Origin of the sequence: Nocardia neocaledoniensis, assembly GCF_003182135.1 — a bacterium.
Taxonomy (GTDB): Bacteria; Actinomycetota; Actinomycetes; order Mycobacteriales; family Mycobacteriaceae; genus Nocardia; species Nocardia neocaledoniensis.
The window spans coordinates 1-114,343 of the sequence record NZ_QGTL01000008.1; the positions used below are offsets into that span (position 1 = coordinate 1).

General features: G+C 67.9%; 107 protein-coding genes and 4 tRNA genes (1 of these 111 cut by a window edge). 56 read left to right on the forward strand and 55 right to left on the reverse strand.

The window, feature by feature from the left end; all coding sequences use genetic code 11:
- Positions 1-214: 214 nt before the first annotated feature.
- Positions 215-811: a TetR/AcrR family transcriptional regulator gene (locus DFR69_RS21165; RefSeq protein WP_110039364.1), complete on the forward strand. Its 597-nt coding sequence runs from the start codon at positions 215-217 to the stop codon at positions 809-811.
- Between the two features lie 46 nt (positions 812-857).
- Positions 858-1,232: a hypothetical protein gene (locus DFR69_RS21170; RefSeq protein ID WP_146229386.1), complete on the forward strand. Its 375-nt coding sequence runs from the start codon at positions 858-860 to the stop codon at positions 1,230-1,232.
- 100 nt (positions 1,233-1,332) lie between these two features.
- On the opposite strand, the gene DFR69_RS21175 is transcribed toward DFR69_RS21170, so the two are convergent.
- Positions 1,333-2,406: a tyrosine-type recombinase/integrase gene (locus DFR69_RS21175; protein ID WP_110039366.1), complete on the reverse strand. Its 1,074-nt coding sequence runs from the start codon at positions 2,404-2,406 to the stop codon at positions 1,333-1,335.
- 621 nt (positions 2,407-3,027) lie between these two features.
- On the opposite strand from DFR69_RS21175, the gene mobF reads away from it, so the two are divergent.
- Positions 3,028-7,131, forward strand: coding sequence for a MobF family relaxase (gene mobF, locus DFR69_RS21180; RefSeq protein WP_167456352.1), 4,104 nt, complete (start codon positions 3,028-3,030; stop codon positions 7,129-7,131).
- A gap of 119 nt (positions 7,132-7,250) precedes the next feature.
- On the forward strand, positions 7,251-7,898 hold the full coding sequence (locus DFR69_RS21185) for an HAD family hydrolase (RefSeq protein WP_110039599.1): 648 nt from the start codon (positions 7,251-7,253) through the stop codon (positions 7,896-7,898).
- Here the strand turns inward: DFR69_RS21185 and DFR69_RS21190 are convergent.
- A complete protein-coding gene (locus tag DFR69_RS21190; RefSeq protein ID WP_146229387.1) occupies positions 7,895-9,169 on the reverse strand; it encodes an NsdA family TPR-like regulatory protein in 1,275 nt (424 codons plus the stop codon). The genes DFR69_RS21185 and DFR69_RS21190 overlap by 4 nt on opposite strands.
- 687 nt (positions 9,170-9,856) lie before the next feature.
- On the opposite strand from DFR69_RS21190, the gene DFR69_RS21195 reads away from it, so the two are divergent.
- The 4 genes from DFR69_RS21195 to DFR69_RS21210 all read left to right on the forward strand — a co-directional run bounded on the left by DFR69_RS21195 (position 9,857) and on the right by DFR69_RS21210 (position 13,246).
- On the forward strand, positions 9,857-10,348 hold the full coding sequence (locus DFR69_RS21195; protein ID WP_110039369.1) for a DNA-directed RNA polymerase subunit beta: 492 nt from the start codon (positions 9,857-9,859) through the stop codon (positions 10,346-10,348).
- Between the two features lie 132 nt (positions 10,349-10,480).
- Positions 10,481-10,795 (forward strand): Scr1 family TA system antitoxin-like transcriptional regulator, encoded by a 315-nt coding sequence (locus DFR69_RS21200; RefSeq protein WP_110039370.1) that lies wholly within the window; start codon positions 10,481-10,483, stop codon positions 10,793-10,795.
- Between the two features lie 188 nt (positions 10,796-10,983).
- Positions 10,984-12,363 carry a UDP-N-acetylmuramoyl-tripeptide--D-alanyl-D-alanine ligase gene (locus DFR69_RS21205; RefSeq protein WP_110039371.1) on the forward strand — a complete coding sequence of 460 codons (1,380 nt, stop codon included), beginning with the start codon at positions 10,984-10,986 and terminating at the stop codon, positions 12,361-12,363.
- Between the two features lie 19 nt (positions 12,364-12,382).
- A complete protein-coding gene (locus DFR69_RS21210; protein ID WP_110039372.1) occupies positions 12,383-13,246 on the forward strand; it encodes a phosphotransferase enzyme family protein in 864 nt (287 codons plus the stop codon).
- A 172-nt stretch (positions 13,247-13,418) separates the two neighbouring features.
- Here the strand turns inward: DFR69_RS21210 and DFR69_RS21215 are convergent, their stop codons facing one another.
- Positions 13,419-13,955: a hypothetical protein gene (locus DFR69_RS21215; RefSeq protein WP_110039373.1), complete on the reverse strand. Its 537-nt coding sequence runs from the start codon at positions 13,953-13,955 to the stop codon at positions 13,419-13,421.
- A gap of 200 nt (positions 13,956-14,155) precedes the next feature.
- Between DFR69_RS21215 and DFR69_RS21220 the strand changes: the two genes are divergently transcribed.
- Positions 14,156-14,686 carry a class IV adenylate cyclase gene (locus DFR69_RS21220; protein WP_110039374.1) on the forward strand — a complete coding sequence of 177 codons (531 nt, stop codon included), beginning with the start codon at positions 14,156-14,158 and terminating at the stop codon, positions 14,684-14,686.
- Between the two features lie 236 nt (positions 14,687-14,922).
- Here the strand turns inward: DFR69_RS21220 and DFR69_RS21225 are convergent, their stop codons facing one another.
- The 3 genes from DFR69_RS21225 to DFR69_RS21235 all read right to left on the reverse strand — a co-directional run bounded on the left by DFR69_RS21225 (position 14,923) and on the right by DFR69_RS21235 (position 16,685).
- Positions 14,923-15,741 carry a tyrosine-type recombinase/integrase gene (locus DFR69_RS21225; RefSeq protein WP_244198382.1) on the reverse strand — a complete coding sequence of 273 codons (819 nt, stop codon included), beginning with the start codon at positions 15,739-15,741 and terminating at the stop codon, positions 14,923-14,925.
- Positions 15,742-16,048: 307 nt separating this feature from the next.
- Positions 16,049-16,432: a hypothetical protein gene (locus DFR69_RS21230; protein ID WP_110039376.1), complete on the reverse strand. Its 384-nt coding sequence runs from the start codon at positions 16,430-16,432 to the stop codon at positions 16,049-16,051.
- A gap of 171 nt (positions 16,433-16,603) precedes the next feature.
- Positions 16,604-16,685, reverse strand: a tRNA-Leu gene (locus DFR69_RS21235).
- A gap of 373 nt (positions 16,686-17,058) precedes the next feature.
- On the opposite strand from DFR69_RS21235, the gene DFR69_RS21240 reads away from it, so the two are divergent.
- Positions 17,059-26,397, forward strand: a complete 9,339-nt coding sequence (locus DFR69_RS21240) for a type I polyketide synthase (RefSeq protein WP_110039377.1) — start codon at positions 17,059-17,061, stop codon at positions 26,395-26,397.
- Between the two features lie 11 nt (positions 26,398-26,408).
- Positions 26,409-26,846 (forward strand): holo-ACP synthase AcpS, encoded by a 438-nt coding sequence (acpS, locus tag DFR69_RS21245; RefSeq protein ID WP_110039378.1) that lies wholly within the window; start codon positions 26,409-26,411, stop codon positions 26,844-26,846.
- Positions 26,847-26,861: 15 nt separating this feature from the next.
- Here the strand turns inward: acpS and DFR69_RS21250 are convergent, their stop codons facing one another.
- Positions 26,862-27,482: a TetR/AcrR family transcriptional regulator gene (locus DFR69_RS21250; protein ID WP_233001701.1), complete on the reverse strand. Its 621-nt coding sequence runs from the start codon at positions 27,480-27,482 to the stop codon at positions 26,862-26,864.
- Between the two features lie 312 nt (positions 27,483-27,794).
- On the opposite strand from DFR69_RS21250, the gene DFR69_RS21255 reads away from it, so the two are divergent.
- A complete protein-coding gene (locus tag DFR69_RS21255) occupies positions 27,795-28,985 on the forward strand; it encodes a hypothetical protein (protein ID WP_146229388.1) in 1,191 nt (396 codons plus the stop codon).
- Positions 28,986-29,045: 60 nt separating this feature from the next.
- Here the strand turns inward: DFR69_RS21255 and DFR69_RS21260 are convergent, their stop codons facing one another.
- Together DFR69_RS21260 and DFR69_RS21265 are read right to left on the reverse strand one after the other, a co-directional pair.
- A complete protein-coding gene (locus tag DFR69_RS21260; RefSeq protein WP_110039380.1) occupies positions 29,046-29,831 on the reverse strand; it encodes an ABC transporter permease in 786 nt (261 codons plus the stop codon).
- Between the two features lie 26 nt (positions 29,832-29,857).
- The gene (locus tag DFR69_RS21265; RefSeq protein WP_110039381.1) at positions 29,858-30,796 is read right to left on the reverse strand and encodes an ATP-binding cassette domain-containing protein; all 939 of its coding nucleotides are present in this window, start codon (positions 30,794-30,796) and stop codon (positions 29,858-29,860) included.
- A gap of 119 nt (positions 30,797-30,915) precedes the next feature.
- Here DFR69_RS21265 and DFR69_RS21270 point away from each other — a divergent pair, with 119 nt between their 5' ends.
- Complete coding sequence (locus DFR69_RS21270) at positions 30,916-31,638, forward strand: TetR/AcrR family transcriptional regulator (RefSeq protein ID WP_110039382.1); 723 nt, start codon at positions 30,916-30,918, stop codon at positions 31,636-31,638.
- Positions 31,639-31,642: 4 nt separating this feature from the next.
- On the opposite strand, the gene bcp is transcribed toward DFR69_RS21270, so the two are convergent.
- Positions 31,643-32,116, reverse strand: a complete 474-nt coding sequence (gene bcp, locus DFR69_RS21275) for a thioredoxin-dependent thiol peroxidase (RefSeq protein ID WP_110039601.1) — start codon at positions 32,114-32,116, stop codon at positions 31,643-31,645.
- 74 nt (positions 32,117-32,190) lie between these two features.
- Between bcp and DFR69_RS21280 the strand changes: the two genes are divergently transcribed.
- Positions 32,191-32,424 (forward strand): DUF3618 domain-containing protein, encoded by a 234-nt coding sequence (locus DFR69_RS21280; protein WP_110039383.1) that lies wholly within the window; start codon positions 32,191-32,193, stop codon positions 32,422-32,424.
- A gap of 70 nt (positions 32,425-32,494) precedes the next feature.
- On the opposite strand, the gene DFR69_RS21285 is transcribed toward DFR69_RS21280, so the two are convergent.
- A complete protein-coding gene (locus DFR69_RS21285) occupies positions 32,495-32,791 on the reverse strand; it encodes an excalibur calcium-binding domain-containing protein (protein WP_110039384.1) in 297 nt (98 codons plus the stop codon).
- A gap of 125 nt (positions 32,792-32,916) precedes the next feature.
- Positions 32,917-33,894 (reverse strand): pirin family protein, encoded by a 978-nt coding sequence (locus DFR69_RS21290; protein WP_110039385.1) that lies wholly within the window; start codon positions 33,892-33,894, stop codon positions 32,917-32,919.
- A gap of 66 nt (positions 33,895-33,960) precedes the next feature.
- On the opposite strand from DFR69_RS21290, the gene DFR69_RS21295 reads away from it, so the two are divergent.
- Positions 33,961-34,425 (forward strand): MarR family winged helix-turn-helix transcriptional regulator, encoded by a 465-nt coding sequence (locus DFR69_RS21295; RefSeq protein ID WP_244198383.1) that lies wholly within the window; start codon positions 33,961-33,963, stop codon positions 34,423-34,425.
- 17 nt (positions 34,426-34,442) lie between these two features.
- On the opposite strand, the gene DFR69_RS21300 is transcribed toward DFR69_RS21295, so the two are convergent.
- Complete coding sequence (locus DFR69_RS21300) at positions 34,443-34,838, reverse strand: cupin domain-containing protein (RefSeq protein WP_110039387.1); 396 nt, start codon at positions 34,836-34,838, stop codon at positions 34,443-34,445.
- A 52-nt stretch (positions 34,839-34,890) separates the two neighbouring features.
- Here DFR69_RS21300 and DFR69_RS21305 point away from each other — a divergent pair, with 52 nt between their 5' ends.
- On the forward strand, positions 34,891-35,871 hold the full coding sequence (locus tag DFR69_RS21305) for a GlxA family transcriptional regulator (RefSeq protein WP_110039388.1): 981 nt from the start codon (positions 34,891-34,893) through the stop codon (positions 35,869-35,871).
- A gap of 15 nt (positions 35,872-35,886) precedes the next feature.
- Here the strand turns inward: DFR69_RS21305 and DFR69_RS21310 are convergent, their stop codons facing one another.
- The 3 genes from DFR69_RS21310 to DFR69_RS21320 all read right to left on the reverse strand — a co-directional run bounded on the left by DFR69_RS21310 (position 35,887) and on the right by DFR69_RS21320 (position 39,736).
- Positions 35,887-37,518 (reverse strand): SulP family inorganic anion transporter, encoded by a 1,632-nt coding sequence (locus DFR69_RS21310; protein ID WP_110039389.1) that lies wholly within the window; start codon positions 37,516-37,518, stop codon positions 35,887-35,889.
- Positions 37,519-37,520: 2 nt separating this feature from the next.
- On the reverse strand, positions 37,521-39,344 hold the full coding sequence (locus DFR69_RS21315) for a phosphoenolpyruvate carboxykinase (GTP) (RefSeq protein ID WP_167456355.1): 1,824 nt from the start codon (positions 39,342-39,344) through the stop codon (positions 37,521-37,523).
- 77 nt (positions 39,345-39,421) lie between these two features.
- The gene (locus DFR69_RS21320; protein WP_110039602.1) at positions 39,422-39,736 is read right to left on the reverse strand and encodes an ArsR/SmtB family transcription factor; all 315 of its coding nucleotides are present in this window, start codon (positions 39,734-39,736) and stop codon (positions 39,422-39,424) included.
- Between the two features lie 101 nt (positions 39,737-39,837).
- Between DFR69_RS21320 and DFR69_RS21325 the strand changes: the two genes are divergently transcribed.
- The gene (locus DFR69_RS21325; protein ID WP_110039391.1) at positions 39,838-40,641 is read left to right on the forward strand and encodes an alpha/beta fold hydrolase; all 804 of its coding nucleotides are present in this window, start codon (positions 39,838-39,840) and stop codon (positions 40,639-40,641) included.
- A gap of 21 nt (positions 40,642-40,662) precedes the next feature.
- Positions 40,663-41,007 (forward strand): zinc ribbon domain-containing protein YjdM, encoded by a 345-nt coding sequence (locus tag DFR69_RS21330; protein ID WP_110039392.1) that lies wholly within the window; start codon positions 40,663-40,665, stop codon positions 41,005-41,007.
- A gap of 7 nt (positions 41,008-41,014) precedes the next feature.
- On the opposite strand, the gene DFR69_RS21335 is transcribed toward DFR69_RS21330, so the two are convergent.
- Positions 41,015-41,911, reverse strand: a complete 897-nt coding sequence (locus DFR69_RS21335; RefSeq protein WP_110039393.1) for a LysR family transcriptional regulator ArgP — start codon at positions 41,909-41,911, stop codon at positions 41,015-41,017.
- A 71-nt stretch (positions 41,912-41,982) separates the two neighbouring features.
- Between DFR69_RS21335 and DFR69_RS21340 the strand changes: the two genes are divergently transcribed.
- Positions 41,983-42,603, forward strand: coding sequence for a LysE/ArgO family amino acid transporter (locus DFR69_RS21340; protein WP_208644028.1), 621 nt, complete (start codon positions 41,983-41,985; stop codon positions 42,601-42,603).
- Here DFR69_RS21340 and DFR69_RS21345 read toward each other — a convergent pair whose 3' ends face one another.
- The 3 genes from DFR69_RS21345 to DFR69_RS21355 all read right to left on the reverse strand — a co-directional run bounded on the left by DFR69_RS21345 (position 42,604) and on the right by DFR69_RS21355 (position 46,336).
- Positions 42,604-42,945, reverse strand: a complete 342-nt coding sequence (locus DFR69_RS21345) for a hypothetical protein (RefSeq protein ID WP_110039394.1) — start codon at positions 42,943-42,945, stop codon at positions 42,604-42,606. It lies immediately after the preceding gene.
- A 75-nt stretch (positions 42,946-43,020) separates the two neighbouring features.
- The gene (locus DFR69_RS21350) at positions 43,021-43,650 is read right to left on the reverse strand and encodes a transglycosylase SLT domain-containing protein (RefSeq protein ID WP_110039395.1); all 630 of its coding nucleotides are present in this window, start codon (positions 43,648-43,650) and stop codon (positions 43,021-43,023) included.
- Between the two features lie 1,150 nt (positions 43,651-44,800).
- A complete protein-coding gene (locus tag DFR69_RS21355) occupies positions 44,801-46,336 on the reverse strand; it encodes an AraC family transcriptional regulator (RefSeq protein ID WP_167456356.1) in 1,536 nt (511 codons plus the stop codon).
- Between the two features lie 331 nt (positions 46,337-46,667).
- On the opposite strand from DFR69_RS21355, the gene DFR69_RS21360 reads away from it, so the two are divergent.
- The 5 genes from DFR69_RS21360 to DFR69_RS21380 all read left to right on the forward strand — a co-directional run bounded on the left by DFR69_RS21360 (position 46,668) and on the right by DFR69_RS21380 (position 52,676).
- Entirely contained in the window at positions 46,668-47,330 is a 663-nt protein-coding gene (locus tag DFR69_RS21360; RefSeq protein ID WP_110039397.1) for a GAP family protein, read from the forward strand.
- Entirely contained in the window at positions 47,327-48,529 is a 1,203-nt protein-coding gene (locus DFR69_RS21365; protein WP_110039398.1) for a SulP family inorganic anion transporter, read from the forward strand. The genes DFR69_RS21360 and DFR69_RS21365 overlap by 4 nt, the downstream gene beginning before the upstream one ends.
- A gap of 125 nt (positions 48,530-48,654) precedes the next feature.
- The gene (locus DFR69_RS21370; protein WP_110039399.1) at positions 48,655-49,926 is read left to right on the forward strand and encodes a DUF1214 domain-containing protein; all 1,272 of its coding nucleotides are present in this window, start codon (positions 48,655-48,657) and stop codon (positions 49,924-49,926) included.
- A 131-nt stretch (positions 49,927-50,057) separates the two neighbouring features.
- Positions 50,058-51,863: an alkyl/aryl-sulfatase gene (locus DFR69_RS21375; RefSeq protein WP_110039400.1), complete on the forward strand. Its 1,806-nt coding sequence runs from the start codon at positions 50,058-50,060 to the stop codon at positions 51,861-51,863.
- 156 nt (positions 51,864-52,019) lie between these two features.
- The gene (locus DFR69_RS21380; protein ID WP_110039401.1) at positions 52,020-52,676 is read left to right on the forward strand and encodes a GAP family protein; all 657 of its coding nucleotides are present in this window, start codon (positions 52,020-52,022) and stop codon (positions 52,674-52,676) included.
- Positions 52,677-53,059: 383 nt separating this feature from the next.
- On the opposite strand, the gene DFR69_RS21385 is transcribed toward DFR69_RS21380, so the two are convergent.
- Together DFR69_RS21385 and DFR69_RS34560 are read right to left on the reverse strand one after the other, a co-directional pair.
- Positions 53,060-53,317, reverse strand: coding sequence for a hypothetical protein (locus DFR69_RS21385; RefSeq protein WP_244198384.1), 258 nt, complete (start codon positions 53,315-53,317; stop codon positions 53,060-53,062).
- Between the two features lie 131 nt (positions 53,318-53,448).
- Entirely contained in the window at positions 53,449-53,610 is a 162-nt protein-coding gene (locus tag DFR69_RS34560) for a hypothetical protein (protein ID WP_167456357.1), read from the reverse strand.
- 430 nt (positions 53,611-54,040) lie between these two features.
- Between DFR69_RS34560 and DFR69_RS21395 the strand changes: the two genes are divergently transcribed.
- The 4 genes from DFR69_RS21395 to DFR69_RS21415 all read left to right on the forward strand — a co-directional run bounded on the left by DFR69_RS21395 (position 54,041) and on the right by DFR69_RS21415 (position 58,317).
- Positions 54,041-54,970 (forward strand): DNA replication terminus site-binding protein, encoded by a 930-nt coding sequence (locus tag DFR69_RS21395; RefSeq protein ID WP_167456358.1) that lies wholly within the window; start codon positions 54,041-54,043, stop codon positions 54,968-54,970.
- Positions 54,971-55,037: 67 nt separating this feature from the next.
- Positions 55,038-56,384: a hypothetical protein gene (locus DFR69_RS34145; protein ID WP_146229389.1), complete on the forward strand. Its 1,347-nt coding sequence runs from the start codon at positions 55,038-55,040 to the stop codon at positions 56,382-56,384.
- 567 nt (positions 56,385-56,951) lie between these two features.
- The gene (locus DFR69_RS21410; RefSeq protein WP_110039406.1) at positions 56,952-57,854 is read left to right on the forward strand and encodes a DUF6192 family protein; all 903 of its coding nucleotides are present in this window, start codon (positions 56,952-56,954) and stop codon (positions 57,852-57,854) included.
- 40 nt (positions 57,855-57,894) lie between these two features.
- On the forward strand, positions 57,895-58,317 hold the full coding sequence (locus DFR69_RS21415; RefSeq protein WP_110039407.1) for a RacP protein: 423 nt from the start codon (positions 57,895-57,897) through the stop codon (positions 58,315-58,317).
- 341 nt (positions 58,318-58,658) lie between these two features.
- On the opposite strand, the gene DFR69_RS21420 is transcribed toward DFR69_RS21415, so the two are convergent.
- A tRNA-Lys gene (locus tag DFR69_RS21420) sits at positions 58,659-58,731 on the reverse strand.
- Positions 58,732-59,082: 351 nt separating this feature from the next.
- Between DFR69_RS21420 and DFR69_RS21425 the strand changes: the two genes are divergently transcribed.
- The gene (locus tag DFR69_RS21425; RefSeq protein WP_167456359.1) at positions 59,083-60,291 is read left to right on the forward strand and encodes a L,D-transpeptidase; all 1,209 of its coding nucleotides are present in this window, start codon (positions 59,083-59,085) and stop codon (positions 60,289-60,291) included.
- A 60-nt stretch (positions 60,292-60,351) separates the two neighbouring features.
- Here DFR69_RS21425 and DFR69_RS21430 read toward each other — a convergent pair whose 3' ends face one another.
- Both DFR69_RS21430 and DFR69_RS34565 read right to left on the reverse strand, forming a co-directional pair.
- Positions 60,352-60,696 (reverse strand): hypothetical protein, encoded by a 345-nt coding sequence (locus DFR69_RS21430; RefSeq protein WP_110039408.1) that lies wholly within the window; start codon positions 60,694-60,696, stop codon positions 60,352-60,354.
- Between the two features lie 106 nt (positions 60,697-60,802).
- Positions 60,803-60,979 carry a hypothetical protein gene (locus tag DFR69_RS34565; protein ID WP_167456351.1) on the reverse strand — a complete coding sequence of 59 codons (177 nt, stop codon included), beginning with the start codon at positions 60,977-60,979 and terminating at the stop codon, positions 60,803-60,805.
- Between the two features lie 25 nt (positions 60,980-61,004).
- Here DFR69_RS34565 and DFR69_RS21435 point away from each other — a divergent pair, with 25 nt between their 5' ends.
- Entirely contained in the window at positions 61,005-61,529 is a 525-nt protein-coding gene (locus DFR69_RS21435; RefSeq protein WP_167456360.1) for a CGNR zinc finger domain-containing protein, read from the forward strand.
- Positions 61,530-61,758: 229 nt separating this feature from the next.
- On the opposite strand, the gene DFR69_RS21440 is transcribed toward DFR69_RS21435, so the two are convergent.
- Entirely contained in the window at positions 61,759-63,072 is a 1,314-nt protein-coding gene (locus DFR69_RS21440) for an FAD-binding oxidoreductase (RefSeq protein ID WP_110039410.1), read from the reverse strand.
- 7 nt (positions 63,073-63,079) lie between these two features.
- On the reverse strand, positions 63,080-63,715 hold the full coding sequence (locus tag DFR69_RS21445; protein ID WP_110039411.1) for a TetR/AcrR family transcriptional regulator: 636 nt from the start codon (positions 63,713-63,715) through the stop codon (positions 63,080-63,082).
- A 71-nt stretch (positions 63,716-63,786) separates the two neighbouring features.
- Between DFR69_RS21445 and DFR69_RS21450 the strand changes: the two genes are divergently transcribed.
- Positions 63,787-64,164, forward strand: a complete 378-nt coding sequence (locus DFR69_RS21450; RefSeq protein WP_110039412.1) for a VOC family protein — start codon at positions 63,787-63,789, stop codon at positions 64,162-64,164.
- A gap of 36 nt (positions 64,165-64,200) precedes the next feature.
- Here the strand turns inward: DFR69_RS21450 and DFR69_RS21455 are convergent.
- A tRNA-His gene (locus tag DFR69_RS21455) sits at positions 64,201-64,278 on the reverse strand.
- A gap of 54 nt (positions 64,279-64,332) precedes the next feature.
- On the reverse strand, positions 64,333-64,971 hold the full coding sequence (gene orn, locus DFR69_RS21460; protein ID WP_167456361.1) for an oligoribonuclease: 639 nt from the start codon (positions 64,969-64,971) through the stop codon (positions 64,333-64,335).
- A 166-nt stretch (positions 64,972-65,137) separates the two neighbouring features.
- On the opposite strand from orn, the gene DFR69_RS21465 reads away from it, so the two are divergent.
- Complete coding sequence (locus DFR69_RS21465) at positions 65,138-66,805, forward strand: helicase HerA-like domain-containing protein (RefSeq protein WP_110039414.1); 1,668 nt, start codon at positions 65,138-65,140, stop codon at positions 66,803-66,805.
- A gap of 25 nt (positions 66,806-66,830) precedes the next feature.
- Here DFR69_RS21465 and DFR69_RS21470 read toward each other — a convergent pair whose 3' ends face one another.
- From DFR69_RS21470 to cmrA, 3 genes are all read right to left on the reverse strand, one after another.
- Entirely contained in the window at positions 66,831-67,187 is a 357-nt protein-coding gene (locus DFR69_RS21470) for a hypothetical protein (RefSeq protein WP_110039415.1), read from the reverse strand.
- Positions 67,188-67,305: 118 nt separating this feature from the next.
- Complete coding sequence (locus tag DFR69_RS21475; protein WP_110039416.1) at positions 67,306-68,637, reverse strand: diaminopimelate decarboxylase family protein; 1,332 nt, start codon at positions 68,635-68,637, stop codon at positions 67,306-67,308.
- Positions 68,638-68,790: 153 nt separating this feature from the next.
- Complete coding sequence (gene cmrA, locus DFR69_RS21480; RefSeq protein ID WP_110039417.1) at positions 68,791-69,594, reverse strand: mycolate reductase; 804 nt, start codon at positions 69,592-69,594, stop codon at positions 68,791-68,793.
- A gap of 171 nt (positions 69,595-69,765) precedes the next feature.
- On the opposite strand from cmrA, the gene DFR69_RS21485 reads away from it, so the two are divergent.
- Positions 69,766-70,848, forward strand: a complete 1,083-nt coding sequence (locus tag DFR69_RS21485; protein ID WP_208644029.1) for a phosphotransferase enzyme family protein — start codon at positions 69,766-69,768, stop codon at positions 70,846-70,848.
- Positions 70,849-71,077: 229 nt separating this feature from the next.
- On the opposite strand, the gene DFR69_RS21490 is transcribed toward DFR69_RS21485, so the two are convergent.
- Together DFR69_RS21490 and DFR69_RS21495 are read right to left on the reverse strand one after the other, a co-directional pair.
- Positions 71,078-73,108 carry an NADPH-dependent 2,4-dienoyl-CoA reductase gene (locus DFR69_RS21490; RefSeq protein ID WP_110039418.1) on the reverse strand — a complete coding sequence of 677 codons (2,031 nt, stop codon included), beginning with the start codon at positions 73,106-73,108 and terminating at the stop codon, positions 71,078-71,080.
- The gene (locus DFR69_RS21495) at positions 73,105-73,659 is read right to left on the reverse strand and encodes a PadR family transcriptional regulator (RefSeq protein WP_110039419.1); all 555 of its coding nucleotides are present in this window, start codon (positions 73,657-73,659) and stop codon (positions 73,105-73,107) included. Before DFR69_RS21495 ends, DFR69_RS21490 begins: the two co-directional genes overlap by 4 nt.
- 114 nt (positions 73,660-73,773) lie before the next feature.
- Between DFR69_RS21495 and DFR69_RS21500 the strand changes: the two genes are divergently transcribed.
- On the forward strand, positions 73,774-75,108 hold the full coding sequence (locus DFR69_RS21500) for an MFS transporter (RefSeq protein ID WP_110039420.1): 1,335 nt from the start codon (positions 73,774-73,776) through the stop codon (positions 75,106-75,108).
- 125 nt (positions 75,109-75,233) lie between these two features.
- Here DFR69_RS21500 and DFR69_RS21505 read toward each other — a convergent pair whose 3' ends face one another.
- Positions 75,234-75,881 carry a TetR family transcriptional regulator gene (locus tag DFR69_RS21505; RefSeq protein ID WP_167456362.1) on the reverse strand — a complete coding sequence of 216 codons (648 nt, stop codon included), beginning with the start codon at positions 75,879-75,881 and terminating at the stop codon, positions 75,234-75,236.
- Positions 75,882-76,024: 143 nt separating this feature from the next.
- Here DFR69_RS21505 and DFR69_RS21510 point away from each other — a divergent pair, with 143 nt between their 5' ends.
- The 3 genes from DFR69_RS21510 to DFR69_RS35335 are packed head-to-tail and all read left to right on the forward strand — an operon-like array spanning position 76,025 to position 78,615.
- Positions 76,025-77,116, forward strand: coding sequence for a ferredoxin reductase (locus tag DFR69_RS21510; RefSeq protein WP_110039422.1), 1,092 nt, complete (start codon positions 76,025-76,027; stop codon positions 77,114-77,116).
- Positions 77,117-77,148: 32 nt separating this feature from the next.
- A complete protein-coding gene (locus DFR69_RS21515) occupies positions 77,149-78,297 on the forward strand; it encodes a fatty acid desaturase family protein (RefSeq protein WP_110039423.1) in 1,149 nt (382 codons plus the stop codon).
- Complete coding sequence (locus tag DFR69_RS35335) at positions 78,298-78,615, forward strand: hypothetical protein (protein ID WP_110039424.1); 318 nt, start codon at positions 78,298-78,300, stop codon at positions 78,613-78,615. It abuts the gene before it with no gap.
- A 3-nt stretch (positions 78,616-78,618) separates the two neighbouring features.
- On the opposite strand, the gene DFR69_RS21525 is transcribed toward DFR69_RS35335, so the two are convergent.
- Positions 78,619-79,149, reverse strand: coding sequence for a DUF4254 domain-containing protein (locus DFR69_RS21525; RefSeq protein ID WP_167456363.1), 531 nt, complete (start codon positions 79,147-79,149; stop codon positions 78,619-78,621).
- 347 nt (positions 79,150-79,496) lie between these two features.
- Here DFR69_RS21525 and DFR69_RS21530 point away from each other — a divergent pair, with 347 nt between their 5' ends.
- Entirely contained in the window at positions 79,497-79,817 is a 321-nt protein-coding gene (locus DFR69_RS21530) for a hypothetical protein (RefSeq protein WP_110039425.1), read from the forward strand.
- 6 nt (positions 79,818-79,823) lie between these two features.
- On the opposite strand, the gene DFR69_RS21535 is transcribed toward DFR69_RS21530, so the two are convergent.
- From DFR69_RS21535 to DFR69_RS21570, 8 genes are all read right to left on the reverse strand, one after another.
- On the reverse strand, positions 79,824-80,813 hold the full coding sequence (locus tag DFR69_RS21535) for an ABC transporter ATP-binding protein (RefSeq protein ID WP_110039426.1): 990 nt from the start codon (positions 80,811-80,813) through the stop codon (positions 79,824-79,826).
- Positions 80,814-80,815: 2 nt separating this feature from the next.
- The gene (locus DFR69_RS21540) at positions 80,816-81,649 is read right to left on the reverse strand and encodes an ABC transporter permease (protein WP_110039427.1); all 834 of its coding nucleotides are present in this window, start codon (positions 81,647-81,649) and stop codon (positions 80,816-80,818) included.
- Complete coding sequence (locus tag DFR69_RS21545) at positions 81,642-82,505, reverse strand: ABC transporter permease (RefSeq protein WP_244198385.1); 864 nt, start codon at positions 82,503-82,505, stop codon at positions 81,642-81,644. The genes DFR69_RS21540 and DFR69_RS21545 overlap by 8 nt, the downstream gene beginning before the upstream one ends.
- A 61-nt stretch (positions 82,506-82,566) precedes the next feature.
- Positions 82,567-83,937: an ATP-binding protein gene (locus tag DFR69_RS21550; protein ID WP_308633257.1), complete on the reverse strand. Its 1,371-nt coding sequence runs from the start codon at positions 83,935-83,937 to the stop codon at positions 82,567-82,569.
- A gap of 302 nt (positions 83,938-84,239) precedes the next feature.
- On the reverse strand, positions 84,240-84,935 hold the full coding sequence (locus DFR69_RS21555) for a phosphodiesterase (protein ID WP_244198386.1): 696 nt from the start codon (positions 84,933-84,935) through the stop codon (positions 84,240-84,242).
- Positions 84,932-85,393, reverse strand: coding sequence for a DUF4383 domain-containing protein (locus tag DFR69_RS21560; protein WP_110039428.1), 462 nt, complete (start codon positions 85,391-85,393; stop codon positions 84,932-84,934). The genes DFR69_RS21555 and DFR69_RS21560 overlap by 4 nt, the downstream gene beginning before the upstream one ends.
- 115 nt (positions 85,394-85,508) lie before the next feature.
- Positions 85,509-86,489: a PfkB family carbohydrate kinase gene (locus DFR69_RS21565; protein ID WP_167456364.1), complete on the reverse strand. Its 981-nt coding sequence runs from the start codon at positions 86,487-86,489 to the stop codon at positions 85,509-85,511.
- A gap of 26 nt (positions 86,490-86,515) precedes the next feature.
- The gene (locus DFR69_RS21570) at positions 86,516-87,496 is read right to left on the reverse strand and encodes a glycosyltransferase (RefSeq protein ID WP_110039430.1); all 981 of its coding nucleotides are present in this window, start codon (positions 87,494-87,496) and stop codon (positions 86,516-86,518) included.
- 325 nt (positions 87,497-87,821) lie between these two features.
- Between DFR69_RS21570 and DFR69_RS21575 the strand changes: the two genes are divergently transcribed.
- The 4 genes from DFR69_RS21575 (at position 87,822) to DFR69_RS21590 (ending at position 91,564) form a co-directional block, all read left to right on the forward strand.
- Positions 87,822-88,325, forward strand: a complete 504-nt coding sequence (locus tag DFR69_RS21575) for a GtrA family protein (RefSeq protein WP_110039431.1) — start codon at positions 87,822-87,824, stop codon at positions 88,323-88,325.
- A 152-nt stretch (positions 88,326-88,477) separates the two neighbouring features.
- Complete coding sequence (locus DFR69_RS21580; protein ID WP_110039432.1) at positions 88,478-90,529, forward strand: acyltransferase family protein; 2,052 nt, start codon at positions 88,478-88,480, stop codon at positions 90,527-90,529.
- 32 nt (positions 90,530-90,561) lie between these two features.
- Entirely contained in the window at positions 90,562-91,035 is a 474-nt protein-coding gene (locus DFR69_RS21585) for a SitI3 family protein (RefSeq protein WP_110039433.1), read from the forward strand.
- 49 nt (positions 91,036-91,084) lie between these two features.
- The gene (locus DFR69_RS21590) at positions 91,085-91,564 is read left to right on the forward strand and encodes a hypothetical protein (RefSeq protein ID WP_244198387.1); all 480 of its coding nucleotides are present in this window, start codon (positions 91,085-91,087) and stop codon (positions 91,562-91,564) included.
- A 99-nt stretch (positions 91,565-91,663) separates the two neighbouring features.
- Here DFR69_RS21590 and DFR69_RS21595 read toward each other — a convergent pair whose 3' ends face one another.
- Positions 91,664-92,734, reverse strand: a complete 1,071-nt coding sequence (locus DFR69_RS21595) for an AraC family transcriptional regulator (RefSeq protein ID WP_110039435.1) — start codon at positions 92,732-92,734, stop codon at positions 91,664-91,666.
- Between the two features lie 124 nt (positions 92,735-92,858).
- Between DFR69_RS21595 and DFR69_RS21600 the strand changes: the two genes are divergently transcribed.
- Complete coding sequence (locus DFR69_RS21600) at positions 92,859-94,352, forward strand: flavin-containing monooxygenase (RefSeq protein WP_279629851.1); 1,494 nt, start codon at positions 92,859-92,861, stop codon at positions 94,350-94,352.
- A gap of 89 nt (positions 94,353-94,441) precedes the next feature.
- On the forward strand, positions 94,442-95,548 hold the full coding sequence (locus DFR69_RS21605; RefSeq protein ID WP_110039437.1) for an alpha/beta hydrolase: 1,107 nt from the start codon (positions 94,442-94,444) through the stop codon (positions 95,546-95,548).
- A gap of 40 nt (positions 95,549-95,588) precedes the next feature.
- Here the strand turns inward: DFR69_RS21605 and DFR69_RS21610 are convergent, their stop codons facing one another.
- Together DFR69_RS21610 and DFR69_RS21615 are read right to left on the reverse strand one after the other, a co-directional pair.
- On the reverse strand, positions 95,589-96,149 hold the full coding sequence (locus DFR69_RS21610) for a TetR/AcrR family transcriptional regulator (RefSeq protein ID WP_110039438.1): 561 nt from the start codon (positions 96,147-96,149) through the stop codon (positions 95,589-95,591).
- Between the two features lie 110 nt (positions 96,150-96,259).
- Positions 96,260-96,333: transfer RNA gene (locus tag DFR69_RS21615), tRNA-Arg, on the reverse strand.
- A gap of 135 nt (positions 96,334-96,468) precedes the next feature.
- Between DFR69_RS21615 and DFR69_RS21620 the strand changes: the two genes are divergently transcribed.
- From DFR69_RS21620 to DFR69_RS21645, 8 genes are all read left to right on the forward strand, one after another.
- Positions 96,469-98,535, forward strand: coding sequence for a bifunctional copper resistance protein CopD/cytochrome c oxidase assembly protein (locus DFR69_RS21620; RefSeq protein ID WP_110039439.1), 2,067 nt, complete (start codon positions 96,469-96,471; stop codon positions 98,533-98,535).
- Positions 98,532-99,509, forward strand: coding sequence for a serine/threonine dehydratase (locus DFR69_RS21625; RefSeq protein WP_244198388.1), 978 nt, complete (start codon positions 98,532-98,534; stop codon positions 99,507-99,509). Before DFR69_RS21620 ends, DFR69_RS21625 begins: the two co-directional genes overlap by 4 nt.
- Before the next feature lie 121 nt (positions 99,510-99,630).
- Positions 99,631-99,831: a single stranded DNA-binding domain-containing protein gene (locus DFR69_RS21630; protein ID WP_186817363.1), complete on the forward strand. Its 201-nt coding sequence runs from the start codon at positions 99,631-99,633 to the stop codon at positions 99,829-99,831.
- 656 nt (positions 99,832-100,487) lie between these two features.
- Positions 100,488-100,760, forward strand: coding sequence for a hypothetical protein (locus tag DFR69_RS21635; RefSeq protein WP_146229390.1), 273 nt, complete (start codon positions 100,488-100,490; stop codon positions 100,758-100,760).
- A gap of 83 nt (positions 100,761-100,843) precedes the next feature.
- Positions 100,844-101,794 carry an LPO_1073/Vpar_1526 family protein gene (locus DFR69_RS34150; RefSeq protein ID WP_341867803.1) on the forward strand — a complete coding sequence of 317 codons (951 nt, stop codon included), beginning with the start codon at positions 100,844-100,846 and terminating at the stop codon, positions 101,792-101,794.
- Between the two features lie 575 nt (positions 101,795-102,369).
- Complete coding sequence (locus tag DFR69_RS21640) at positions 102,370-102,594, forward strand: hypothetical protein (protein WP_110039442.1); 225 nt, start codon at positions 102,370-102,372, stop codon at positions 102,592-102,594.
- Positions 102,595-102,696: 102 nt separating this feature from the next.
- Positions 102,697-102,840, forward strand: a complete 144-nt coding sequence (locus tag DFR69_RS34570) for a hypothetical protein (protein WP_167456365.1) — start codon at positions 102,697-102,699, stop codon at positions 102,838-102,840.
- A gap of 140 nt (positions 102,841-102,980) precedes the next feature.
- On the forward strand, positions 102,981-103,214 hold the full coding sequence (locus tag DFR69_RS21645; protein ID WP_110039443.1) for a hypothetical protein: 234 nt from the start codon (positions 102,981-102,983) through the stop codon (positions 103,212-103,214).
- Between the two features lie 61 nt (positions 103,215-103,275).
- Here DFR69_RS21645 and DFR69_RS21650 read toward each other — a convergent pair whose 3' ends face one another.
- From DFR69_RS21650 to DFR69_RS21670, 5 genes are all read right to left on the reverse strand, one after another.
- Positions 103,276-103,494 (reverse strand): hypothetical protein, encoded by a 219-nt coding sequence (locus tag DFR69_RS21650; protein ID WP_146229392.1) that lies wholly within the window; start codon positions 103,492-103,494, stop codon positions 103,276-103,278.
- 167 nt (positions 103,495-103,661) lie between these two features.
- Entirely contained in the window at positions 103,662-103,964 is a 303-nt protein-coding gene (locus DFR69_RS21655) for a hypothetical protein (RefSeq protein ID WP_146229393.1), read from the reverse strand.
- Positions 103,965-104,330: 366 nt separating this feature from the next.
- The gene (locus tag DFR69_RS21660; RefSeq protein WP_110039446.1) at positions 104,331-105,092 is read right to left on the reverse strand and encodes a hypothetical protein; all 762 of its coding nucleotides are present in this window, start codon (positions 105,090-105,092) and stop codon (positions 104,331-104,333) included.
- Between the two features lie 1,213 nt (positions 105,093-106,305).
- Positions 106,306-107,325, reverse strand: coding sequence for an AAA family ATPase (locus tag DFR69_RS21665; protein ID WP_110039447.1), 1,020 nt, complete (start codon positions 107,323-107,325; stop codon positions 106,306-106,308).
- A gap of 365 nt (positions 107,326-107,690) precedes the next feature.
- On the reverse strand, positions 107,691-107,903 hold the full coding sequence (locus DFR69_RS21670; RefSeq protein WP_110039448.1) for a hypothetical protein: 213 nt from the start codon (positions 107,901-107,903) through the stop codon (positions 107,691-107,693).
- Positions 107,904-108,140: 237 nt separating this feature from the next.
- On the opposite strand from DFR69_RS21670, the gene DFR69_RS21675 reads away from it, so the two are divergent.
- Positions 108,141-108,656, forward strand: coding sequence for a hypothetical protein (locus DFR69_RS21675; RefSeq protein WP_110039449.1), 516 nt, complete (start codon positions 108,141-108,143; stop codon positions 108,654-108,656).
- Positions 108,657-108,843: 187 nt separating this feature from the next.
- Here DFR69_RS21675 and DFR69_RS34575 read toward each other — a convergent pair whose 3' ends face one another.
- Both DFR69_RS34575 and DFR69_RS34580 read right to left on the reverse strand, forming a co-directional pair.
- Positions 108,844-108,999 (reverse strand): hypothetical protein, encoded by a 156-nt coding sequence (locus tag DFR69_RS34575; RefSeq protein ID WP_167456366.1) that lies wholly within the window; start codon positions 108,997-108,999, stop codon positions 108,844-108,846.
- Entirely contained in the window at positions 108,996-109,169 is a 174-nt protein-coding gene (locus tag DFR69_RS34580; protein ID WP_167456367.1) for a hypothetical protein, read from the reverse strand. Before DFR69_RS34580 ends, DFR69_RS34575 begins: the two co-directional genes overlap by 4 nt.
- Positions 109,170-109,341: 172 nt before the next feature.
- Here DFR69_RS34580 and DFR69_RS35340 point away from each other — a divergent pair, with 172 nt between their 5' ends.
- Complete coding sequence (locus tag DFR69_RS35340) at positions 109,342-110,490, forward strand: helix-turn-helix domain-containing protein (protein WP_110039450.1); 1,149 nt, start codon at positions 109,342-109,344, stop codon at positions 110,488-110,490.
- Between the two features lie 182 nt (positions 110,491-110,672).
- On the opposite strand, the gene DFR69_RS21685 is transcribed toward DFR69_RS35340, so the two are convergent.
- On the reverse strand, positions 110,673-112,241 hold the full coding sequence (locus DFR69_RS21685) for a recombinase family protein (protein WP_110039451.1): 1,569 nt from the start codon (positions 112,239-112,241) through the stop codon (positions 110,673-110,675).
- 9 nt (positions 112,242-112,250) lie between these two features.
- Here DFR69_RS21685 and DFR69_RS35345 point away from each other — a divergent pair, with 9 nt between their 5' ends.
- Positions 112,251-112,673: a single stranded DNA-binding domain-containing protein gene (locus tag DFR69_RS35345; protein WP_425271603.1), complete on the forward strand. Its 423-nt coding sequence runs from the start codon at positions 112,251-112,253 to the stop codon at positions 112,671-112,673.
- 69 nt (positions 112,674-112,742) lie between these two features.
- A protein-coding gene (gene ettA / locus DFR69_RS21695) for an energy-dependent translational throttle protein EttA (RefSeq protein WP_110039452.1) crosses the window boundary here: on the forward strand, positions 112,743-114,343 show its 5' portion. The gene runs 76 nt beyond the window's last position; 1,601 of the gene's 1,677 nt are visible here — the first part of the coding sequence; its start codon is at positions 112,743-112,745; the stop codon falls past the right edge of the window.

Consider the following 114,343-nt stretch of genomic DNA (forward strand, 5'->3'; position numbering starts at 1 on the left):
AGCATCATCACCACCATCAAGATGGCGATCACGGCGAGGCCGATGCCGCCGATGATCACCCAGCGCGGGACGCCGCGACGTTTGGGCGGCTCGGATGTCTGGTAGTTCATGGTCGTCTCCTGGTTCGAGGATTCTCGACGCCACCAGTCTTTGCTATACAAACTGTCTCTGTCAATACGTATCGTCCAGACTATGTCGTTGCGTATAATTGAGTATGTCGAAACTCTGGAACGACACCATCGAGGAGCATCGACGTGGTGTCCGCGAAGCGATCCTGGACGCCACCTGGGCGCTGGTGAACGAGCGTGGCCCGACCTCGGTGAAGATGTCGGAGGTCGCCGAGCGAGCCGGAATCGGCCGGGCGACGCTGTACAAGTACTTCCCCGATGTCGAAGCCATCCTCGCTGCCTGGCACTACCGCCAGATCACCCGGCAGGTCGCCTATCTCGGCGAGATTCGCGACGGCGCAACCGGTCCCATGCAACGCCTTCACGCGGTCTTCGGTGCTTACGGTCACCATCAGCGTCGCCGGGCGCAACATCACCGGCATCAGCCCCATGGCAGTGAACTGGCGATTTTGCTCCATCGCTCCGATGGGCAGGTCGAGGCGGCGCAGCGTCAGTTGCATGCGCTGGTCGCCGACCTGCTCGCCGACGCGGGCCGGGCGAGGGAGATCCGTTCCGACGTCACGGCCGACGAGCTGGCGACCTATTGTCTGCACGCGCTGACGGCAGCTGATGCCCTGGCCGATGATCAGGCGGTCGAGCGGTTGGTGGCCGTTGTCATGGACGGACTGCGACGCCAGGCCTGACCGGGATCCGATGTTTCAGTGCCGGGTTCTGGTCAGCTTCGTGGCCGTGACCGCGCTGGTCGTGGTCTACCTCGGCCGATCGACCGGCCGCGTGGTCTTCCCGTACGACAGCTCACCCGCGGCAGCCGCGGGCCTAGACGTTGCGTTCGCCCGAGCTCGCCGCCACGGGATCGGTCTCGGTCTGACTGTCCTGCCCGTCGACCCGGACGGTCTGCAAACGCGCGCTACTGATGCCGACGACCCGCTGTGCCGCTGGCGATACGCGAACCCGGACATTCCGCTGAGGGAGCAACTCGTCTCCGAACCGATGGAACACGCACTCGCGACAGCCTCCGCCGGCGCGGCGCTGGTCGTGATGCCCCAGCGCCGTAGGCGGTTCGGTCTATTGGCGCGCGAACCTTCGTCGCTACCCGCCAGCTGATCAGCACCGCCTCGGTCCCCGTCTTGTCGTCGTCCATATCGGTACCACGCAGCCCTGCTGCCGCGACAGGCGCCCGACAGCGGCACAGAGACTCATATTGTCAGCGCCCGGCAACGCTTCCGGGTGGCCATTCCGGCAGAGGCAACGGGGAAGACACAGGCGGAGGTGTCGACTGGCCCTCCGCCAGCGGATGGACTTCGCCCGTGAGCGCAGAAAGCGCCCCCGCGACCTCGTGAACGCTCGCCCGAACGTAGGTCAGCGTGGCACCGCCCGGAGTGTAGTGGACCGCGTGAGCGGCATACGCACGCGCAACGGCGAAACCGAAGTTCCGCTCCACCCACGTCAGCACCGTGTGCCGAAGCCAATGGGTACTGATCTGCTGTGTGGCAACCCAGGGCAGCTCTCGGCCCGCGCGCATCCACAGGTGGTCATATCTGCGGCGGGTGATCGGACGGCCGTGCCGGTAGCGCAGCAGCTGCTCGCCCGGCGCGGCGCCCCGATCGCCGTGGGTGGTGAGCATCGCCAGCAATGTCGACGAGACCGGTTGCCAATGAACCGTGCCACCCTTACCGCGCAGCTTCACCAACCGCTGACCGACGTCCAGATCGGAGGGCCGCAGCGCCAGAGCGCTGCCCGTGCGGCACGCGGTCTCGAGGTGCAGACGCAGCAACAGCGTGTCGAGTTCCTTGTCGTCGCCCGTCGTGGTCACCGCATCGATGATCGCACCCAGCCGATCGGCTGCGATGGCACCGCGGGGGCTCGGAAGCCGGCGAGGCTTCGCCAACTCCATGGCAGCATTGGCCGCTCTGACATAGCCGTCGCTGGCGGCATAGCGATACAGGTACCGCAACGCACCGACCATGTGCTCGGCAGCCGACCGACCGTCACGAGAATTGCGGCGGTACACCGCCCGCGCGCGGGTCTGCTCGACCAACGCCTGCATCTCCAACGTCGTTGGGTCGTCGATGCGCCGCGAACCCCAGTCCTCGCGCAGTCGTTGCCAGTACGGCCGGTAGGTCCGCAATGTTCCCGCCCGGACCGTCGGGATGATGCGCGCGATGTACTCGTCGAACGTCGGGACCGGTCCGGGATTCGATTTGGACACAAGGTCTTCGGCTTGAACACCGAGCTGCTCGAGAAGCCGTCGCGCGATGTTGTGCGGAGACTCAGTCATCGCAGACTCCGGACCACCGCGACCACCGCGACCACGCGGAATCCGCCGCAGTCACTATTCCACACGGCCGAGCCGAGACCGAGAAGAGCATGAATGAACATCGGACAACCTTTCTGCCCGATCAACGGCTCTTCCGCACTCCAGTAGACCTGAACTCGACCGCTCGCGCCATCAACCGGCCAAGGCCGCCGACCTAAGCGGGACCGGTAATACGTATGCGCATTGCATGATTGCCGTCGCCGGTCGTTGGTTGTCACGCCTGGGTGAGCTCTGGCTTTCAACCCTTATCCGCCGGTATCAAGCGGAACGTGAATCACTCCGCGCCCAACACTTCCGCACAACATTCCGCTGCACCGCTAGCCCACGCTGCCCACACTCCACCGCTACTCTCACGCCACCCCCAACCCCAACCTCCACTCTCCGCCCCCTTAAGCGATCAGACATCTTGCATCTCGGAGTTCTTGGGCCAGCTGGCCGGACACAATTCGATTACGCCCAATGTCGAAAGTTGCCCAACGTTGCCTATAGTTGTCGATCGTTGCTCAGAGTGACTTGGGTCGCATCAATTCGCCCTTGCGGCAGTCGAATTCAGGGGTGCCTCATGGAGACATGGTCGCCACTATGCATAAAGTCGCCGCAGGCAACGGCTACGAGTACTACATGCGAAACACCGCCGCCAACGACACCACCGCGCGCGGGCGCGCCTCCCTGTCGGAGTACTACAACGAACACGGCGAAGCCCCCGGAACCTGGTACGGCACCGGACTCTCCGCACTCGGCATCGCCGAGGGTTCGGAGGTCACCGAAGATCAGATGAAGAACCTGTTCGGGGAGGGGCTACACCCGAACGCTGATGAGGTCCGCGAACGCGTCAAAGCCCAGCACCTCGATGCCGGAATCGAGCCGTCCGATGCAGCCCGCCGCGCCGAAAGGGCTACCCGCCTGGGCAACCGATATGCCGTCTACACAACGGTTTCCGACTACCGAAAGGCCAAGTCACAGGCATACCGCGACCACAACACCAGCGTGGGCGCATGCGTCACCGCCCACATTCCCGACGACACCCGCGCCCGCATGCGCACCGACGTCGCCACCGCCATGTTCACCACCGAATACAAACGCGCACCGCTGGACGCACGCGAACTGTCGGGATGGATCGCCAAGAACTCACGCCCGGACCGCACCGCGGTCGCCGGTTACGACTTCACCTTCAGCACCGTGAAAAGCATCTCGGTGCTGTGGGCGATCGGCACACCGGAAATTCGGACGGTGATCGAGACCGCCATCCGCCGCGCGGCCACCGACGCGTTGACCTGGGCAGAGGACAATGCGTTGTTCACTCGGCTGGGCCGTAACGGTGTCCGACAAGTCGATGTGCAGGGCATGATCGCCGCGACGTTCGAGCATCGCGACTCCCGCGCCGGTGATCCCGACCTGCACATCCATGTCCTTTGGGCCAACCGCGTCCTGACCAGCGACGGCAAGTGGCGCACCGTCGACGGCAAAACTCTGCACGAAAGCGTCGTCACGGTCTCGGAAATCTTCGACACCCGCGTCGAGCACTACCTGGAAATCGCGCTGGGAATCCGGTTCGAAACCCGCCCCGACCGCACCCCCGACCAAGTCCGAGTCCGCGAAATCATCGGCGTCCCTCTGGAATTGATCCACCATTGGTCCCGGCGCGCTGCCGCGATCACCGACCGACTCGACACCCTCACCGCCCAATGGCAGGCCACGTTCGGGCATGAACCCGGACCGGGCCAGGTACACCATCTGGCCCAGCGTGCGACTCTGGAAACCCGTCCCAAGAAGCATGTTCCGGGTTCTCGCACCGAGCAACGCGCCGCCTGGCGGGCCGAAGCGGAAGCGCTGCTAGGCGGCCCCGACGCGGTAGACGCCATCATCCCGGCTGTCCTGGCCGCCCGACACACGCCGCGTCCGGTACCGGATCGTGCGTTTATCACCCACATCGCCGACCAAGCATTGGCGGCGGTTTCCCAGCGGCGCGCGACCTGGCGCGAATTCAACCTCCGTGCCGAAGTCGAACGCCAAATCCGCGGCAACGTCGCCCCCGACGACTGGCCACGCGTCGTCGATGAGGTTGTCGAACAAGCACTCTCGCCGACCTCGGCCATCGCGCGCGGCGATCCCGACGTGACCGAGCAACCCGACCTACGCGCGGTCCCGACCTGGCTTCGCCGCAGCGACGGCACCCCGATGCACACCCGCGCGAATTCGCGGATCTACACCACCGAATCCACATTGGCCGACGAAGCCGAGCTCATCGCGCTCTCGGTCGAACCCGGCGGACGCATCCTCGACCCAGGACACGTCGCTATCGCGGTCGCGGACTACAACACGACACACCCCGACGGACCACTGAAGCCCGGCCAAATCCGCGTCATCGAATCGTTCGCGACCGCCGGAATGCGCGTGCAGACCGCCAACGCTCCCGCCGGAACCGGCAAGACCACCGCCATGGAAGTCCTCACCACCGCATGGGAATCCGCCGGGGGGACCGTGCTGGGCATGGCACCCACGGCGGCCGCCGCGTCAGTGTTGGGTGAGTCGATCGGCACCCGTGCCGAAACCGTGGACAAACTTCTCCACGTCATCGACCGACACCACAGCGACACCGCGACCACCGAACACCCGCCGGTCCTGCCGCAGTGGGTACTCGACATCGACCACACAACGTTGGTCATCGTCGACGAACACGTCACCTTGCCGACCGCCAAACGCCTGCAACTGCTTCGGTATCTGACCGGACGGGGAGCGACCGTTCGATGCATCGGCGACGACCAGCAGCTCCCAGCGATCAACGCCGGTGGCGTCGACGCCGACATGGCCGACGCCTCACCACAACAAACACCCGCCCTGTCCGACGCGGTGCGGTTCGCCCATCGAGGAGAAGCGCTGGCCTCCAAAGGGATACGCGAGGGCGACCCGACCGCCCTGGCGTGGTACCTCGACAACGGCCGAATCCACGCCGGACACCTCGGCAGCGTCTACGAAGACACCTACCAAGCCTGGGCCGCCGACACCGCAAACGGCTCCGATGCGGTCATGCTCGCACCCACCCACGACATCGCGACCGCGCTGAACGTCCGCGCCCGCGCACACCGGATCGCCCACAGCGACCCGCCCACGGGAACCGCCGCCGACTCGCACGTGTTCCTTGGCGACGGGTTGGTGGCATCAGCCGGTGACACCGTGCGCACGCGCCGCAACGATCGTCAGCTCCGGTTGGGTGAGCACGATTGGGTACGCAACGGTTACACCTGGACCATCCGGCAGGTTCACACAGACGAGTCGGTGACCGTCGTGCGGCGCGTACACGGTCGCGATACCGCCGCCGTCGTGCGTCTACCGGGTGAGTACGTGCGTGAACATCTGCACCTCGGCTACGCCACCACCATCGATTCCGCGCAAGGCATCACCGCGGATTCCTGCCACGTCGCCCTATCCGGGCGTGAGTCACGCCAACAGTTCTACGTCGGGATGACCCGCGGGCGCCACACCAACCACGCCTACATCGCCACCGCACTCGATGGCGCCGAAGGCGATATCTACACCGTGACCGCCCACTACCCACGCACCGCCGTCGAACACCTGACCCACATCCTCGACCGTGATGGCACACGAAAATCCGCCCACACCGAACTCCGCGACGCACTCGACCCCACCCGCCGCATTGGCCACGCCGTTGACATCTATCTCGACACACTCGGTATGACCGCCGAACACGCCATCGGCACAAGACGACTCGACACCATCGACCGAATAGCCGACCGCCTCGTTCCGGGGCTGACCGACAGCCCTGCCTACTCGGTTCTTCGGCAGCATTTGGCGATGCTCGCCCTTGCCGGGGCCGACCCGATCACCGAACTACGCACAGCCATCGCCGCGCGGGAACTCGATACCGTGACCGACCCCGCCGCCGTCCTCGACTGGCGACTGGACCCCACCGGCAAGCACTCGACCGGATCTGGCCCGCTGGCCTGGACGCCCGGACTCCCTGCTGGCACGACCTCAGCGGTTGAACCTGACACCCTCGCGCCGGTGCAAGCGCGAGAACGGATCGTGGCAGAACTCGCCCGACAGGTCAGCGACACCGCCCGCAAGTGGACCCCTGGTACCGCCCCTAAGTGGGCACGACCGCTACTCGGCCGAGATCCTGAACTACTCACCGACCTCGCCATCTGGCGCGCAGGGTTACACGTGCCCGAGGCCGACCACCGACCGACCGGACCTACCAGACACAGTGCGATCGAACGCGCTCACCAACAACGGTTGCAACGCCGCATCCTCGAAGTCGACGGCAACACCCAACTACCCCAACGCCGATGGGCAGCCACCGTCGACCGCATCGACCCCCGCATCAGTGCCGACCCGACCTGGCCTGTCATCGCCACCCATATCGACGCAGCGGCCCAGGACGGCATCGATATCGAACACCAGCTCACCGAGGCCAGCCGGACCCGGCCGCTGCCCGATGAGATGCCCGCAGCTGCACTCTGGACCCGCCTGGACATCGATCCCGCCAGCCTTGAGACCAGTGATACCCCCACCGAAGCACCCGGCGCTTCCATCGATGCTGCGGTCAACGCCGCTGCCGCATTCGGCCATGGCGCGAGCGCAGCCGTTTCCGATTTCGAAGCCGATTTCGAGCCCGGAACCGATCAGGACCATCAGCGCGGAGCAGGCTACGACCTGGACTGGTAGCCGTCGTTAGGCCCGGTGACAACGAGCGGAGCTGGGGGCATACCCGTCCTGTCTGTGCGCCCTACACTGGCTCGGGCAAGGTCGGTGCCGCGCGATAGGCGGTCGAAGTAGGAGTTGTGGTGATCCAGGCTGTTGTGTTCGATGTCGGCGAGACCCTTGTAGACGAGACCCGGGAGTACGGCACCTGGGCGGACTGGTTGGGCGTTCCGCGCCACACCTTTGTCTCGGTGTTCGGCGCGGTGATCGCCCAGGGGCTGGACTACCGGGAGACGTTCCAGGTGTTCAAGCCGGGTTTCGATTTGGATCAGCAGCGCCAGGCGCGCGCGGATGCAGGTAAGCCCGAGTGGTTCGGTGAGGACGACCTCTACCCGGATGTGCGCCCTGCCCTGTCGAAGCTGCGTGAGATGGGTGTCTGGGTGGGCATCGTCGGGAACCAGACTGTGCGCGCTGGCGGCCTTCTGCGTGGGCTCGATCTGCCGACCGACTTCATCGCGACCTCCGATGACTGGGGTGTGGCCAAGCCTGATGTCGCGTTTTTCGAGAAGGTTGTCGAGGTCGCCGGATGCCCGGCCGATCAGATCATCTACGTCGGTGACCGCATCGACAACGACATCACGCCTGCTGTGAAGGTGGGGATGCGGACCGCCTACATCCAGCGCGGGCCGTGGGGATGGATTCACCGGGACCGGCAGGATGTCAAGGAGCTTTCGGACTGGCGAATCGACAGCCTGTCCGAGCTCCCCGACATCGTGAAGGTCGAGCGCTAGCCGGAGAGGGAGTTGACGGTTGTATGCCAGTCGTACAACCGCTCATCCAACGCCCTCACCTCAGGCAGGGAGTCCCACTTTCGCAGGTCCTGCCGGACCACCTTGATTCGGTCGAGAGTCGTTGCGTACCAGTACTCACCGATCCCGTCCAACGCATCCTCGAGGAAGCGGCACGCTTGCTCAGGAAGCTTGTCCAACACACACGCAGCGGCGGCATCGGCGAGGTAAACCGACCGCTGTTTCACCGATTCGGCAGGAAGTTCGTCGAGCACTTGCCGCAGCGTCTCCAACGCCAAGCGGCCATCACCCGCCGATATCAGGGTATTGGCTTTGAAGCCCGCGAGCCGCGTCGGGGAGAACCAATCCAGCCACTCCGGCGACGGCCGATCCTGCGGATCATGCTGGACGTAGGACTGTTCGGCGTGTCGGATCAGACTCAGAGCCTGACGAGTGTTGCCGAACCGAGTCTCGACTTCGGCCTCAACCGCATCGAGCCAGGCAGTCAGCTCATGGTTTCCGTCGCCCCGCCGTGCGAATGCTCGGGCCGCACGAACGCGCTCCCTCGCTTCCTCGGCTCGCTTGGCTACACCGGAGAACGCAGGGACAAAAGCCATGTGCGCAAGCACCGCACAGCCCAGCAAGGCATCGGCCGCTTCGTGGGCAGCCTGGAGTGCGAGAACAAAACTGGCCTGCGCCTCCTCGGGCTGTTGGAGGTCGAAGAACTCGAGGCGGCCTGCGAGCAGCGCCGATTCTGACACGGCTCTGGCCAGGGAGGTCGTAGCGCGTACGTCGATCTGTGGGATGAGATCGGCCCCCAGCCGAGCATGATCAGAGACGGATCGTTGCAGCTGCTTTGCTGGCAGTGACCAGTACATCCCGCGATGAGCGACCGTGATCGCCACATAGTTCTTCGCGACGGTCGCCGGCAGCTCTACGCCGCCCATCACACGCCGATTGCGTCCAGATTTCTGATTTCCATTGGTAGTCAACGACTCTCGCGACCTCCGCCCATCCGCGCCATTCGGCCACGGTGGCGTGAATCCAAGCTCTGTTATGGGACGTTTGAACAGAGCTTCCAGGGCGGCGGCGTGTTCTGGATGCGGCCACGGTGGGTCTGTTGACTCCCAGCGTCGTACGGTGCGTACGGCTACCTCGATGCGGAGTCCGATCACGCGCGCAGCGTCGGTCAACGCCTCAGCCAGAGCCGCTTGGGACCGGTACCCCAATGCTTGCCGGGCCGCGCGCAAAGCCGCATTCCCATTGTTTGCCATGCGAGCGAGAATAGTCCGCTCTCAGGACATTTGACGAGGTGCAGGTTTGCTCACGGCCGCGATATGTCCTCTTGTTTGTCCTTCTTTCGGCCGATGCAATCGGTCAATGTTGTTCTCGCGGTTCCGCTGAGCTTCCCTAGCAGCCCGCCTCGTCACAGAAACGGACATCCGAGATGGATGACACGGAGGAACGATGAACGAGCCCGACCCGTCAGCAGGTCAGACCAACACAGTCCAGACTGGGCCGCTGGCTCCCCCGCGTTCTATCGAACCCGCCTCTGCCCATGGCGAAGGCGGTCGCGAGCTTGCCGAGTTGCTGGAGAGCCTCGAGAGCCTCGGGCTGATCCACTCAGACCTGCTGCCCCAGCGCGATCCCGGAGGCCATCTCGCCGGGTTCGGCCCCACTCCAACCAACTACATCGGCGCTCCGGTGACTGAGTTATCCCAGGTCGCCGCTGCTGTCCGCGAGTGGGCCTCACAACCGTCGCGGTGCCGGGATGAATCGTCTCCCGGCACCGCTGACCTCACCGATGACGAGTCCTTTGAGTCCTTGTCCCGTGGTGTGTCCTCAGCATCGCTACCGCCTTGGCTTCCTGTCACATCTATTTCCCTGCAACAGGATTCGATGATGGGCCGCATGTACCGACTGGCGCGACACCTGGCCCCTGTGCGCACGAGGAGTGAGTCGTGACGCACGCGGAACCCGAACCTGCCCTGCTTGATTCGCCGCAGTCGCGCAGCCTGTTCTACCGGAAGCTCTGTGGCCTGCCGACCGTCGTCGACCCGGTTACCGGTGCGATCACGATGCGCGCCGGGGCCGAAGGTGCGGTGATGATGCCGATCCAGTTGGCGACCCGGGTCAAGCTCGAGTTGGACCGTGCAATCAACAGCCCGTACCCGATCATCGGCCACCCGAAAGCGGGCATGTGGAGCTTCCTCGTGCGCACCGACGCCGAACCGGTCGGACCCACCGTGGCCGCACAGTTCCGGCGCGCGCGAGTGATCGTCATCCGTGACGGCGACATCGTCTTGCCCTCACCGGCGCCAGACCAGTGGATCGCCAGAACCTGGGTCGCCCCGACCGCCACCCCGTTCCGGCCCTCGGCGAAAAGCGTTCTACGCAGCGTGCGCAGGTGCTTGGCATCGGCCGAGCCTCGCCCCGACCTACCCCACCCCTGACCCACGCGACCCACGCGCGCGGTCTGACCACCTGAATGGCTTTGACGCCGCAGCGATCCCAGCGCTGAGACCGACCGGCCTCGAGGGCGGGGAGGTCCCCCGGAGGACGCCGCCCCCGCGACCTCCGGGGGCTTGGCAAGCCTGCAACGCAGCCTCATCGACCTCGAAGACGCCACCACGAACCAGCGCGGCTACAGCTACGACCTGATCCCCGGGCTACTGCAAACCTCGGCCTATGCCCGCGCGGTCATCAGCGCGTGCGTCTCCGCGCTCGAGGTTCCCGACGACACCGAAGACACCGTCACCGCCCGCCTGCACCGGCAAGCCGTGCTCGACGCCCCCGAACGACACCTGACCGGACCGCGCCGGACGGGCGGCCCCGGAGTCGTTCCCCGGCAATCTCCGGGGCACACCAATTTCGATCCGCAGAAAGGAGACCCCACGTGAGCGACCCCGACTGCTCCTGACCCGGCCCCGACATCGCCCGCTTGCGCAACGTCGATGTAGTCCGGGCGATCAGGCGGGTCCGGCGGCGAGCATGATCGTGGCGCACAGCCGATCTCGCCGCCGGCGCAGGGGCCAGCACCAGACCCTGACACCACAGTGGTTATCGAAATTCGAAAGGTTGGAAACCCATGATCTCCATGACCCTCGCCGAGGTCGCTCGAGCGGTCGGCGGTCGGCTCGATTCTGTCAACGACGACCAAGTGACCGTCACTGCACCGACTGCGTTCGACTCCCGCCAGGTCGAGGCTGGCGGACTGTTCGCCGCGCTGCCCGGCAAACGCGTCGACGGCCACGACTTCGCCACCGCCGCAATGGACAACGGCGCAGTCGCGGTCTTGGCGACCCGCCCGACCGGTACCCCGGCGGTCATCGTTGACGACGTGGTGACCGCCATGAGCGATCTGGCCCACGACGTGGCCACCCGCTACACCGGCCGGGTGCTGGCCATCACCGGTTCGGCGGGCAAAACCTCCACCAAAGACCTGCTCACCCAGATCCTGTCCCGTCACGGCAGTGTCGTGGCCACCCAGCGTTCGTTCAACAACGAGATCGGGTTCCCACACACCGTGCTGCGGGTCCAAGCCGACACCGACTTCCTCGTGTTGGAAATGGGCGCGCGCGGGCGCGGCCACATCAGCCACCTCGCCGCGATCGCCCGCCCGCAGATCGGCGCAGTCCTGGGCATCGGCTCGGCCCACATCGGCGAATTCGGCAGCCGCGAGGCGATCGCGGTCGCCAAACGCGAACTCGTCGAAGCCCTCGATACCTCCGGTATCGCCGTCCTCAACGCCGATGACCCACTGGTGGCGGAGATGGCCGACCACACTCGCGCCCAGGTCCTGCGCTTCGGCACCGGACCCGACGCCGACGTCCGGGCCGAGGACATCACACTCGACGCCAGCGCCCGCGCGCGGTTCACGTTGCGCCATGGCGACGATGCCGCCCCGATCGCTCTGGGCGTGGTGGGCGTGCATCACCTGACCAATGCCCTCGCCGCAGCCGCACTGGCCTTGAGCGCCGGAGTCGGATTTGCCACCGTCGCCGAAGGACTCAACGACGCTTCGCTGGTATCGGGCAGCCGGATGGAGGTCACCGAACGCCCTGACGGAGTGACGGTGATCAACGACGCGTTCAATGCCTCGCCGGAAAGCGTCGAAGCCGCCCTGTTGTCGCTGGCGACGATCGCGGCCACCCTGCGGCCCACCGTCGCGGTGCTTGGAGAGATGCGCGAACTCGGCGACACCGCACCGGCCCTGCACCAAAAGATCGGTCGTCAGGTCGCAGATCTGGGCATCGGCACACTGATCACCGTCGGCGGCCACCACGCCGAACTCATGGCCGCCGCCGCCCGCGACGCAGGCTCCGCACAAGTCACCCATGTCGAAGCCAAAGACGAAGTGCTGGAACTGCTCACCGAAGGTCTGCGCGGTCGCGACGTCGTCCTGATCAAGGGTGCCAACTCCGCTGGCCTGTTCGAAACCGCCGCAGCCCTCGCCGCCGGTCATTGACCGGCAGGAACGAAACACCATGAGAAGCAAAGACATCGTGGCACTGGCCCGAGCAGCCTGCACCCAGGCTCAGGTCCCCGCCGCCCGGATCGAACCGATCCGATTGCGCGACAACGCCATGCTGCGCACCGACACCGCAACCATCATCCGCATACACCAACGCGGAGAACTGGCGACCGCGGTCCGGGAACTACGCGCCGCGGACTGGCTACGCTCCCACCACGTCCGCGCACCCGAACCACTGGTGCCCGACCCGGTCGTAGTCGCCGAACACCCGGTCACCTTCTGGGAAGACCTCGGATCAGGCGGACCCGCCGAGGCCGCCGAAACCGGGGCGATGCTCGCACACCTGCACTCCCTGCGTGTGCCCAGCCACCTCGGGCTGCCCAACTTCACCCTGCCCGACTTCACCAACCGCATCCACCAATGCCTCACCAGCGATACAGACAAGGCGTGGCTGCGTCGCTACGCCAGCGACCTTGCCGCACGGTGGAACGCGCTGGAGTGGCCGAGTCCGTGGTGTGTCATCCACGGCGACCCGTCCCCAGCCAACACCATGGCAGCAGACGCCGGAGGACACGTCGTGGACCTAGAGCGCTGTTGCATCGGCCCCCCACAGTGGGACCAAGCCACCGTCGCCTTCCAGTCCGACACTCTCTCCGACCCACCGGAGCGATGGAAGCAGTTCGCCGATGCCTACGGCACCGACGTCACCGACTGGGAGGGGTACCCGGTGATCCGCGACGTCCGATCATTCGAGTTGTGCCTGTTCGCGCTACGACACGCTGCGGTCTCCGACCACGCCCGCCGCCAGGCCGACTACCGGCTGGCCTGCCTTCATGGGCACCGGGGCTTGCGGCCGTGGAGGTGGGTTGCGCCCTGACCGAGTGCCGAAATGCGTATCTCATCTGTAGGCGCGATTGCTACCCAGCAACATCCGATAATGCCGAGTTGAGGGTCTTTCGGTGGTTGCAGAGCGTGGCGGGGGAAGACTTCGCCACCTAGCTAGCATCCCACGTCAGAACCAGACATCCCCGCGGATGCCAGCTGAATTCTCACGGGAGACGTGGCCAGATCTCCATCCAACCATGCACTTCGGCTGCCTCAGCTTCACTGCTGTGTTGAAGATCTCGAAGCACGATGAGTTCGTTCTTGATTTGCCGGAGCTCACGGATCCGCTCGATCGACAAACTCTGCCAGCGCGAAGAGTCGGAATTTGCGCGATCGAGTTGACCGGAGTGGCGATCGAGAAACCATCGGTAGATGGAGGCACTGTCGCGCACTGGATCGTCGATGGCGGGACCGAACCTGTTGATCATGGCCACACGCAGGGTCATGGCATTCCGGACCTGATTCTGCCGATAGGACTTGTCGTCGGTCGTCTTGGCGATCAGTTCTCGAACCGCGATCGAGACACGGGCCCAGTCGAGAGCGGTCTTTTCCTCGATGCGCATCGCTTCTTGTCCGGCGACTTCCGCCAGCCCGAGCCAGTTCGATTCAGCCGACGACGGCGCACGCTCCCGCAGCCAGTCCTCGACGTTGGCGGGTGCCAGCAGGACAAGCTGATCCAGCAGTTCCGCAGCGCTACTCATCACTGTCCTCCGCAGACTAGGAAGACGGTCCCGAAGAGCTCGAAACCTTCACGGGAAACTCTACGTTCCCCGGTCCTCCATGCAGCTCATTCGTCCTCGGTTGGTCCAGAAACGAACAGTTGGGAACGTGCTACTTTGCCGCGACCCGCGCGATCCTGAGAACCGCGGCGTCGAGCCTTACCGCCCCCATAGGAGTCCCCGTGCCCATCGAGTACGAAGCGAAGATCCTCGACATCGACCCCGACACCATCGAGCGTCACATCCTGGACAAGGGTGGCCGCAAGCTTGGCAAGCGATTCATGCGCCGCTACGTCTACGACATCGCCCCCGGGGTCGACAGCAAGTGGATCAGGCTGCGCGACAACGGAGATCGCACCACACTCGCGGTGAAAGAGATCACCAGTGACGCCATCGACGGCACACACGAGGTGGAGGTGAGTGTCGATGACTTCACCGCGACCAACGCCCTGCTCGAGATGATGGGATTCTCTGCGAAGTCATACCAGGAAAACAAGCGGGTCAGCTTCACCCTCGACGGTGCACAGCTGGAACTCGATACCTGGCCCAGGATCCCGCCGTATCTCGAGATCGAGGCCGCAACCAAGGCCGACGTGATCCGTGTCGCCGAACTGTTCGGCTTTGCCGAAGCAGATCTCACCGGCGAGAACACGATCAAGATCTACGCACGCCATGGAATCGACCTCAACACGATACGAGAACTGCGCTTCTGACGACGGCACCCGCATCCTGCTGCGGAGCACAAGAACAGCACAACTCCGAACGGCCCCGGTTGCTCACCACAACGTGAGCGTCCGGGGCATTCAGATGCGACATGTACCGCGCCAATCTGCCCGCCGCCACGGACCGCGACGGCGCCTACCGCTACGAGCGAAGAACCCGAACCTCCGCGCGAGTGCAGCCGAGGGCGAGCCGGTTGAGCAATCCATTCGGACCGCCCTCAGGGCTGTCACGCGGTCGGGAGGTCGAGCTCGGTGAACCGGTGATCGCGAGTCGGTGTTCCTGCCGGGTGCCCGGCCCCGCGCGCGAGAGGGTGTGGCTCGCCGGTGAGGACCGCCAGTGCGGCGGCAACTTCGTGCAGATGGGATTTAACGTAGGTGTCGGTCGTGCCGGAACTCTTGCCGTGGTGTCCGGCGAAGGCCCGAGCCACCGCGTAACTGAACGTTCTTTCGACCCACGTCAAAGTGGTGTGGCGTAGCCAGTGTGCCGTGACACCTTGGGCGGTTACCCATGGCAGTGACTCGCCGACCCGGGCCCAGATGTGGTCGTATCGGCGGGCGGTGATCGGGCGCCCGTACCCATAGCGCAGCAACTGGCCGGTGAAGGGCGCCTGGCGTCGGGTCGCGTGGTCGTCGAGGTGTCGCATCAAGGTTGGTGACACCGGCTGCCAGCGATCCGAGCCGCCCTTCTCTCGCAGGTACACCAGGCACTGGTCTCGGTCGAGGTCTTGCGGGCGCAAGGCCAGCGCGCCGCCGCGACGGCATGCGGTCTCGAGGTGGAACCGCAGGATCAGGCTGTCGAGTTCGGGGTCGTCACCGGAGGTGGCCGCGACCTGGCAGATCTCGGCGATCTGGGATGACGGGATCGCGTAGCGCTGTGACGCCCGGCGGGACGGGATCGGCAGCTGCCGTGCTGGATTGTCTTGTGGGCGAACCCATCCGGCTTCCTCGGCGTAGCGGTAGACAGCGCGTACCGCGGACACGAAGTGTTCGACCGCGCTGGTCCCGCCCCGGGATGCCCGGTTGGTGCGGGCGGACGCCTGGACCATGCGTGTGAGTTCTTCGAGTTCGTGACGGGTGGGCTCGGTCAACGACCGGTCCGGCCAACGGGATTCGAGTAGGTCCAAATGGGTCCCGTAGGTGCGGGCAGTGCCCGCCGACAACCGTGCCCGTACACGCGGGATCACTTCGGCGAACGTCGGTGCTGCGGGGGCGCTGCCGATGAGGTCCGCCGCGGTGATGCCCATCTGGGTCAGTAGCAACTGTGCAGCGGCCAAGGTATCTGCGGTGGGGGCAGGGCGGACAGGGCTCTGGATCGTCACAGCGAGTCCTCCAGGATTCGTCGGCTCTCACGAGTCAGGGCGTCGAGCGCGGCATCAACAACCGCTTTCGTTCGCGGTGGGCTACCAGCAGCACCCGGTCGCCTTCAAGTAGCCGTACGCGTCGGCGCTGGCGGAACGGAACTCGGAAGAACCCGGCACCGGTCACCTGGACAGGGCCGTCGCTGACGGTGTGCACAAGGACGAGGCCGCCCTCCGTGCACGACATCGTCAACCGGGTCCCCGGAGACCAGTTCAGCGCCGAAAGCACTGCGCGGTCGGCAACACGGCCGGCATCACCGACCACGGCGACGCCGTAGGCGAGATCCGGGTCGGCGGTTCCCGGGACGACGCACACCGGGAGCGGTCCGTGGATGCGGTCCTGGAGTGCGGTCTGGGGCGGAATGAGTGGCTCGATCACCGGCGATCACCACGCCCGCGGCCGGGTGCCAAGAAGGTGTGAAAAGTGGCATGGATGCCACCCAGTGAATCTTGTTCACGCAGGTCAGGTCCCTGCATATCGTGTCTCCTCCGTGTGCGAGTGCACTCGAACACGCGGAAGCCCTGATCTGGCCCGAAAGCCAGGAATCTGTGCGCGAGGGGGGACTTGAACCCCCACGTCCGTGGACACCAGAACCTAAATCTGGCGCGTCTGCCAATTTCGCCACTCGCGCTGGATGTGTACGACCGTCCAAACTCTACCGGGCAAAACCGGCTACGCGAAGCAGGGGGGCGGCGTGGCGTACTCGTGGGTAACACGACCTGGGGTTATAACGATTCGGTAACTCCCAATGTGAGGGCCACTCATGTTTGCGAAGCGAAGTAACAGGCCTCACCTGCGGGTTCAAACGTGAGGGAGGGTCATGTTTCAGATAATTTTGGTACGGCCGTGCCGAAATACTCGGCGGTAGCTGGCGTGGGGGCGGGAAACGTGAGGCTTTCCTCATGATTTTGTGCGATCGTGGCTCCCATACAGGCCCGAGGGGCTGCCGGATACGTGTGTGGTCCGTCGGTGGGCGGAGCGCCAGGAGAAGGAAGTCGAGCGTCTTGACGATCAACGAGAGCACCGAGATGGGCCGCGGGGCGACCGCGAAAGCCGATGGTCGCGGCCAGGCGGCGGGTGTCCGCGCGCCGCTGCTCGAGCAGCTGCGTGACGGGGTGGGCTATGCGTTGGCGTTCGGTGGGCAGGGTGCGCAGTGGCTGCGTGAGCTCGAGGAGATCGGGCGCGACAGCGCGCTCGAGTCCGAGCTCACCGCGCTCGTGCACGAGGCCGAGGCGCTGATCGAACCGGTTGCGGCGCAGTTGCTGGTGGTTCGCCCCGGTGGCTTCGATCCCATGGGCTGGATGCTGGAGAGCGAGCTGGACGAGCCGGAGGAGCCGTCCTCCGCGCCCGCCGAGTCGGTGCTGCGCTCGGCCCCGGTCTCGATGCCGGGTGTGCTGTTGGCCCAGCTCGCGGCCACCAGGGCGCTGCGCCTGCAGGGCCTCGACACGGCCGAGAATCCGCCGGTCGCCGTCGTCGGACATTCGCAGGGCCTGTTCGCCGCCGCCGCGGTCGAGGCCGCGGGCGCGCGCGACGCGGAGCTGCTGGCCATCGCCCAGCTCGTCGGCGCCGCCGCGGGCCTGATCGCGCGCAGGCGCGGGCTGATGCCGGTCGGCGAGCGCTCGCCGATGGTCGCGGTGTCCAATGTCGATCCCGAGCAGCTGCGGGCGATCGTCGCCGAGGTCGCCGAGGGTGTCGACCCCGCGATCGCCGCGGTGGTCTCGATCCGCAACGGCCGCAGGCGCGTCGTGCTCTCCGGCGCCCCGGCCCAGATCGACCGGGTGCGGGCCAGGTGCGCGCAGCTGCACGACGAGCAGACCAAGGAGCGCGAGAACAAGGTTCGCGGCGGCGCGGTGTTCGCGCCGGTCTTCGAGGACATCTCCGTCGACGTCGCCTTCCACCACCCGGCGCTGGCCGAGACCGTCGACCTGGTCAGCGGCTGGGCCCGCCAGTGCGAGCTCGACGCCGAGTTCGCGGCCGCGCTGACCCAGCAGGTGCTGGTCGACCCGATCGACTGGGTCGCCACCGTCGACTCCGTCGTCGAGGCGGGCGCGGAGTGGATCCTCGACCTGGGCCCCGGCGACCTGCTCTCGCGCGTCACCGGCGGCTCGCTCAAGGGCACCGGCGTCGGCGTGATCGCCGCCGCCACCCGCCCCGGCCAGCGCAGCCTGCTCACCCCGGGCGCGGCGCCCGAGCCGTCGACCCCGTGGTCGGCCTTCGCACCGAAGCCGGTGCGGCTGCCCAACGGGCGCATCGTCGTCGAGACCGCGTTCACCAAGCTCACCGGCCGGTCGCCGATCCTGCTGGCGGGCATGACCCCGACCACCGTCGACGCGAAGATCGTCGCCGCGGCGGCCAACGCGGGCCACTGGGCCGAGCTGGCCGGTGGCGGCCAGGTCACCGAGCAGATCTTCGCCGACCGGATGACCGAGCTGCGCCGGCTGCTGCAGCCGGGCCGCGCGGTGCAGTTCAACTCGCTGTTCCTCGACCCGTACCTGTGGAAGCTGCAGCTGGGCGGCAAGCGCCTGGTGCAGAAGGCGCGCGCGGCGGGCGCCCCGCTCGACGGCGTCATCGTCACCGCGGGCATCCCCGAGCTCGACGAGGCCGTCGCGCTGATCGAGGAGCTGACCGAGGTCGGCATCAGCCACGTCGCGTTCAAGCCGGGCACCGTCGCCCAGATCCGGGCCGTGCTGCGCATCGCCGACGCGGTGCCGGACTACCCGGTGATCATGCACATCGAGGGCGGCAAGGCCGGCGGGCACCACTCCTGGGAAGACCTGGACGACCTGCTGCTGGCCACCTACGCCGAGCTGCGCGGCCGCGCCAACGTGGTGGTCTGCGTGGGCGGCGGCATCGGCACGCCCGAGCGCGCCACCGAGTACCTGACCGGCACCTGGTCCACCACGCACGGCTACCCGGCGATGCCGCTGGACGGCGTGCTCGTCGGCACCGCCGCCATGGCCACCCTGGAGGCGACCACCGCCCCCGAGGTCAAGCAGCTGCTCGTCGACACCCCCGGCACCCCCGACTGGGTCGGCGCCGGCACCGCCAGCGGCGGCATGGCCTCGGGCCGCAGCCAGCTGGGCGCCGACATCCACGAGATCGACAACGCCGCCTCGCGCACCGGCCGTCTGCTCGACGAGGTCGCCGGCGACGCCGAGGCCGTGGCCGCCCGGCGTGAGGAGATCATCGCCGCGCTCGACGCCACCGCCAAGCCCTACTTCGGCGACGTCGCCACCATGACCTACCAGCAGTGGCTGGAACGCTACGTGTCGCTTGCCGTGTCGAGCGAGGTCCCGATCTCCTTCGACTGCGGCTCCGACATCGGTGACGCGATCATCGACGCCACCCGCTCGGAGTGGCTCGACATCAGCTGGCGCGACCGGTTCGCGGAGATGATGCGGCGCACCGAGGCCCGGCTGCACCCGGCCGACAGCGGCGAGATCGAGACGCTGTTCGCCGACGACGAGGCCTTCGAGCACCCCGTGCAGGCGCTGTGCGCGCTGAAGAAGCAGTACCCGGCCGTCGCCGAGACCGTGCTGCACCCGGCCGACGTGCCGTTCTTCGTCTCGCTCTGCAAGACCCCGGGCAAGCCGGTGAACTTCGTGCCCGTCGTCGACGCCGACGTGCGCCGCTGGTGGCGCTCGGATTCGCTGTGGCAGGCCCATGACCCGCGCTACTCGGCCGACCAGGTGTGCGTCATCCCCGGCACCGTCGCGGTCGCGGGCATCACCCGCGTCGACGAGCCGGTCGGCGAACTGCTCGACCGGTTCGAGCAGGACACCGCCTACAGCCTGGTGCGGGCGGGCGTCACCCCCGCTCCGGTCGACGCCCGCCGCGTCGCCGGCGTGGTGGCAGGCCCGATCGACACCGTGCTCGCCGCCCCCGACGTGCAGTGGGCGGGCCGCACCACGGTCAACCCGGTGCACCGGCTCGGCGCCGTCACCGAGTGGATCGTCGAGCAGGGCAGCGCGGTGCACCGCGGCACCGGCGCGACGCTGACCGAGACCACCGGTCCCGAAGCCGATTTCAGCTACGTCGAGCTGGCGGTGCCGCTGCTCGGCCGCGACGCGGTGAAGATCCGCATCACCGTGCCGGTGAGCGTGTACTCCGGCGGCGCGCCCGTGATCACCGAGGCCGACGCCGAGACCGCCATGTCGGCGCTGCTCGGCGTGGCCGCGGGCCAGTCGCTGCCCGAGGTGAAAGCCGGTGTGGCGCACCTCAACCTGGCCTGGATGCCCGACCTGGTCGCCGACCACGCCGGCGTCACCGGCTCCGGCCTGCCCGACTCGCTCAGCACCCTCGGCCGCACCGCGCCCGACGTGCTCGTCGGCGCCTGCTGGCCCGCGGTCTTCGCGGTGCTCGGCGCGGCCCGCACCGGCACCGGCGGCTCGGTCATCGAGGGCATGCTCGACCTGGTCCACCTGGACCACCAGATCGAGCTGCTCGCCGAACTGCCCGCCGAGACCAGCATTCTCGTGGTGCGCGCCGAGAGCGGCGCCGTGGTCGACACGGACATGGGTCGCGTCGTCGAGGTCGGCGTCACCGTCGGCCTGATCCTGGATCAGGGCCTCGAGCCGACCCCGCTGGCCCGGCTGGTCGAGCGCTTCGCCATCCGCGGCCGCAACGGCGCGGGCGAGCTCACCGATCCGCCGCGCGCGGCGGGCGCGGTCTCCGACGCCGCCACCGACACCCCGCGCCGCCGCCGTCGCGACGTGAGCATGGCCGCCCCGCGCGCCATGCACGCCTTCGCCGCCGTCTCCGGCGACCACAACCCGATCCACACCTCCGACGCCGCCGCCAAGCTGGCCGGCCTGGGCAGCCCGATCGTGCACGGCATGTGGCTCTCCGCCGCCGCCCAGCACGCGGTCGTGGCCGTGGATCCCGAAAGCTCCGTTCCCGCACGCACTCTCACCGCCTGGACCACCCGGTTCCTCGGCATGGTCCGCCCCGGCGCGACCGTCGACGTGCGGGTGGAGCGGATCGCGGTGGACGCCGGCAGCGAGATCATCGAGGTCTCCTGCCGCGTCGACGGTGACCTGGTCATGACCGCGACCGGGCGCACCGCCGCCCCGAAGACCGTCTACGCCTTCCCGGGCCAGGGCATCCAGCGCAAGGGGATGGGTCTGGACGCGCTGACCCGCTCGAAGGCGGCCAAGAAGGTCTGGGAGCGCGCCGACGCGCACACCCGCGAGGCCCTCGGGTTCTCGATCCTGGCGGTGGTGCGCGACAACCCGACCTATCTCAAGGCCCGCGGTGTCGAACACCGGCACCCGGACGGCGTGCTGCACCTGACCCAGTTCACCCAGGTCGCCATGGCGACCCTCGGCGTCGCCCAGGTCGCCGAGCTGCGGGAGGCGGGCGCGTTCGTCGAGGGCGCGATGCTGGCCGGGCACTCGGTCGGTGAGTACAACGCGCTCGCCGCCGTCGCCGGCGTGCTGCCGCTGGAGGCCGTGCTCGAGGTCGTGTTCCAGCGCGGTTCGGCCATGCACGAGCTGGTCCCGCGCGACGCGCAGGGCCGCAGCGACTACCGGATGGCCGCCATCCGCCCGTCGCAGATCGGGCTGCCCGACGCCGAGGTCATCGACTTCGTCAACGGCATCGGCGCGGCCACCGGTGAGTTCCTCGAGGTCGTGAACCTGAACCTGCGCGGCTCGCAGTACGCCATCGCGGGCACGGTCGCCGGGCTCGAGGCGCTCGAGACCGAGATCGACCGGCGCCGTGCGGAATTCGGCGGCAAGCGCGCGTTCATCCTGGTGCCCGGCATCGACGTGCCGTTCCACTCCTCGGTGCTGCGCGACGGTGTGCCGGAGTTCCGGCACAAGCTCGAGCAGCTGCTGCCCGCCGAGGTGCACCCGGAGGTGCTCGTCGGTCGCTACATCCCGAACCTGGTGCCGCGCCCGTTCTCGCTGGAGCGCGAATTCCTCACCGAGATCGCCGAACTCGTGCCCTCGGAGCCGCTGGCCGCCGTGCTCGCCGACTTCGACAGCTGGGCCCAGCGCGAGGCCGAACTGTGCCGCGTGGTGCTGATCGAGCTGCTGGCCTGGCAGTTCGCCAGCCCGGTGCGCTGGATCGAGACCCAGGACCTGCTGTTCACCGACACCGCGCACGGCGGTCTCGGCGTGGAGCGCTTCGTCGAGGTGGGCCTCGGCGCCACCCCGACGGTGGCCAACCTGGCCTCGCAGACGCTGAAGCTGCCCGCCTTCGGCGGGGCGACGGTCGAGGTCGTCAACGTCGAGCGCGACGCCGCGGTCGTCTACGCCACCGACACCGATCCCGCGCCCGTCGAGGACGACGTCGAGGAGACCCCGGCCGAGGCGCCCGCCGCCGCTGCCGCCCCCGCCGCCCCGGTCGCCGCGGCCCCGGTCGCCACCGGCGGCCCGCGCCCCGACGACATCGCCTTCACCGCCGCCGACGCCACCCGCGTGCTCATCGCGCTGTGGACCAAGCTGCGGCTGGACCAGATCGGCGCGGTCGACACCATCGAGGGCCTCTGCGACGGCGTGTCCTCGCGCCGCAACCAGCTGCTCGTCGACCTCGGTTCCGAGCTCTCGCTCGGCGCCATCGACGGCGCCGCCGACGCCGACATGGGCGCGCTGTCCGCCACGGTCGAGCGCCTGGCCCGCACCTACAAGCCGTTCGGCACGGTGCTCACCGATGCCATCGGCGACCACCTGCGCAAGGTCTTCGGTCCTTCCGGCAAGCGGCCCGCCGCCATCGCCGACCGGGTCAAGAAGACCTGGGAACTCGGCGACGGCTGGGCCAGCCACGTCACCGCGGAGGTTTCCCTCGGCACCCGCGAGGGCGCCAGCGTGCGCGGCGGTGACCTCGGCGGACTCGTCGGCGGCGCGCTGTCCGACGCCGCCTCGGTCGACGCCGCGATCGACGCGGCCGTGCAGGCGGTCGCCGCGCGGCGCGGCGTCGCGGTCTCGCTGCCCTCGGCCGGCGGCGCGTCCGGCGGCACCGTCGACGCGGCGGCGCTGGGCGAGTTCACCGAGCAGATCACCGGCCGCGACGGCGTGCTCGCCACCGCGGCGCGGGTGATCCTCGACCAGCTCGGCCTCAGCGAGCAGGCCAGCGCCCCGGAGACGACGCCCGACACCCTGGTCGACCTGGTCTCCGCCGAACTCGGCGCGGACTGGCCGCGGCTGGTCGCGCCCGCCTTCGACGCCCGCAAGGCCGTCCTCATCGACGACCGCTGGGCCACCGCCCGCGAAGACCTCGCGACCATGTGGCTCGGCGACGACGCCACCACCGCCGAGCAGTCGATCGCCGGCTACGTCGGCGCGGGCGAAGCCGTTGCCGCGCAGGCCAACTGGTGGCGCCAGCGGGCCATGAGCGAGGCGCGCTCGGTGCTGGCGGGGGTCTACGCGAAGATCGCGGAGGCCGCCGTCGACACCACCGACCCGGGCCTGTGGTCCGACGACGTGGCCGTGATCACCGGCGCGAGCAAGGGTTCCATCGCTGCCGCGGTCACCGGCAGGCTGCTCTCGGGCGGCGCCACGGTGGTGGTCACCACCTCCGGGCTCAACGACGAGCGGCTGAAGTTCTACCGCTCGCTCTACCGCGACAACGCCCGCCACGGCGCGGCGCTGTGGGTGGTCCCCGCCAACATGGCCTCCTACCAGGACCTGGACGCGCTCATCGAGTGGGTCGGGACCGAGCAGGTCGACAACGCGGGCGGCGCCAAGATCAAGACCAAGGACGCGATGACCCCGACGCTGCTGCTGCCGTTCGCGGCTCCGCGCGTCGCCGGTGACCTCGCCGACGCGGGCGCCCGCGCGGAGATGGAGATGCGGGTCCTGCTCTGGTCGGTCGAGCGGCTGATCGGCGGCCTGTCCGCCCTCGGCGCCGACCACGACGTCGACGCGAAACTGCATGTGGTGCTGCCGGGTTCGCCCAACCGCGGCCTCTTCGGCGGCGACGGCGCCTACGGCGAGTCCAAGGCCGCGCTCGATGCGATCGTCGCCAAGTGGAAGGCCGAGAAGTCCTGGGCCACCCGGGTCACCATGGTGCACGCGCTGATCGGCTGGGTGCGCGGCACCGGGCTGATGGGCCACAACGACCCGATGGTCGAGGCCGTCGAGAAGGCGGGCGTGCACACCTGGTCGACCGGCGAGATGGCCGACGAGCTGCTCAAGTGGTGCACTTCGCGGGCCCGTCAGGTGACGGTCACCGGTCCGCAGCAGATCGACCTCACCGGCGGCCTGGCGCGCGCCAAGCTGGACCTGCCCGCGCTGGCCAAGCAGGCGCAGGAGGCCGCGGCCGCCGCCGAGGAGGAAGCGGTCACCGCCGCGACCATCGCCGCGCTGCCCGCCCCGCCCACCCTGAGCTCGGCGCTGCCGGTGCCGGAGTGGGGCGACGTCACCGCCGATCTCAGCGACATGGTCGTGATCGTCGGCGCGGCCGAGCTCGGCCCGTACGGTTCCTCGCGGACCCGCTTCGAGATGGAGGTCGAGGACAAGCTCTCGGCCGCGGGCGTGCTCGAGCTGGCCTGGACCACCGGTCTGATCCGCTGGGAGAACGACCCGAAGCCGGGCTGGTACGACACCGAATCCGGTGACTTCGTGCCGGAGTCGGAGGTCGCCGAGCGCTACCACGACACCGTCGTCGAACGCTGCGGTGTACGCCGCTACGAGGACGACGCGGCCATGGTCGACAATGCCGCGCCGCTGCTGACCTCGGTGTTCCTGGACCAGGACCTGAGCTTCACGGTCGCCAACGAGGCCGAGGCGCGTGCCTTCCACACCGCCGACCCGGAGCACACGGTGATCACCCCCGTCGCCGATTCCGGCGACTGGACCGTCACTCGCAAGGCGGGCACCGAGATCCGGGTGCCGCGCAAGGCGAAGCTCTCGCGGGTGGTCGGTGGCCAGATCCCCACCGGCTGGGACCCCACGATCTGGGGTGTCTCCGCGGACATGGCCGCCTCGATCGACCGGGTCGCGCTGTGGAACATCGTCTGCACCGTCGACGCGTTCGTCGGCGCCGGCTTCAGCCCCGACGAGCTGATGAGCTGGGTGCACCCGAGCCTGGTGGCCAACACTCAGGGCACCGGCATGGGCGGCATGTCCTCGATGCGCTCGCTCTACGTCGACAACCTGCTCGGCGAGCCGCGCCCGAACGACATCCTGCAGGAGGCGCTGCCCAACGTCGCGCTGGCGCACGTGGTGCAGTCCTACGTCGGCAGCTACGGCGCCATGGTGCACCCGGTCGCGGCGTGCGCCACGGCGGCGGTGTCGGTGGAGGAAGCCGTCGACAAGATCCGGCTCGGCAAGGCCGAGGTCGTGGTCGCCGGTGGTTACGACGATCTCGGCATCGAGGGCATCGTCGGCTTCGGTGACATGTCGGCCACCGCCGACTCGGCGGCCATGCGCGCCAAGGGGATCAGCGACCGGTACTTCTCCCGCGCCAACGACCGCCGTCGCGGCGGATTCGTGGAATCGCAGGGTGGCGGCACCGTGCTGCTGGCCCGCGGTGACGTGGCCGTGGAGATGGGCCTGCCGGTGCTCGGCGTGCTCGCCTTCGCGCAGTCCTTCGCCGACGGCGTGCACACCTCCATCCCCGCACCGGGACTGGGCGCGCTGGGCGCCGGCCGCGGCGGCAGCGGCTCGCGACTGGCCGCCGAACTGCGCAAGCTCGGCGTCACCCCGGACGACATCGCGGTGATCTCCAAGCACGACACCTCCACCGCCGCCAACGATCCCAACGAGTCGGAGTTGCACGAGCGGCTCGCCGGCGCGCTGGGCCGCACCGACGGCGCCCCGCTGTTCGTGGTCTCGCAGAAGAGCCTCACCGGCCACGCCAAGGGCGGCGCGGCGGCCTTCCAGCTCATCGGCCTGTGCCAGGTGCTGGAGAACGGTGTGGTGCCGCCGAACCGCAGCCTGGACTGCGTCGACGAGAAGATGCAGGCCTACCCGCACCTGGTGTGGGCCCGCGAACCGCTGCGCTTCGGCGAGAAGTTCGCGCTGAAGGCGGGTCTGGTGACCTCGCTCGGCTTCGGTCACGTGTCCGGTCTGCTCGCGGTGGTCCATCCGCAGGCTTTCCTGGCCGCGATCGAGCCGTCGGCGCGCGCCGACTACCAGGAGCGGGCGCAGGCGCGTCAGCTCGCGGGCAGGCAGCGCTTCGCCGAGGCCATCTGCGGCGGCGCGGCGCTCTACGAGAAGCCGGCGGATCGGCGCCTCGGTGCCGACGGCACCCCGGCCAAGCAGATCCGTCAGCTCGAGGCCGACATGCTGCTCTCGCCGGAGGCCCGGCTCGACAGCGAAGGCCTGTACCGGGCGAACGGATGGGGTTGCGGCGCAGGACAGCCCGGTTCCGCTCCGCAGCCGAGCGAAGCGTCGTAGGCTGCCGCTTCGTGACGATTCTCGGTATCGGTTTGGACTTGGTGACCATCTCCGAGTTCGCCGAGCAGCTGCAACGGTCGGGGACGACGATGCTCAGGGAGAGCTTCACCGCGGGTGAACGCCGCTACTGCCAGAGCAAGCAGACGGACCCGGCCCGCAGCTTCGCCGCACGCTGGGCCGCGAAGGAGGCGGTGCTCAAGGCTTGGGCATCGTCTCGCTTCGCGCGCAGCCCGCAGATCGGGGACAACCCGTATCCGCTGATCGAAGTCGTCAACGACGCCTGGGGCAGGCCGAGCATCAAGCTGCACGGCCTGGCCGCGGAGTTCCTGCCCCGGGTGCGCGTGCACCTGTCGCTGACCCACGACGGCGACACGGCCGCGGCCATGGTCGTCCTGGAGGATCCGGGCGAGCTGGCCGATCTGATCGAGGGCAGGGAAACCACCCGCTAGACCATCGCGGACCGCTCACTTCTCGTGCGCGGTCCGCGATTCTTTTTCCGCGACGAGCAGGTACGCGACCATCAGGCGCTTGAGCTCGGCGACCGCGTCGGCGTTGGTCTGCTCGTCCTGGACCGAGAAGTTCAGCATCGAATACACCACGTGCACCAGCACTTCGGCCATCATCGTGCGCCGGGCGCGCGGGGTGCGCGGGGTCAGCGGTCGCAGCATCTGCGAGACGACCTCGGCGAACTCCTTCTCGTGCAGCGCGCCGGTGGCCCTGGTGGAGGGCGTGGACTGCATGGCCAGCCACACCTCGCGCCGCGAGGGATCGGTGGTCCACAGGTTCGCCAGGTGGTCGACGAACTGATTCATGTGCCGCAGCCAGTCCAGCGAGGGGATCTCACCGTGGAAGTCGGCCAGCTCGCGCGAAACCGCGACCAGGTCTTGCCGATTGAGCTCGCAGACGATCACGTACTTGTTGGCGAAGAACTGGTACAGCGTGCCGATCGGCACCTCGGCCCGTTGGGCCACTTCTTCACAGGTGAACGACTCGAAGCCCACCTCGACGAGCAGTTCCCGCGACGACTGCAGCAGCGCGTCGAACTTGCGCTTGCTGCGTTCCTGGGTGGGCCGCTTGCGCGGCATCAGCTCCTGCGGGTCGTCCTGCAATTCCAGCGCAGGGTCCAGACGGCTCTGCTTCGACCGGGCCTGCGCGTGTACCTCCACCCATCCAGGCTAGCGGTATACACAGTCCGGCGACACGCGTCTACCGACAGCGTGTCAACAACTGGGCGAAAATCCTCCCATCCGGGCGGCGGATGGTGACGAATCATCAGATGAGCGTGCGTGCATCCGCGTGCTCATTCGCGGCGATCTCCTGCCGCAACCGACCTACCGCGAAGTGATGGGCCCCGCGTGGTCCGTCCCGCATCGTTTCGCACAGGGAAGGCTTGACTAGTGGCTGCAGGATCTGTGATCACGCTCGGCGTCAGTACCGAGCGAGGCGCCGTACACGCGGTGGCGTTCGCCGACTCGGGCGCCTCCCTCACCGACCGGATGCTGCTGCGGCGCACGGTCCGTGCCGGTGGAGACGGAAAGGCCGACATCGCCGCCGCGGTGCAGACCGCGCTGGACACGATGGCCGCCGAACTCGAGGACGAGCACGAGATCGCCGGAGTGGCAGTGAGTTACCGCGACGCCGTCGAGCGGCGCGCGATCGTCACCAGGCTCGCGTCGACCCCGTGGCACACGGCCTCGCTGGTCTCGGCGAAGTCCGCGCATCTGTTCCTCGCGGGGGCGATGACCTGGCTCGACGAGTTCGACAATCTGCTCGTCTACGAGGCCGTGCCCGGCCACCAGGCGATGACGCTGCTCGACCCGGGCAGGCACCGGGTGCTGGCCGCCTCGGCGCAGACCGGCGCGCCGACCCCGGGGGCGCTGCAGGCCGGGGTGTCCTCGGCGTGGGACCAGTTCGAGGCCGCGGATGTGCGTCCCAGCGCGGTGGTGCTGGTCGGCACCTCGGCCGACGCGCCCGCGGTGCGCGAGGCCGTCGCCGGATTCGGCGTGCCGGTGCTGCCGTGCCGGCTGGCGCCGTTCGCGCCCGCCGCGGGCGCGGCGCTGGTCGCGCTGAACGACGTCACCGAGGCGCCCGTCCCGATCACGGCGCAGTCCAGGCGCGGCACCGCGCTGGTCGCCGCGGCAGCGAGCCTGCTGGCGGGCGGTCTGGTCGCCGGTGGGGCGTACGCGGTGATGAACGGTGATCCGCAGGGTGTGGACAACACGGCGGTGTCGTCGGAACCCGCCGCCGGTCCGGCGCCGGTGGTTCCACGACCCGCGACGCAGGAGGCCGCCGACACCGGCGGCGGCGCGCAGAGTGGCGTCGAGGGGGGTGTCGCCGACACCTCGACCTACGAGCACCTGTCGCCGAATCCGCAGCTGATCGAACCCGGCCAGTTCCCGCTGGACTATCCCACCCAGCTGTACGGCGATGCGCCGCAGGACGACCCGCTGCCGCTCGAGCCGGCCCCGGTGGTCCCGCAGATCCCCGCCGCGGCGCAGACGGTGCCGGGCACCGGGATTCCCATGGGCATGCAGCCCGCGCAGGCGCCGGTGCTGCCGGAAGGCCCGCGCACCGAATCGGCCGACTGAGCCGAGACCATCGAGAAGGGCCGCGCGATGTGCGCGGCCCTTCTCGTCCTTCCTGGTCGTTCAGACACTGGTGCGACGCCGGAACAGCACACCGGCGGCGAGGAATCCGGCCCCCGCGATGCCCGCGCACCACAGCACCGCCAGCAGCCCGCTGTCCCCGATCGGCGTGCCCATCAGCAGGCCGCGTGTCGTCTCGATCACCGGGGTCACCGGCTGGTTCTCGGCGAAGGCGTGCAGCCACGTCGGCATCGACTCGGTCGGCACGAACGCGCTGCTCACGTACGGCAGGAACATGAACACGAAGGTGAAGCCGTTGGCCGCCTCCGGGTTCCGGGCCAGCAGTCCCAGCGCGGCCGACAGCCACGACAGCGCGAACACGAACATCGCCAGCACGCCGAACACGCCGAGCCAGCGCAGCGGATCGGTGGTCGGCCGGAATCCGAGCGCCACCGCGACACCGATCACGATGGCGGAGGTGAGCAGGTTGCGCAGCACGCTCTCCACCACGTGCCCGGTGAGCACCGCCGAACGCGCGATGGCCATGGCGCGGAACCGGTCGATGATGCCCTCGGCCAGGTCGGTGGACAGCGCGACCGCCGTGGTCGACGCGCCGAAGCCCGCGCACAGCAGGATGATTCCGGGCACCACGTAGTCGATGTAGGCGCCGGGGCCCACATCCATGGCGCCGCCGAAGACGTAGACGAACATCAGCAGGATCATCACCGGCAGCGCGATCGTCATGATCATCGTGTCGGGACTGCGCAGGGTGTGGCGGATGTTGCGGTCGAGCATGGTGGTGGAGTCCTGGGCGGCGCGCACGAGCGTGGCCGCGGGCGAAAGGGACATGGCGGTGGCTCTTTTCGTTCGGTGGATCAGGCCGCGACGTGGTCGCGGTCGGTGAGTGCGAAGAAGACGTCGTCGAGATCGGGGGTGTGCACGGTCAGCTGCTCGACGGTGATGTCGAGGGCGGCGAACCGGTCGAGCAGGTCCTTGATCCGCGCGGTGCCGCCGCTGGTCGGTACCTGCAGCGTCAGCTGGTCGGGGTCGGCGTGCCCGTCCGGGACTGCGTGGCGCGCCGCGGTGAGTCGGTTGTGGTCGGGGAAGCGCAGCAGCAGGTGCCCGCCGGGGACGCGGCGTTTGAGTTCGTCGGGGGTGCCGTCGGCGACGATGACGCCGCCGTCGAGCACGGCGATCCGGTCGGCCAGCTGATCGGCCTCCTCGAGGTACTGGGTGGTGAGAACGATGGTGGTGCCGTCGGCGGCGAGCTCCCTGATCGCGGTCCACAGATCGCGCCTGCTGCGCGGGTCCAGGCCCGTGGTCGGCTCGTCCAGGAAGACCATGCGCGGCCTGCCCATCAGGCTCATGGCCAGGTCGAGCCTGCGGCGCATGCCGCCGGAGTAGGAGTCGACCGGACGGCTCGCGGCCTCGACGAGGTCGAACCGCTCGAGCAGTTCGGCGCCGCGCCGGGCCGTCTCCTTCGTGCCCAGATGCAGCAGCCGGCCGGTCATGCGCAGGTTCTCGGTGCCGGTGAGGACGCCGTCGACCGCCGCGTACTGCCCGGTGACGCCGATCAGCCCGCGGACGGTGTCGGCCTCGGTCACCAGGTCGTGTCCGAAGACCCGCGCCTGCCCGTGGTCGGGGCGGATCAGCGTGGTGAGGGTGCGCACGAGCGTGGTCTTGCCCGCGCCGTTGGGGCCGAGGAGGGCGAAGACCGTGCCCGGCGCGACCTCCAGGTCCAGGTCGGCGAGGACGACGTGCGCGCCGAAGGATTTGCGCAACCCCCGGATCGCGAGGGCGGGTGCGGTGGTCATGAGTTCGCTCCGATCGAGAAACTGTTTATGTGATAAACATTGTTTATAGAGTAAGCAGTTCTCGGGCGCAAGGGCCCGCTGGCGCTAGAGTCGGGTGACGCGGAGGAGGCAGGGACTAGATGACGACATCCGGCGACACGGCGCTACCGAAAGCGGTCGAGCTGATGTGGGGGCTGGAGCAGGCGGGCTCCCGCGGGCCCCGGCGCGGGCTCACCCTCGACCAGATCCTCGACGCCGCGATCGCCGTGGCCGACGCGGAGGGCTACGCGGCACTGTCGATGAACCGGGTCGCCAAGCAACTCGGCTTCACGGCCATGTCGCTGTATCGCTACGTGGACAGCAAGAACACCCTGGTCGATCTGCTCGTGGACCGGGTGGTCGGTCCGCCGCCGGACATCGCCCCGGACATCCCGTGGCGCGCCGGCCTGGAGACGTGGGCGCACGCGGAATTCGAGCGGATCGGGAACCACCCGTGGTGGGTGGATATCCCGCTGAACCGGCCACCGCTGGGGCCGAACAACATGGCCTGGCTGGACGCGGGGCTGCGGACCCTGGGCGCGACCGCGGTGCCCGAATCGATCAAGCTCCAGCTGGTCATGAACCTGTCGATGTTCGTGGTGTCCAAGCAGCGCGCGGTGCGCGATCTGCAGACGGAGGCGGACGGCGACTTCGCCGGGGTGCTGGCCAGGGTGCTCGACCCGCAGCGCTTTCCCTCGGTGACGGCCGCACTATCCGCCTCCGCCTTCTACGACGACGAGATCGACTGGGGCAAAGCCGATTTCGAATTCGGTCTGGCGCGGTTGCTGGACGGCTACGAGGTCTTCGTCCGCACCTTCGCCTGAGCGGCTACACCGACAGGTCGCGGCGCAGCTTGGCCACGTGTCCCGTGGCCCGCACGTTGTACTGGGCCACCTCGATCTTGCCCTCGGCGTCGACGAGGAAGGTCGAACGGATCACGCCGGTGACGGTCTTGCCGTACATCTTCTTCTCGCCGAAGGCGCCCCACTCCTGCAGGACGGTGCGCTCGGGGTCCGACAGCAGCGGGAAGGTCAGTCCCTCGGCGTCGCGGAACTTGGCCAGCTTGGCCGGCTTGTCCGGCGAGATGCCGACCACGTCGATCCCGGCGCCGCCGAGCTCGGCCAGGTTGTCGCGGAAGTCGCAGGCCTGCTTGGTGCAGCCGGGGGTGCTCGCGGCGGGGTAGAAGTAGACGATCACCTTGCGGCCGCGATAGTCCGACAGCGACACGTCCTTGCCGTCGGCGTCGGGCAGCGTGAAATCGGGTGCGGTGTCTCCGGGGGAGAGGCGATGGTTGTCGGTCACCACCGCACGGTAACCGACCGGGTCCGGCGCGGGCATGGATAGACTCGTCGGCGAGCAGCAGACACATACTGGAGGTGACGGTGGCCAAGAACGACACCGACCGGATCGAGCGTGAGATCGAGATCGCGCGCACCCGGTTGGCGACGACGCTCGACGAACTGGCGGTGCGTGCCGATCCGCAGCGGATCGCCGAGGACACCAAGGCGGTCGTGGTCGCCAAGTTGAACGAGCCGAAGGTCAAATACACCCTGATCGGCGCCGGCGCGCTCGTCGCGGGCCTGGTTCTGGTCAAGATCTTCCGCCGCTGACGATCGCGGCCACGAAACGAAACACCCGATGCGGCACGGCCGCATCGGGTGTTGTCGTCTGCACGCGGAATTACTGCGTGGGGCAGGCCAGCCCGTCACCGTCGGGGTCGAGGTGGGGCGAGTAGCCCGCCTCGCCGCGGAACAGGGGAGCGCGACCCTGCGCGTAGGCGTCGTCGCAGCTGCGGAACGCGCCACCCGCCGAGCCCGACTGGACCAGGTTGGCCGAGCCGGTCGCGCCGAGGAGGGAGTCGAAGCTGGAGGAGCCGGTGCCCGCGGAGCCGGTGGGCACGTTGGCGTGGGCGGCGGGGACGGCGAGCAGGGAAATCCCCACTGCGGCGAGGCTGACGGTCAGCCGACGAACGTTCATGGATTCCTCGATGTCTGCGGCGTTTCGGTTGTGGGCCCGGACACTTCACGCGTCGGGCGGCCCCGTCCACCTTTGTGACGGGGCCGCCCGTTGTCAACCGCGCGCGTGTCCCGGCCCGTGGCCGGTCATTCGCCCAGGCGTCGTCCGGTGAGGTGCTCGGCGGGGACGGTCCCCATCCGGCCCGCCTGGAAATCCTCCATGGCCTCGATGATCTCCTCCTTGGTGTTCATCACGAACGGCCCGTACTGGATCACCGGTTCGCGCAACGGCATTCCGCCGAGCAGCAAGACCTCGAGGTCGCCGGTGGTGGTGTGCTGGTCGGTGTCGGCGGCGAGGGCGATGGCGTCGCCCTTGCCGAAGACCGCCAGCTGACCGGCGCGGATCGGCCTGCGATCGGTGCCGACCGTGCCGCTGCCCGCGAGCACGTAGGCCATCGCGGTGTAGTCCGTCGGCCACGGCGTCTCCAGTTGCGCGCCGGGACTGATCGAGGCGTGCGCGTAGGCGATCGGCGTGTAGGTGGAGCCGGGGCCCGCGAAACCGGCGAGGTCGCCGGCGATCACCCGGACCAGGGCGCCGCCGTCGTGCGAACTCACCAGGGTCAGCTCGCCTGCGCGCAGATCCTGGTAGCGCGGGGTGGCGAACTTGTTCGCCCGCGGCAGGTTCACCCACAGCTGGATGCCGTGGAAGGTGCCGCCGGAGATGACGAGCTTCTCCTCGGGCAGCTCGTCGTGCAGCATGCCCGAGCCCGCCGTCATCCACTGCGTGTCGCCCTCGCCGATCACGCCACCGCCGCCCTGGGAGTCGTGGTGGACCATGGTGCCGTCGAGCATGTAGGTGACGGTCTCGAAGCCGCGATGAGGATGCCACGGCGCGCCCTTGGCCTCGTACGGCTCGTAGGCCACCGGGCCCATCTGGTCGAGCAGGATGAACGGATCGGCCGAGCGCAGGTCCAGGCTCGGGAACGGCCGGGTCACCTCGAAGCCCGCGCCTTCCTGCTGACGCGCGGCGGTGACGAGCCGGCGGACCGGTCGCTGGGTCGCGGTGACGTCGGGGCGGGGCAGCCGGGGCAGCACCATGATGTCGTCGACGGTGATTGCGGGCATGGGATGCGCCTCCTGGTCGAGTGGCTTTGTTTCCATGTCAACCAAATGCGTTCTAGGATCATTCCCGTGACCCGATGGTTGACCGACGAAGAACAGCAGACCTGGCAGGCGTACATCCGCATGCGCCAGCGTCTGGACGCGGCGCTGGCCGCGGGCCTGGCCGAACACGGCCTGTCCATGCCGGACTACGAGCTGATGGTGGCGCTGTCGGCCACGCCGAACGGGTGCATGCGGGCCAAGGAACTGGCGGCGGAGGTGTGCTGGGACAAGTCCCGGCTCTCCAAGCAGCTCGCCCGGATGGCCGCGCGCGGCCTGGTCGACCGGCGTCCCGCCGAGGACGACGCGCGCGGCATCGTCGTCTCGCTCACCGACGAGGGTCGCGCCGTCCTCGGCCGTGCCGCGCCCGAGCACGTCGAACTGGTGCGCGCGGTGTTCGTCGACCGGTTGTCCGAGGCGGAGAGCACCGCGATCCGGACGCTGGCGGCGAAGGTGGTCGACGCCTGCGACACGCGCGGTGCCCTGCCCGCCTGACGGCGGGTCGGCGCCGCCTAGGACAGCGCCGTGCCGATGGTCGCGGTGATGTGAGCGGGCACCTCGCCCGCGTAGTCACCGGTGGTGAGGGTGCCCGCGGGTTCGAACAGGAGCAGGGTCGCGCCCTCGGCCGAGGACGGGCGGTGGTCGACGCCGCGCGGAACCACGTAGGTGTCGTTGCGGCGCAACGTGACCCGTCGCGGCGCCGCGCCCGGCTCACGCAGGTCGATGTCGAGCGCGCCGTCGAGGACGAGGAAGAACTCGTCGGTGTCGTGGTGGGCGTGCCACAGGTGCTCGCCGCGCACCTTGGCCAGGCGCACGTCCCAGTCGTTGACGCGGGTCAGGATGCGGGGGCTCCACAGCTCGTCGAAGGCGGCGAGCGCGGTGTCGATGTTCCTCGGTCGATCGGTCATGCGCTCATGGTCGCGCTTGCGCGGACCGCGGCGACAGTGCGATGAATGGCACATGTCGAAAGATTTCTCGCAGCCGGGTCTGCATCGGGTCGCCGCCCTCGTCGACGAGGGCTCCAACCCGTTCGAACTGGCCTGCATGACGGAGGTGTTCGGCATCGAGCGGCCCGAGGTGGGCGGGCTGCTCTACGACTTCCGGTTGTGCGCGCACCAGCGCGAGGTGCCGATGCGGCAGAACTTCTTCACCATGACCGGGCTGGCCGGCCTGGACCTGCTCGACACGGCCGACACGGTGATCGTCCCCAATCGGCCGGACACCGCAGCCCCGCGGCATCCGGCGGTACTCACGGCGATCGCGCGAGCGCACGCGCGCGGCGCCCGGCTGGTCGGCATGTGCAGCGGCGCGTTCACCCTGGCCGACGCCGGCGTACTGCGCGGTCGGCGGGTGACGCTGCACTGGCAGTGGGCCGACGAGTTCCGCCGCCGCTTCCCCGACACCGAGGTCGACGACACGGTCCTGTTCATCGACGACGGCGACATCCTGACCTCGGCGGGCAGCGCGGCGGCCCTCGACCTCGCCCTGTACCTGGTCGGCCGCGACCACGGCACCGGGATCGCCACCGCCGTCGCCCGCCGCCTCGTCTTCGCCGCGCACCGTCGCGGCGGCCAGCGCCAGTTCATCGAGCGCCCCGTGCCGAGCGCCCCCGGCCCGTCCCTGGCGGCGACCCTGGAGTGGGCCGAAGACCACGCGACCGAGCCTCTCACGGTCGCCGACCTCGCCGCCCGCGCCGGCGTGAGTGTGGCCACTCTGCACCGCCACTTCCGCGCCGAACTCGGCTGCACCCCGCTGGCCTGGCTCACCGCCCGCCGCCTCGACCACGCCCGCCGCCTCCTCGAAACCACCGACCTGCCCATCGAGCGCATCGCCGCCGAGTGCGGCCTCGGCACCACCGCCAACCTGCGCACGCGCCTGGCGGCCGCCACCGGCCTCACCCCGACCGCCTACCGCACCCAATTCTGTGCCAGGACAGCGTGATCCGGCGCCTGATTTTCAGTGGGCTCGGTGGGGGAGAAACTGCCGGGCGTAGGTGATGGCCGAGCCGGTGTCGGGGAACACGGCGTCGTCGCCCCCTGTGGGGAGAGCGCCCATCGTGGCCAGGCGGGCGCGGTGGTCGTCGCGCAGACCGGACATCAGGACGGTGATGTGCCGGTGCTCCAGCTTGTCCACGGCGTCCGCGAGTACCAGCGCCCCGGTGGTGTCGAGCGCGGTGACCCGCGACATCCGCAGAATCACCACCCGCACATCGGCCACCTCCGACAGCTCCAGCAGGAACCGGTGGGCCGCGGCGAAGAACAAGGGGCCGTCGATGCGATAGGCGACGATGTGATCACGCAGCAGCGCGTGCTCCTCGCCGAGGTGATCGGACTCGTCGAGCGGGACCTGCCGTAGGTTCGCCTCCCGCGCGATGGCGCGCACCGCGAGCACCAGCGCGAAGCCGACTCCGATCACCACTGCCGTGACCAGGTCGAAAGCGACGGTCACCACGAAGGTGACCACCATGACGATCGCGTCCCCACGCGAGGCCCGCGCGATCGCGGCGAGCGAGGCCGCCTCCACCATCCGCACCGTCGTCGCGAGGAGCACCCCGGCCAGCGCCGCGATCGGGATGTCGGCGACGAGGCCGGCGCCCAGGTAGACGATGCCCGCCAGGATCACCGCGTGGGTGAGCGCGGCGAGCCGGGTCCGCGCTCCCGAACGCACATTCACCGCCGTCCGCGCGATCGCGCCGGTCGCGGGCACACCGCCGAACAGCGGGGCGGCGATATTGGCCAGGCCCTGCCCGAACAGTTCCCGGTCCGGATCGTGGCGGGTGCCGACAGCCATGGCGTCGGCGGCGGTGGCCGACAGCAGCGATTCGAGCGCGGCCAGCGCGGCGACCGCCAGCGCGGGCAGTAGCAGAGCAGTGAGTTCGTCGGGCCGGAGGAAGCCGAGGGAGGGCGCGGGCAGTCCGGCCGGGATCGTTCCGATGGTGGTGAGCGGCAGGTGGAAGACGCGCGCGAGCACGGTCGCCACCGCGACGGCGACCAGCGCGAACGGCAGCCTGGGCAGGTATCGCCCGCCGATCAGGATGACCACCGCCACGACGAGCGCGGTCACCGGCGCGCCCGCGTGCGGGTCCTCGGCGAACCGGCGTGCCGCGTCGAACGCCGACTGCCAGACCTTCTCGCCCTCGGCGCCGGACACCCCGAGAGCACCCGGGACCTGCTGCAGCGCGATCACGACGGCGATGCCCGCGGTGAACCCCTCGATCACCGGAGCCGGCATGAATCGCACCGCCCGGCCGACACCGGCGAACGCCAGCGCGACGAGCAGCACCCCGGCCATGAGCCCGACGGTCAGCACGCCGGACGCGCCGTGTTCGTGCACGATCGGCACCAGCACCACGGTCATCGCGCCGGTAGGGCCCGACACCTGGAAGCGGGAACCGCCGAAGACGGCGGCGAGCGCGCCGGCGACGACCGCGGTCGCCAGCCCGGCGGCGGCACCGAGCCCGGAGCTGATGCCGAATCCCAGCGCCAGCGGCAATGCCACCAGCGCCACGACCAGCCCCGACAACAGGTCCGTGCCCGGTGCCCGGAAGGCGGGCTTCCACTCCGACCAGGTCGGCAGCAGGGCCCGCATGGTCAGCGGTTGCCGAGCAGACGCAGTTTCAGGGCGGCGAGCTGCTCGCGGAGTTCGTCCGGGAGGCGGTTGCCGCCGATCCCGGCGAACCACTCGTCGATGGATCGGGTCTCGGCGACCCATTCGGTGGTGTCCACGGCCAGCGCCTTGTCCACCAGGGCGCGGTCGGCCTCGTCGAGGCCGGACAGGTCGAGAGCATCGGCGGTCGGGACGTAGCCGATGGGGGTCCACTCGGCCGCGGCGCCGCCGTCGAGCCGCTCCAGCGCCCACTTCAGCACGCGCACGTTGTCACCGAAGCCGGGCCAGAGGAAGGTGCCGTCGGCGTCCCGGCGGAACCAGTTGACCTGGAAGATCTTCGGCAGCTTCGCGGGGTCGGCCTGCGCGCCGAGACGCAGCCAGTGCGCGAAGTAGTCGCCCACGTGATAGCCGAGGAACGGCAGCATGGCCATCGGATCGCGGCGCACCACGCCGACCGCGCCGGTCGCCGCGGCGGTGGTCTCCGAGGACAGCACCGAGGCGGTGAACACCCCGTGCACCCAGTCGAAGGTCTCGGCGACCAGCGGCACCGTGCTCGCGCGGCGCCCACCGAAGAAGATCGCCGAGAGCGGCACTCCGGTCGGATCGTTCCACTCCGGTGCCACCGAGGGGCACTGCTCGATCGGCGTGCAGTAGCGCGAATTCGGATGCGCGGCAGGGGTTCCCGATGCGGGCGTCCAGTCGTTGCCGCGCCAGTCGGTGAGGTGGGCGGGTGGCTGATTCGTCAGGCCCTCCCACCACACGTCACCGTCGTCGGTGAGCGCGGTGTTGGTGAAGATCGAGTTGCCCCGGTCGATGGTGGCGATCGCATTGGGATTGGTGCGCGCGCCGGTGCCCGGCGCGACGCCGAAGAACCCGGCCTCCGGGTTCACGGCGTAGAGCCTGCCGTCGGCGCCGAAACGCAGCCACGCGATGTCGTCGCCGATCGTCTCCGCCTGCCAGCCGGGCAGTGCCGGTTCCAGCATGGCCAGGTTGGTCTTGCCGCACGAGGACGGGAACGCGGCGGCCACATAGTGCGTCCGGCCGCGCGGGGAGGTGAGTTTGAGGATGAGCATGTGCTCGGCCAGCCAGCCCTCGTCCCGCCCGAGCACCGAGGCGATCCGCAGCGCGAAGCACTTCTTGCCGAGCAGCGCGTTGCCGCCATAGCCGGAGCCGTAGCTCCAGATGGTGCGCGATTCGGGAAAGTGCGCGATGTACTTGGTCGGCCCGCACGGCCACGGCACGTCGGCCTGTCCCGCGGCGAGCGGGGCGCCCACGGAGTGCAAGCACTGCACGAATTCGGTGTCGCCCGTGAGCTTTTCCCACACCGGGGTGCCCGAGCGGGTCATCACCTGCATCGAGACCGCGACATACGGCGAGTCGGTGATCTGCACGCCGTACTTCGGCTCTGCGGCGTCGAGCGGCCCCATGCAGAAGGCGATGACATACATCGTGCGGCCGGTCATCGCGCCGCGATAGTGCTCGCTCATCTCGGTACGCATGTCGACGGGGTCGACCCAGTTGTTGGTCGGGCCCGCGTCGGCGGGGTCGGCGGAGCAGAGGAAGGTGCGGTCCTCGACCCGGGCGACGTCGTCGGGGTCCGAGGCGCACCAGAAGGAATTGGGCTTGCCGGTGAGCCGGACGAAGGTGCCCTTCTCGACGAGCTCGTCGGTCAGCCGGTCCCATTCGGCCCGCGACCCGTCGCACCACACGACGCGGTCGGGCGTGGTCAGCGCGGCGATCTCCTCGACCCAGCGGGTGATGGCGGGATGCTCGGTCGGAACCGTCGTCTGCTCGGTGCTCGCGGTCACGGATGTCCTCCTGGTCAACTTGCTAGTTTAGAAAATATGCAATCAGTGGGCGTGGTCGGGGACGGATCGGGCGCCGGTCAGGCGACGGTGGGCTCGCTGGGGTTCTCGAGGAGTTCGGCCTGGCCGGCGACGACGCCGGTGAGGATGGCGCGCGCCACCACCAGCAACTCCTTCACGCGCGGAGAGGTGAGCTCATAGGTCACCGACAGGCCTTCGCGGCGCGCGGTGACCAAGCCGGCCCGGCGCAGAATGGCCAGCTGCTGGGAGAGGTTCGCCGCCTCGACGCCGACCTCGGGCAGCATCTCCGAGACCGCGTGTTCGCGCTCGCTGAGCAGCTCGAGCACCCGGATGCGGACCGGATGGCCGAGGGTTTTGAAGAAGTCGGCCTTCATCTGGTACAGCGGCCTGCTCAGTCCCGGCACCGTGGTGAACCCCGTCCTGCTGTGGCGGTAAGGTGTTTTCTAACTTTAGCAAACAGGCTAACAGGAGAGATATGCCCATCGCCTCGCTCAACGGCATCCAGCTCAGCTACGACGTCACCGGCTCGGGGCCGCTGGTCCTGCTCGTGATGGGGAGCGGCAGCCCCGGTCGGGTCTGGCGGACCTATCAGGTGCCCGCTCTGGTCAAGGCGGGATTCCGGGTCGCCACCGTCGACAATCGGGGGATCGCGCCGTCGTCGGAATCGGCGGCGGGCATCACCATGGCCGATCTCGTCGGGGACACCGCGGCGCTGATCGAGCACCTGGGCGCGCCCGCGCACGTGGTCGGCACGTCGATGGGCTCGCGGGTCGTCGCCGAACTCGCCCTGGCGCGTCCCGACCTGCTTGGCAAGGCGGTCATGTTCGCCGCGACCGCGCGCCCACATCCGGTCTCGGGCACGCTCAACCGGGGCGAGCAGGCGCTGTTCGACAAGGGCATCCAGCTGCCGCCGGAGTACGCGGCCGCGGTGAAGGCCATGCTCAACCTCTCCCCGCACACCCTGGCCGACCCGGCCAAGGCGCAGGAATGGCTCGACATCTTCGAATTCACATCCGGCAAGGGCACTCCCGGCACCCGGGCGCAGCTCGGACTCGACCGTTCGCAGGACCGGCGCGCGGCCTACCGCGCGATCACCGTGCCCAGCCTGGTGGTCGGTTTCGCCGACGACCAGATGGTGCCGCCGCGGTTCTGCCGCGAAGTCGCCGAGGCCATCCCGAACGCCCGCTACGCCGAGATCGAACGCTGCGGGCACTACGGCTACCTCGAACAGCCCGACGAGATCAACCGCGTCCTCGTCGAATTCCTCACCGCCGCCTGATCATCCCCTCGAAGGACTCCCATGAGCGACTCGCTCCCGCCCTGTCCCGCGTGCTCGTGTGCGTACACCTACGAACTCGGCGCCCTGCTGGTGTGCCCGGAGTGCGCCAACGAGTGGGCGCCCGCCGCGGCGGACGACACCGGCGACGCCGTGATCCGCGACGCTGTCGGCAATGTGCTCGCCGACGGCGACACCGTCACGGTGATCAAGTCGCTCAAGGTGAAAGGCAGCCCCACCGGCATCAAGGCGGGCACGAAAGTGCGCAACATCCGACTGGTGAACGGCGTCGGCGACCACGACATCGACTGCAAGGTCGACGGCATCGGACCGATGCAGCTCAAGTCCAGCGTCGTGAAGAAGGCCTGAGCCGCCGTCAGGGCGGCGGGATCAGGGCCGCGGCGGCGGCTGCCGCGATGGCTTGCGCGACGGCGCTCAGGGCGGGGGAGTCGAGCTTCCACTGCTGCCAGTACAGCGGGACGTCGATGTGCGCGTAGCCGTCCAGGTTGACGAGAGTTCCCGCTGCCCTGTCCTTTTCGGTTTGCAGGTCCGGGAGCATGCCCCAGCCCATGCCCAGTCGGACCGCGTCGCCGAAGGCGTTCGAGGACGGGACGTAGTGGGTCGGCGGGTCGATCGGGTCGGGGGACCGGCCGCGCACGTGACGGAACTGCAGGTCGTCCTTGCGGTCGAACTGGATCATCGGCGCGTGCGCGTACGCCTCCGGCCGCGCGCCGTCCGGGAACCAGCGCCGCGCGAAGTCCGGCCGGGCGAGCGCCCGGTAGCGCATGGCCCCCAGCGGCTCGACCCGGCAGCCCTGCACGGGCGTGGCCGTGGCGGTGATCGCCGCCATCACGGTCCCGTCCCTGAGCAGGCGGGTGGTGTGTTCCTCGTCCTCGCGGTGCAGTTCGACACACACCAGGTGGCTCACGCGGGCGAGCGCGGGCATCACCCACGTCTCCAGTGAGTCGGCGTTCACCGCGATCGGGATGCGGGCGGCGCGTCCGGCGGGGCGATCGGCGTCGCCGAGTTCGCGGGCGGTGTCGCGGGCGAGCAACTCGACCTGGCGGGCCAGCCGCAGGACGGCGAGCCCGGAGTCGGTGGCGCGCACCGGTTTCGAGCGCTGCAGCAGGATGCGGCCCGCCGCTTCCTCCAGTGCTTTGATCCGCTGGCTGATGGCCGAGGGCGTCACGTTCAACCGCCGGGCGGCCGCGTCGAAGGTGCCCTCGGTGAGCGCCGCGTCGAGCGCGCGCAACTGGTCGAGCGGGAAGTCCACATAAGAGATTCTAATGGTGCTGAAGAATCATTAGCTGGTCTGAAAATGTACGGTCTCTTAACGTCGAACGGGTGACGGCTTCCTCTGCGGCACTGGCCGCCCTCTCCGGATTGGGCTTCGGGCTCTCGCTCATCGTGGCGATCGGCGCCCAGAACGCGTTCGTGCTGCGTCAGGGCATTCGTGGCCAGCACGTGCTGCCGGTGATCGCGGTGTGCGCCGTGTCCGACATTGTCCTCATCACGGCGGGCGTCGCCGGCTTCGGCACGATCGTCGAGGCGATGCCCGCCCTGCTCACCGTGGCCAGGTACGCGGGGGCGGCGTTCCTGCTCGGCTACGCCGTGCTGGCGGTGCGGCGGGCGCTGACCTCGTCGACGCTGATCGCCGAGGCCGCGGGCGCGTCGGTGGCCGTCGGCGCGTCGGTGCTCACCTGTCTGGCGCTGACGTGGCTCAACCCGCACGTCTACGTGGACACCGTGGTGCTGCTCGGCTCCTTCGCCAGCACCTACGCCGATCCCGAACGGTGGTTCCTGGCCGCGGGCGCCATGCTGGCGAGCGTGCTCTGGTTCCTGGCGCTCGGCTACGGCGCGCGCCGCCTCGCCCCGCTGTTCGCGCGACCGATCGCCTGGCGCATCCTCGATTCGGTGATCGCGGCGATCATGCTGACGCTGGCGGCCGGTCTGCTCCTGGCCTGATCAGGACCCCGACCACGGCGTGACGGGCGGCTTCACCCACAGCAGCTTCTCGTCCGCGTGCGCGCGCACGGCGGCGGCGTGCGCGGGATTGCGCGCGGCCCACGCGTCCTTCTGGTCGAGCAGGTCGGCGACCACGCGCCAGGTCTCGCCGGTGCTCGGCGGATTGGTGTCGGCGGCCCTGGCCAGCTTGCGCAGCGTGGCCGGGGGCAGCGCGAGCAGTTCGGCGCTGCGGATGTCGCGGGCCCAGACGTAGGCGGCCAGGCGGCGGGCCTTGGCGACGCGGCTCGCGGTGGCCGCGTCGGAATGCGCGTGATCGGGTGCCTGATCGGCGCTCTCTGGCACGGGGGCGATTCTACGACGAACGCCCGCGCTCCGGTCGGTGGTGACCGGGGCGCGGGCGTTCACCCGTCAGGTGGCTCAGTACGCGCTGTTGACGTTGTCCATCGAGCCGTAGCGGTGCGCGGCGTAGTTGCAGGCCGCGACGATGTTGGAGACCGGGTTCCAGACGTCGAACGGGGTGCCCTCGACGTGGTACGCGGCGAAGGTCGGGTCGATCACCTGCAGCAGGCCCTTGGAGGGGATGCCCATCGCGGCGTTGGAGTCCCACAGGTTGATCGCCTGGGGGTTACCGGTCGACTCGCGCATGATGTTGCGGTAGATGCCGTCGTAGCTGCCGGGGATGCCCTTGGCGGCCATGATGTCGAGGGCCTGACGGATCCAGCCGTCCAGGTTGTCCGGGTAGGTCGGCGGGGCGGGCGCGGGCTCGGGCATCGGGGCCGGTGCGGGCTCCGGAGCGGGCGCGGGGGCGACCTCCGGCGCGGGGGCCGGAGCCGGGATCGCCTCGACGGCGGGGGCGGCGCCGACGGCGGGGATGTTCTCCGCCTGCTCGACGACCATGGCAGCACGCTCGGGCACGCTGTCGTCCGCGAAGGAGACGGCGGAGGACGCGGCTACGGCGACCAGACCGACCGCGGCGACCGCCACGGTGAACGCCTCACGGCGCGAACGACGGCCGACAACGGTGCTGAGCTTGTCTTTGTTGAGCATTGCTTTTCTGTTCCTTCATCTCTGTCTGGCGACCGCCGGCCCCGATGAGGGCGCGGTGGATCGCGCAGCGCGCACGCGGCGGCGCACGCCGGTCAGGCGATGTGTTGTTTCTGTCTGTATGGGAATGTGCGACGCTGTCGGGGTCGGACTCGCTCGAGGGCGGTCCGCGCGTCGCACGGTGCTCCACAGCTGGCTGCGGGGAGACCACGCGCTGTTCGATCCCTGGCTCCGGAGGTTGGATACTCCCGGGCTGACCAAACCGCAGGTCCGTTTTTGACCTGATTGCAGAATGGTCACGACTGGTTAACAGAAGGTGAACGGGACCTGAACGGCAAACGATGCCGATCTTGGTCGCTTCTTCTGGCAGTTGCGGAATCGTTATGTATGCAGGGGGTTTGCGGCCGCGATCAGTGTGGCCCGCCTCACAGAAAAAGTTTGCCCAGATCGGGTTTCACGAGCGTTTGCGCAGCTCCAGCGTGTCTGGATCGGGACTCCAGTGGCTTGCCGGGCCGATGTCCATGGCCGTTCGATCACGGTGCCGTGACCATCGGATGTCCGCTCTCCGGAGACAGAAAAACCGCATCCCGGCAGTTGCGATAACTGCCGGGATGCGGTTGCTGTGCGCCATCAGGGACTCGAACCCCGAACCTGCTGCTAGTGGTTCGGGGTCTGGCGGACATTCACAGCCGATCACGGGAGATCGCAATTGTCCTTCTACCTGGCGCGACGCCGAAACCAGGTACATGGTTGCGCACGGACGGTCACGGGCAATCACCCCGAATTCTTGGTGTAACTTTGGTGCGGGTCGAATCCGATTCCGCCGTCGTGGCCACACGTCTCGCCTATCGGGAACGGTCGGTCGAAGGGTTCCGAAGACGGGCCGAGCGGGCGGAACGTGGCGGATCTCCCATTGCAGTCGTCGACCAGCTGGGACTGCCGTGGAAGTTGCAGGCCCCGCCGAACATTGGCAACCGAAAACACCTGGTCATCGTGAGCGCTCGATCTGACAACTTGGCGCCGATTCGTTTCCAATCGTGATTGCCCAGGCGGGGAACCGCGGGCGTCCGATGTTCGGATCTGTCAGGCAGCGGCGTCGAGCTGTGAGCGCGAGTCGTGAACTTGTGGCGGTCCACGATCTGATCTGCCGAAACTATCTATCGATGGCCGGTGCGAGTATCCAGGCCTGGTCCCGATCACGGCGGCTAGCGCCGTGGAGTCGGTTGTTGTTTCCAGTCCAGTAGGTCTGGGCGGCAGGAAGTTTCGGTTGGTCGGCTGCAGCCCAGATGAAGGTGCCGTCGGTTTGCCAGAGGGCGTCGAGGCCGTTGTCGTTGTGAGTCAAGAGGATCGGCCAGCTATACCTGTCCAGGTCGGGGGCCGACGAATGGTTCGCTGTGTGGGACCCGAACGCGGCCCGGCGCAGGGGACTACGGGGGATGTACCCGGCGCGGATGCTCAAGTACAGCCGGTCGGACCGGTGATGGGTGCAGGCTGTGTGAATACGACCGATCGGTTGACCGTGGCGACCGGTCGAGGTCGGCTGGAATTCCCATGCGCACGGATCGGATCCGCTGTCGCGGAGGACAAGCCGCGTGCACGAGGCGCCGACGCTGACCGCCTCGGGAGCTGTTCGCACAGCATGCAGCCTGCAACCCGTCCGCCTACTCGTGATCGTGAAGGGGCCGGTCGGAAAGCCGCTCGCCTGTAGTCGGTCCTCGCACGGTGTCTCGGAGTCCTGCTCGGCCTTCGCGAGCGCTATGCCGAGTGAGTGTGTGGCCCGGTATTCGCCGGGCGTCACGCCCATGACGGCTGTGAATGCGCGGGCAAGGCGGCGTTCGGAACCGAACCCTGACCTTTGTGCGATCGTGGCGATCGGCACCCCGGGCGAGCTGATCAGCAATGCTCGGGCGCGATCGGTGCGCAGCCGTCGCAGGATCTGTGCCGGGCCGTCCATGTCGGCGACGAAGGACCGGTACAGCGTGCGGCGCGACACATGGAATCTTGCCGCGAGCTCATCGATGGTCAGATCCGCACGGGTGCAGTTCGCTCTCAGATAGTCCATGATCGCGGCGCGCCGCAGACTCTCACTGCCGCCTGGTTCATCAGGAGCGACCGCGCGGCGCACGAGTTCGGCGAGCAGCTCGACTGCTCTGCGCGCGTCGAGTTGCTCGCCCTGGGCCTCACGGAGGAAGTTGGCTGTGGCGGTGACAGCGGCACTTGCGGGCAGCGTGATCGGCGGCAGTGGGCGGTCGTCGAAACCTGCGCCGGCTAGCAGCGCTTCGCGCGGTACCGCGGCGACCAGCGCTTTGGTGCGTTCGAGGGGGAAGAAGCGGTGTGGGTGTGCGTTGTCGACGATCGTGACCCCGCCCGGTCCGACGATGCGGGTGGAGTCGCCATCGATCACGGCTCGGCGCCCCGCCTCGGCGAACATGATCGTGAACGCGTGACGGTCCGTGCGCGCGATCTGGTGGCGCGCGTGGCGGAAACCGTGCCCGGAGATGACGCTGCGCCCGACGAACACATCGGGGCTTGACCACAGTGATCGAAACGACCCGTAGAACGGTTCATCGGGGAGCACATCGATGCAGGTCGGGCCGAAGGCGGCGCTGACCGATGCCTCCCAATAGCCGACGACATCGCTGTCGGGCGCGTCGCTACTGGCGAAACGCACACTGGATCTGCCGCCCATACGCTGACGATAGTCGCCGTCGCGAAATCCGGTCCGTCTGACACGATCGACCCGCGATCCAAACGGGTACTCCATGTTCCGCCGAGCTTCCCGGGTTGCTGTGGCGTCTCTGGGTAGCGCGGTGAAATGTTTCTACCTCCGACTTCTTGCTGGGCGACCGAAGGGGAAACCGTCATTCTGTGACACCACTGCGACGATCCGTCTGACGCGGCCGGTGGGGTACTGGTTCCGTTCCCGCTTCTTTGGCCTGTCCCGGATGATCTGGGACCGCTCGGTAGGTCACCCTTTGTGGGTGAGGCGGGCGAGTTACGGTGCGTTTTAGTGTCACGCCATGGGTCCGGTAATCGGAGAGTTGTTGCCGCTTGCCGTCGGTGTCGCGTTGTCGCCGATACCGATCGTGGCGGCGATCCTCATGATTCTGTCGGCGCGTGGGAGCGGCGCGGCGATCGGGTTCGCAACCGGATGGGTGCTCGGCATCCTCGGGGCGACCGGGGTGGTGACGCTGTTCGCCGGCGCCCTCGGTGGGCCCGGTGACAACGAGCCCGGCGCCGCGGCCGCGTGGATCAAGATCGCCCTCGGGGTGGCGCTCGTGGGATTGGCGGTAAAACAATGGCAGGCGCGCTCGCAGACGGAGGTGCCCGGCTGGATGCGCGCGATCGATACCCTCACCGCGGTCAAGGCAACCGGACTCGGGGCATTGCTGTCTGGAGCGAACCCGAAGAACCTGCTGTTGTGCGTTTCGGCGGGTGTCGCGATCGGGGCGGCTGGTCTCGGCACCGGCGGCACGATCGGCGCGATCGTGGTCTTCACGGTACTGGCCTCGGCGACGGTGCTGACGGTGGTTCTCGGCTATCTGATGGCGGCGCAGCGACTCGGGCCCGTGCTGGACCGGCTGCGGGTCTGGTTGCAGGACAACAATCACGCCGTGATGGCCATTTTGCTGCTGATCATGGGAGCGGTGGTCCTCGGTAAGGGACTCGGCGGGCTGCGGTGAGGAACCCGGTGTCGGTCCCGGTCTTCTCGTCGTTGCGGGGCTATCCCCGCGCGTGGGTGCGTCCGGATGTGATCGCTGGGCTCACAGTATGGGCGGTCTTGGTGCCCGAAGCGCTGGCCTACGCTTCCATCGCGGGAGTTGCGCCGGTGGTCGGATTATACGCGGCGGTGCCCGCCCTGATGCTCTACGCGATGGTGGGTAGTTCCCGTCATCTGGTGGTCGGCCCGATGTCTGCCACGGCCGCGCTGTCGGCGGCGATTGTCGCCCCAGTGGCCGGTGCCGACGGAGGTCGCTATCTGGCGTTGACGGCGGGACTCGCCATCTGCACCGGAATCGTCGGACTGTTGGCCGGGATGATCCGGTTGGGATTCATCGCCAGCTTCATCTCGGAACCCGTCCTGAAAGGCTTCATCGTCGGGCTGGCCCTGGTCATCATCATCGGCCAGGTGCCCAAGCTGCTCGGGCTGCACAAGCACGAGGGCAATTTCTTCGAACAGGCCTGGGGTGTCCTGAGCAATCTCGGTGACATCGATGGGCGCACAGCAACTGTCGGTTTTCTCAGCCTGGTTCTGGTCCTGGCGGTTCGGCGCTGGCTGCCGGTGGTGCCGGGCGCACTGCTGGCCGTGGTACTCGGTGTCGCCGCCGTGCACGTGTTCGCTCTCGACGACAAGGGTGTCGCGATCGTCGGGCACATCGACTCCGGCCTGCCCACGCTCGGTCTGCCCGGATTGCTGATCGGGATCGGCGTCGCGATTCTGCTGCTGGTCTACCGCGCCTCGCGTCCGCACGTCGCCGAACTGGCCAAGGCCGGAACGGTCTGGGTGGACAAGGCCACGCATTCCGACATCCCCACGCAGCCCGACCTGCTGGTGGTGCGCGTCGAATCCGGGCTGTTCTTCGCCAATGCCGACACCGTGCGCGATCGCATCGAGGCACTGTGCACCGAGCACACCCGGCTGGTCGTCCTCGACGCCGAGACATCACCATCGCTGGATGTAACCGCCGCCGACATGCTGCTGGGCTTGCGAAAAGACCTGGCCAGCAGGCATATCGACTTTCGGATCGCCCGCTCGGTGGCACAGTTCGGCGCTGCGCTCGGCTCCGCTGTCGAGGGCGCGACTCCTATTCCCGTGTACCCGACCGTCGCCGAGGCCGCCGCAGACCTCCCCGGCTCGCCATCGGGTCCGGCCGCTAGCTGATCACCGATCGTGCCGTGGCGATGACTTCACCCGTGCCGGGTGAGGTGCGCTGCGCCCTTCCCTGGCAGCGTCGCACCGAGATCCCCTGTACGAAGGGGACTCCCGGGAGCGAAGGAGCAGCCGCGATGGCCGAACGCGCGAGTACATGGGCGCCGACCGAGGACCAGATCCGCCAGTGCTACATCTATCTGCTTTCCCGCTTTCTGGTGATCCGCCAGGAGCTGACCGATCGCGCTGAGGACGGCTTCGCCTACAACCGGATCAAATACAACCCGCTCGGCTCGGCCGATTTCGTCAACCCCAACTTCGACGTCGCCTACCTCGAGGCGTGGTTCGCCGTCGATGACGACACCGCGGTCCTACTCGAGGTCCCCGAGGTGCGCGGCCGCTACTACACCGCCCAGGTCCTCGACGAGTGGGGCGAGGTGATCTTCAATATCAACGAACGCACCACGCCGTCGAAACCCTTCGGGACCTTCGCACTCGTCAAACCCGGTACCGACCCCGCGATCGCGGACGGTGCCACTCGCATCGACCTGCACTCGGCCAAGGCCAAAATGCTCGCCAGAGTCGAGATCGGCGACGATCCCGACGGCGCGCTCGCGCTCCAGCGCAAGTTCGCGGCGACACCGCTGGGCCCGATCGAGGTTGCCGAGCCACCGAAGATCCCCGCCTTCGACAACGCGAACCTGCTCGGTGTCGACATCTTCGACAACCTCGGCGCCGTTCTGGGCAGCGCTCTTGACGTCTCGCCGGCCGCGTTCGCCATGCAGGTGCTGGCGCAGTCGATCGCTGGATACCTGGCCGCGGACCCGGGCGCGCGCGAGCGGGTCGACACTTTCCTGCGCGAGACCGTGGTGCCGGAGTTCAAGGAGTACGCGCTCACCCAGGGCGCACCGTATGTGAACCGCTGGATGGGCGGATCGCCCTCGGGCAATTACGGTGCCGACTACACGGTGCGCACCATCGTCAACCTGCTCGGTATCTGGGCCAACACCTCCGACGAGGTCGTCTATTTCAACACCAGCCGGGCCGCGGACGGCAAACCCCTCGACGGTGCTGACAGCTATGTCATCGATTTCCCCGCCGAGGGCCTGCCGGACTCGGTCGTTGTGGACGGCTACTGGTCGGTCATCCTGGTCTCGGTCCCCGATTTCCGGGTCATTCCGAACGCGCTGCACCGCTACAACTTCAACAACTACTCGCCGCTGACCTACGAGCCCGACGGCTCCCTGCGCATCGGCATCGGTCCGAAACCCGTTGCCGGTGTCCCGGAATCGAACTGGCTGCCCTCGGCCCCCGGCCAGCCCTTCTCTCTGACCTTCCGTTGTTATGTCCCCAAGAGCTTCGTCGGTGGCGGCGGCTGGGCACCCCCACCACTGACCGCCGTGCACTGATCCGCTGGAAGGTACCCGAAGGCGGGATTCGAGTTCACTCGATTCGGGTGAGGTGCTCATCGGCCGCTGGGGTCAGGATCTCGCTATAGACACTTCCGCACGCGCTTGCGGCCTCGAGGAGTGGAGCACTGATGGCACTGGATTACGGCAACCGCACCGATTTCGACAACGCGGATCGGGGGTTTATCGCGACCATCGATCCGATGGTGATCACCAACTCCGCCGGAGAGCCGGTATTCGACACCTCCGGCTACGGCTATCTCGACGGCGAACGCCCGGAAACAGTCCACCCCAGCCTGTTCCGGCAGGCACAGCTCGTACGCAAACACGGACTGTACGAGGTTACGGACGGGATCTATCAGATCCGCGGCTTCGACCTATCCAACATGACGATCGTCGAGGGGGAGACCGGCGTCATCGTCATCGACCCGCTCATCTCCGCGGAGACCGCCGCGGCGGGGTTGAAGCTCTACCGTGAGCACCGTGGCGATCGTCGCGTGGTCGCGGTCATCTATACCCATTCCCATGTCGATCACTTCGGCGGTGTCGGAGGGGTGCTGCCCGACGGGCGGGGCGAGGTCCCGATCCTGGCTCCGGCGGGGTTCATGGCCGAAGCCGTCTCGGAGAACGTCTACGCGGGCAACGCGATGAACCGGCGCGCGATCTACATGTACGGCTACCAGCTGCCGATCAGCCCGCAAGGCCAGGTCTCGACGGGCCTGGGTATTCGTGGTTCAGGGGGCACGATCGGGCTCATTCCTCCGACGGTCGACATCACCCATACCGGGCAGCAGGAAACCCTCGACGGCGTGCGGATCACCTTCCAGCTGACGCCGGGGACCGAAGCGCCGTCGGAGATGAACTTCTATTTCCCCGACCACCGTGCGCTGTGCCTGGCGGAGAACGCCACCCACAATCTGCACAATCTGCTCACCCTGCGCGGTGCCCAGGTACGGGACGCGCGAGCGTGGTCGCAGTACATCGACGAGGCCATCGAACTATACGGTGCCGACGCCGAGGTCGCTTTCGCTTCCCATCACTGGCCCACCTGGGGAACGGTCGAGATCGTCGAGTTCCTCACCGTGCAGCGTGACCTCTACATGTACCTGCACGATCAGACGCTGCGGCTGCTCAACAGTGGTTTGACCGGCCCCGAGATCGCCGAGGAGATCGAGCTCCCGCCGGGTCTGGCCGATGCCTGGTCGGCGCGCGGTTACTACGGTTCGGTCAGCCACAATGTCAAGGCGATCTACCAGCGTTATCTGGGCTGGTTCGACGGTCACCCGGCATCGTTGTGGCAGCATCCACCCCAGGCCGCCGCCGAGCGCTACACCGAGGCTCTCGGTGGCATCGACGCCGTCATGGCGAAGGCCACCGCCTACGCCGACAGCGGCGACCTGCGATTCGCCGCCGAACTTCTCAAACACGCCGTATTCGCCGAACCCGGCAACACCACCGCCACCACCGCGCTGGCAGAGGTCTTCACCAAGCTCGGCTACGGCGCCGAAAACGCCACCTGGCGCAGCTTCTACCTGACCGGAGCCATGGAACTCCGCGACGGGATAGCCCCGAACCCAGTGAACACCAGTGCGGGCATGGCCGCCGCGTTGACCGTCGAACAGCTTTTCGACACCGTCGCGATCCGCGTGAACGGTCCACGCGCCGCGAAAGACGCCTTCCGCATCGACTGGCGTTTCACCGATCTCGACAAGGCCATCCGGCTCAGCCTTTCCAACGGAGTCCTCATTCGGACCGTCGATCCACGCAGCAACCCCGACGTCGACCTCACGTTGACCTTGACCAAGAACCAGTTGTTCGGCGTGCTGGCCGGCAAAGGTCTCGACGGCGTCGAGCACACCGGCGACACCGCGGTCCTGGCCAGGTTGTTCGATCTGCTCGACACCCCGGACACGTCCTTCCCGATCGTGACTCCCTGACCGCGACGACCACGGCCCGCCCGGCAAGGCTCGACCCCGCGCGGGCGGGCCAGGCCGTCGCCACACGACCACTGCGCCCGCCACGGCCTAGGCCTGTGTCTGCCTGATTCGGGCTCACCGACCCACACTGCGGACCCCGGCCGGGAAGGACACCTGATGAGTGAGCTGATACTGGCGTTGCTGCCGGAGATGTTGGGCTTGCTGATCACTCCGGCCGCCATTGCCGGATGCGTGTTGCTGCTCCAGTCGCAACGCCCGCTGGCGAACGCGGCCTCGTTCGGGTCCGCGTTCGTGCTCGTCTACTCCCAGGTCGGAGTCGCCGCGTTGCTCGGCGGCGCCTCCGACCCCGGCGCCACCTCGGCAACAGTGTCGCACTGGGCCGGTCTGATCGTGGGCCTGGTCTTCCTCGCCTGCGGCGCCGGGATCGCGATGCGTCGCCCCGGCCCCGGCGCGTCCCCACCGAGGTTCCTCACCGAGCTCGAGAATGCCGGCCCGCGTCAGGCATTCGCTGCCGGGCTCGTACTTGCGATCGTCAATCCGAACCTGGTCATCATGATGTCGGGCATGAGCCTGATCGCCAGCTCCGACACCACGACAAGCCAAGCGGTCCTGGCCACCGTCGCGCTGCTGGCCGCTGCCGCGCTGGACTTCCTGATTCCGATCGGCATCTATCTCGCGCTGGGGGAGCGCGCCCGCAACGCCCTCGACGCCGCGAAACAATGGATGCTGGCCCACAACCACACCCTGACCGTCGCGGTGCTGTTCGGTTTCGGGATCCTGTTCACCGCCCGAGGCATCACCAATCTCACCTGAGAATCAGCGCGGGCACAGCAGTTCCGGCGAGTGGACCGCGGATCGCGTCGGAGCCGAACGGCTGTGGAACCAACCGAACTGCAGATGTCCGGAAGCGGGATCGTGCCGCTGGGGGAATTGAACCGGCAACTCTGAGAAACCGCGATGAGCTGCGGAACATGGTCGCAGGTTGGTGCCCTCGGCGGGGCACATCGAAGATGGGAACGCGCGCGACCAGGGGTTTTGCTCAGGCCAGTTGGTGATCGAAGCGGAATTCGAGCTGGACTGAGCGAGACGGGTCTGCGCTCCCGGCCGGGTTCATCCTACCTACCTGTTCTGCTCGGCAACAGTAGGGATTGGCGCGGGTGTCACGCTGCACCGAATACGTGGTGACCACTACGCACTCAGCGTGATGTTCGATCACTGCGGCCTGCTGCTCGGGGCCGCAGGGCATAGGCAGGAACGAGCTGGTCGCTCAGTTGTAGCGGCGGGCGTCCGTCGGCAAAGGGGATCGAGTAGGTGACCCGGCCCAGCCACTCACCGGCGTAGGTGGGAACCCAATGTGAGAGCAGACCGGGACGTTCGCCGATCATGTCCAGCCCAGCGCCGTTGAGGTGGCGGGGCGTCCCGGGATCGCGGATGACGATGGCGTCCAGACGCACCCACACAGGCTTCGGCGACTCCACGACGGTGCGCGCGAAGTGTCCCTCCGTTTGTGGGTACAACCGCTGTGGGGAAGTCCCCTCAGTCCGGGTGACCCAGTTCGACTCGTCCCTGTCCGCGCTCATTGCGCTCACTCCGCCCAGGGAGTGAGGTCGATGAGGCGCATCGAAAACGCATAAGCGCCGGGGGCCTGCAAGGTCGGCTCGATCCGGGCGTGAGTGCCGTCGATCTTGAGGATTCCGAACTGCGAGATGCCGTTCGTGCCGATACGGACTAAGTCTCCTACCTGCATGATCGATACTATAGTCGAACGTATGTTCCCATTGGTGTGTGTCTCGCGCGTCAGACTTCTTGGCAGGGTTGCCCGGTTTACGCTCCGAGAACATCGAGCCAGGAAGGAGCCGATTCGTGGCGAGGTCACGGCGATTGAAGATCCCGGTCGAGGACAAGGTGCGAGTGGTGTTGTCGGTGCTGTCCGGGGAGATGAGCGCCGCGGAGGCGGCCCGGCGGCGGGGTGTGAGTACGGCGTCGGTGGGCAAGCAGCAACGACGGATGAGCAGGGGGCTTGATTGGCGCAGCAACCCTTGTTGTGCGTGGCAATCGTCGGGTGCGCGAACCGTCTATCGGGTGCGCTGTCGGCACGACCGCTCCGATCGGTCCTCTGCTCGAGTCCGGAGGGCCGTCTGTGGATTCCGCAGCGTGCGCCGTTGCTCTGCGCGACCATGGTCGTTGTGGAACCGGGACATGAGTATGTCTATCGTGAAAGCACTTTCGCCAAGTCGCAGCATGTCCGCGTGATCGAGGTAGAGCGACGCCCGCGTTCGACGCGGGTCGAGATCGAGTTTCTGGACGGCGCCGATGCCGGCACACGACGGCAAGTCCCAGGTGGCCGGCTTAGAGCTCCCTGGGCGGAGGTCGCGGCGTTCGACGAGCTCTGGGCGAACTGGGCTCGGCTGGCGTCCGACGAGTACGAGCAGACACGGGCGGAAGAGTTCGCTGTCGTGACGGTGTTCGACTCGTTGATTGCGCCGGAGGTCGCCGAGTGCGGACCCGGTCCGGTCCGTGACTCGGTGGCGATCCGCGATCGGGTTGCGCTGGAGAGGATCCTCGACGTCTCGCTCGATGGTCTCCTGTCACGGTTCGAGCACTTCGACACCGACGGATCGCTCTTCGTCTCGCCGAGTTTCGTGCCGCTGATGTGCGAGCTGGCGTGTCGGGCCAATCCGATGCCGATCCTCGATGTCGTCCGGAAGGAAGAAGAGGAGAAGCGCGAGGAATGTAAACGTGTGCGGACAGTTGAGTTGTTCAGAGGTGAGGAACGAACGATATATCCGGAGCAGTCGTACGCTTCCTATCTGGAACTCTGGCGCCCGACCCACGAGTTGCTGAGGCAGTGGTGCGGGCATCGCGCGGTCACGTTCCAAGAGCGGCTGACCGCAGCCGAGGCCGAGGTGAAGCGCCTGGAAGGTCTGCTGATTCGAACCATCGACATCGTCAAGGAATCCGACGAGCGGTGGGCGGAGTGTATCGAGCGGGAAATGGATACTGAGCGGATCCTCCCTGAGAACGTGCGGCCGGTTGTCGATCGGCCTGTTCCGCCGCACCAGCGAGAGGTCATCTATGTCAAGACCCGTGGCCGCCGCTGGTGGTAGGCGACGGGTCGTGCTGGCCGATGTCCGTCTCGAACGACTTGAGTAGTTGTATACACGAGGAGCTCGCATGAGCAAGGCCCCAGTCGAGTTGAACCAGAGGCAGATCGATGTCCTCGGATGGGTGCGTAAAGGTTGCCCTGACGGCGTCTTTACGGACTTTCAGCATCGTGTTGTCGCGCGTGCGCTGGAGCGGCGTGGATTGGTCGTCATCAGCGGTAAGGGTGCATCCTGGACGGTCACGATGACCGAGGCCGGTCAGCAGTGGAATCTCCCCGCATCTGCTGGACGTGGCAGCGCCGACGCCGATGCCGATCAGCTGATCGCACAGGTACTCGCCGCTGACGGTGAACTCACTATGGAACTGGCACACGAAGCGAAAGAAGGTTACCGACGCCTCGTCGACCGGAGCCTGCGCTCTTCTGCCCGACCCAGGGGTAAGAAGCTGGAGCTGAAGCCGATCGGGCGATACGGATCCAACGAGTACGCGATCGTCTTCACCGAGCACTTCGACGACTTGGTAGAGCCCCGCCCGGTCCCCGTCCCGGAGCACGTCGCGAAATACCATCCGGCAGTGCGCGCCTTCCTCGACGACAAGGATTGGAAGCACGTCAGCAGCGAGCATGTTCTCCGCGCGGCGCGGATCCTGCAGGCGATCGCCACCGAAGCGGCTCACCGCGGTATTCGCGTACAGACACCAGCCGAAGTGCACGGCGATGGCGGGGGCCGAACCCAAAGACGGGTCAAAGGCCGACTGGTGCTGGGTACCTCGCACGGAGCGTACGGGGTCGACATCAAGGAGATACCCCTCGCGGGAACGCCAAAAGTGTCGCCCGTGCCGTATTCCAAGCGTGGATCGGTACCGGGCTGGATCGCCACGCGGAGCCGAGAATTCGTCAGCACCGGCAAGCTCGAACTGACAGTCCACGGGCCAGGCAGCACCTACAACGGCGACCACTACCGTGATGCCAAGTCGATCAAGGTCGAAGACAAGCTGCCGCAGCTGTTCCGATCACTGGAGATCTACGCGCTTCGAGCAGACTGGAACCGCCGTGAGCTCGAGCGGGCCGCAGCTGAGCGACGAGTGCGGTGGGAAAGCGCAATGTCGGCCGCGACCGAGCGATACGCGGAGAACGCCCGGTGGGAGCACTTCACGAAGCGGTCGAGCGAATGGCGGCTCGTGAACCAGCACCGCGACTTCCTGGCCGCGGCGAGAAAGCACGCTGAACTGTACGAGGGCGAACTCCGCAGCGACATCATGCGGCAGCTCGATGAGGCGGAAGAACGAATCGATCGCCTGGATCCCGTCCGGAACCTGTCGAGAATCGTCCCCCACGTACCAGACCCGCGACCAGAGGATCTCAAACCATTTCTCTCCGGGTGGAGTCCGCATGGTCCGAGCGGATCGGCCTGGTAGCGACCCACTCGGAGCGTCGTCCGAGTGTCGCGTCCCCGCACCACGGCCACCGTAGGCTGGGTGAATGAGCGGGCGCTCACGCGGTTCTGTTGGCTACTGCCCCGGTTGCGGTGCCCGGCTACGGCCGGAGCAGCGCGCCGACGCGCTGTTCTGCTCTTCCAAGTGCCGGTCGCGGTACTGGCGATGGCGCAAGCAAGGACAAACGAAGGTTCACGCCCTGCACGACCGTGCCTCGGTTCGACGGTGCCCGCAGTGCGGCGGTACGTGGATCGCTGGAGTCGACCACCGAATCGACGCGCAGTACTGCTCCCACCGTTGCCGAACGCGTGCGTGGCGGGGTAGCCGTTCGTAATATCCGACACAGTGACACTTCTTGTCGACGCTTCTAGCTTCTCTGAAAAACAGTCTCTGATCTGCGGATATAGGTCTCAAGATGTCTTGTCAACGGTGACACGGCGGGAGCAGAATCTAGCTATGTGCCCGCGATCCGTTCAATAGCCGACACGGACGACGTTATCGGTGGCAGAACGTCTGGGAGCGGTCAGGTCGGGCGCGGAGGAGATCGACATGACTACCAAGATCGGTGCGGTGACTAAGCGGCGCTACGACCGTCTCGTGAAAGAAGGCCGCGGCCTCGTAGCGCAGCAGACCTACAGTCAGTTCAAACTCGGTGAGAACGCCCTCGAAATCGAGCCGCTACGGTCCAGGCATGGCGGGCCGGTCGCGCCCGGCGACGAGATTCTGACAGTTGAATGGGGACTTCGGATGTACGCCGAGGATGTGGGCATTCCCGAATCCACGTTGGCGGACTACCGCTGGGTGGCATCCCGTTGGCCTGAGGAGTTCCGGGCTCCTGATGTCTCGTACTACATCCACAAGATTTTCGCCGGTGTCGGTGATGCCGATGACCCGACCGAGCGCCACGACCTGATACTCGATCCTCCCGAGGACGAGCGGACCGGTGAGTTGAGGTGGACGGTCGATTCGGCCGCACGCTGGGTCGGGTGGCGACCCTCGCATGCGGAATCCGAGCAGGAACGTGTCGAGCGAATCCATGATCTGGCGAAGGACGACGCCGTCGCTACCAGGGTGATCACCGACTTCCTCCGTCGGCCGACGGTTGCGTACGAGGCGATGGCAGACCACACCGCACGCCACGCGGTGAACGCCGCGCAGATCGATCGAACCCGGGATGCTTTGGATCGAGTACGGCGAAGTACGCCGGCTGTTCGGCGAACAGAACACTCCGCCGAGTATGTGGACCTCGTCGGGACCTGCCAGCAATTCGTCGCCGCGGCCTCTCGGCTCGTCCCCGCGTTGCGCGGCAACGACTTCACCGACGAGGAACGTGAGCGAGTGCACGCCAACACAGTGCGTGTTCGCGCTACCGCCGACTGGATCGAGAGCGCCGTCGATACCGGCAACGTCGGGATGGACGACGAACTGGCTCGCCTTCTCGGAGGTGAGTGAGATGCCACGCGGAATCCCTCGACACGTCAAGGGCGAGAGAGTGCGGATCGCCTTGGTCGACGCACGGCCGAACGGGCTGTCGGCCAAACGCCTGGCCGACGTCACAGGGCTGTCGCCGAGCCAGGTTCGTGACGGACTGGTCGAGATCCGGGAAGAATCCGCGCTGGCCCACGGCGAACCTCTTGTCTGGTCGCGCGCGAACGGCTATCAGTTATCGGAAGACCCAGATGCCGTCAGGACGTACACAGGCGCGATCGCCAACGCGATTCATAAGCGACTGATTCGCCTGCTGAAGGGGACAGTGCTGCCGTTCGCGCGGATGCTGCCCGGTGGCCCGTGGGTAGACAATGCCATTGCACAACTCAACGCGGCGATAGCGTCTCTGCAGATGGCGATCGATATCACCTCGGCGACCTCGGCCGGTGCCGCGCAGCGATCGCCCACGGCGAAGGTAGCTCACTGATCAGAAACTCGAACGCGGGGTGGCCCTGGCTGTCCCCGGCGTGCTGGGCGATCCGCCCACCGGTGATTGCGCGTGACCGTGTCGCTGCGACTGTGACGAAGAACATGTCTTGCTCGAAGCGAAGGTGTATCGCCGGATAGGTGGCAGAACTGCTACCCGGTAGCTGATCTGACTGCTCGGGGGCCGAACTGGTCCGACGTGAGCTGCGGCGAACTCGTCCATGGGCCTACCTGGTCCGGGCCAGAAAGGGGGTCGGCGCGGAAATCTTGGTGTATTTCTGGTCTCGGCCCGCAAAAAGAAGCAGGTCAGGACCGGTGACCGGGCCTGACCTGCTTCTATTGTGCGCCATCAGGGACTCGAACCCCGAACCCGCTGATTAAGAGTCAGCTGCTCTGCCAATTGAGCTAATGGCGCTTGGTTTGCTTGGATCGCGACTCTAGGAGAGAGCCTCTCGGCTTCTCTCTCGGCCCCGCTCTCCGGTGCGGAACAAACATTAACAGGCTTGGGGCCGGAAAGTGAAATCGGGCTCTGACCAGCGACGATGGCGGGCGATCAGCGTTGTTAACGATCGGGGGCCGAGTGCGTATCTAAGGGATGTGACTTGGTCGTGTCGCGGGGGCTTTCCCGTTTGTCCCGGCCAGGCTGACTGGCAGAATGGCTGGGACGACGAACCGGACGCCCCAGCCGGCGTGGATGGCACGGGCGTGGACCGTCGGTGGGATCTGCGGCGCACAGTGACTGCGTCGGTATGGAAACGGGGTTGACATGAGTAAGAAGCGGGGGCGACCTCGGTCGCTGCGGACGATTGTCCCGGTGGTGCTGCTGGCGGTGTTCGCGTTGGGCGCGAGCGCTTGCTCGGCGGCGGAGGGCGCCGGTGTCGAGGTCGCGATCGACCGTAACCCGATCACCGAGTTGATGAAGCCGAAATTGGTGTCGGCGATCAAGGACGGGCAGGTCGGTGTCTCGCCCGGCATGCCGATGGCCTTCCAGGTCGAGGACGGCAAGTTCACCGACGTGAAGCTCACCAACAAGGAGGGCAAGGCGGTCGCGGGGCAGCTCGCCGCGGACGGGCGCTCGTGGGCGACCACCGAGGTGCTCGGGTACGGCAAGACCTACCAGCTGACGGCGTCGGCGATCGGTCTCGGCGGCGCGAACGCCTCGACGCTCAGCTTCACCACCAGCTCGCCGAACAACCAGACCAAGCCCTACCTGATGCCGGGTGAGGGCGAGGTGGTCGGCATCGGTCAGCCGGTGGCCATCCAGTTCGACGAGAACATCCCGGACCGCCGCGCGGTGCAGGACGCCATCAAGATCACCACCGAGCCGCCGGTGGAGGGCGCGTTCTACTGGGTGAACAATCGCGAAGTGCGGTGGCGCCCCGAGCATTTCTGGGCTCCGGGCACCAAGGTGACGGTCGATGTGAACGTCTACGGCAAGGACCTGGGCAAGGGTCTGTTCGGCCAGGACAACATCCACTCGTTCTTCACCATCGGTGACGCGCAGATCTTCACCGCCGACGACAACACCCATCAGGTGACCGTCGAGCGCAACGGCGAGGTGATCATGACCATGCCGACCTCGATGGGCAAGGACTCCACGCCCACCGACAACGGCATCTACATCGTGGCCGACAAGCACGACAAGCTGATCATGGACTCCTCGACCTACGGTGTCGCGATCAACTCGCCCGACGGCTACCGCACCCCGGTGGACTACGCGACGCGAATCTCCTACAGCGGCATCTTCTTCCACTCCGCGCCGTGGTCGGTGGGGCAGCAGGGCTACTCGAACGCCAGCCACGGCTGCCTGAACCTGAGCCCGGCCAACGCCCGCTGGGTGTACGAGAACGCCAAGCGCGGTGACATCACGATCGTGAAGAACACGGTCGGCGGCACGCTGTCCGGCGTCGACGGCCTCGGCGACTGGAACATCCCGTGGCCGGAATGGAAGGCGGGCAACGCCGACGTCTCCTGACGCGCGAAAGACGAAGGGCCACCGGATGTTTCCGGTGGCCCTTCGTCTTTCGCGGGAGGTTCAGGCGGGGGTGGGCAGCTCGCTGCAGTCCATCATCGCCTCGCCGGCGACGGCGAGGGCGCTGCCGAGCGCGCCGCAGAGGATGCGGCCGCCGAACAGCAGGCGGTCCAGGTTGGGCAGGCCCGCCGAGCCGGTGCCGGAGGAGCCGGTGGTCTCCAGGCCGGTGGTCGAACCGCTCTGCGCCGAGCCGGACTCGGGCTGCTCGGTGGGCAGACCGAAATCGCCGGTCGGCGCCGCGGCGACATACGGGGACAGGGGCAGGCCGGGCTCGGCCGCCGCGGTCCCCGCGATCGGGCCGAGCGCGGCAGTGGCCGCGAGGACGGCGACGACGGTGGAACGCTTCATCAAGGGGTCTTTCCGGTCGAACCTGACGAGAGATGCCGCACAACTGGGCGGTGGTCCAGAGTGTAGCGGGCAAACGTGATCTTCGTCATGACACCGGCGGGGCCGGTCAGGCGGTCGCGGCCAGGCCATGTTCGGGGCCGCGGAGCTCGGCCGAGATGCTGACGCCGGGATCGCCGACGACCACGCGCCGGACGCCGCAGCGGCAGCGCTGATAGGCGACCAGACCCTCGCTGGTCCGATGACACGACTCGATCCACCAGGTGTGGGAGGTGTGGCTGCTCATGTCCCGAGTCTGATGTAATGGCATTGTGCATTACAACCATTACGGACGTGAGCCCGTGCAGCTCGGCATCGAGCTGCTCAACGAGCCCTGCGCCTCGGCGGCGGAACTGGCCGAGCGCTGCGCGGCCGCCGGACTGGTGCTGTCCGTCCCGCCCACCGACGCGGACGTGGCCTCGGTGACGGCGTTCCTGGCGCGCTGGCGGCGCGTGGTCGAGTGCGTCGACCGCCCCGCCCGCGCCGAGCTGCTCAACGCGCTGCTGGCCGAATACGCCTCGGCGCCCCGGCTCACCGATCACGTCGGCGACGGCTGGCACCTGCACTTCCGCGACCCCGGCGTCGCGACCGATCGGCAGATCGCCGCGCTGATCACCGTCGGCACCGCGCTGCATCTGACCGGGCTCGGCATGGACCGGCTCGGTGTCTGCGCGGCGGACGGGTGCGCGCGGGCCTACGCCGACATCTCCCGCAACGGCAGGCAGCGGTTCTGCAGCCCGGCCTGCGCGAATCGCTCGGCGGTGCGCAGGCATCGGGCCGCGCGCGCCGCGGGGTGACGGGTCGTGCGGCGCCGGGTGACGGGTCGCGCGGCGCCGAGTGACGGGACGCGCGGCGCCGGGTGACGGGACGCGCGGCGCCGGGTGACGGGACGCGCGGCGCCGGGTGACGCGGCGCGGGTGCCGAGCGCGGAATCCGCGCCTACTCGGGGAGGGCACGCCGAATTCGGTGGCGCGCGGCGGATGGCGATGGCCGCCGGGACCGGCGTCGCGGCCCGGCGGACAGTGATCACTCCAGCACCGGGAAATTGGCGCGCAGGACACCGTGCGGATCGCGGGCCCGCTTGATTTCGCGGAGCCTGGTCAGCGTGGCCGGGTCGAAGGCCGTGCTCGCCGATTCGCCGGGGGCGAGGAACGTGTAGGGCTTGGCGCCGGTGATGTGGGTGCCGAGCCCGTCCACGATGGCCGCGAAGCCGGCCCGCACGTCATCGGCCAGGTGCGGTAGGCCCAGGCCGAGCAGGTAGAGCGCGTACGGCTCGGTGACCGGCCCGCGCGCCCCGTCGCCGCCGGGGCCGGTCGCGGCGAGCGCGCCGCCGAGGCCGCGGATCTGGATGTTGAGCAGGGGTGCGACCGGCGCCTCGATGATCGTCTTCACGACCGCGTCGCCGAGATCGGTGAGCAGCTCGCCGCGGGACAGGGACGGGGTCGGGTCGGTGGGTTCGGCGGTGATGGCGCCGATCCGGTCGGGCGTCATGGCGCCGCGGGTGTCGGTGAGCGCGCCCGCGATGGTGTCGAGCGAGCTGGTCAGCGCGCGGCCCTCGGCGGGGTCACCGAGGAAGGCGAAGTCGATGGCGACGGTCGGCGCGGCGCCGGGGAGCTGATAGCGCTGCAGCCATACCGAGAGCTCGGCGGGCGCCCCGGTGGTGAGCGCGGTGAACGTCTCGAAGGCCTCCGCGGTGCGGTCGGCGGGCCAGCTCACCCGGCCGCCGTAGAGCTGGGGCAGCTCGAACAGGTCGAACTCCAGTGCCGTGACGATCCCGAAGTCGCCACCGCCGCCGCGCAGCGCCCAGAACAGTTCGGGGTCGGTGTCGGCGCTGATCCGCTGCCGCTCGCCCGCCGCGTCGACGATCTCGAGCGCGGTGACCGCGTTCGCCGCCCAGCCGTGCGCGCGGGAGAACCACCCGAACCCGCCGCCCAGGGTGTAGCCCGTCACGCCGACGACGGGATTGCTGCCCGCCAGGCCGGTGAGCCCGTGGGCGGCCGCCGCGGCCTGGACGCGTCCCCACTGCGCGCCGGAACCGACGCGGGCGGTCCGCCGGTCGGGGTCGACGCTGATCTCGTCGAGCAGGCCGGTGCGCAGCAGGATGGCGCCGGCGATGTCGCCGGTGGCGCCGTGGCCGGTCGGCTGGGTCACCACGGTGCGGCCGGTGCGCTGGGCGTGGCGCACGACCCGCGCGATGTCGTCGGCGTCGGCGGCCGTGACGACCGCGGCGACCGGTTGGCGCACGGCGGTGTTCCACGGCCGCGCGGCCTGCTCGAAGTCGTCCTCGCCCGGCAGCAGGACCGTCCCGCGGACAGCGGTGCGCAGCGCGTCGATTCCCATGTTCTCCTCATTCCCTCGTGGCTTCACCGAGTCGACGACGCGGGGAAGGCGACTGTGACACACCGGGTCCGAGGACGGTGTCCACCAGGTCATCGACCTCGGTGGGGTCGAGCGCGTCGGGGGTCATCAACCGCCGGTAGATCACCGCGCCCGCGAGCGCGGTCGCGGCCAGTTCGGGGTCGGCGCCGGACGGGAAGTCCCCGGCGGCGATGCCGTCGCGGACCGCGGCCACGAGCGTCGCGCGGCGCTCGGCGTTGTAGCGGTGGAACAGCTCGCGCAGCTCGTCGTTGCGCTCGGCGGCGTCGATGAGCGCGGGAGTGCAGTCGGCGACGAGCGAGCCGGTGAACGCCGTCGCCAGGTGATCGACGATGGCGACGACGCGTTGGCGCGGGGTCAGGTCGGACAGTGGATCGGCGGCCGAGCCGGGTTGGACGTTGAGCGAGCGCAGTGCGTCGGCGATGAGCGCGAGTTTGCCCGGCCAGTGCCGGTAGACGGTGCTCTTGGCGACGCCGCTGCGGCGGCACACCGACTCGATGGCGAAGCCGCCGTAGCCGGCTTCGGCCAGTTCCGTCAGCGCGGCGGTGAGCACGCGGCGCCGGGAGGCGGTGATCCGCGGGTCGACGCGATTCTCGGCCTGGTCCATCAAGCTATCGTACGGTATCGTTCTATAGCGAGACGCTACCGTTTCGTAGTTGACCGTCGAAGGAGGTCGACATGATCAACGTTCGCTACATCGTCGACGATGTCGACGTGGCCGTGCGCTTCTACACCGAGCGGCTCGGCTTCGCCGTCGTCATGCACGCACCGGCGGATTTCGCGATGCTCGATCGCGAGGGCCTGCGGCTGCTGCTGAATCGCCCCGGCGCCGGCGGTGCCGGTCGCTCCGATGATCGAGGCAGACCCCCTGAACCGGGCGGCTGGAACCGATTCCAGCTCGCCGTGCCGGATGTGGACGAGGCGCTCGCCGAGCTCGACCGCGCCGGTGTGCCGGTGCGGACGGGTGTCGTGGGGGGAGGCGGCGGGCGGCAGGCCGTGATCGAGGACCCGGCGGGCAACCCGATCGAACTCTTCGAGCCGAAGACCAACGAGTGAGGCCCAGGTCGGGATCGCTCCCGGCCTGGGCCTCGGTGGGGGTGAGTGACGGGACTCGAACCCGCGACAGCCAGGATCACAACCTGGTGCTCTACCAACTGAACTACACTCACCATCGCCGGTGAATCACCGGCGCCGTAGATACTAGCGTGTTTCGGGCGTCAGGCCCTAATCCGCTGGTCGGGGGCTTGTTCCGGTGACATCCACGGCCTCGGTGACCGCTTCGGCGACCGCGGCGATCTCGGTGGTCGACGGCCCGGGCAGCGGGACGAACGCCGTGCGGCGGTAGTACTCGAGCTCGCGGATGGATTCCTTGATGTCGGCCAGCGCCCGGTGCGCCAGACCCTTTTCGGGCTGCCCGAAGTAGATGCGCGGGTACCAGCGCCGGCACAGCTCCTTGATCGAGCTCACGTCGACCATGCGGTAGTGCAGGTGCTCGTCGAGCTCGGGCATGTCGCGGGCGATGAAGCCGCGGTCGGTGGCGATCGAGTTGCCGCACAGCGGAACCGTGCGCGCGGTGGGCGCGTACTCGCGGATGTAGGCGAGCACCTCGGCCTGGGCCTGCTCGAGCGTCACCGTGGAACGCCGAACCTCTTCGGTGAGACCGGATTTCGCGTGCATCTCGGCGACGACCGGTGGCATGCAGGCCAGCGCGGCGTCGTCGGCGTGGATGACGATGTCGACACCGTCACCGAGGATGTTCAGGTCGCTGTCGGTCACGAGCGCGGCGATCTCGATCAGCTTGTCGCTGTCGAGACGGAGCCCCGTCATCTCGCAATCCATCCAGACCAGGAGTTTGTCGGACACCTGAGCCACCCTAACGGTGGGCGGGCGCGCCCGGGCGGCAGGTGTGTCGTGCGGGCGAGGCGGGACCAGGAGTTGACCGGCGGCGATACAGTTTGCCTTGATCTCCCCGCACCACGTTTCGAGCATTTCTTGCGTACGGCAGTTGTGACCAGACGGAGGACGCGCGATGACCACCCCCCAGGAGAAGGCGGCAGCGGCCCGCAAGGCGGCCGAGGAGGCGGCCCGGGTCGCCGCGGAGGCCGCGGCCGCCGCCGAGGCCGCCGAGCAGGAGGCCGCGGCCGCGAGCAGCGAATCATCGCCAGCGCCCGCGGCTTCCAGCGAGGCCGCCGAGATCGCCGCGGGCTACGCCTTCGACGGACCCGCGCTCGAACTCGGCACCGTGATGGTCGGTGGCGCCGCGGATCCCGCTGCGCGCGTGCGCATTCCGCTGCGGATGATGAACCGGCACGGCTTGGTCGCCGGGGCCACCGGCACCGGCAAGACCAAGACGCTGCAGGGCATCGCCGAGCACCTGTCGCGGGCCGGGGTGCCCGTGGTGATGGCCGACATCAAGGGCGACCTGTCGGGGCTGAGCGAACCCGGCGCCGACAACGACAAGATCAGGGCGCGCGCCGCCGAGACCGGCGCGACCGACTGGGCGCCGCGCTCGTACCCGACGGAGTTCGTCTCGCTCGGCACCGGCGGCATCGGCGTGCCGATCCGGGCGACCATCACCTCGTTCGGCCCGATCCTGCTCAGCAAGGTCCTCGGCCTCAACGACACCCAGGAATCCACGCTCGGCCTGATCTTCCACTGGGCCGATCAGCGTGGCCTCGCGCTGCTCGACCTGAAGGACCTGCGGGCAGTGATCACCCACCTGACCAGCCCGGAGGGCAAGGAAGACCTCAAGGGCATCGGCGGGGTCTCGGCGCAGACGGCCGGAGTGATCCTGCGCGCGCTGGTGAATCTGGAGGCCGAGGGCGGCGACACCTTCTTCGGCGAACCCGAACTCGACCCCGCCGACCTGCTGCGCACCGCGGGCGGTCAGGGCGTGATCACACTGTTCGAACTCGGTCAGCAGGCCGCGCGGCCGGTGCTGTTCTCCACCTTCCTGATGTGGGTGCTCGCCGATCTGTTCCAGACGCTGCCCGAGGAGGGCGATCTCGACAAACCCAAGCTGGTCTTCATTTTCGACGAGGCGCATCTGCTGTTCGCCGAGGCGTCCAAGGCGTTCCTGCAGCAGGTGGAACAGACGGTGAAGCTGATCCGGTCCAAGGGGGTCGGCGTGTTCTTCTGCACGCAGCTGCCCACCGACATCCCGAATCCGGTGCTGTCCCAGCTCGGCGCCCGCGTGCAGCACGCGCTGCGCGCCTTCACCCCCGACGATCAGAAGGCGCTGTCGAAGACGGTGCGCACCTACCCGAAGTCGGCGGTCTACGACCTCGAGGAGGCGCTCACCTCGCTGGGCACGGGCGAGGCGATCGTCACCGTGCTCTCGGAGAAGGGCGCGCCGACGCCGGTCGCCTGGACCAGGATCGCGCCGCCGAGCTCGCTGATGGACACCATCGGTGACGACGCCATCAAGTCCAAGGCGCTGTCGAGCCCGCTGCAGGGCAAGTACGGCCAGAGCGTCGACCGGGAGTCGGCCTACGAGATGCTGCTGGCGAGCGTCGCCGCCGCCGAACCGGAGCCGGCCGCGCCCCAGTCGCCGGGCCCCGCGCAGGCGCAGCGGGAGGAGGACTCCGCGGCCGAACGGATCATGAAGAACCCGGCGGTGAAGAGCTTCCTGCGCTCGGCGGCGAGCGCGGCGGGCCGGGAGATCAGCCGTAGTCTGTTCGGTACCCGCAGGCGTTAGCGCGCCCGAAAGCCCATGGTCTCGGTCAGCTGCTGCCGAACCAGCCCCAGGGGAACCAGTGGTGGCCGCCGCGGCCGCGGTCACAGCGGTCCCAGTCGCGGTCGTTCCAGTGGTTGCGGCCCCAGTCCTTGTCGCACCGGTGGCCGCGGTCGCGGTCGCAGTACTCCCAGTCGTGATGATTCCAGTTGTCGCAGCGCGGGTGGTGGGGGTTGGCGTGCACCACCGAGGGCGTGGCTGCGGGGAGGGCGACGGCGGGCGCCGCCGTCGTCAGCGGGAAGATGGCCGCCGCACCGGTCACCGCCGCGCACAGGATCAGCCGGCGCAGACCGGCCTCGTGTGTCGTCTCGGTCTTCATGATCGCCTCTTCCGGTGCGCTGGTCACCGGACTTCACGCACCGTGTGTCGAGTGTGGTTGACAATCCCCGACCACCTCGATCGTAGGCGTGTGACCGGGCCGACCACCAGCCCGGCAAGCCGCTGTTCGGCCGCAATGCCCGCCGCTACACCGCCGCGGGCGCGCCCGGCCGAGGCGGATCCGTGACCTCGCGCATCAGCAGGTCCGCGGTCGTCTCGCGGCGCAGCAGCTGCCTGGTCCGGCCGCCGCTGACGGCGACGATCGGCGGTCGGCCGACGGTGCGGTAGGTCGAGGCGAGGCCGTGGTGATAGGCGCCGGTGCAGGGCACGGCGAGCACTTCACCGGGACGCAGATCCGCGGGCAGTCGCACGCCGGTGGCGAGGAGTTCGCCCGACTCGGTGTCCCTGGCCGCGATCGACGTCGTCCGCTGGGCGCCGGTGGGGTGCCGGTTCACGACCACCGCGCCGTCGTGCCCGCGGCCTCGGCCGCAACCGCCGCCGTCGATGAGGACGCGGTGCCCGCCCTCGGCGGTCTCGGTGACGGCGAGCACCCGGTAGAGCGTGACCCCTGCCCTGGCCACGATCGCGCGCCCGGGTTCCATGGTGATCATCGGGCGGGGGAAGCGGTGGCGCGCGCAGCCGGCGTCGAGGGCGTCGTCGAGGATGTCGGCGAGCTCGCGCAGGTTCAGTTCGGCGTCGCCGCCGCGATAGGCCACCGCGTGCCCGCCGCCGATGTCGAGGTGGGTGAGCAGCAGGCCGTATTCGTGGTCGATCCAGGCCATTTCGCGGATCATCCGGCGGATCGCCTCGCCGTAGTGGTCGGGATTGTGGATCTGCGCGCCGAGATGGCAATGCAGGCCGGTGAGCCGGAGAGCGGGCTGGGCGGCGATCCTGGCCACGGCGGTCTCGAACGATCCGCTGCCCACCGGAAAGCCGAAATGCGAGCTGCCCGGGACATCGATGCCGGGGTCGACGCGCAGCAGCAGTTGCACCGGCTCGACCGCCAGCGCGGCCAGCAGGGTGATCTCGGTCAGCGAGCCGACGACGATGCGTCCCACGCCGCACTCGATGGCGGCCCGCAGTTCGTCGGAGGTCTTGCCATTGCCGTTCATGACGATCCGGCGTGGATCGATGCCGGCGGCGAGGGCGATCGACAGTTCGCCTGTCGAGCCGACCTGCACCGACAGCCCCTCCTGGGCGACCCAGCGCGCCACCTCGCCGACCATCAGGGCGGTGCCCGCGTAGACGATCTCGGCGTCGGGGAAGTGCTTGCGATAGGCGCGGCAGCGGTCCCGCACCTCGGCCTCGTCGACCACGTGGACGGGGGTGCCGAACTCGTCGGCGATATCGCTGAGCGCGACCCCGCCGAGCGTGACGCGGCCCTCGTCGTCGTAATGGGTGTCGGCGGGCCAGACGGCGGGATCCAGCCGCGGCACGGTGGTCGCGCGTAACGAAGGGAAGATCTCGAGCAACGTCACGGTGTCTCCTGGGGACGCCCCCGCGCTCCGACGGCGGGGCCGACTCCAGGACTACGCCGTTGGCGGGCCGCCGGACGCGCTGTTGACGAGTCCTTGACCCCCGGCCGGACGTTCCTGACGGGTTGCTGACACCGCCGCCCCGTCAGGGGTCGTTCAGCCGCCGAGCTTCTTGTAGAACGCGCCCGCGATCGGGGCGGTCACCGCGCGCGGGCCGTAGTTGCCCGCCACGCTCATACCCTTGCTGATCAGGCCGGGCACGATGCGCATCTTGTTGCGGGCCAGCGCGTCGATGGAGACCTTGGCGGTGTACTCCGAGGAGACCCAGAGGAAGTCGGGGACCATCTTGTCGACGATCGACTCGTCCTCGGGCGCCGGTGTTTCCGTGCGGACCGGGCCCGGGGCCAGCAACGTGACATGGACGCCGGTGCCCTTGAGCTCGCCGCGCAGCGACTCGGAGAAGGTGTTGGCGAACGCCTTGGACGCGGCGTAGGTGGCGTTGTTCGGGATCGGCATGTTGCCCGCGGCCGAACCGCTGATCAGGATGCCGCCCGCCTTGCGCTCGAGCATGCCCGGCAGCACGGCCAGGGTCAGATCGTGCACGGCGGTCGCGTTGAGTTCCATCTGCGCGCGCTCGTAGGCGAAATCCAGCTCGGCGACCGGGCCGAAGGTGGCGATGCCCGCGTTGTTGCACAGGACCGCGATGTCGCGCACCGCGAGCTCGTCGACCAGGCTGGCCCGCTGGGTCCGATCGGCGAGGTCGACCGCGCGCACCTCGGCGGTGATCCCGTGCGCCAGCGTCAGCCGCTGGGCCAGTTCGGTGAGGATCTCACCGCGCCGCGCGACCAGGATCAACGAGTAGCCGCGCCCCGCCAGCTCGGCGGCCAGCGCGGTACCGATACCGGAGGACGCGCCGGTGACGACGGCACGATTGTCTGCAGTGGGGGAGGGCAAGCTCACCCGGGCGAGCTTAGGGGATCTGCCCCTGACAGCGCCGACCGAGCCGGGATCGGGGGATCCGGTCATAGGCTGACAGTCGACATGACGGCACCGGTATCCAAACCCACCCGAAGGGTCGGTGGCTGCGAGCGCCGGTGGGTCGGCCGCGGGGGCGAGCGGAGGCGAGAGATCATGACCGGATCGCAGGTCTTCGGGATGGGGGACGAGCCGATGGCTGCGCCGACCTGGCCTGCGCTGACCGAGGACGAGATCGTCCGGGCGGTCGCCGCGACCTGGGGCGGACCGGGGCCCGCGGAGGTCGAATGGCGCAGTGCGCGCCCGCTGTCGTCGACGGTGGGTGTGCGGCTGGCCGACGGGGCGCGGCTGGTCGTGAAGCGGCTCCCGCTGCGCCTGCGTGACCAGGCAGCCCTCGCCGAGGAACACCGGTTCATGGCGCACCTGCGCACGCGGGGCATTCCGGTGCCCGAAGTCCGTGCCGCCGTCGGTCCCGCGAGGTTCGTCTACGAAGTCCAGCGGGCGGGGGTGGGGGAGGACCGGTACCGGGCCGACTTCTCGTGGACGCCGTACCGGGACGACACCGACGCGGCGGGAGCTGGGGCCATGCTGGCGCGCCTGCACCTTGCCGCCGAGGGCTATGACGCACCGGCCCGTCCCGCGCGCCCCCTGGTGGCGAGCCTGCACGGAGACGGTGTCGCGAGTGCGTTCGACTGGCACCTCGCCCGGCGCCCGGCGCTGGCGCGATTCCTTGCCGACCGCGACCGGCGTGCCGAGATCCCGGAGACGCGAGTCGATCTCACCGGGGTGGCGCCGCTGTGGACGCACGGTGACTGGCATCCCACGAACCTGCTCTGGGATCGCGACGAGGTGTCCACCGTGTTCGACTTCGGTCTCGCCGACCGCACCGCCGCCGTCTTCGACCTGGCCACCGCCGTCGAACGTACTGCGGTGGACTGGGTTTCGCTGCGCGACAGTGGTCCCGCGCATGTTCGCGACGACCAGGTGCGCGCTCTGCTCGAGGGCTACCGATCGGTGCGCCCGCTCGACCGCGCCGAACAGATCGCGCTCGCCGACCTGCTCCCGCTGGTCCACATCGGCTACGAGCTCTCGGAGATCGACTACTTCCTCACCGTCGCCGGCGAACCCCGAAATGCCGACATCGCTTACCAGGATTGGCTGCTCGGTCACCTCGCCTGGTTCCGCACACCGGCGGGCCGATCGCTGCGCGCCCTCGTCCGCGACTGTGCCGCCGGGTGACCCGAGAAGTCGCTCGCCCGGTTCCCCTCGACATCACCACGCCGGGCGACCGCCGTCGGGCCCTGCCGCGTGGCGGACTCGGGCAGCTCCGGCCGCGCAATGGTGTGGCTCATCGTGGCGCCGCGCGCGCACCCGCCGAGAAGAGCACCGCCCCGCCCACCGGATGCGAGTTCGGCGGACGGGGCGGTGCGACGATCGTCCGTCGCGTCGGACGACCGGGCTCGGGGGACTACAGGCGCGCCGCCAGACGGGTGCCCTGGTCGATGGCGCGCTTGGCGTCGAGTTCGGCGGCCAGGTCGGCGCCGCCGATGAGGTGCAGGTCGACGCCCGCCGCGCGCAGCGGCTCCTCCAGCTCACGCACCGATTCCTGTCCGGCGCAGACGATCACGTTGTCGACCTCGAGGACGCGCGGCTTCTCGTGCTTCTCGCCGAAGCTGATGTGCAGCCCCCGGTCGTCGATGCGCTCGTAGTTCACGCCGCCGACCTGCTCGACGCCCTTGGCCTTGAGCGCGGCACGGTGCACCCAGCCGGAGGTCTTGCCGAGGTCCTTGCCGAAGGGGGTCGACTTGCGCTGCAACAGCACCACGTCGCGGGCGGCGGGGGCGGGCTTGGGCTGCTTGAGCTGGCCGCGGACCTGCTCGTCCTCGGAGTCGACGCCCCACTCTTCCTTCCACTCGTCGAGCTTGAGCGTGGGATGTCCTTCGACGGTGAGGAATTCGCTCACGTCGTAGCCGATGCCGCCCGCGCCGATCACCGCGACCTTCTTGCCGACCGGCTTGGCCTCCTTCACCAGCTCGGCGTAGGACAGCACCATCGGGTGGTCGATGCCGGGGATGTTCGGGATGCGCGGGCGCACGCCGGTCGCCAGCACCACCGAGTCGTAGCCGCCCGCGAGGAGTTCCTCGGCGGTGACGCGCTTGGCGAGATGCAGGGTGACGCCGGTGAGTTCGATCTTGCGGCGGAAGTAGCGGATCGACTCGTCGAACTCCTCCTTGCCGGGGATGCGCCGGGCGATGTCGAACTGGCCGCCGATCTTGTCGTCGGCCTCGAACAGGTCGACGTGATGGCCGCGCTCGGCCAGGCTCACCGCCGCCGACAGCCCGGCCGGGCCCGCGCCGACCACGGCGATGCGCTTGGCCCGTCGCGTCGGCAGCAGCTGCAGCGTCGTTTCGCTGCCCGCGCGTGGGTTGACCAGGCACGACACCTTCTTGTTGCCGAAGGCGTGGTCCAGGCAGGCCTGGTTGCAGGCGATGCAGGTGTTGATCTCGTCGGTGCGGTCACCCTTGGCCTTGTTGGCCCATTCCGGGTCGGCCAGCAGCGGGCGCGCCAGCGAGATCAGCGCCGCGTCGCCGCGGGTGAGGATCTCCTCGGCGATCTCGGGCATGTTGATGCGGTTGGACGCGCACACCGGGATGTTCACCTTGCGGGCGATCTTGGCGGTGAACTCCACGAACGCCGCGCGCGGTACCGAGGTGACGATGGTGGGCACCCGCGCCTCGTGCCAGCCGATGTCGGTGTTGAGGATGTCGACGCCGACGGCCTCCAATTCCTGTGCCAGCGCGACGATCTCGTCGAAGGTCTGGCCCTTCTCCACCAGCTCGGCCATCGACAGCCGGAACACGATGATGAAGTCGGGGCCGACCGCGGCGCGGATGCGCCGGGCGATCTCCACCGGCAGGCGGCGCCGGTTCTCCGGCGTGCCGCCCCACTTGTCGGTGCGCTTGTTCACCCGTGGCGCGAGGAACTGGTTGATGAAATAGCCCTCACCGCCCATGATCTCGCAGCCGTCGTACCCGGCGAACTTGGCCAGCTCGGCACAGCGGGCGTAGTCGTCGATCGTGTTCTCGATGCCCTTGGCCGAGAGCGCACGCGGCTTGAACGGGTTGATCGCGGACTTGATCGCCGAGGCGGAGACGCTGGTGGGCATGTAGGAGTAGCGGCCGGCGTGCAGGATCTGGATGGCGATCTTGCCGCCCTCGGCGTGCACCGCCTTGGTGATCCGGCGGTGCCGGTAGGCCTCGGTCTTGGTGGTGAGCTTGCCGCCGAACGGCAGCAGCCAGCCGGTGCGGTTGGGCGCGTAGCCGCCGGTGATGATCAGGCCGACGCCGCCGCGGGCGCGTTCGGCGAAGTAGGCGGCCAGCTTGTTGGTGTCCCAGGCGCGGTCCTCGAGACCGGTGTGCATGGAACCCATGACCACCCGGTTGCGCAGGGTGGTGTGGCCGAGGTCGAGTGGTTCGAACAGGTGGGGGTATGCGGTCATGGGCGATGGTCACCTTTTCGCGGTCGCAGGGCCTGCAGTACTTCGTCGCACCATTCGACGTAGCCGGACTCCGCGCGGATGCCCGCGCGCAGCACCAGGTACTGGTGCAGAGCGGTGCCGGAGAGCTGATCCGGCGCCGGGAAGAATTTCTTCTCGCTGAGCTGGTACTCGTCGAGGCGCCGCGCGTGCTGCTCGCGGTGGCGGGCGACCTCGGCGCAGACGGCGTCGAGGTCGCCGTACGCGGCGCCGCGCACCTTCACGCCCAGCTCGGAGTTGGCCGGGCTCGACTCGGTGGGTTCGGCGATCCAGCGGGCCAGTTCGGCATGGCCCGCCGGCGCCACCGAATACACCTTCTTGTCGGGTTTCCCCTGCTGTTCGACCGATTCCACGGTCACCCAGCCGGAGTCCTCCATACGCTTGAGCACCCGGTAGATCTGCTGGTGGGTGGCACTCCAGAAGTAGCCGATCGACTTGTCGAATCGGCGCGCGAGCTCGTAGCCCGACCCGGCGCGTTCGCTGAGCGAGACCAGCAGCGCGTGTTCGAGTGCCATGGGGGGAGCGTATCCGGAACGCTCGGTACTATGCAACCAGGTTCATATGTTCGGCGGCGTGCCGAAACGCGCGTGTGTCCTGCCGTGCGGGCCGGCGCGCATTACGCTTCGGCCATGACCGAGGTGAACGCGTCCGCGACCGTCGGCGAGGCGGCCGGACGCGGGCAGGTAGTGGCGTGGGGACTGTGGGACTGGGGATCGTCGGCCTTCCAAGCCGTCACGCTCACCTTCGTGTTCTCGGTGTATCTCACCGACAAGGTCGGCGACGACCTGCCGGGCGACACTCCGGCCAGCGCCTGGCTGGGGTGGGCACTGGCCGCCGCGGGCCTGGTCGTGGCGTTGACGGCGCCGGTCTGCGGGCAGTACTTCGACGCGGTGGGCTCCCGCAAACGCGCGCTGGCGACCCTGACCGCGCTCACCGTGGGCGCGATGTCGCTGATGTTCTTCGTGCACGACGACTACCACGACCTCTGGCTCGGCCTGGCCCTGCTGGCCTTCGCCTCGGCGGTGTTCGAGCTGGCCGGGGTGCCCTACAACGCGATGATGCGCCAGGTGTCGACGCCGGCGACGGTCGGCCGGGTCTCCGGATTCGGCTGGGCGATGGGCTATTTCGGCGGCATCGTGCTGCTGCTCATCTGCTACGTGGGATTCCTGGCCGGTGACGGCGACAGCCGCGGCGTGCTGGGGATGCCCACCGATCAGGGCCTCAATGTCCGGCTGGCGATCGTGCTGGCCGCGGTCTGGTTCACGGTCTTCGCGCTGCCGGTGCTGTTCGCGGTGCCCGAACTGCCGCGCACCACCGCCGATCCCGGCGCGGCGCGGGCGGGTTTCCTCGGCTCCTACCGGGTGCTGTGGCGCGACGTGCGCGAGCTGTGGGACAGCGACCGGCACACCGTGTGGTTCCTGCTCGCCAGCGCGGTCTTCCGCGACGGACTGGCCGGGGTGTTCACCTTCGGCGCGGTGCTGGCGGTGCAGGTGTACGGCTTCGCCGACGCCGACGTGCTGCTGTTCGGGATCGCCGCCAATGTGGTGGCAGGCGCGGCGGCCATCGCGGCGGGACGCTTCGACGACCGGCTCGGGCCCAAGCGGGTGATCGTGGCCTCGCTGATCGGGATGCTGCTGTGCGGGCTGGTGCTGCTCGTGGTCTCGGGATCGCTGATGTTCTGGATCTTCGGGCTCGCCCTCACCGTGTTCGTCGGCCCGGCGCAGGCCTCGGCGCGCTCGTACCTGACGCGGCTGGCGCCGCCGGGGCGCGAAGGTCAGCTGTTCGGCCTGTACACGACCACCGGGCGGGCGGTGTCGTTCCTCGCGCCCGCGCTGTTCGGGGTGTTCGTCTCGGTGTTCCACAGCGATCGCGCCGGGATCGCCGGGCTGCTCGTCGTGCTGGCCGCGGGGTTGCTCGTGCTGCTGCCGGTGCGCGCGCCCGCCACCGCGCACGACGCGAAATAGTGGTACTTCACTACGCGTGCGGGACCGGTGTTGTGTGTACGCCCGTACTCTGAGTTTCAGGCTATGCCCGGTGTGCGGTGTGTTACACCATGGACCGCATGCGGCCACAGCACCGGAAACACCCCTCAGTCAGCGGTTTTGGGCACCCAGCCGCCGATGCCCAGCGCGATCAGGCGCATCTGCATGACGGTGCGTTCGACCACCGCCGCCTCCTCGCGCGGTGTCGCCGCGACATAGGCCGCGATCCCGTCGGTGACCGTGGTGACCAGTAGGTCGGCCGCGATCTCGAGCTCGGTGGTGCTCCAGGTGTCGAGCGCGCGCAGCCGGGACAGGTCGGCCACGATCTCGCGCACGATCAGCTGCATCTCCCGCGCGATCTCCTGGCGCAGTGCGGCCGGGCCGCCGTGGCGCTCCCGGATGAGGAAGCCGAACAGCGCGCGCTTGGCTCCCACCTGCTCGAAGACGAACCGCACCGTATCGGCCAGATGCGCGTCCGGCTTGCGCCTGACCTCGCGCAATGCCAGCCGCAACGCCGTCACGCCCTCGTCGACCAGGGTGGCGCCGAGATCGTCGAGTGAGGCGAAATGGCGATAGAACGCGGTCGGCACGATCCCCGCCGAGCGGGCGATCTCGCGCAGGCTCAGCGCCGCGAACCCGCGGTCGGCGGCCAGCGCCAGGGTGCCGTCGAGGAGGGCCGCCCTGGTGTGCGCTTTGCGCTCGTTGCGGGTTCCTGCCTGCTCAGTCACATCGGTGAGCATACATCCGTGCACCATAGTCGCTTCCCTCGAGATGTTGCCCGGCTCACATCTTTGCCGGTTGACAGTGGGCCGGGGCCATCCGGCACACTAGTGAGTGTACAGGCGTGCACTGAAATGTGAATGGCATGCCGAAGGACTTCCGCAGAGGGGCAAGACGCATGGTTGGCCTGATCGATCTGGTGCAGACGTTGACGACGCCGCACCCGTTGGACCGGTATCTGGAGCTCGTCAGCCCGGCGCGCACCGCCAGGGAGCTGCGCGCCGAGGTCACCCACGTCTCGCACGCCGTGCCGGACTCGGTGACCCTCACCCTGCGGTCGTCTCGGCAGTGGCGCGGCCACGCCGCGGGCCAGTACGTGCAGATCGGCGTCTCGATCAACGGTGTGCGCCACACCCGCTGCTACTCGCCGATCGACCCGGAGAGCCGCGGCGACCGCTTCATCCAGCTGACCGTCCGCCGTCACCCCGGTGGGCTGGTCTCGAACTACCTGCACGAGCACGCCAAGCCCGGCATGGTCGTCGACCTGGCGCCGGCCGCCGGCGTGTTCGCGCTGCCCGAGCGGCGCCCCGACCGGGTGCTGCTGATCAGCGGCGGCAGCGGCATCACCCCGGTGCTGTCGATGTTGCGTACCCTCGATGCCGAGGGCTTCGACGGCGAGGTCACCTTCCTGCACTACGCGCGTTCGCCCGAGTTGGTGCCGCACCGTGCGGAACTGACCGCGATCACCAATCGCCGCCCCAACGTCCGGGTCGAGTACCGGTACCCGGTCGAGCCGGGCACCGTCGTCGACGGCGAAACCTCCACCGGCAGTGGGTTCTTCGACTACGACGAGCTCGAGCGGGTGGCGCCCTGGTTCGCCGACGCGCAGACCTTCGTCTGCGGGCCGCCGCCGCTGATGCGCGCCGTGCGCACCATCTTCGAGGCCGAGGGTCTCGAGGACCGGGTGCACAGCGAGGAGTTCACCCTCACCACGGTGCCCACCGACCCGGCCGAGGCCACCGGCACCGTGACCTTCTCCGACAGCGCCGTCGCCGCCGACAACACCGGAGCATCGCTGCTCGAACAGGCCGAATCGGCGGGCCTGACCCCGGAGTACGGCTGCCGCATGGGGATCTGCTTCTCCTGCACGGCGACCAAGGTCTCCGGCTGCACCCGCAACCTGCGTACCGGCGAACTCGACGCCGATCCCGACAAGCAGATCCAGATCTGCGTGAACACCGCTGTCGGCGACGTCGACATCGCTCTCTAGACGACCGAACACAACCAAGGGGAGACACAGCCATGACGATTCTCACCGAAGGCAAAGACGGCCCGGTCATCCTGACCCCCGACCAGGTCGAGGAACTCGGCCAGGCGCTCGACGACCTGCGCGCCCGCATCGAGGCCGACCTCGGCGAGCGCGACCGCGACTACATCTACAAGATCATCAAGACCCAGCGCGGCTTCGAGATCGCCGGCCGCGGCCTGATGTACCTCGGCTTCCTGCCGCCGTTCTGGCTGGCCGGCGTCGCCGCGCTCGGTGTGTCGAAGATCCTCGACAACATGGAGATCGGCCACAACGTCATGCACGGTCAGTACGACTGGATGCGTGAGCGCGGCATCAACTCCCGCGAATTCGACTGGGACACGGTCTGCCCGGCCGACCAGTGGAAGCACTCGCACAACTACATGCACCACACCTACACCAACGTCCACGACATGGACCGCGACATCGGCTACGGCATCCTGCGCATCGACGAGGGCCAGAAGTGGAACCCCTACTACCTGGGCAACCCGCTCTACGCCTTCCTGCTGATGGTGCTGTTCGAGTGGGGCGTGATGGTGCACGACCTCGAGGCCGACAACATCGTCAAGGGCAAGCGCACCTGGGCCGAGCTCAAGCCGCTGCTCAAGGGGCAGGCCAGGAAGGCCGGCAAGCAGGTCCTCAAGGACTACGTCGTCTTCCCGGCGCTGACCGGCCCGCTGTTCCTGCACACGCTGGCGGGCAACGCCGCGGCCAACCTCGTGCGCAACCTGTGGACCTTCTCGATCATCTTCTGCGGCCACTTCCCGGCCGGTGTACAGACGTTCACCAAGGAGGAGACCGAGGTCGAGACCCGCGGTGAGTGGTACGTCCGGCAGATGCTCGGCTCGGCCAACATCAAGGGGTCCAAGCTGTTCCACATCATGTCGGGCAACCTGTCGCACCAGATCGAGCACCACCTGTTCCCCGACATCCCGGCCAACCGGTACCCGGAGATGGCGCCCGAGGTGAAGGCGCTGGCCGAGAAGTACGGCCTGCCCTACAACACCGGCCGTTTCTCGAAGCAGATCGGCTCGGTCTGGGCCAAGATCTTCCTGCTGTCGGTGCCGGATCGCTTCGTCAAGAGGGCGCCCAAGCCCGGTGTTATCGTGATGCGTAATCGGAAGGCAACCGAAGTGGGCGTGTAAATGATCGGGAAATTCGAAAGCAACAAAGATCTCGTCCAGGAATTGACGTCCTCCGGTGCCAGGCATGTCGGCAACATCGCGGCCCTGATCACCGGGGTCGTCGCCGAGGTCGCCAGGGAGATCGGTGAGTTCGTCACCGACGCGATCGAGATGAACGAGGCCGCCGCGGCCGCGCGCCGCGACGCCGAACAGCATCTCGACGTGGAGCCGGAGTTCGGCCGAGCCGTCGACCTCGACGAGCCGGCCGCGACCGAGCCCGCGCCGACGGTGTTCGCCGACGCCGACGTCGCCCCCGGCGACAAGGCCGACAAGGCCTGAGGCTCACCACACCGGCAGCCGCCTGCGGTGCTCGGTGACATCGGTGATCAGGTCCCGGTAGCCGTCGGTCAACTCGGCCAACCGGCACCAGTGCAGATGGGTGCGTGCCTCCCGTTGCCGCGGTGTCGTCATCTCGACCGGATCGCCGCCCAGCGCCTGCTGGGCGGCGATCCATTTCGCTGCCATCCGATCGATCACCGCGCCGAGCGTCTCGGTGTGCAGCGACGCGCCCGCGCGGTGGGCGACATGGACCGCGACCCATTCATCGATCCGCGCGATCAGGCCGGCGCGCTCGCGGTCGATGTCGTCGATCACCTTGCCGCAGGCCGCCACCCGGCTGCTCGGCATGCCCGGCACCCGGGCCGTCTCGATCGCGGCACGCCTGCGTTCGTGGTGACGGGCGAGTCCGCCCGCCGCGTCGAGCACGGGATGTCGCCCGTCATCGGGCCCGCCGCGTTCCAGGAAGGCCCGTATCAACGCCGACGGCGGCGGAATCTGCGCGGTATCCACACGGAGGCCGGGATCGATCGGCATGGTGCACGCCCCTGGGAAATATCGAGCTGGCGGATACGCGGAGCCGGAGAGGACTCGAGACGTGTACTCCCCGGCGCCGACGCAGCCCCACCCCGGGCGTCGACGAATATCCGCGACGCTGCGGCGAGGAAGACGACCCGGGAAATCGGGACCCTCTCAGGAAAGCGCGATTCGGCGCGCCCGCGCAATAGTGCGGTGTACAAAACGCCGGGGCAGTGGAAATCGTTATCGACCGTTACGGCGGTGTCACCGGCGGACGTCTTCGGTGTGACGCGGCGGCGCACTTCCGGCAATCGGATCCACGGAGGCCGCCGCGAATCCGCGCGTATGGACTAGCCTCGATAAATGTGCCCGCCTATGTGTCCTCACCCGAACTGACCTTCGGGTTCCTGTTCGCGTTGGAAGACCCGCAGCGAATCGCCGATGTCGTCGGCGATCTGATGGAGCGGCGCGCCATCTCGGTGTTCCGGATCGCGCGCCTGTCCGACGACGCGGGCCCGCCCGAACGCTATGTGGTGAACTGGGCCGCCATCCCGCAGATCTCGATCACCACCAGCGCACCCGAGGCCACCGACCTGCGCGAACAGCGGATCATGCTGGTAAACGCCTTCCTCGGGGAGAACGGCGAAGTGAGTCTGTACTCGGGAAACCCGCACGCGCCGAGCTGAACCCGCTCACCGCGCCGACTCGTAGATGCGGCGCACCACGTCCTCGATGCCGGGCTCCTCGATCGACAGATCGCGCACCTTCGCCCGATCCGACACCGCGGCCAGTAACGCCGCCGCGGTGGTGTGCTCGGCGTCGAAGGCCAGCCGCTGGCGCATCCCGCCCGCCTCGCTGGAGAGCAGCTGCGCCCCGCACGGCAGGTCGTCGAGATCCGGTGCGGGCGCGGCCAGGTCGACCACGAGCACCCGGCGCGCGCCGACAGTGGCGCCCAGTCCGGTGAGTGAACCGTCGTACACCAGCCTGCCGTGATCGACGACGAGCACCCGCTCGCAGAGCCGTTCGATGTCGCCCATGTCGTGGGTGGTGAGCAGCAGTGTCGTCCCGCGTTCGATCCGCTCGGCCCGCAGGAATTCGCGCAGCCGCTGCTTGGAGATCACGTCGAGGCCGATCGTCGGCTCGTCCAGGATCACCAGTTCCGGCGAATGCAGCAGTGCGGCGGCCACTTCCGCGCGCATGCGCTGCCCCAACGAGAGCTGGCGCACGGGGGTGTCGAGCGTGTCGGCCATCTCGAGCTGCTCGACCAGCTCGTGGGTGCGTTTGTCGGCGATGTCGGGATCGAGCCGGTGGATCGCCGCGAGGATCGAGAACGACTCGTGCAGCGGCAGATCCCACCACAGCTGGGAGCGCTGCCCGAACACCACGCCGATCCGCGCGGCCAGCTCCCTGCGCTGGCGCACCGGTTCGAGCCCGCAGGTGCGGACGGTGCCGGTGGTGGGCACCAGGATTCCGGTGAGCATCTTGATCGTGGTCGACTTGCCCGCGCCGTTGGCGCCGATGTAGCCGACGGCGGAGCCGCGTTCGATCCGGAAGCTCATCCGGTCGACGGCGGTGATGGTGTCGCGATGTCTGCGCCAGCGGCTGCCGTTCTTGCGATAGACCGTGAACTGGCGGGTGAGGTCGTCGATGTCGATGATCGGTTCGGTGCCGTGCTCGTGCATCGCTATCCCCCTCCTCCCTGATAGTGCCTCGTTCCCATCCGCCACGCCGCGAACGCCAAAAACCACACCCATGCCGCCGCGATCGGGGTCAGCCAGGCCGACCACGCCGGCAACAGCGGCGGCCCTGGGAGACCGAGCAACGCGATCGTCGGCACGTAGGCGGTGAACGCGACCGGAATCGCGAACCCGAACAACAGCTTCAACGGCGCGGGGAACACCGACGCCGGCTGCATCGCGGCGAAGGATCCGCCGTAGGTGAAGCTGTTGGTGAGCTCGGCACCGTCGATAAGAAAGAACTGTAGTCCCGCCGCGCATACGAAAAGGCCACAGAACAGCGCGATTCCACTCAGCAGGGTGATCACGATCAAGGTAACCGGGGCGATGCCCCAGTCGATATCGTTGCGCCACAGCCCGATGGCGAGCACGATCACCGCGACGGCCGCGCGTGCGAGCCTGCGTAACGAGATGTCACTGGTGATCAACTGCAGCAGCAGCGGTTGCGGGCGCAGGTGGTAGGCGTCGAGGGTGCCCATGCGGATCATCGTCGGCAGCGAGTCCAGATGCCCGACCAGCACCTGGGCCAGCGCGAACGAGGTGTTGGACAGGCCGAAGAGCAGCAGAGCCGCGTCGGTGTCGAGACCGCCGAGCACGCCGACGTTGTGGAAGATCACCCACACCTCGGCGAACTCGACCAGGCCGATCAGGAAGGCGGAGAACACCTCGCTGGCGAAGGAGAGCCGGTACACCTGCTGTGCTTTCACACGCGAACGCAATACTGCGAGATAGGGGGTGAACCAGGTCCCGGACACGATGCGCGCGGAATCCGGTTCAGCCACCCTGTACCTCCAACCTGCGTTGTCCCGCCCGCAGCAACACCCTGCCGAGCAGTCCGATCACCAGGACCCAGAAGCACTGCACCGCAACGGTGGTCAACGCCTGTGTCCCGGCGGCCCGCCCCGACAGCGTATCGATCGGCGCCTGCAGAATGGACGGAAACGGCGTCGTCATCGCGACGACGCGCAACCAGTCGGGAAACATGTGGACCGGGACGAAGAGCCCGGCGAGGAAGGTGCCGACGATCTGGTAGAGCACCCGGATCCCGCGGATCTCCACCACCCAGAACCCGATCAGCGCCACCGCGAACAGGCACAGGAACGACAGCGCCACCGCGAGCAACACACTGGCCAGCCCGAGCAGATAGGCGACCGGCGTCGCAGGCATCGACAGCCCGAAGGTGGCTGCGCCGATGATGATGCTCGGGACGCCGCGCGGCAGGAAAGTGCAGGCGGCGCGGCCCATGTCGGTGGCGAGGTAGCTCAGCTGGATGTCGACCGGGCGCAGGAAGTCGATGGCGACGTCGCCGGATTTGATCCGGTCGACCAGGTCCAGCGGTGGCCCCATGAACTGGGTCGCGCCGAGCAGCGCCTGCGACAGCCACACATAGGCGCCGATGGTTCCCTCGGTGTAGCCGCCGAAATCACCGGCCGCGCGGACCGCGGCGACCAGGACGGCGGCACGCACGAAACCGAAGACGCAGTTGGTGAACAGCCCGGCGAACATCGCCAGCTTGTACTGCGCCTGCCGTTTGAATCCTGCGCGCGCGAACGTCCAATAGACGCCGACCGTGCTCGGCCTGCGCCGACGGAACACCGCGAGGGCGACTCGTCCGTTCCCCTCGACATCGCCCCGCACAATCAGTCAACTCTAGGCCGTTTCCGGCGAATACGGACGAAAACGGCACCATCGCGACCGGTCAGCGCATCGGGACGCCCACATCGGCGCCGCCCTCCGGGGTGATGCGCTGGTTCACCTTCACCAGCGCGGGCGCCGGGACGAAACCGCCGGCGAACAGCGCCTCGCCCTGCCGGAACCAGGGGGAGCGGTCGAGCAGCGCCGAGGGCGCGTACCCGAAGTAGGTGCCGAGCTCGGCGAGGTCGACCGGCGAGGTCATCTTCATCAGGGCCAGGTTGTCGCACTGGGAGATGATGCCGGGGTGCACCTTCGACGGCCGCTGAGTCGACAACAGCAGCCACAGCCCGAATTTGCGCCCCTCCGCGGCGATCTGGATCAGCCGTTCGCGCACCGCGACCGCGATCGGCGACTCCAGCCGCGGTGAGGCCAGGTTGTGCGCCTCGTCGATGACCAGCAGGACCGGTCGTCGTTCCTCGCGCCGCGCCCACAGCTCGTCGAGCAGGGCCAGCGCCACGACCAACTGCTGTGCGGCCGTGGAGAATCCGCCGAGGTCGAGCACCGTCGCGTCGGGACGCCGCGCGATCACGTCGGTGACCGCGCGGTCGCCGCGCGCCCAGACCTCCCAGTCGAGCAGGCCGAGGTTCTCGATCCGCAGGGCGAGGCGGCGCTGCGCCGCCGACTCGGCCACGCGCAGGTTCGGCAGCGCCTGGTCGAGTTCGGCGGCGGCGAGCTCGTCGGCCAGGTGGATCAGCTCGTTGAACTCCTCGCGGTCCGCGATCGGATCGACGCGAAGGACGGCGGCTTTCGACGCCAGCGGCAGGTCGGTGAAGCGGGCGCGCAAGGGGTTCTCGCCGTGCGGGCGCAGGACCTGGATGTCGCGCCGGGCCAGCGCCGCGGCCGTCGGTCCGCTCGCGGCGGGATCGAGCTCGCCGAGCCGGACGAAATCGGAGTTCGGGTCGAGGATCACCACCGGCAGCGCGGTGTGCGCGATCAGCTGCTCGAGCACCACGCCGAGCGCGTAGGTCTTGCCCGAACCGCTCTGGCCGCACCAGAAGGTGTGCCGGTTGAAGCGCCGGGGCAGCAGCCGGGCCGGTCCGCCCGGCGGGGTGAGGTTCACGCCGACGTCGAGTACCGCGCCGGTGGTGTCGTGCAGGGTCTGTACGGTGGCCGCGTCGACGAGTTCGACGGCGCCCTCGGCGAAGGGATAGCCGGCGCGGGTATCGATACCGTCCTCGGTCACCTCGCCGATCAGTCTGCCGCGCAACCGGACCGGGGTGGTCTCGGACCGATCCTCGACGAGGACCAACTGCCGTCGGCTGTCGGCGACGATCACCGCCAGCGACCCCGCGACGAGCGCGCTGCCGCTGGCATCGGCGACCACGAACGAGCGGCCGTCATCGGACCGCGCACTGGGCTGGCTACTGGTCGGCACCCAGTGATCTTCTCACCCGACCCGCGTGACGCGGGTCAACAGCAACGAGTCAGCTACGAGATGTCGCTCAGTGCTCCGGGAAGCCGGTCGCGAACAGGATCGCGATGATCACGGAGCTGACCACGGAAATGGCGAGAATTGTCCACATGAGGGGGAAGGTTACCCGGCCCGCACCGACCCTCCGGCGGCGCACTGCCCGAATCGGACACGAGGCCGTCGTGACCTGTCGTCGTCGCAGGTCACGGCGGGCTCCCCGCCGCCGCCGCTGCCCGGACGAGGGTACGAAGAGGTTCGGCCCCGGCTCAGTTCCCGCGACCGCGTCGGCTTCCGGTGTAGGCGGCTTCGCGGAGGCGGTTGACCAGCCGGGGGACCAGGTCCACGCCGGTGGGCCGGTTGAGGATCGGGTCGAAGAAATCGGTGCGGTGCTCGCCCGGCTCGGCTCGGCGCAGGTCCAGTTCGCCGATGGTGGATGCCGGGCGGCCGAGCCCGTCGGCGGTGAGGGTGAATCGCAGCAGGCCGTCGCCGAGATGGTCGTCCAGCGCCCGCAGCGAGGCGACCTCGGGGAGGTCGTGGCGATCGAGGGGGTCGGCGAACACCCAGACCGGCGAGCCGTCGCCGAAGCGGTACGGCATGAGCGAGCCGAAGCGGGCGCCGTCCCAGCCGCGGGCCGGGGTGATGACGAACCGGCCCAGGGCGCCGCGCCCGGTGGTGGCCAGCGCGAAATCCCATGGGTGATCGTCGTGATCGAGCACGCGGAAGGCCAGACCGAGCACGTCGGGGACGCCACCCGGGGCGCCGAATCCCTTCGACAGCCGCGCGATGACGGCGCGCTCGCCCGCGCCGAACCACTGCTCGAACTCGCCCGCGGCGTGGAAGCGCCCGGCCAGCCGGATGCCCGTGGGGTGGAACACCCTGGCCTGCCGGACCCGCGCTCCGGTCTCGAACGCGGTGCGCACCAGAGTGTTCGGGAGGTCGGTGAGGGTCTGCTTGTCGATCACGGGCGCCGCCCCGCCGTGGTCGTGGTCCGGCGGCCGAGGAGCACGCCGAGCGCGATCATGCCGAGGCCGAGCCCGAGGTGCAGCCAGTTGTCGGCGTCGTCGAGGGGCACGAAGTTGGCGTCGCTGTGTGGGTCGACCAGCAGCCCGTACAGCCACAGGACCAGATAGACCACGCCGCCGCCGAGCAGGAAGGCCCTGGCCGCCGCCGCGCTCGCGGCCGCGACCAGTCCGAACACGCCGAACAGCAGGTGCACGATGTTGTGCAGCGCCGACACCGTGAAGACGCCGAACAGTTTCGCGTGCGACTCGTGGCCCGCCCATTCGAGGCTGTCGTACTCGGTGGTGACGCCCGGGATGAAGCCGAGGACTCCCACCAGCAGGAACACCGCGCCGACCGCGAGCGCGGCGAGCTGGATCGGCGAACGCGCGGTCGGCGTTCCGCCTACACGTGTGGACACAGCGGGTCTCCTTTCGCGTGGCGAGCCGGCCGTGTGGGCCCGGCGGGCCGCTTGCGTGGACGACGTGCGCTTGCCCGCTGATGAGCTGGGTAAACGCCGGATCCGGGACCCGGGTTCACCGCCACCCCACCACGTCCGCGGCCGCCGCCATGGCAGCGACCGCCGCCGGTTCGGGTTCGGCCACCGACGACGCCCCGCCGTGACACACGAATTCCGCGGCGGCGTGCACCGCGTGCCGTACCGCGGGCTCGGCCGACTCGCCCTCGGCGAGCACCACGGTGACCGCCGCGGCGAACCGGTCACCGGCGCCGCAGTTGTCGGCGCCGGCGCCCGCCCGGCGCTCCGGCGGCACCCGCACGCGCAGCGCGGCGGGAAACCTCTCGCCGCACAGGTAGGCACCCTCGGCGCCGAGGGTCACCGCGACAGCGTGTGCCGACCACCTCCGGGCCAGGGTGGCGGCGTCGCGGATCGTCGAGGCGGAGCCGAGCAGCCGCATCGTCTCGCCGCGGTTCGGGGTGACGATCGCGGTGTCGGGAATGGGCAGCGATCCCAGCGGGTGTGGATCCCAGACAACGGGGATCCGGTGGGCCAAGGTGCGCAGCAGGGACCGGATCTGGGGATGGGCGGTCATACCGTGGCCGTAGTCGGACACGAGGACGCCGGAGGCCCTGGCCAGCGCCGTATCCACCTCGGCGGGCATCGGTCCCGGCGCCACCTTCCCGTCGCCCGAATCGCACCGGGCGAGCACCCTCCGCTCGCCGCCCACACCGCCGGCGCACGAGCCGTCGGCACACACCCGCTGTTTGCAGATCGTCGTCCCGTGCAGCGGCACGCCGATGACCTGGACATAGGGCTCGAGCAGAGCGCGGAGCTGATGACCGGCGTGATCGTCGGCGAAGCCGCCGATCAGCACCACCTCGTCGGCGTCGCCCGCGGCGAGGCGGGCGGCCAGGCCGGCGCCGCCGGGCCGGTACCTGGTGGCGGTGACGTCGACGATCGGGGCGTCGTCCTGGCCGTAGCGCTCGCAGTGACCGTCCACGTCGATGTCGAGGAACACATCGCCGAGCACGACAATCGGTCCTGGATGCGAAGTCACGGTGCCTCCCATGCTGTGGTGCGTTGTCATCGCGGGCCGTCCTCGACGGCCTCGGCCAGCAGGTCGTTCCAGTGCTCGACGAACTGCGCGATACCGAAATTGGCCTGCGCCCAGTGCCGCGCGGCCTTGCCCGCGAGCCGGGCGAGGTCCGGTTCGCGCACGTACCGTGCGACTGCTCGCGCCAGCACCGCCGCGTCGGCGGACACCACCCCGGCCTCGGGCGGAACCGCCGCGGCCGCTTCGGTGGTGCCGACGGCGACGATCGGCATCCCGAGATGCATGGCCTCGAGCACGGACGGCCCGAGCGAGGTCCAGCGCGGCGTGTGCGCGAACACGCGGCGGCGGGCCATCTCGGCGTGCACCCGGTCCTGGCGGAGGTCGCCGTGCCCGAACACCCGCTCCCGCGGACGGCCGACGGCGGTGTGGACCTGTTCGGTGTCGACGCCGAACACGTCGACCGGCGCCGCGTCCGAGAGATCGGCCAGCAGATCGGTGCCGGTCACCCGCCAGCGGCGCAGCGGTTCGTCGACGATCGTCGCCACCCGTTCGAGTTCGCCGGTGTAGCGGTCGCCGGGGTCGAGGACGCCGTGCGGAACGACCCGGACCCGGGTGTCGCCGTTGTCCCACATCAGCCGGTTGAACTCGGTGACGTGGACCAGCGTGAGGTCGTCGCGATCGGCCATCGGATGCCGGGTGGTGGCGGCATGCCCGGTGGGCGGGCTGTGCTCGACATACATCAGCGGTACATCCACCCCCGGGGTGCGGCGCAGCCAGCGCCGCGCGAGCTCGAGTTCCCGTGGTCGCTGGACGACCACGACGTCGACGTGTTCGTCTGCCAGTGCCTCGGGGGTGATGTCCTCGGCGCGGTCCGGCCACGGTCGCCCGCATCGTCCCAGCGCCCAGGTGCCCCAGCGCGGGTCGTGGGGGATCAGCGAGCGGTGTGGGCCCTGGACGAACGATGTCATCCAGGATCCGTGCACGTGCCAGACCAGAACCGTCGTGGTCATGGCCACGACGGTGCCGTCGAGTGCTCGTGACCACCCACGCGGATCGGGCGGTCGTGGCCTTCGGCGCCCGGCGGGCTCTGGCGTTCGGAAACCGTGGCGATCAGCAACGCGGAACTCCGTTCGTCGAGGTGAGCGGCCACCGGTAGGTGAATGGCCGCCGGCACGTGAACCGGTTCTCGCTGGCGCAATGCCCGGCGGCCACCGGGCCAAACAGCGGCGTGGCGGTTCCGCCGCCCACGCGATCTTGCGTGTACGTATACATCTACGTATAGTCAGTCCTGCCGTCGCACCGGCGACGACGACCTCGCGTTCGATCGGAAGAACCATGACCACGCTGCCGCTGACCCGCCCGGGAGTGCTCCCCGGCGCCGACCTGTCGACGCTGTGGGCCGCCACGGGTTTCGCCTACCGGGGCCGGCTCGTTCGCGTGGTGCGCTACCTCAACGGCGGTCACGTCGTTGCCCAGCTGATCCGCTTCGCGCTGGTCGGGGGACTCAGCAACGTCGCCTATGTCCTGCTGTTCCTGGCGCTGAACGGAACCGGCGCGCTGGTGGCCAATCTCGCCGGATCGGTCGTCAGCACGGCGGTCGCGAACGAACTGCACCGCAGGCTCACCTTCCGCGCGGCGGGCCGGGTCGGCTGGTTCACCGCGCAGTGGGAGGGCGGCGGGCTGGCGCTGCTCGGACTGCTCGCCACGACGGCGGCGCTGGCCTGCCTGGACTTCTGGACGCCCGGACTCGCCGACGCCGCGCAGGCGGGCGCCGTGCTCGCTGTCATGGCCGCGGTCGGCGGGCTGCGCTTTCTCGCCCTGCGCGGCTTCGTCTTCTGACCTTCGCCGGGTCGAACCGGTCGTTCGGTCGCAAATGGACCCGGCGGATCGGGGCGTGGTAGGAGACTAGTCATGTCCTGGTCATCTCCCCGTCGCCGACACTCGGGTTCGCCACTGCCCGAGCCGATCTCGACGAGCCGGAGTCGACGGCGATGACCGGCGGGCACGCCGGGGCGGTGCGCACCCGGGCCGAGAGTCGTTCCACCCCTTCGGCATACCGCGACGACCTGGACGGCCTGCGCGGACTGGCGATCGCGCTCGTGGTCGTCTTCCACGTGTGGTTCGGCCGGGTCTCCGGTGGCGTCGACGTGTTCCTGGTGCTGTCGGGCTTCTTCTTCACGGGCTTGGTGCTGCGGCGAGCCGAGCGCGCGGGTTCGCCGTGGGTGTGGACGGTGGTGCGGCGGACCGCGCGGCGGTTGGTGCCCGCGATGGCGGTGGTGCTCGCCGCGGTCGTCGCGGCCACGATCGCGTGGCAGCCCTATACGCAGTGGTCGTCCACGGCTGCACAGGTTCTCGCGTCGATGCTGTATTTCCAGAACTGGCAGCTGGCGTGGACGTGGTCGGACTATCTCGCCGCCGACCCGTCGGTCAGCCCACTGCAGCACCTGTGGTCGATGTCGGTGCAGGGCCAGTTCTATGTGGCCGTCCTGCTGGCCGTGGCGGTGCTCGCCTGGTTGTGCGGCCGGATCGATCGCACCCGGCTCGTGCTCGGTGCGGTCGTCGTCGCGGCCGGGCTCGCCTCGTTCGGCTACGCGGCGTCGGGCACCGCAACACACCAGGGCTGGAACTACTACGACACGTTCGCCCGCGCCTGGGAGCTGCTCGCCGGCGCCGGACTCGCCGTCCTCGCGCCCCATGTCGTCCCCGCGCGCTGGGTCCGTGGCGTGCTGGCCGCGGCCGGGCTCGCGGGCGTGGTGCTCTGCGGCTGGCTGATCGTCGACGGCGCCAATCACTTTCCCGGACCGGCCGCGCTGCTGCCCGTCGCCGCCACCGCGGCGGTGATCCTGTCTGCCGCCCACCTGCCGCCCGCCGACCGGCCGTGGCCCAACCGGATGCTGGCGCATCCGGTCATGCGGTGGCTCGGCGACCACGCCTATCCCCTCTACCTGTGGCACTGGCCGATCCTGATCTTCTTCCTCGCCGAAAGCGGCAGCGCGCACGCGGATCTCGCCGAGGGCAGCGCGGTGATCGCAATCTCGCTCGTGCTGGCCTGGCTCACCCACCGCTTGGTCGAACGCCCGCTGCGACGCGGGGTGGCGACTCGTCCGGTCTGGGTCGTGGTGGGGCTGCTGCTCGCCGCCACGACCGCGATCACCGTCGGCTGGCAGGGTGCCCTGCGCGTGAGCCCGGCCGCGGCGGCCGAAACGCAGAATCCGCAGCGGTATCCCGGCGCCGAGGCCCTGGCCTCGGGAGTGCCCACCTCGGTGGAACCGTTGCGGCCCACCCTGTTCGAGGCGGCCGCCGACGTCCCACCGCCCACCCGGGACGGCTGCATCGCGGACTGGGACACCCGCGAAGTCGTCACCTGCGCTTACGGCGACCCCGCCGCCGAACGCACCCTCGCACTCGTCGGCAGCTCCCACGCCGAGCACTGGCTCCCGGCCCTGCAGGTCCTCGCCGAGGAGCACGCGTTCCGTGTCCAGGTGTATCTGAAGATGGGTTGTCCGCTCACGATGGCCGTCGACGCGCTGTACATGGGCGAGCCGAACCCGGACTGCCGGGACTGGTCGGCCGAGGTGATCGACCGCCTCGGCGCCGAACGTCCCGACTGGGTGTTCACCACCGGCACCCGGCCCCGCGACGAGGGCGGCGACGAGACCCCCGACGACTACCTCGCCGTGTGGTCGGCGCTGTCGGACCGCGGCCTCAACGTGGTCGCGGTCCGGGATACACCCTGGCTACGCCGCGGCACCGTCCGCTACAAGGCCACCGACTGCCTGGCGGCCGGCGGCGACCGCGTCACCTGCGGCATGCGCCGCGAAGACGCCCTCTCCCCGGTCAACCCCGCCCTCGCCCCGAGCTCGGCCTTCCCCAGCGTCTTCCCCATCGACCTGTCCGACGCGGTCTGCGAACCCACCCTCTGCTCGGTAGCCGAGGGCAACATCCTCATCTACCACGACGAACACCACCTCACCGCCAGCTACTCCCGCTCCCTCGCAGGCCCACTGGGGCGAGCCCTCCAGCCGATCCTCGGCTGGTGGTAGCGGCAGCACACAACCGGCGGGAGAAACCGAACATGGCGCTGGACTACATGATCGCGATCGCGACAGACCGAAGCGCGGCCGAAATCGCCACCTCGGTCGACGCGCTCGCTGTCCCGAGAATGATTTCTGCCGGCGTGGGTGCGGAGAGCCTCCTCGACGGCGTCGCGGCTCGGCGTGGACTCTATCTTCGCGTCAGCGCCACCCGGTCTCCTGCGTGGGGTGACCCGGTGGAAGACGGATTCGGGATCCGGCCGACAGTGTCGATCTTCTTCCGGCTGAACAAGACCGAAGCCCTGCACGACCAGGTCACCGACGTGGTATTCGTCGCGACCGAGCTGTTCGCCGCCATGCCTTGCGACATGATCGTCTATTTCCTGGAATCCGGCGACGTCTGGGCAATTCGCCGCTCCGGCAGACTCGAAATACATTCCGCGTCCTCGATGTGGACACCGGAGCGCAGGTCGATGATCCGCCAACCGTACAACGAGATGTCGTACCGCCTGTAACGGTGTCTCGCTCGGGTGGGTGGTTCGAGCGACGAGGACGGCGGAGTTCTTGCTGATCGCTCGCGCCGTGCTTACCTTGTCTGGCATGGCGTTGATCGATATCGAGAATCTGCCCGCGACGACGTCCGGGGTCTTGCGACGGCGTGCTCAGGCGGCGGGGGTTCCGGTGCGGCAGTACGTGCGTCGAGAGCTGGTCACGTTGGCAGCCCGGCAGGCACCCATCGACGCGGTGGTGCGGTTCCTCGCCGAAGAGCGACCCGAGCGGGCCGCGGCCGAGGTCGATACGGGAGCTCTGGCCATGATCAACGTCTACGACCTGCCTGCTGAGGTCTGGAGTGTGTTCGATGCCCGCGCCGCGGCCGCGGGGATGCCGCTGAGCGACTACGTGCGCGAAGAACTGATCACCTCGGCCCGTCGCGGCACTGTCGACGACGCGGTCCTGGAGATTCGCGAGGCCCTGGGTGACGGCGATCTGCCTCTCGACATGGAAGCCGTCGTCGCGTCGGTCCGATACGCCCGCGGTTTGTAGCGGCAGACACTGCTTCGCCGATCGACGGGAAGGCCTGTCAGCCATCCTGTGGTCCCGCCACCGTGGATCGGCCCACTCCGTTCGGCTTGCCGGCTCGTACTAGCCGCGCGGTGAAGTCGGTGGTGTCGCTGTGGAGGCGGTGATCTGGAATTGCCTGGGCGTCAACCCCTTCCAGCGTTTGAAGGCGTGGATGAAGCTCGCGGATTCGGCGTAGCCGAGGCGGATGGCCACGTCGTGAACCGAGAGCGCGCCGGTGCTGAGCATCTGTTCGGCGAGTGTCTCGCGGACCTCGTCGCGCAGGATTTGATAGCTGGTGCCCGCTTCGCCGAGTCGTCGGCGCATGGTCCGGGTGCTGAGGTGGAGTGCGCGGGCGACCTCGTCTGGCCCTGTCGCGTCCAGGTCGACGTGGGTGAGCAGGTCTCTTACCCGGGCCGCGACGCCGTGGCGGTGTCGGCGTGCGGCGACGAGTTGCCTGCACTGCTCTTCGCATTGGGCGAGCGTGCGTGGATCGGCTCGGGGGAGCGGCTGGGTGAGCAGGCTCGGGTCGAACGCGACGATGTTCTCGGGCCGGTCGAAGATCGGTAGCTGGTGGAACACGTCCTCGAACGACGTAGGCGAGGCCGGTGGCGGGCGGCGGATCTCGACTCGCGCCGGGGAGAACTCGCCGGGGAAGAGGTCTTCGATCACGGTGAGGATGGCCGCCGCGTCGCGTTCGAGAAGGAATTGTCGTGCCGGTGCGGGAAGGGCGCTGTCGTCGAGTCGCACGATCACCTCGGCCTCGGACACCTCGACGCGGGGAACGCAGAAGGCGAAGGTCAGGTCGAAGTAGCGGAGAAAGAAGGACAGGGCGTCGCCCAGGGTAGGGCTGGCCAGGCAGGCGAATCCGAAGATGCCGAATGTGGTCGTGCGGTATCTACGGCCGAGGTCGAGTCCGGGATGGTCTTCCCCGGTGAGCGCGGTGGCCAGATTGGTGGCGACGGCGAGTTCCTGTGCCGCCGAAACCTGCACGTGCGGGTCGGCGAGGTGGGCCGCGGTGAGTCCTGAGCCGTCGAGTGTCTGCTCGAGGGAGAGTCCGCGGTCGCGGCCGAACTGGGACATCAGGGCGACGCTGGCAGCCGACCGGGGGAACAGGTGATTGGAAACCGCTGCGGCCGGGATGGATCCCGTCATGACCAGCGAGTTTACAAACCCGCCGAAGGTTTGGCCAAAATTGTCAATTCTCTGGCCGCGTGGATCTACGTCGCGCGATGGTCCGTGGTTAGCGTCGAGGACCATGCGAGACGGGACAACAAGCGTGGCGGACACGGTATCGGTGGCCATCGTCGGTGCGGGGTTCGCCGGACTGGCGATGGCCAATGAGCTGCTGCGGGCGGGGATCAGCGACTTCGTGATCCTGGAGAAGGCGGATCGGGCGGGCGGGGTGTGGCGCGAGAACACCTATCCAGGCGCCGCCTGCGATGTGCCCTCGCCGTATTACTCGTTTTCCTACGCTCCGAAGCCGGACTGGACAAGGCGCTATGCCGGTCAGGCGCAGATCGAGAGCTACCTGACCGATATCGCGTCCAGACCCGATCTGCGGAACCGGATTCGGTACGGCGTGGACGTGACAGCCGCCCGGTTCGAGGAGTCCGAGGGGCTGTGGGTCCTGTCCACCGCCGACGGCGGTTCGGTACGAGCTCGGGTGTTCGTGCCGGCGACGGGGCAGCTGTCTCGTCCGGCATGGCCCGATATCGCGGGACGCGAGCGCTTCGAGGGCACGTCCTTTCATTCGGCGCAGTGGCGTCATGAAGTGGACCTGCGGGGACGGCGGGTAGCGGTGATCGGCGCGGGCGCTAGCGTCATCCAGTTCGTGCCGCGGATTCGACCGCAGGTGGCGCAGTTGACTCTGTTCCAGCGTTCGGCGCCCTACATCCTGCCCAAACCCGACGGTGAGTACCGATCGATCCATCACTCCGCTTTCCGGCGGCTGCCGCTGCTGCAAAAGCTCGAACGCGGCCTGTGGTGGACTCTGGGCGAGGTGTGGACGCTGGGTATCACCGGTAACCGGCGGATCAGCGCCGCGGTCGAAGCCGCGGCGAGGTGGCAACTGCGACGGCAGGTGGCCTCGGCGGCCCTGCGGGAAAAGCTGACCCCCGATTACCCGATCGGTTGTAAGCGAGTGCTGTTCGCCAACGACTACTACCCGGCTCTCGCCGAGCCCAACGTCGAGGTCGTCACCGAACGCATCGCCGAGATCACCGCCGGTGGAATCCGCACCGCCGACGGCGTCGAGCACGTGGTCGACGTGATCATCTACGGCACCGGATTCGCCACCCAGGAGTTCCTCGGACCGATGGCGGTGCGTGGGCGCGTGGGCCGCGAACTCGGTGCCGCGTGGGCCGAGGGTGCCCGCGCTCATCTGGGCATGACAGTGCCGGGGTTTCCGAACATGTTCGTCATGTACGGCCCCAACACCAACCTCGGCACCGGTTCGATCATCTACGTGCTCGAATGCCAAGCCCGCTACATCCGCCGAGCGGTCGAGGTGTTGGCGCGAAACCCGGGTGGGGTTCTGGAGATCCGCGCGGAGGTCGAACAGCGTTACGACGAGGAGATCCAGCGACGCCTCGGCGGCTCGGCGTGGTCGGGTTGTGTGAGTTGGTACAAATCCGCCTCCGGTCGGATCTCCAGCAACTGGCCGGGTCTGGTCTCGGAGTATTCCCGGCGGACGGCGCTGTTCTCCCTCGCCGACTTCCACGCGAGCGCGTTCTCGCGAGAATCCGGTATCACCGAGGCGACATCTTCTTGACTGGCATTCAAGAAGTGCCTACCGTGGTCGCGACGCCGTTCTTGAGTGACGTTCAAGAACGCTGGATTCGCTGAGCGGAAGGACCAAAGATGGCTGACGAGTCGATCGATCGAGGTGAGGCCACCGCGGCGATTCAGCGGCGCGATGTGGAGTTCCTCTCCGACGGCGTGCCGTGCGCGGCGTGGTTGTACACCACGCCCGGCGCGTCCGGGCCTCGACCGATGGTGATCATGGGGCACGGGCTGGGGGCGGTGCGGGAGATGCGCCTGGCGGCGTTCGCCGAGCGGTTCGCCGCCAACGGCTGGTCGGTGCTCGTCTTCGACTACCGCCACCTCGGGGCCAGTGGCGGACAGCCGCGTCAGCTCCTCGACATCGATCGCCAGCTCGCGGACTGGCGTGCCGCTGTGGACTTCGCGCGCACCCTGCCCGAGGTCGATGTCGACCGGATCGCGTTGTGGGGCACCTCATTCGGTGGCGGACACGTCCTGCAGGTCGGCAGCGGCAACCCGCGGGTGGCAGCCATCGTCGCGCAATGTCCCTTCACCGACGGACCGGCCTCGCTGATCGCACGACTGCGGACCGGGCCGCTGAGCGCTGTCGCGCTGATGGGTGTGGGCATCCTCGACACCGCATTCTCCTGGCTCGGGATCAGGCCCGTCCTCATGCCGATGGCCGGAACCTCGTGGATGCCCGCGTTCGTGGCCTCTCCCGACGCCATCGCGGGCGCGTCGGCGCTGTTGCCGCCCGGCACCCGGTTGTCCCGGCGTTCCAGCGCGCTCCTGGGCAGGTTGCCCTCGGTGCGGGCGCGGCTGTCGAAGAACATCGAACTGACGGTCGCCGACGAACGCGAGCCCGTCACGACGGTGGGCCGCGACTCGATGTGGGGCGTGCTCCGAGGCCCGGACAACGACTTCGACGCCGCCAACGCACTGGCCGCCCGCTTGGTGTTGCGGCTACCGCTGTACCGCCCCGGCCGGGCCATGGCCCACTCCAGCGTGCCGACCCTGCTGTGCGTCTGTGACAACGACGCCGCCGCCCCCGCCGAAACCACCAAGCTCCGCGCGCGGGGCCTGGCACATGTCCGGGTGCAGACCTACCCCTGCGACCACTTCGACATCTACCTCGGCACCCACTTCGAGGACGCCGTCCGCGACCAGATCGACTTCCTCACCGAGCGATTCGCCGACGCCACCTGAATCCGCACGACGCGAAGCCGGTAGCCGTCCGCTGAGCACGTCAGCGGGCGGCTACCGCGATTCCGCGGGCGCTCTGGACGAGCGTTTCCATCACCGCGCGCTTGCGCGCGTCGTCGACCGGATGCATCAGAAGTCCCTCGACCACGAACACCCCGATCGAGGTCATCGCGTCCAACTCGGTGGCGGGGACCCCGATCATGGCGAGATCCGCCCGGAACAAACCCTCGGCCAACGCGTGGAACTGCTCGTGCCAGTCCCGAACAGCCTCCGATTCCTTCGCACGAGCGTGCACGGTGGTCACCAACCGGCTCACCTGTTCCAACTCGGCGACGACCCAGACCAGTCGATCGACGATGTCGGTGTCGAGGACCTCGGCGTACCGGGCCATCGCGTCGGCCAGGACATCCTCCAGCACCGCTGTCAACACCGCGTCCTTGTCACGGAAATACCAGTACAGCGTGTTCGACACCACCCCGGCGTCCTTGGCGATTCTGCTCACGGGGACCGCGTCGTATCCCAGTTCGGTGAACAACCGCCGCGCGGCGGCGACGATCTCGGCGCGCTTCTCCTCCCGATCCCGGGGGCGTCTGTTTCTCGGCATCACCAGTCCTGACTCGTCGCGCCGATCAGCGGCCGCCGCCCCGAATCATCGGAGCGCTCCGGGTCGACAACGGCCCTGACCGAGTATTTCTACTGGTCAGGGCCGTGTTGCGCCCCCGGCAGGAATCGAACCTGCGACCTAGGGATTAGAAGGCCCTTGCTCTATCCAACTGAGCTACGGAGGCAGTCCGCATCCACCTTGGCCGAACTCGGCCCCGGTGTCCAGCGCGAAAAGTATAGCGACCGACCAGGTCGGGAGGCGGGTTGGGAGCGATGCCCCATCGGGGCGGCTCCGAGCAGGCCGAACTACCCTCGTTGGCATGTCGTTATCGCAAGACCCCTCCGCTGGAACCGCCGAGGACGGCGCAACACCGGCGGAACCGGGTCGGGCGGCGCCGGCAGGGAACGCCGCGTCCTTCGGGGTGCTCAGTGTTGTCGCGGGTGCGATGGCCGCCTTCGTGGCGGCGATCGTGGTCGGGTTGTCGGCGGCGCAAGCTCTGAGTCTGCTGGGTATACCCGATCCGGGGCCGATCACCACCTATGGACTGCCCGCGTTGCGGGCGGTGGCCGATCTGGCCGCCGCGGTGACGGTCGGCTCGCTGCTGTTCGCCGCGTTCCTCCTGCCGCCGCGCGACAGCGGCCTGCTCGAGGCAGGCGGGTACCGCGCGGTGCGCAGGGCCGGGCACGCGGCGCTGGTGTGGGCGGTGAGCGCGGCGCTGCTGGTGCCGCTGACGGTCTCGGACACGACGGGTCAGCCGGTCGGCGACATCTGGCGGCCCGAGGTGCTGTGGCCGGTCATCACGCAGGTCGAGGTGGCGGGCGCTTGGCGAACGACCACCGTGTTCGCGCTGATCCTGGTGGTCCTGTGCCGATTGGCACTGCGCTGGAGCTGGACGCCGCTGCTGCTGGCGGGCTCGCTGATCACCATGATGCCGCTGGCGCTGACAGGCCACTCGTCCTCCGGCGGGTCGCACGACGTGGCGACCAATTCGCTGATCCTGCACATGGTTTCGGCCGCGGTCTGGGTCGGTGGCCTCATCGCGGTGCTGGCCCACGCGCTGCGCGGCGGTCCCGGCGTCGACATCGCCGCCCGACGGTTCTCGCTCGCGGCGACCATCTCGTTCGTGGTGATCGGGCTCAGTGGCGTGGTCAACGCCTGGGTCCGGGTGCCCGCCTCCGACCTGTTCAGCACCACCTACGGCAAGCTGGTGCTGGCCAAGGCGGCGGCGCTGCTCGTGCTCGGCGTGCTCGGCTATCTGCAGCGCAGGGCGGCCCTGCCCGCGCTGGCGGCGGACCCGCGCGACCGCTCCGCGCTGATCCGGTTCGCCGGGGTCGAGATGCTGATCTTCGCGGCCACGATCGGCCTTGCCGTCGGTCTCGGCCGCACCCCGCCGCCCCCGCCCGTCTCGATCCCGACGCCGGTCGAGGTGGAACTCGGGTACACCCTCGCCGGGCCGCCGTCGGTCGGCAGACTGCTGTTCGACTGGCGGTTCGACCTGATCTTCGGCACCCTCGCGATCGTCCTTGCCGCGCTGTACCTGCTCGGCGTGTGGCGACTGCGCAAGCGCGGCGACGCGTGGCCGGTCGGCCGGACCATCGCCTGGTGCAGCGGCTGTCTCGTCCTGCTGCTCGCCACGTCGTCGGGGGTCGGTCGGTACGCGCCCGCCATGTTCAGCGTGCACATGGGCGCGCACATGGCGCTGTCGATGCTGGCGCCGATCCTGCTCGCCCTCGGCGGCGCGGTGACGCTGGCGCTGCGCGCGCTGCCGCCCGCGGGACGCGAGGGGGTGCCGGGTCCGCGCGAGTGGATCCTGGCCGCGGTGCACAACCCGGTCTCGCGGTTCCTGACCCAGCCGGTGGTGGCCTCGGTGATCTTCGTCGCCGGGTTCTACGCGCTGTACCTGGGCGGGATCTTCGACGCCGTGGTCGATTCGCACGCCGCCCATCTGATGATGAACGCGCACTTCCTGATCAGCGGCTACCTGTTCTACTGGGTCGTGATCGGCATCGATCCGAAACCGCGCGAAGTCGCGCCGCTGACCAAACTCGCGATGGTCTTCGGCACCCTGCCTTTCCACGCCTTCTTCGGCATCGCCCTGATGAGCATGAACACCGTGCTCGGCGGCTGGTTCTACCGGACCCTCGACCTGGGCTGGAACATCGACCTGCTGGCCGACCAGCGCAACGGCGGCAGCTTCGCCTGGGCCAGCGGCGAGGTGCCGCTGGTCGTGGTGATGCTCGCCTTGCTGATCCAGTGGTCGCGCAGTGACCAGCGCCTGGCCAAGCGCACCGACCGCGCCGCCGATCGCGACAACGACGCCGAGCTCACCGCCTACAACGCGATGTACGCCGAGCTCGCGCGGCGTGACGGCGAGGTGCGCCGGTGAGCCGATGCGGTGAGCCGGAGCCCGAATCCTCACCCGACGGCAGACCACATCGCGTGCTGCGGACCGAGGTGCGGGCGGCGCGGCGCAGACTGACCGGCCGGGTCCGCAAGACCCCGGTCTTCCACACCAGCGTGGACGGGCCCGACGGACCGGTGCCGGTGACGCTGAAACTCGAGTTCCTGCAGCACGGCGGCACCTTCAAGGTGCGCGGGGCGCTCAACGCGCTGCTCGCCGCGGGCGACGGCGCCGAGCATGTCGTGGTGGCCTCGGCGGGCAACGCGGGCATCGCGGTCGCCCTGGCGGCGGCCCAGCTGGACAAGACCTGCACCGTGGTGGTGCCGGAATCGGCGCCGCACACCAAGGTCGCGGCGATGTGGGCCCACGGCGCCGAGGTCCTGTGGCACGGGACGACCTACGCGCAGGCCCAGGCGCGGGCGGTGACCTTGGCGGACGAACGCGGTGCCGCGCACCTGCACGCCTACGACATGCCTGACGTCGTGGCCGGCGCCGGGGTGATCGGGCTGGAACTGGAAGAACAGGTGCGTGGCAGGCCGCCGGTGCTGGCGGCCGTCGGCGGCGGTGGCCTGATCGCCGGGCTCGGCGCCGCGCTCGGCAGGCGCAGGCAGATCGTCGGCATCGAATCCGAACACCTGCCCGCGCTGTCGGCCGCGCTCGCGGCGGGCAAGCCGGTCGACGTGCGCGAGAGCTCGGGTGTCAGCGAGCCGCAGTGCGAGACCAGGGTCGGTGACATCGCGCTCGACATCGCCCGCAGACATCGGATGCCGGTGCTCGCGGTCGCCGACGACGCCGTGGCCGCCGCCCGCGAATACCTGTGGCGGGAATTCCGCGTCGTCGTCGAGCTCGAGGGCGCGGCCGCGCTGGCCGCCGTGCAGAGCGGCGTCTACCGCCCGGACCAGGGCGTCCGGCCCATCGTCGTCCTGTGCGGGGCGAACACCGAACTCCCCGTTGTCTGACACGGGAGATATCCACAACCCACTGAGTTGTCCCCAGTTGTGTTCGCGGCCGCCCGTTCGTCCCGTGACCCGGCCATCCTTGGATGGTCAGCACAACGACGAGCGAGCGGGGGCGGGTTCGATGTACGAGGCAAACGCGACGGTGATCGGCACAGTGGTCACCCATCCGGTCCGGCGCGATCTCGCCAACGGCGAGCAGGTGCTCACCTTCCGGATGGCGAGCAATTCCCGCCGGTTCGACGCGAACGCGGGCGAATGGATCGACAACGGCACACGGTTTCCACCACTGCCCACTCGCAAGTGCGTAACCCGCTGGGAGTGAGCGAGGAGAGGCAGCGAAGGGGTACCCCGGTACCGCGAAGTACGGGAACACCCTTAGCGCTCGACATCCGCCGGTCGGTCGGTCGTGTCGTTGCTTCGGTTGCACGCGGCCACGGGGATTACTCGGGCCGCCGGGACTGGGTTACTGCACAGAGCCCGGCGCACGCCACAGAGCCCCGGACCGGGGATGCCGACGTACGACCATGCCCCAACCACGGGGCAGCACTCCGAGTCCGCCTTTACGCGCGGCTCTGTGTCATCGGAAAGGTTGCACCGGCCCCTCTGACGGGCGACGGCACCGCTAGTGAAGCGGCCCAACCGTGGGGTTTACGACGGTCGCAGCGCAGCAAGCGGGGAAGATGGCCGAACGGCCGAATGCGGTAGGCTGCGTGCCTACGGCGTCGGTCTGCTAGTCCCAGATCCTCGCCCAGGGCCTCGGCGGTGTTGGTAGCACCTCCGGGGCCTGACTTGTACCCGGGACCGTACCACGGCCCGCCGCAGCGCCGGTAGCGGCTGAGGTCAGGCGTTGAGCCTATTCCGGGGACCTCATCGAGCCGAGCTGATTCCGGGTCGTCCTGTCGACCCTGCGACCCCGAGCGCGAGAGTATGATTCGGTCGAAACTTGGCTGGGCAACCGACAGATCTGGGGTGGCGAGCATGGTGTACTTCAAGTGGTTCGGAACTGTCTTCCTCGCCATCGTGTCTTTAGTTGTCGGCCTCGTGCCATTCATTGACAGTTGGCCCCGCTGGATCTTCGTCGCGATCGGCGTGTCGGCGGTAGTGGCCGCGTTCTTCATGTTCCCCTGGGGCGGGAAGGCCGACCAGGCCGATAGGAATATTCGTCAGACGCTGACGACAGGCAATAACTCACGTTCGATCCAATCTGCCCGTGATGTGCACTTGGAGGGCGGAATGGGGGACCGTCAGTGAGGAACTGGTTTCGTCAAGGCCAGAGTGCCGGGGACAATTCGCGCCAGATACAAGCTGCCCGTGATGTATACATAAGCGAAGGTGTGAGGCCCGACGAGGTTGTCCGAATCTGCACCGACTTGATGCGGACGGAATTCGAGAAATTCTCAACAGCCGCGCGCGTTGTAGTTGAGGAACGGGCACAGGAATTTCTATACAACTACATGTCCAGGCAAGCGCAGGTTGCGCCCGAATCTGCAATCTCCATGGAGCAGCCGCGAATGCAGCGCGCGCTACAGTCTGCGCAGATTGAATACGCCACCAGCGGGGAAGCTGATCTAGGAAGTGTTCTAGTTGACCTCGTGGTAGATCTCTCTCAACAAGATGGCCAGTCCGTGTATGCAACCAGCATTACCGAAGCTATTTCGATAGCCCCCAAGTTGACGACGGCTCAAATGAATGCCCTGGCAATTGTGACTACACTCAGGCTCCGAACCTGGGGCTGGTCAACCCTTCAGGATATGTACGACGGCCTTAGGCGCCTAGTTGTTCCGTTTATCGGCGAGTTGCCAGATGGCGGGTTGGACTATCGTCACATGCAAGGCGTTGGAGTGTCCTGGATGGGCGCGGGTACGCGTGCCAGCCTCCCTGGACTGCTGTTGGATATGTACCCTGGAATGTTCACTCTCGGCACCCTCCCCGGCGAGGTTCCATCGGTGGTCCAGTCTATCGAAGGTGCAGTTGTCGATGCCTTGCGTGACCCCGATCGAAAACAGCTCAGCGTAATAGCTACCGCGAATCTTTCGCGAGTGTTTGAGCAAAACAACTTTTCGACTGAGGTCGAGGATGTCCTTAAGCAGTTTCAGCGATCCAACCTCTTCGATGCAGCAAGAGCTGAGCTGGACATTACTAGCCGTATCCCTGAAATCAAGAAATTGATTTCAGTTTGGGACGATACCAATCTCAAGGATGTTGAAGTATCCAGCGCGGGTCTGGTAATCGCAGATGCACACCTGCGATCAAAAGTCGAGGACGTTCCAGCCCTCGGTTTCTAAAACCGAACGACTCTAAAACCCGTACAACTAGGGGCACCCGCATTACGACGCGATCCTGAGCACGGGGGCGAGGGTATACCCCCCTGGGTACCTACACGGCCGATGCCGGCCGGAGTATCCGCAGGTCAGAGCCCGTTACTCGTCGGTAGATCTGGTGTCTTCACCCGTCGTCGCTGGTCGAATCCAGCGCGACCCACGCAACCTAGCGACACCCAGCAATCCCAGGTCAACCCACGTACTCGGCACGCACCCAGTGTCCACCCGCACCCCGGCACCCCTGCCGGGGGTGCCCACACCCCTAGCCCTGCCCTGCCTGCACACCCAGTGCAGGCCCTAGCCCTGTCCCTGCCACTCAGCACGTGCACCCACATCCCACGTACCCCAGTGCTGGCCCTAGTCCGGCAGGGGCGTACTCAGCGCCGAATCTGGGGGATCGGTGCGGCAGTCCGGTCGGCGAATTTCTCCCGGTCCATCTGCGAATACTTGAATTGCCCGAAACTCATGTTTGACAAACCTGGGTTGGCAAACCTAGATTCGTTCATGTCAGCAACACCGACCGAAACGGAGACACCGAAATGATCACCCTCGAAAAGAACAAGTCCGCGCAGTTCACCGCGACCGAGAACGAAGAATGGTCGCACTCGCGTTACGAGGGCACGAACGAACTCCGCGACGTGTTGAGCGCCGCGACTCATGATGAGTTCTCGGATTCTCAGTACGCCAGGAATGAGGCGCTGGTTATGCGAGTCGTGAGCAACGATCTCGCCGCTGTCGCGGAGCTGTTCGCCACCATCCGTTGATTGATTCCCGGTCGTCCGTAGCGACCGGGGGTCACCCCCACCCCGACCGGCATTGAGCCGGTTCGGCCGAAGGGCTTACGACCTCGGAGAAAGGACCTAGACATGATGGTTCGCACAATCCGCAGCTACGCCGCAGATCGCTTTATCGCGATCATGCCGGGGGAGATCGAGTACTCGGAAGAAACCGGCTACACGATTGACGGCATGGACCCGTTCGAATGGGTCGACGCAATGGCCGCAGATTAGGCAACAGCCCGGATGGTCGTAGCGAGGGTTCGACTCCCTCGCCGGGCACGACCCGATCGAAAGATCGGACGCGCGTCAGAGCATCCGCTCTGGCCGACTCCGCCGGACCAACAGGTTCCGGCACCGATGAAAGGTACGAAATGATCCGCATGATTCTCGCCCTGCTCGCTGGCCTGCTGCTCGGCGTTGGTGTCACAGACACCGCGTACGCGGCCCCGGTTGAACCGTCCGTGACCTGCACTGAAGACATGCCTTGCTGGCGAGCGTGGATGGGTGACGGCCAGGTCGGGCCGATGGCACCGCCTTACATGTTCCTGCCCAGCGGCCCCGAGTGGGATGCGCTGGCACCGCTGTACGGATACATCGAGGGTTGATCCTCTGATACGCGAAAAACCCCCGCCGATCCGTAGTCGGCGGGGGTTCTTTGTGTTCGGATTAGGCGTGCGAGATTCCGCGCCTTTCTAGGTCGGCGCGGAGCAGTTCGTTATGGTCCATCAACACGGACCGCGCCCCTTTCTTACGCATGTTCTCACGGAGCCGAAACGCTTCGCTGAGTTGGTCTGAGGCATCAACCAGGGTCGGCCACAAGCCGTCATAGTTCGGCCCGCGTCCGGGCGTCTCGCGCAAGAACGCCTCGATACGCAACAGCTCCATATGGAGTTCCTGGCAAAGCAATGAGCAGAACGTACGCTTGTTCGACCGCCGTCGCGGACACCCCTCACTGGCGCATCTGCGGTCAGCCATTCTTCTGCCTCCGTCGCTTCCGCTTGTGTGTGGGCCACTGGTCGCCGGTTCGTTTCCGTGCCTCACACGGTGGGATCTCACTCGCCATTGATCGACCCCTTCCCGCCGATACCGCGCAGCATCGCGCGGAGGACACCGGCACCATTCAAAGGAATGTGCTGGCCGTTTCCGCCCTGGATCGTTTCCCGGAGAATGTCGGCGGTAGGCTTCGCCGGTTCGGTGTGCCGACGGTTGATCTCGTCAATGCGCGCCCGGAGCTGGGCGACTTCGTCGTCTGAGTCGTCAACCGGGGCCGGAGCCATAGCGGCCCGCAGCATTCCGGCCGCAGATCCCTTGACGGCGTGTTCCTGGTCCTGGCGCTTGATTGCGTCACGGAGCATTCCGGCGGCGTTTCCTGTCTGCCGGTGCATTGGCCTACGGCTCATGTTCACTACTTCCAATCGTTGGACTCGCCGCGAATTTCGGCGAGAGTCTTCAAGGTCACGGATGCGGGCGGCGCTGGCCGCTGGTATCGCTGCATCCACTTTTCCCGGCGCACCGGTTCATCTGGCAGTTTCTTGGATTCGAGCCACGCTCGATAAGCGATCTCCCGATCTTCGGGCGACTTCGCTTTCCATCCGATTTCATACCAATTCACATTTGCCCTCCCGGATACAGGAAAGGCCCCCAGCTGGCACGCTGAGGGCCGTTCACAGTGTTTTGATGTAAGGGCCTGGGTTGGCGGCCCCAGGCGCTCACAAGCTCGATTAGCCGCTAATCGGGGTCGCCTCGATATTCGCCCGCAGCGAAGCGGCCTCGGCCGGTGTATTGAGCTTCCATGCGATGCCCTCACGGACACCCGCCAGCAGAACCGGGCCAATCGCCTGTTCGGCGGGATCGGCGTTCTTCCCTTCCGCAGCGTCGAGCGCGGACAGTTCCGCACGTGTAACAGGGTTGAACACAGACAGAGCCGGGTCCATACGGGCAGCAGCGTGGCCCGGCAGGTTCTTGGTGGAGTTCAGCCACACCGTGGCGGCTTCGATACGGGCAGCGGCTTCGCGTGCCGTCTGGTAGGCGTCGACGACATCGCCACCGGCAGCGACCAGCATTTCAGAGGTCACGTTTTCGGGGAGCTTGGCGACCGCATCCGCGTAAGCCCCGGTGGCCTTCACGAACTCGGGTTCGAACTGGGCGCGGATCTCGTCTACAGCGTCCGAACCGGCGCGAATCACCGCACGGGCGGCCTGGTCGACCGCTACAGCCTTGGCGTCGCTCATGGCTGACGAAGTAGCGCCGACACTGTTTGTGGTCGTACGTGTGAGGGCCAGCTCTGCGGCATACGCCCTGACCATGTCCTCGGCGTTCTTGTCGGTGACCTTTGACAGGTCGAAAATCGGGTTGTGACCGGTTTCGATCCACTTGAGCGATTCGTAGGTGTTGATCGCCTTGGTGAGATCCTTCGGCAGCTCGACACCGAGCGAGGTCCAGCTAGCAACGGCGTCGGCAACGTCAACAGGACGGGTGTACATGTGGTGTTTCCTCTCGGGCGAATCGCTCTAGGCGTTCGCCAGGTTTGCCGACTGTGTCGGCTCGGGTGGTGGGGCACCTTGCCCCGGACATGGGAAAGGCCCCAGCTTCAACGCTGAGGCCCGAAAATAGGCTTTGGGTACTTGGGGCTAGGGGATGATTCCTGAGTCCCTGATTCGTCGTCGTGCATCCCGGCACGCGACACGGTATCGGTGGCGCGCTTCGCGCTGGAATTGAATGCACCGACCGTTTGAGTCGGCGGTCCTCGGGGTATGGCGGGTGCATCGTGGTGTCGGCATGGTTCACCTCCTTTGATGGAATAGGTGTAGTCGATACAGGCAAAAGAGAAAGCCCCGGCTACGGACCGGAGCTTTACCCCCTCAATAGATATGTAAAAGACTGGAACATCACGCATGGTTAGGGCAGTATTTGTCGACCATGCATTCGGAGCATTTCCGCCGGGCTCTGAGTCGAGCCATACGGTAACGAGCTTGGTCGTTGTGTTTCTCCCATGCAGCCTCGGCGCACTCCGGGCACCGGGAGGGCCACCGGCCGATCTGGGTGATTGGCTTATGCCGGTACCGCCGGATGTTCCGGCGGGTCGTCACCAAGCCCGAGCAATCCTGACACCGGCCGTAGTAGACGCGGTGTCCCCAGAACTGGACAACGCACCCGTACCTGGTGGTCCACGTGTGGAACTCGTCGGGGTTCGCTTCTCGGTACACGTCGACCTTGTTTCGCACCATCCTGGATTCCTGGTGCGATAACGGAATGACCGCATTGGCGCGGTCCTCTGGTGAGATCAGTGGAAGATTGAACATGCGCGTACGCGCCTCTCTGCGGCCACCGGGCCGCGATAGATGTAGTCCGGTCCGTTTAGGGACCGGGTGTGAACCGCTGTGATCAGCGGGAATGGTCATGCCGGCGAGGGCCGCGGGAAGGCCCTCGGTCCGGTTAGGGATCGGCTCCGATGGCCGATCCCGTAGCCGCTCCAGCGGCTCATGTGGAGGACCGCCCGCAGCGGTCCATATCGAGTGAAGGGCGGCCACTCAGCCGCCCAGTCATGACACCGGCCACCGAGGCCGGTACAGGTACAGGGACCGCCGGGGAGCGGTCCAGATGATTCGCCCTCCCGGTGCAAGGGAGGGCTTCAAAGTGGGGGTGGTGGGTGGTGAGGAACGAACCACACATATAGGGGGACACCACCACCACCAACTACGCGACCAGCTCCCACACAGTCGCCTTGTCGTCGCCGGTGCGGGTGACCAGCTTGGACACTCCGCCCCGACTCAGCTGGTCTTTCCACGTTGCGCTAGACCGGTCCGGGAACTCTTCGGCGAGCCTGGTAGCCGCCTGGTTCATCCCGACGCCCTGGCAGTGCTCGACCACGTACGCCGCTGCCTTCGCGTTCAGATCCTGGGTGACGGCTGACCGCTTCGGCTTCGGCTCGGTGGACTCTGCCGCTTCGCTCTTGTCGACCCAGGGGCCACGTTGTAGAACCCGGTAGTCCGGGCCCTGCCGGGGTTCGGCCACAATCTGTTGCGGCTGGTCCAGCAAGTTCGATTGGACGATAAGTGCGGTGTTCCCGCCGCGTAGTCGTCGCTTGGCGGTCTGGCGTACCTGAATCCATACGCGGGATTTCTGGACCGATGTGGATGCACCCATTGGTGGCGCACCGTTCACCACAGCACCTTTCTCGGATTCGTGGTGCAGGACCACCACCGGGACACCGTGGTTCGTGAGGCGGGTGAATCCGTCGAACACGGTTGCCACCACAGCAGCATCGTTGGTATCTCCGGTGACACCCATAAGGTTGTCCACTACGACGAAATTGTGCCCCTCACTGAGAAGGTGATCCGCCAGGGCTTCCCATTCATCCGCGCGGGCGGTACGGCCGATATGGAACACCGGAACATCTACGTCCACACCTTCGGGTATCGCCTTGTGGATTCGTTCCCCGTACTCTTCGTCCGATCCGGGATCGGTCCAAAGAATCGCAGGCTTCCATAGCTTGGTTTTGTCGGTGGGTTGCATCCCGAGGAATTCTCGGTCGGCAACGAGCAGGGACAACAGGAGCGAGCTAACCAAGTAGGATTTCCCAACGTTGGACCGGCCGTAAATCATCGTGACCGAAGAGCTGATAGTGTCGGGAAAAATCCATCGCTCATGTTGTTTGGATCGTTCGTACGCTTCGCGGGTTGTGGTTCGCGGGAACCTTTTGGCAATGTCAATCATGCGGTTTCTCTCTTATGTACTGATCAGAAAACCCCGGCGCTACGGACGCCGGGGGATCTGAGATGTTTGTCAATTTGGGTTGACCACGCTCTGACGTGGGATCGGTGTACGTCCCGGCTTTGGTACCCAGGTTGTAAGTGCCATGACCTCACCGGCCGATGACATGTACGAAGTGTCTAGAACCCGGTCGGCCGGAACTCCGAAGTACTCGCGGGCGATCCTTCGATGTGCAGATACCGAGCCGTTCGCCTGCCGGGTAGCGATGCTTAGACCGTCTTCGTCGTACTCGCACAGAGCTAGGAATCGGTCACCGGTGCGACCTACGGCGCTAGCCGCGAACACGGTCACCGGTTCAGCTACTACGGTCACGCCGCCACCTCGTAAATCAGCAGTTCCGCAGCGGCGTACATCATGTCTGGGTCTTCGACCTGGACCCGTACAACCGGCTCCGAGGTGCCGAACCGGTCCCAGATCGGCCGGTAAATGTCGTCGGTGTTCTGGACTACCGCCGACCGATACACGGTCACGTGTTCGTCGGCTTCAACGACGTACAGGAACCCTGGATGTTGGATGTTCAATAGTCGTTCCTCTCTGTTGTCGTCGCTTTTCGTAGTCGCCCTGGCTGGGTCACTTCTGGCCGTAGCCGCGTGTCCGGGGGTTCCGTGGTGTTCGGTGCCGGATTCTCCGGCCCTACGCTGTTTGGTTGTGCCTCAATACTTGGTGTGACATACCTGGTACGTCAAGCCAGATTGGCGATTAGTGACACAGTTCACACCATGTTGGGCATACCTGGGATGGCGGAGTATGGTCGACGCATGGAAGAGGAGGCAGTCACCGAGCACATCGGTCCCTGGGATGTCCGGTTTACGTGGCCGAAGGGGGCTACTCAGGGCGGCCCGACACGGCTGGAGATAGTTCCGGGCGAGCGCGCTACAACACAGGATCTCGCCGGGGGGATCTCTCAGACCGTGCTACGTCAGATCAACTTCCGACATGCGTTTATGGTGCTCCAGCTGGACATGTCAGACCTGCAACCAACGTCGTTGCAAGACGAACTCGATACACGGGCCAGGTCGCTGCGGCGGATGCTGGCCGATGGTGTGACGGATGTGTACCTGGCGACCCTGTCCGAGACGTACCTACTACTCATCCAGACCGGCGAAAAGAACGTCGCGGGCAAGCTCGCGGAAATGGTCGACCGAACTCCGTCGGGGGTTCTCCAGCAACTCAAGCGGGCACGCAAGGCGGAACTACTGACTTCGATACCCGGCCGCGCCGGGGGGCAGTTGACCCCGAAGGCGGAGGAGATCCTAACCAAGGATGGCGACTAGTTGCGTCATGTGACGAAAATGGGCCCCTGACCTCGTGAGTCGGGGGCCCTTCGGGGTATTTCGGTCGGCAAGCCAGACTGTTTGCTCTGGTTGACTCTCGCAATCGTATTCGTGCCGGTCTAAGCGGACCGGGGGCCTGCCCGCGGAGCGGGCCGGCGACCGGGTAACCCGAGGTCAAACAGATTTCTCACCGACCGCTAAACGGACCGGCATCCTCACGGTCGATTCTGTCGCGGATCGCATCCACGGTCCGATCCTGCGGAATCTGTTCCGGCCACAGGATCACGCCGACCACCACCGCCAGCGGCAGGCCGATTACCAGAGTCCACCCGAGGGCGATCACCGGTACGACTCCGCAGCGGTGAGCCATGCGTCTATGTCGTCGAGGGTGCCGACGCACACCACGCGCCACGGGCTTGCCAGCTCGCACCCTTCGGGGCACGGCTTGATCGTGAGCGACCTCAACGCGGCGCGGTCGACCAACGGTTCTAGCTGCTGACGAATCGTGTTCATCGGTTCCCCTCGGTTGGCGAGCCCCACCCGACCGGCCGTAGTCGGCCGGGCGGCCCGTGCCGTCAATCCTTCGGATCACCGAGGTTCCTGGGCAGTGGCATCGGTAGTGCCACGGGGTGGCATTCGTAGTGGCACACAAGCGAACCGGTCCGTACCGGGGCATCATGAGTTCATGCACACGGGCAAGCTCATCCGCGATCTGCGGCAGGCTCGCGGGTGGTCACAAGGTCGCCTTGCTCACGAACTCGAGAAGCACTCGGGGCAACCGATCACGCGCGAATACATCTCGCGCCGGTGGGAGTCGTGTAAGTCGGTGCCGTCGCCGTTCTGGCTCAGGCACCTAGCCGCCGTTCTGGATGTGCCCCTTGCTGTGATGGAGTCCGACACCGTGCAACGCCGACAGTTCCTATCCACGATGGCCGCTACCGTGGTGGCCCCTGTTGTGGCCTCTGATTTGCTCGCTGAGGGGTTCTCGGCGCGTCTGAGGGGTATGGGCCCCTCGGTCGATCAGTGGGCACACACGCTCACCGGGTACGGGGCCGATTACATGACCTCCGGGGCCGCTGAGATCCAACAGCGGCTAGCCGTGGATCTCGCTGTGATCCAACAACAATGCGACACACCGCAGATGTGGACGCACGCCGCGCGGCTCATGACGTTGTTCGCCAAGACGTTCCCCGGCTCGGACGGGTCGAAAGCTGTTACGTGGTACCGGATGGCGGCTGAATCCGCCGACCGATCCGGCGACGTTGACACTCGGGTATGGGTACGCGGACGGGCCGCTATCGCCCTCGGCTACGAGGGTGCCTCACTGCCGATTGCAACGATGTTCGCCGACCAGGCGCTAGCCATAGACGACCGGCCGTCGCTCGGTCGGTTGAATGCGTTGTACGGCAAGGCTCATGCCGCAGCGATCACCGGGGACCATGACACCGCGAGGGCCCTGGATTTAGAGGGCCGCCGCGTGTTCGATCTGGCAGGCTCGGAGGATTCCGAGGCCAGTGACTACGCCGTGCCGTATTGGCGGCTCGGTGTGTTCCGGTCCTTGCTCCGGGCCCGGCTCGGTGACGAATCCGAGGCAATCGAGGCCCAGGACGAAGCGCGCCGGTATCTGCCGCCGACGCTGCCCCGGTTCGCAACCCATCTGGAGATGCACCGAGGGCTAATGCTGGTCCGTGCCGGTGACCGCGAGGGCGGTAGGGCATACGCCAGGGCCGCACTTGACGCGCTGCCACCCGAGAAACACTCTCTGACACTGCGAATGCTCATGGATGAGATCTCACCCCCGGTCCGTTTAGGTGGTGGCTCCGAATCGTCGTGACCAGCTGAGATCCGGCAGCCGGCCCGCTCCGCGGGCAGGCCCCCGGTCCGCTTAGGTTCTCTCTCGGTCGGACTCCGGTAGTCTGGTCCGGCAGCACCCCCCGGCTACGGACCGGGGGGTTCTGTCTATCTGGTGGACTTCAAAACATGTACCGGATATTTCAGCCGAGTACGGAGAACCGACTAGTCCGAGATCCTTCCTAGCCACTCCTGGTAGCCGTCCTCGGTGTCGCCGGTGTCGAACAAGTGCCACTCGTGCTTGGAGTGGATCTCCAACCGGAATCCGGCGTCTCGCAACATGTCACGGCGTCCGATCGGGTCCAGCCGGTTCCAAGCCTCTGCGTAGGTCTCTCCGGTGGTCTCGACCTCGTATCGAGGCGGGGTGACCGGCGACGCCTCTAGGGCCGTCCTCCGGGCAGTGAGCCCCGTCAATCGGTCGATGTACTGTGCCCGGTCCTCGGGCGTGACGATCAACCCAGCGTCGGACTCGTCGCGAAGGCGTTGGATTGCGTCCTTCACGCGCTCCAGATCGGCCCGGTTGTCGCTGCCGGGGATCAGCACTCGGCGGGTGACCGGTCGGGGGCCGTAGTGGTCTAGAAAGTTCTCCTCTAGCGCACCCAGGACAATGCCGGACTGAACCAATACCTTGCACCCCCGGTCCGGCTTGTTCGCACACCGGAAGTACCAAACGTGGTCTCGCGTCTTCGGCACATGCTGCGACAACGGGCGCTTGCACTTGCCGCAGAACCCAACGCCAAGGATCGGGTTCTCGGAGTTGACCCGCTTCTTGCCCGACACCTTGCGCTTCTGGACTTCTTCTTGGACGCGGTCCCACTCGTCATCCGAGAACGTCGGGTCTGTCATCTGGATCATGGACCCATCCGCAGTCAGTACCGGATTCCCGTTCGAATCCACCTTGATGCCTTGCGTGCCGTGGCTGGTGAGAATCCCCAGCAGCGCCGAGTGTGTCCATGGCTCCCGCCGGAGCCGGGGTTTGCCCGACTCAACACGCGATCGCTCCAACGAAGTCAGGACCGCCGACCCCTGACACGGTCCGGGGCACTCCTGGTCCCGCAGAGCGTGAGGGCACTTGTTCAGATGGGCCACAATCGCCGTCAGTGAGTCCCCGGCGAACAACCGGGGTTTGATCTGGTCGTGTAGGACCTGCTGTGCTGTCGGGTCCTGGACGATGCACCGGCCCTTGCCCGAAGGGTGCGGCGCGGTCTTGAATCCGAACCGGGGGACTCCGTACGCCCACCGATCGGTCTGCCGGATGATCCGGTGCCCGTCCTTCGTGCGGGTGCTGAACCGGTTCAGCTCAAGCTGTGCGAAGAAGGAACCGATGTACACGAACAACTCGGCCAACATGCCCTCTAGGCCGGGTGCAGGGTTCAAGTAGTTCAGCACTAGACCGTCCTCGGCGAACACCAGGATCTTCTTGTGCTGCTCGCACCACTCCGCCACCTTGACCATGTGCCGGGTGGAACGAAACGCCCGGTCGATCTTCGAGAACACCAAGATGTCGAACGAGTCTGCGAACTCTTCTTTGAACCAGCGGCCCAGGTCCGGCCGATCGAACGGTGACACCGAGGCGGACACGTCTAGGTCTTCGAACGTCCCGACGACACTGGCCCCCTGCGCGTCGACCCAGTTCCCGCCTGTCTCATGCTGGGCAAGGTGGGAAACCTTGCCTTCGTCCTTCAACACTGACACCCGAGCGCCGACAACGGCGCGCAGTCCCACATAGCTCATGTGGGCAGTATGAACTATGGGACGCTGTATCTCACGGTCTCCTGCTGGCGCCGGTTGGTGACCGGCGTCGACCGCTCGCTGCACCGCGGCGACCCGGTGATCGCCTACGGGCAGCTGCGCTCGCACGAATATCGCGGCAAGGACGGCGCAGAGCGGCGGGATCTGGAGATGCGCGCGGTGGCCGTCGGGCCCGATCTGGCCCGCTGCACCGCGTCGGTGGTGCGGCGCGCCGACGCCGCGCGACCGGCGCCGCACGCGGTGCGGAATATTTCCGGCCGCCGTGGCGCTGCAGCACCGAGCGCCGAGGAACCGGCCGGATATGCGCCGACCGAAGACACTGCCGTAGCCTCTACGACCGCGGCGGATTCCCTCCCGGCGCGATCGCCGGTTGCGGTGCCGAACCCGGGCACGCCCGCGCAGGTCGACGCCTGAGGGGCGGTCCGCGGCATCCGGCCCGCTCCGCATCGCACCCAGTTACCCCGCACCGATAGGCTTTCTCATATGGCTGAGTTCATTTATCAGATGATCAAGGTTCGCAAGGCGCACGGCGACAAGGTCATCCTCGACGACGTGACGCTGAACTTCCTGCCCGGCGCCAAGATCGGTGTTGTCGGCCCGAACGGCGCCGGTAAGTCCAGCGTGCTGAAGATCATGGCGGGACTGGACCGGCCGAACAACGGCGAGGCATTCCTCGCGCCCGGCGCCACCGTCGGCATCCTGCAGCAGGAGCCGCCGCTGAACGAGGAGAAGACCGTCCGCGGCAACGTGGAGGAGGGCCTCGGCGAGGTCAAGGTGAAGCTGGACCGCTTCAACGAGATCGCCGAACTCATGGCCACCGAGTACTCCGACGAGCTCATGGACGAGATGGGCAAGCTGCAGGAGTTCCTCGACCACGCCGACGCGTGGGACGTCGACTCCCAGCTCGAGCAGGCCATGGACGCGCTGCGCTGCCCGCCGCCGGACGAGCCGGTCACCAACCTCTCCGGTGGTGAGCGCCGCCGCGTCGCGCTGTGCAAGCTGCTGCTGAGCAAGCCCGACCTGCTGCTGCTCGACGAGCCCACCAACCACCTCGACGCCGAGAGCGTGCTGTGGCTCGAGCAGCACCTGGCCTCGTACCCGGGCGCCGTGCTGGCCGTCACCCACGACCGGTACTTCCTCGACAATGTCGCCGAGTGGATCCTCGAGCTCGACCGCGGCCGCGCCTACCCATACGAGGGCAACTACTCCACCTACCTGGAGAAGAAGGCCCAGCGTCTCGAGGTCCAGGGCAAGAAGGACCAGAAGCTGCAGAAGCGCCTCAAGGAGGAGCTGGCCTGGGTGCGCTCGGGCGCCAAGGCCCGTCAGGCCAAGAACAAGGCCCGCCTCGGCCGCTACGAGGAGATGGCCGCGGAGGCCGAGAAGCACCGCAAGTTGGACTTCGAGGAGATCCAGATCCCCGCGGGTCCGCGCCTGGGCGACATCGTGGTCAACGTGTCGAACCTGGACAAGGGCTTCGGCGACCGTCAGCTGATCAAGGATCTGTCGTTCACGCTGCCGCGCAACGGCATCGTCGGCGTCATCGGCCCCAACGGTGTCGGTAAGACCACGCTGTTCAAGACCATCGTCGGCCTGGAGGCGCCCGACAGCGGCGACGTGAAGGTCGGCGAGACCGTCAAGCTCAGCTATGTCGACCAGAACCGCGCGGGCATCGACCCGAACAAGAACGTCTGGCAGGTAGTCTCCGACGGGCTCGACTTCATCGAGGTCGGCAACCAGGAGATGCCTTCGCGCGCCTACGTCAGCGCGTTCGGCTTCAAGGGCCCGGACCAGCAGAAGCCGGCGGGTGTGCTCTCCGGTGGTGAGCGCAACCGGCTGAACCTGGCGCTCACCCTCAAGCAGGGCGGCAACCTGATCCTGCTCGACGAGCCGACCAACGACCTCGACGTCGAGACCCTGAGCTCGCTGGAGAACGCGCTCGAGCAGTTCCCGGGCTGCGCCGTCGTGATCTCCCACGACCGCTGGTTCCTCGACCGCACCTGCACCCACATCCTCGCGTGGGAGGGCGACAGCGACAACGAGGCCAAGTGGTTCTGGTTCGAGGGCAACTTCGAGGCCTACGAGGC

Bases quoted from the DNA above. Each gene is read 5' to 3' on its own strand.
- DFR69_RS34565 (WP_167456351.1), bottom strand. From the start codon at position 60,979: ATGAGCAGCCACACCTCCCACACCTGGTGGATCGAGTCGTGTCATCGG.
- DFR69_RS21350 (WP_110039395.1), bottom strand. From the start codon at position 43,650: ATGCTCAACAAAGACAAGCTCAGCACCGTTGTCGGCCGTCGTTCGCGC.
- DFR69_RS21410 (WP_110039406.1), top strand. From the start codon at position 56,952: ATGACTACCAAGATCGGTGCGGTGACTAAGCGGCGCTACGACCGTCTC.
- DFR69_RS35345 (WP_425271603.1), top strand. From the start codon at position 112,251: ATGAACTATGGGACGCTGTATCTCACGGTCTCCTGCTGGCGCCGGTTG.
- DFR69_RS21395 (WP_167456358.1), top strand. From the start codon at position 54,041: ATGGTCGTTGTGGAACCGGGACATGAGTATGTCTATCGTGAAAGCACT.
- DFR69_RS34580 (WP_167456367.1), bottom strand. From the start codon at position 109,169: ATGAACACGATTCGTCAGCAGCTAGAACCGTTGGTCGACCGCGCCGCG.
- DFR69_RS21635 (WP_146229390.1), top strand. From the start codon at position 100,488: ATGGTGTACTTCAAGTGGTTCGGAACTGTCTTCCTCGCCATCGTGTCT.
- DFR69_RS21570 (WP_110039430.1), bottom strand. From the start codon at position 87,496: ATGACCACGACGGTTCTGGTCTGGCACGTGCACGGATCCTGGATGACA.
- DFR69_RS21270 (WP_110039382.1), top strand. From the start codon at position 30,916: ATGACGACATCCGGCGACACGGCGCTACCGAAAGCGGTCGAGCTGATG.
- DFR69_RS21485 (WP_208644029.1), top strand. From the start codon at position 69,766: ATGACCGGATCGCAGGTCTTCGGGATGGGGGACGAGCCGATGGCTGCG.
- DFR69_RS21355 (WP_167456356.1), bottom strand. From the start codon at position 46,336: ATGGGCGGCAGATCCAGTGTGCGTTTCGCCAGTAGCGACGCGCCCGAC.
- DFR69_RS21440 (WP_110039410.1), bottom strand. From the start codon at position 63,072: ATGGGAATCGACGCGCTGCGCACCGCTGTCCGCGGGACGGTCCTGCTG.
- DFR69_RS35335 (WP_110039424.1), top strand. From the start codon at position 78,298: ATGATCGGGAAATTCGAAAGCAACAAAGATCTCGTCCAGGAATTGACG.
- DFR69_RS21650 (WP_146229392.1), bottom strand. From the start codon at position 103,494: ATGGAGCTGTTGCGTATCGAGGCGTTCTTGCGCGAGACGCCCGGACGC.
- DFR69_RS21260 (WP_110039380.1), bottom strand. From the start codon at position 29,831: ATGTCCCTTTCGCCCGCGGCCACGCTCGTGCGCGCCGCCCAGGACTCC.
- DFR69_RS21620 (WP_110039439.1), top strand. From the start codon at position 96,469: ATGTCGTTATCGCAAGACCCCTCCGCTGGAACCGCCGAGGACGGCGCA.
- DFR69_RS21585 (WP_110039433.1), top strand. From the start codon at position 90,562: ATGGCGCTGGACTACATGATCGCGATCGCGACAGACCGAAGCGCGGCC.
- DFR69_RS21225 (WP_244198382.1), bottom strand. From the start codon at position 15,741: ATGGTCCAGGCGTCCGCCCGCACCAACCGGGCATCCCGGGGCGGGACC.
- DFR69_RS34570 (WP_167456365.1), top strand. From the start codon at position 102,697: ATGATGGTTCGCACAATCCGCAGCTACGCCGCAGATCGCTTTATCGCG.
- DFR69_RS21330 (WP_110039392.1), top strand. From the start codon at position 40,663: ATGAGCGACTCGCTCCCGCCCTGTCCCGCGTGCTCGTGTGCGTACACC.
- DFR69_RS21190 (WP_146229387.1), bottom strand. From the start codon at position 9,169: ATGGCAAACAATGGGAATGCGGCTTTGCGCGCGGCCCGGCAAGCATTG.
- DFR69_RS21250 (WP_233001701.1), bottom strand. From the start codon at position 27,482: ATGCCGCGCAAGCGGCCCACCCAGGAACGCAGCAAGCGCAAGTTCGAC.
- DFR69_RS21665 (WP_110039447.1), bottom strand. From the start codon at position 107,325: ATGATTGACATTGCCAAAAGGTTCCCGCGAACCACAACCCGCGAAGCG.
- DFR69_RS21505 (WP_167456362.1), bottom strand. From the start codon at position 75,881: ATGGTGCACGGATGTATGCTCACCGATGTGACTGAGCAGGCAGGAACC.
- DFR69_RS21525 (WP_167456363.1), bottom strand. From the start codon at position 79,149: ATGCCGATCGATCCCGGCCTCCGTGTGGATACCGCGCAGATTCCGCCG.
- DFR69_RS21265 (WP_110039381.1), bottom strand. From the start codon at position 30,796: ATGACCACCGCACCCGCCCTCGCGATCCGGGGGTTGCGCAAATCCTTC.
- DFR69_RS21605 (WP_110039437.1), top strand. From the start codon at position 94,442: ATGGCTGACGAGTCGATCGATCGAGGTGAGGCCACCGCGGCGATTCAG.
- DFR69_RS21640 (WP_110039442.1), top strand. From the start codon at position 102,370: ATGATCACCCTCGAAAAGAACAAGTCCGCGCAGTTCACCGCGACCGAG.
- DFR69_RS21290 (WP_110039385.1), bottom strand. From the start codon at position 33,894: ATGCCCGCAATCACCGTCGACGACATCATGGTGCTGCCCCGGCTGCCC.
- DFR69_RS21595 (WP_110039435.1), bottom strand. From the start codon at position 92,734: ATGACGGGATCCATCCCGGCCGCAGCGGTTTCCAATCACCTGTTCCCC.
- DFR69_RS21325 (WP_110039391.1), top strand. From the start codon at position 39,838: ATGCCCATCGCCTCGCTCAACGGCATCCAGCTCAGCTACGACGTCACC.
- DFR69_RS21645 (WP_110039443.1), top strand. From the start codon at position 102,981: ATGATCCGCATGATTCTCGCCCTGCTCGCTGGCCTGCTGCTCGGCGTT.
- DFR69_RS21495 (WP_110039419.1), bottom strand. From the start codon at position 73,659: ATGGCACTCGAACACGCGCTGCTGGTCTCGCTCAGCGAACGCGCCGGG.
- DFR69_RS21675 (WP_110039449.1), top strand. From the start codon at position 108,141: ATGGAAGAGGAGGCAGTCACCGAGCACATCGGTCCCTGGGATGTCCGG.
- DFR69_RS21500 (WP_110039420.1), top strand. From the start codon at position 73,774: ATGACCGAGGTGAACGCGTCCGCGACCGTCGGCGAGGCGGCCGGACGC.
- DFR69_RS21360 (WP_110039397.1), top strand. From the start codon at position 46,668: ATGGGTCCGGTAATCGGAGAGTTGTTGCCGCTTGCCGTCGGTGTCGCG.
- DFR69_RS21380 (WP_110039401.1), top strand. From the start codon at position 52,020: ATGAGTGAGCTGATACTGGCGTTGCTGCCGGAGATGTTGGGCTTGCTG.
- DFR69_RS21210 (WP_110039372.1), top strand. From the start codon at position 12,383: ATGAGAAGCAAAGACATCGTGGCACTGGCCCGAGCAGCCTGCACCCAG.
- DFR69_RS21310 (WP_110039389.1), bottom strand. From the start codon at position 37,518: ATGCGGGCCCTGCTGCCGACCTGGTCGGAGTGGAAGCCCGCCTTCCGG.
- DFR69_RS21205 (WP_110039371.1), top strand. From the start codon at position 10,984: ATGATCTCCATGACCCTCGCCGAGGTCGCTCGAGCGGTCGGCGGTCGG.
- DFR69_RS21465 (WP_110039414.1), top strand. From the start codon at position 65,138: ATGACCACCCCCCAGGAGAAGGCGGCAGCGGCCCGCAAGGCGGCCGAG.
- DFR69_RS21580 (WP_110039432.1), top strand. From the start codon at position 88,478: ATGACCGGCGGGCACGCCGGGGCGGTGCGCACCCGGGCCGAGAGTCGT.
- DFR69_RS21630 (WP_186817363.1), top strand. From the start codon at position 99,631: ATGTACGAGGCAAACGCGACGGTGATCGGCACAGTGGTCACCCATCCG.
- DFR69_RS21655 (WP_146229393.1), bottom strand. From the start codon at position 103,964: ATGCTCCGTGACGCAATCAAGCGCCAGGACCAGGAACACGCCGTCAAG.
- DFR69_RS21515 (WP_110039423.1), top strand. From the start codon at position 77,149: ATGACGATTCTCACCGAAGGCAAAGACGGCCCGGTCATCCTGACCCCC.
- DFR69_RS21425 (WP_167456359.1), top strand. From the start codon at position 59,083: ATGAGTAAGAAGCGGGGGCGACCTCGGTCGCTGCGGACGATTGTCCCG.
- DFR69_RS21610 (WP_110039438.1), bottom strand. From the start codon at position 96,149: ATGCCGAGAAACAGACGCCCCCGGGATCGGGAGGAGAAGCGCGCCGAG.
- DFR69_RS21685 (WP_110039451.1), bottom strand. From the start codon at position 112,241: ATGAGCTATGTGGGACTGCGCGCCGTTGTCGGCGCTCGGGTGTCAGTG.
- DFR69_RS21375 (WP_110039400.1), top strand. From the start codon at position 50,058: ATGGCACTGGATTACGGCAACCGCACCGATTTCGACAACGCGGATCGG.
- DFR69_RS21510 (WP_110039422.1), top strand. From the start codon at position 76,025: ATGGTTGGCCTGATCGATCTGGTGCAGACGTTGACGACGCCGCACCCG.
- DFR69_RS21445 (WP_110039411.1), bottom strand. From the start codon at position 63,715: ATGGACCAGGCCGAGAATCGCGTCGACCCGCGGATCACCGCCTCCCGG.
- DFR69_RS21165 (WP_110039364.1), top strand. From the start codon at position 215: ATGTCGAAACTCTGGAACGACACCATCGAGGAGCATCGACGTGGTGTC.
- DFR69_RS21305 (WP_110039388.1), top strand. From the start codon at position 34,891: ATGTCGAAAGATTTCTCGCAGCCGGGTCTGCATCGGGTCGCCGCCCTC.
- DFR69_RS21320 (WP_110039602.1), bottom strand. From the start codon at position 39,736: ATGAAGGCCGACTTCTTCAAAACCCTCGGCCATCCGGTCCGCATCCGG.
- DFR69_RS21175 (WP_110039366.1), bottom strand. From the start codon at position 2,406: ATGACTGAGTCTCCGCACAACATCGCGCGACGGCTTCTCGAGCAGCTC.
- DFR69_RS35340 (WP_110039450.1), top strand. From the start codon at position 109,342: ATGCACACGGGCAAGCTCATCCGCGATCTGCGGCAGGCTCGCGGGTGG.
- DFR69_RS34560 (WP_167456357.1), bottom strand. From the start codon at position 53,610: ATGCAGGTAGGAGACTTAGTCCGTATCGGCACGAACGGCATCTCGCAG.
- DFR69_RS21285 (WP_110039384.1), bottom strand. From the start codon at position 32,791: ATGAACGTTCGTCGGCTGACCGTCAGCCTCGCCGCAGTGGGGATTTCC.
- mobF (WP_167456352.1), top strand. From the start codon at position 3,028: ATGCATAAAGTCGCCGCAGGCAACGGCTACGAGTACTACATGCGAAAC.
- DFR69_RS21660 (WP_110039446.1), bottom strand. From the start codon at position 105,092: ATGTACACCCGTCCTGTTGACGTTGCCGACGCCGTTGCTAGCTGGACC.
- DFR69_RS21535 (WP_110039426.1), bottom strand. From the start codon at position 80,813: ATGCACGAGCACGGCACCGAACCGATCATCGACATCGACGACCTCACC.
- DFR69_RS21430 (WP_110039408.1), bottom strand. From the start codon at position 60,696: ATGAAGCGTTCCACCGTCGTCGCCGTCCTCGCGGCCACTGCCGCGCTC.
- DFR69_RS34145 (WP_146229389.1), top strand. From the start codon at position 55,038: ATGAGCAAGGCCCCAGTCGAGTTGAACCAGAGGCAGATCGATGTCCTC.
- DFR69_RS21370 (WP_110039399.1), top strand. From the start codon at position 48,655: ATGGCCGAACGCGCGAGTACATGGGCGCCGACCGAGGACCAGATCCGC.
- DFR69_RS21215 (WP_110039373.1), bottom strand. From the start codon at position 13,955: ATGAGTAGCGCTGCGGAACTGCTGGATCAGCTTGTCCTGCTGGCACCC.
- DFR69_RS21490 (WP_110039418.1), bottom strand. From the start codon at position 73,108: ATGACCGCATACCCCCACCTGTTCGAACCACTCGACCTCGGCCACACC.
- DFR69_RS21300 (WP_110039387.1), bottom strand. From the start codon at position 34,838: ATGACCGATCGACCGAGGAACATCGACACCGCGCTCGCCGCCTTCGAC.
- DFR69_RS21575 (WP_110039431.1), top strand. From the start codon at position 87,822: ATGACCACGCTGCCGCTGACCCGCCCGGGAGTGCTCCCCGGCGCCGAC.
- DFR69_RS21450 (WP_110039412.1), top strand. From the start codon at position 63,787: ATGATCAACGTTCGCTACATCGTCGACGATGTCGACGTGGCCGTGCGC.